We start from the raw sequence: 83278 nt of genomic DNA, 5'->3' as shown, positions 1-83278 counted from the left end.
CCTGGCTACAACCTATTCTCGCAGGGGGTATTTTTTTCCGCTTTCAGCCGCTATCCCCTTCTGCCAAGTCGTTTGCGAATAAAACTGAAACGGCTGAAACCGGATTATAGCATAAAAAACCAGTAAGAGAGTTTTTAGCTAGTTTGGATACAGATAATTGGAGATTTGGTGCATTTCCGCACGGGAATGAATCATTTTTTAGGGACATGGCTGTGCCCTGAACCAAATCCCCCAAGAATTACAACTGAGCCGTTTATTTATAAGCAAGATATAAGCCAAGATTTATATTAAAAAAAAGCATCCTTTTTCCCACTGAAAAAAGGATGCGTCACACAAACAAAACAAACAATAGCTACCTTCCCAGGCAGCAAAACTCCATTACTCCATTTTTCTTATATTACCACAAATAAAAAATGGTAGGGGCATGGACTTTCTAGGGAAACAAGGTGCTTCACAGCAACTATATCATATAACTATATATAAACAACAAAACCAAAGCATTTTTCCAACTAATAAAACAAATGATAACTTATAAATGTAAGCACACATCCGAAAATCATAAAATAGGACTCCTATCTGGTTAATAAAATCTTTGTCAACGGACTATTACATATTATCATATTCTCTCCTTTATTCATAACAACAATATTACAAAAAGCTACCACTATTATTTGGGGGCAAAATTAGTTTGATATGACAAAACAAACATTACATTAAACAGACATTGATTTTTAAGAAACAGACAATTGCACATACACTTATAGAGTAATTCCTAATTTACTCTACAAATATTTTTCATGCATACTTTACCCTCATACCCTCATAATTCTTCTACATCCCCTTATTCATCGGCCTTTCCAACTATGAGAGCAAAACACATTTACCCCCTGAGGGTAAGTTTTACCCTCAGGACACCTACTTATATTGTAACGACATCACAGATGTGCCATCCCCATCACTCCATCCTCACCAAATGATAAAGCGTCCCCCAATAAGATTTCCGGCAAGGTATATTCAATTTTTGGAATGTGCGACCGAATTTCGCTACCTTATTGATAGCCAACTTATCACGTGTCTTTGTCTGCAAATAACTCAAAATTTGCATGGACGTCATCCATTCGCCATCCTCTTCTTCCTCATGGTAATAGTGGATAACTTTAATGTAAGTGCCGTTCTTATTTTCATAACTTGTCTGTCAGGATAAATCCTACTCCCGGTTTGGTATGGATAAGTTTCACGTCAAAATCCCTGTCTATCTTCTTACGCAAATAGTTGATATATAGATTCCCGTATCAAAATGGGTATTCCACACTTTCTCCGCTATCTCCACGCGGCTGATTACCTTTTCCGCGTTCTCTACCATATACACGAGCAGGTTGTATTCCTTTGGGGAAAGCCAGATATGAACGTTGTTCTGCGTAAGCAATCTGCTTTACAAGGACTTCGGCTGATACCGCCTGCCTTTTCAACAGCACCCTGACTCTTGCCGTCAACTCCCTAAAATCAAAGGATTTCACCATATAATCATCCGCTCCGACATCGAAGCCTTCCAGCTTGTCGTCAGCCGCACCCAAAGCAGTCAGCATCAATATCGGAACACGGTCGTCAACCTTGCGGATTTCCTTGCACAGTTCGAAACCATCCATCTTAGGCAGAATGATGTCCGAAATGACCAGATGGAAGGTGTTTGACTAAAAAAGACGCAACCCCATTGCACCGTCATAAGCTACCAAAACCTGATAACCGTTCTCTTCCAAACCGATTTTCAGCAAATCAGCGACTCTCTTTTCATCTTCCACTATTAATATTCTCTGCATATTCCTTTAATCTTTGCATCTAAAAAACATTTATTGTTTATCTATGACGCATGACAACTAAACCTCCCGTATTACGCGGCAAGGATTTCCTACCGCCAGACTATTCGACGGAATATCTTTAGTCACCACACTTCCGGCTCCAATAGTCACATTATCACCGATGATAACTCCCGGCAAAACAACAGAGCTACCGCCAATCCATACGTTGTTTCCAATCGTAACCGGAGCTGTGAGTGACTTCCAGAACCGGCTGTCCGAAGACAGTCGTTCTGTTGGATTCACCGGATGGGTAACTGCGTAGATATGTACTCCAGGCCCTATACCACAATTGTCTCCAATCGTAATGCGGTTGCAATCCAAAAAGACACAATTCATGTTTATCTCAACATGACTGCCTATATGTATATTTTCTCCGTAATCAACAAAGAAAGGTGCCGCAATCCAAACATTATCCCCATGCGAGCCCAACAGTTCATCTAAAATAGCAGATAGCTCCTCACTGTTCCGACTGTCCGTATTATTATATCGGAGCTGAAGTTCTTTTGCATAATGCCAACGACGGATGAGTTCCGAATCACCGCAATCGTATATCTCTCCGGCAAGCATCTTTTCTTTTTCTGTCATAAATTTCATCTTTTATCTTTAGAATATTTCCTCATGTCGAAACAAACATACGCAAAATCTTCGGATTTTATGAGGATATCTTTTTCAAAAAAAATCCCGATATAGCCGTATGTAATATAGCCTATAGCGGGATTCCAATATCCTGTCCGACTATTGGTTATTTCTTTTCTGCCTTCTGCGTATAAATCAGATTACCTCTTTGGCTAATCGTCCACAAACCATCAACCTGACGTACGTTCTTTGTATCATCATCTTCTACATTCCATGCATAACCGCCCGAAGGTAAACCACGTCTCTCCAGGATTTCGTTAGCCTGCCCATTGGAGAAGAAAAGTTCGGCACGAATAGAATCAGGACTGAAAACAATGAAGGCAGAAGCGTTGTTTCCATCGACAGCTTCCGTACGAATACCTTTCTCAAACAAACGGATACAGTCTTTTTGCACCTCACACCATACATATCCGGCAGAACCGATGCATCCGTGTTCATCACGGTCGCCCCCCACTTTCACAGCCTGCGGATACTGGACGAGTTTTGCAGCTTTCATCTCCGGAACATATTTTCCGGTATAGAAAACTTCCAGCGTATCATTCTGAAGCAAACCGTTCACTTCTGCTTTGTTTACATCCATCGTACCGAATGAAAGCGTATCATTCTTGTCGGTAACGATTGATACCGTATTCATACTTACATCGCAGACGATGCCTTTTGAGCTTGTCATTTCCAGCGTGCAACTTGCCATGAAACACAAGGTTCCTACTGCTAATAGTGCTGTTTTCATCTTCTTAAATTCCTGTTTTGTTTTAATTTATTGTAAAGATAATAATTATATAGCAATAAATAAAAACAAAATTTTATCGGCAATCGTTTTCTTAAAAGTATTTTTTAAGTTATTTTGCACAACTAATATCACGAACTCATCAAATTATGGATTGGATTGGCCTTGATTTAACATTCCCTATTACCGACCCTACATGGATATTTCTCCTTGTACTTCTCATCATACTGTTTGCTCCTATATTATTGAATAAGCTGCGTATCCCTCACATTATCGGTATGATTCTGGCAGGATTGGCTGTCGGTGAACATGGCTTTAATATATTGGCACGCGACAGCAGTTTCGAACTTTTCGGAAAAGTCGGGCTTTATTATATCATGTTCCTGGCCGGTCTCGAAATGAACATGGGCGATTTCAAAGAGACACGAAACAAGGCACTAGTCCTGGGATTACTGGCTTTTATCGTTCCTATCGGAATCGGGTTTGTAGCAAATATATCCTATCTGAAATATAGTGTCGTCACTTCCGTACTGCTAGCCAGCATGTATGCTTCCCATACGCTGGTAGCTTATCCTATCGTCACCCGTTTCGGTATATCACGCCATCGAAGCGTAAGCATAGCGGTAGGCGGAACAGCGGTGACGGATACACTGACTTTGCTCGTACTGGCAGTCATAGGCGGGCTGTTCAAAGGAGAAACCGGTGGTTTCTTTTGGGTATGGCTGGTGGTAAAGGTTATCTTCCTGGGCGGGCTTATCATCTATTTCTTCCCACGTATCGGCCGCTGGTTCTTTCATCGGTACAATGACAATGTGATGCAATTCATTTTCGTTCTTGCTATGGTCTTTCTAGGCGCGGGTCTTATGGAGTTTGTAGGTATGGAAGGTATTTTAGGTGCCTTCCTTGCCGGATTGGTGCTGAACCGGCTCATTCCACACGTTTCTCCATTGATGAATCATCTGGAGTTCGTTGGCAATGCCCTTTTCATACCCTACTTCCTTATCGGAGTAGGAATGCTGATTAACCTGCGTGTTATCTTCGGACACGGAGATGCGCTGAAAGTAGCAGCCGTTATGATTGTAATGGCGCTGACCGGCAAATGGATTGCCTGTTGGCTCACACAGAAGATATACAAAATGTCCGTTCTCGAACGAAACCTGATGTACGGTTTGAGTAATGCACAAGCAGCAGCAACACTGGCAGCAGTGCTGGTCGGTTACAACATATTCCTGCCCAACGGCGAACGACTGCTGAACGATGATGTATTGAACGGAACAGTCCTATTGATACTGGTTACTTGCATAGTCAGCTCACTGATAACCGAACGGGCAGCCCAAAAAGTAGCCATGGACGACTCAGAGCCAGAAAAAGACTCCTCTACGGAAACGGAAAAGATTCTGATTTCTCTTGCCAATCCGAACACTATTGAAGACATGATGAATCTTTCTTTGGTGATACGTGATACGAAACTAAAAGATAATTTGCTGGCGCTGAACGTAATCAATGATGATAGCACTTCTGATAATTTAAGAATGCGAAGCAAACGTTACTTGGAAAAAGCAGCGATGACAACAACAGCAGCCAATGTATCGCTAAAACAACTGACCCGTTATGACTTGAATATCGCTTCCGGCATTATCCATTCAGTAAAAGAGAATGAGGTGACGAGCATCATCACTGGCTTGCACCGCAAGATAAACATCACCGACTCCTACTTCGGAATACTTACCGAAAACCTACTGAAAGGATTGAATTGCGAAATCATTATTTCCAAATTCCTGATACCGGTCAATACAATAAAGCGGATTGTTGTCGCTGTCCCCCCAAAAGCAGAATACGAATCCGGTTTCCCACGATGGATGGAACATTTCTGCCGGATGGGAAGTACGCTCGGATGCCGTGTACATTTCTTTGCGAACGAAAAGACCACCACCCGCCTACAAGCATGGATAAAGAAAAGGCATAAGCAAGTACTGACCGATTTTTCCCTCTTGGAGGACTGGAACGACTTACTGGTATTGACAGGACAAGTAAGTTATGACCATCTGTTAGTCATTATCAGCGCACGTCCCGGAACGCTTTCTTATGACAGTTCGTTCGAGAAACTACCGAGACAATTAGGAAAATACTTCTCTAACAACAGTTTGATTGTACTGTATCCCAATCAATCCGGAGAACCGCTGGATAGTTCTTTCTTCTCCAAGTTATACACCGATACTGAGACACAACACTATGAGAAAGTGGGTAAATGGATTTATAAATGGTTCAAGAAGAGTTGAGAAGAGACATATTCCGACCATAAATTTATAGCGTTTGAAGAACAAGGCTATTATTGTAATCTAATTTATAGTTTGACTACAATAACAGCCTTATACCATCAGTCTTGCACCATTAATTTTGTATAATATCACCCACTAAAAGAATATAGCCGAGATATGTATTAAACTCATTGAAATATTCAGTTTCCTTTATTCGCTTCGGATTCATCTTGTAGATTTCCGCCTTCTCAAAACGTCTATTATCCGGACGAATAATTACTGTATGTTCTTCTTCATTCAAGGATTCAAACAGACAATAATTAGTACGATTACGATCTCCGCAATATTTATCAAACCTACGGATATAGGAAGGATCATTCTGATCTATCTCTACTGTCATTCCTCCGGATGAGGGGCCGATTAAATCAAACACCCCAACTCGAATTCCCTTAAAACGTACTTTCACAAAATCTTCCGAATCCGAGGATTCCAGAACAACCGGCAATGCTTTTTGGTCTCCCTGAAAATTTGAAAAGGCTTTATCATCTTTCGAGAGTACTTTCCAACCTTCGGAATGTTCAAACTCTGTTACGGGAATCATTTTAGCTTTCTCATAATTACCCGGATACAACGGAGCTTTCAATGCATGTGCTTTTTCCTGCGCCTTGTTCATATGTAACAGGGAGCGGCTCAGTGTCTTTGTATATATAGGATGTCCGCCATCATAAGTAGGATGTGTCCCATCATTCGTAAACACAATCCTACCACCATACTCCTTTTTTGAATCTCCTTTAAAAACCAACTTATCCTCATTCAACAATTCCAGAACATCATCGGCAAAATTAACAGACGGAATATCATAATAGTCTGCTACTGTCTCCATATACCGCACAGAACGGTAATTCTTTCCTGCTTTCAAGTCGTCCAACATAGGCTCATTTAGCGTATAGAGAAAACATATATCCGTATGCGGATTATGATGCCAGATCTTACGCACAATTCCTTCCATGGAATGAACAATCACCAAGGAGTCTGTTTTGGCATCATTCACAGCAAATTCGACAAATACCAAATCCGGATGATACTGCAACACATCCCGTTCTGTACGGAACACCCCCAAATCGGACCCAGTCCCACCAATTCCGGAATTTATTGACGTAAACTGTACATTACTATATTGTTGCTTAAGCCAATCAGTAATCTGCACTCTATATCCTTGATGATTTGTTATACTTCCACCCAAAAAAACAACAGATACAGGTTCATTCCTTTGTATCTTATAATTAAAATTAGGAAGTCCTGCACGCATCTGCAACCCTGCAGAGTCTTCTGTTGTAGTACAACTGAAGCAAAACCCGATAAGACAAGCTATAATTCCACTAAATAAAAAAGTCTTCATAAGTATAATGATTAAAATGTAAACAGTTTATGCTCTAGATTGACCGGTGACTTACCCTTGAACGGAAGCTGTCCCAACAATATCCGTAATAAAGCAGAATGAGTAGAAGCATCATTCGAATAGGTATTTATATAAGTCTTGACACGTTCAAAATATTCATTTCCAATGTAAGGACTACCCAGTGAAATAACAATCACTTTACTTTTGTCCATAGAATTGGCAGCCCATACGGACTGAGCCTCATCGTCCCATAATTGAAGCGGGCCAAATGGAGTATGAGTATTCCGTGCCACCAGAAAGATTACTTTATCATACACTTCAGTCGCATTATCCTGCCAACCTTGATCTTCATAAAGTATATTACGGCGGAAATCAACATCAAAACCATTCTTCACAAACTCATCCCGCAAATTCTGTAATCGCTTAAAGTCACGGTCATTACCTTTATGAGCTACGGGAGTTACAGCCACCAATAACAGCTTTTTATCTTTTTCCAAAGAAAGTGGTAACTTATGATCTTCATCCCGTACTAAAGTTATGGAACGCTCTGTTATCTCTTTGGCAGCTTCCCGTATTTCAGCCTTTTCTTCTGCTGAGACAGGACGTATCAACTCCCTGTTTTTATTTAATAACCCAAAACGTTCTTTCATTGCCCAAACACGGCGAACAGCATCATCCAACCGTTCCATTGGAATTTCACCACGTTGAATCCGTACTTCTACCGTATCCATGTATTCGTAAGAAGGCCACAACAATATATCTACCCCGGCTAAAAAGCTGGCAACTTGCCCTTCCAAATCATTTTTATACCAGCCCCGGAAGCCTGCCATTGTCATTGCGTCCGATACCACGACCCCGTTAAAATGCATTTCTTTTTTCAATAACCCGGACAATAGCTCATGAGATAAAGTTGCCGGAGGCAGATAACCATTTATCTTTTCTTTCTGATAGAAAGGTAAAGTTATATGTCCAGGCATAATGCATGCAACTCCTTTTTTAATCAACTCGGCAAACACTTTTCCATGATATTGCTTCCACATTTCTTCAGACAAGGAATTGACAGTTGTCATCAAATGCTGATCACGATAATCAACCCCATCTCCCGGAAAATGTTTGATTGTAGCGGCAACAGAGTTATCTTGCAACCCCTTTATCTGTTCGGACAACAAACAAACCGCTTTTTCCGGTTCATCCGAAACTGAACGTGTATTTACAATAGGATTCAATGGATTCATATTTAAATCTGCAACAGGATGTAACACCCAGTTTATACCCAAAGAACGACATTCCAATGCTACACTTTTACCATATTTATAAGCTAACTCCGGAGAATTTGCGGCTCCCAGTGCCATCTCTTTCGGAAAAGGAGTCATCCCTTGAAGTCCTACTCCCGATTCATAATCCTGTTGAAACAATAAAGGAAGCTCTGATGCTTTTTGATATTCCTCGACAGAACTACGCACAAAATCAACCCGCTCTTCCTCCGGAACTCCTGTAAACAACTTCCACCCCATAAAATAACCTGTAACCGGGTAACGTTTGAAGTACACCTCCAATGAACCGTCTCCCAAATCCAATTCTTTCTTGCGACCAGGTAGCATTAACATTGTCTGCCCTATCTTTTCACGCAAAGTCAAAAGTTTCCAAGTGGAATCTACCGACTGAAATTCATAAACCTCATTAACTGAACCGACTGTCACTCTTTCTTTTGTACAAGAAAAGAATACGGATACAAGCAATGTAGCAGTAACTATTAAAAAAGAGTTTTTCATAATTCATTTCACTTTGTTTTTCATGTTACAAAAATAGCACTCCTTATTTTAATCCATTAGAAATCATGTTTCAATCTTTTCCATACATGTATCTTTATTCCTACTCTGGTTACATTACTATCACACAGGTTACGTTTTTCATTTTCAGCCTCGATTTTGTTTGTGAGTTACTTGCAAACAAATTATATTTGCTTCTACTAAAAAATATCTATCAAGACATGAAAAACATTGCATTCATCATTTTTCTTCTGTTTATTTCCATTTGCAGAGCGCAAGACAACAACATATTGTTTCAGAACTATAACGTAAGTAACGGACTCTCACAAAACACCGTTATACGTAGTTTGGAAGACAGTAACGGAGTTATGTGGTTTTGCACGCGGGATGGACTGAACCGGTTTGATGGTACCGAGTTCGAAGTTTTTCGCGCCGATGGTCAGCCGCACTCCCTATCCAGCAGTGATGTTACCACCATTATTGAAGAATCGCCCGGAGTTCTATGGATAGGTACTCACAGTGGGCTGAATCGCTACGACGTATCCTCAAATACATTTACCCAATACTTTCATGATCCGGCGAACCAGTATACTATATCGGACAATTGCATCAAACACTTGTTATGCGATAACCAAAAAAGAATCTGGGTAGGCAGCATGAAAGGACTCAATCTGTATAATAAGGAAACTGATGATTTTATCCCCATTTCAACCAACGGTTCTGTCTTCTGGCTTATGCAAAACAGTCAAAATGAAATCTGCTATCTTATCAACAACACATTGTGCATCATGAATCCTGTCACCTATGTTACAGAGCGTTTTCAATTCGGTGATGAACATAAGATCTACTTTTTATATGAAGACAATGATAAACGCCTGTGGGTAGGTATGTGGGATTCAGGACTTAAATGGTTTGACCGTAAAAACCGTAAACTCGTAGATGCCAACCTGACAATGGAAAACGGCAAAAATTTCAATAACTCCCAAGTCAACTACATTGTAGAAACGTTGGAAGGAAATCTTATGCTTGCCACACGGGAAGGGGTGCTGATTTATGACCGGCAAGCAAACAGGCTTATCAATTATTACCAACGGGAACAAAGCTGCGGTTTGAGTGAAAATACTATCATCTCTCTATATAGGGATAAAGCAAATAATATATGGATCGGAACTTACGGAGGAGGTGTTAATTTGTACACACCATACAGCAATTTCTTTATTCCTCATAAACCAGAATATAAGCTCCAAAAAAGTATCGGAAATATTAATGCCATAGTAGAATATAAAGAAAAACTTTGGTTAGGCACGGACGGTGGTTTAATCATCTACAATCCCAAAGACGAAAGTTATGAATACTGCCCGCTTCATGTTCCACGCTCGGTAACAAACAATGAGGTAAAGTATATACAGAAAGAAGGAAATCATCTTTTATGGATTAGTATTTATTATTGCGGACTATATCTCTATGATATGGAAACCCGCCGCATAATAAAAGAGATACCCAATTTCCCTTATAATCAAGTAAGATGTATTGCCAAAGGTACTGATAATATTTATTGGATTGCTTTAGGAGTAGACAGCCCCGTATTACGTTACCACATGGAGAACAACCAATTGGAAGAGTCTTTTCCAGTAAAAGGTCGTGCCACAGAACTTTCTATCATCAATGTACAAGATTTAAAAGCTATAGGACCTTATATATGGATGGGAACTCGTGCAGCCGGTCTATACCGCTATCACACACAGACTCATGAATTAAAACATTTTGGAAGTGAAGAAAAAAGTCCGGAACAATTCCTGCCAAGCAATCATGTCAGTACGCTGTATACTGATATATCGGAAAATTTATGGATAGGAACTTATGGCGGAGGCATAGGATTATATAATAATATCAAAGAAAGTTTCACGATATATAATGAAGAAAACGGTCTTCCCAATAATGCTATCAACAGTATTGTGGCCGATAATAACGGTAAATTATGGGTTTCTACTTTAAAAGGCATGTCATGTTTTGACCCCAAATCAGAGACTTTCACTAACTGGGATAATAAAAATGGATATTCTTTGCTGGAAACCAATTTACACGCTTGCCTGAAAAGTTCATCCAACATTTTTTATGTCGGTGGAAATAATCATTTCCTTTCATTTAATCCCCAATTAATTAAACAAAATACATTCATCCCCCCCGTATATATTACAAAAATGAGAATTTGGGCAGATTATCTGGAAGATAATAAAACTGCGCAATGGGTAAATATCTCAAATCAGAAAATCAAATTAAAATACAACCAAACCTCATTCACAATCAAATTCTCCGCACTTAGTTATGTGTTTGCCTCCAACAATAAATTTTCCTATATGCTTGAAGGATTTGATAAGGGTTGGTCGGAACCGACACACGAACGGAGCGTTAACTATACTAATATCCCACCGGGTAAGTATGTTTTTAAAGTAAGAGCTTGCAATAATGACGGTATATGGAGCAATGGAAATGCTTCATTATCAATTACAGTCACTCCTCCTCTATGGAAAACATGGTATGCGTATTTGTTCTATCTTGCATTCACCATTAGTATGATTATGCTGTTCATACGTTATAAAACCCGGGAAGCACAACTGAAAATGGATCTTCAGTTAAAACAGATGGAGAAACAGAATATTGAAATCAGTCACAATATGGGCGTACAAATGTTCACCAATTTCTCACATGAGCTCCGTACTCCGCTGACTTTAATCATAGCTCCGCTCACAGATCTGTTGCATAAAGAAGATATGCCTCCAGCATATCGCCAACCATTGGAGCTGATCAGCCGTAATTCCCAACGTTTATTATGGCTGGTAAACCGTTTAATGGATTTTCACAAGCTGGAAGCCGGGAAAATGCAACTCCACGTCAGCAATTACAATCTAGGTACTTACATTCCTGAAATCATCAAATTATTTACGCCTGTTGCCGAAAAGAAAAACATATCTATCGAATTTAATGATACGACCTCCTCAACAGACACTTGGTTTGATGCTATTCTATTGGAAAAGGTTTTCTTTAACCTGCTCTCTAACTCTTTAAAGCATACTCCCAGCGGTGGATATATTATCATTTCAAGTATGGAAACCAATACTGAAGATATTCAGAAGCCTGAAAATCTGACTCTCCCCGCAGGAAAGATTCTTTTGATTAAAGTAGAAGATAGCGGCTCCGGAATCCCTGCCAATATGATGCCCCGTATATTCGAAGCTTTCTTCCAGGCAGGTGAGAAAGTGCTGGGAAGCGGAATTGGGCTGAACCTGACAAAAAGTATCATTGAGCTCCATGGCGGACGTATTTGGATAGATAATAAAGAAGGGCATGGAATGACCGTGTCTTTCACTCTCCCATTAGGCAAAGACAGTTATACCGAAAACCAACTACTTAGCAAAGACAAGATAGTAAAATCCACCCATGCTTATTCTGATGTAGAAGCACTTATTGCAACAGATGTCAATCCCTGCGAGATATCTCAGACTAATACTTCACCCAAGGAAATGACTCTGCTCATAATAGAAGACAATGAGGATGTACGTAATTACCTGGTATCATTGCTCAGCAAATACTATAATATCTATACTGCCGTAAATTGTAAAGAAGGCTATGAAATAGAACAAAAACAAATACCTGATTTAGTGCTCAGTGACATTATGACTCCATACATGGACGGTATTGAGTTTACAAGATTATCTAAAAACAATATGATAACTTCACATATTCCGATTATATTGCTCACAGCCCGTGTCACTTCATCGCAAGTGCGCGAAGGCTATGAATCATTAGCTGACGATTATATCATGAAACCATTCGATCCGGAATTGTTGGTTGTACGTGTTGCCAACCTTTTGATTAATCGGAAAAAACTCGCAGAACGATATGGAACGGAAATGGTATCCATCAACAGAGAACCACAGGAAGCTAAAGAAACTTCTGTTTATAGTGCCATGGAAGAAAAGTTTATGAAAAAAGTAATGGAAATAATAAACAAAAACATAGAAAACCCAGCCTACTCCATTGATCAATTCAGTGAAGAAATCGGTATGAGCCGCGTACAGGTATATCGCAAGATCAAAGCCGTAACAGGTATGTCGCCTAGTAAACTCATCCTTGACATACGATTGAAAACTTCACTAGATATGCTTCAAAACACAGAATATACAGTGACCGAAGTTTCTTATCGATGCGGTTTTAATGAAATATCTTATTTCGGAAAATGCTTCAAAACAGAATACGGCTTATCTCCTTCCGAATATATAAAGAAGTACAGGAAATAACAGAGTCATTACCAAAAAGAAGTGCCGCTATGTTTTACGATAGCGGCACTTCTTCTTTAAAACCTCCCCTTTTAAGGTTGTTGATAAGATCCTGAATACAAATATTCAATGGAAGGCAACGGCACATACATAGTACTGTAAGGCGGATTCATCGCAGGAATCGGATCCCCATCAGTATTCGGATTATCATAAACAGCTCCCGGATTTCTTTTTTGCCCATCAATTGTCTTTTGCATAGCTACTAAATAAAGCAAGCGGTCTCCATTCTCAAAACCAAACTCTTTGATTCTTTCTTTTTCTATATCTGCTTCAGTTACATTCTTCAAAGGAGCCAATCCGGCACGTTGACGAATCTTATTCACATCGCCTAAAGCTTGAGATACATTCTTAGAAAGGACTAAGGTCGCACGTGTCAGATATGCTTCCGCCAAACGAATCAACGGTACTTGGGAATACTTCCCATACGGAGCCCGATAATACTTATCATTCCAAAAAGCATTCCATCTTGTCTTGTTATATGCCATTTCATGTATGGTTTTATCTCCTCCATCCGTATAGTTTTTCAGGAAATAATGCAGTTGAGTAAATCTCTTATCAGTCAAAGCTTCTGCACTCGGAACATAATTCGTCAAATCCATAGGATCATCTGTTACCGCCCAGCCAATATACTTAATTAAACGAGGATTCCAGTAAGCACAAGCCCAACCACCATGTTGCCAATTCTGACTGCCACGCGCTCCATCCAACCATAATTTATTACTAGCATCAAATGTCTTTGACTTGAAATTATAAATACCAGTTTTACACATACGAGCTAACGGAATAGCTACGTTATTTCCCTGATTGCTTTCTGTGAACGCACACTCAAACATAACTTCCTTTGATACTGGGTCTACTGTATATTGTTGTTCGGCATTCCGGTTAAAAGCAACAATCGGTTCTTCAGTCAAATCAAAAGGTGCTACTCCGGCTTCCGCTTTAGTAATCACATAATCAGCTTCTTCCAATGCTCCGTCTTTATCTCCCATTAACCATTTTACACGCATCAACATCATAGCAGCTGAAAATTTATTGGCACGACCACGCACAAAATAATCTTCAGGCATCAGATTTTTAGCTTTAACAAAATCAGACAACATCTGATCATACACTTCTTTCACAGTTCCCATATAAGGATTGCGTGCAGACTCTTGTGAATAATCAAGCCTATTGATTAACGGAATGAACTTACGATTATTCCCCTCTCCGCCTGCCGGGTCGTAAGGAGCAACAAAAGCCCGGCTAATCAGCCAATAGGTATACCCTCTCATAAAATATAGTTCTCCGGTCTGACGTGCCAACGTCTTCTTATCATTTTCAGTCATATTGACAAAAATCGGCTCTCCTTTTTTCTCCTTCTCCTCAATATAAGTCAACGGAGAAGTAGCTCCTGTTACAGAACGATATAATATTGAAAAGGTCTTCTCAAATTGTTGTCCTGTTACATCAAAGGTAGACATCTGACGAGGATACCAGTAAAGTGCTTCCTGTTCATAAGCCCCTTGCGGATTAACCGTAGACAAATCTGCTACCAGTTCCTGATAATAAGGGATAATACCGATAGGTGCCTGCCAGTTAGGATTCTGAAAAAGAGTATTATAAGGATCAGCAACAGAATATTCCAAATCATCAACCGATAACCAAGGATTAGATTCCGGACGATCCAGTTCAAAAAATTTATCCATATCACAGGAAGCAAAAAGTGCAATACCGGATAAGGCTATCATCATATTTTTTATCGCTTTCATACTATCAAATATTTAATTAAAATTTAAAGTTAATACCTGCGGAGAATATACGGGTCTGCGGCATTTCACTACCGGAGAATACAGCTCCCTGCGCATTGGCGCCTGTTTGATTCTTTACTCTTACTTCAGGGTCATAGCCATTAAATGAAGTAATGGTGAAAAGGTTGACAGCTGAGACATACACTCTTAAAGCATCAATATTTATTTTCGAGCAGATTCTTTGTGGAAGTGTATATCCTAAAGTCAAATTACGCAAACGTAAATAAGCACTTTTCTCCAGATACTTGGTGTGACCGGCATCATGTTTTATATAAGTTACATTTTGCTTGTCATTTCCATTGTCATCATAATTATATTTATCTTGCCAACGAAGTTGCGGATACTCTGCAATATCTCCCGGTTTCTTCCATGAGTTCTCATAAATATCAGCAGTCACATTATTACGTCCATCTCCTACAAATGATTTTGTATATCTGTGATAATTAAAGGTATAACTGCCTAATGAGAGATAGAACATAAATGATAAATCGAATGCCTTATATTTAAAGTTATTTGTCCAGCCCATATAAACTTTCGGAAGAGCCGTTTTACCTTCCTGAATTATACGATGTTTATTTACGTTTGATTGAGTAGCGGGAATCAATCTTCCGGTTTTCACAGTCTCACCGGTCTTATTGTAACGGTCAAGATCTATTTCATAAATCATGCCGATACCTTTCTCCGGATCAACTCCTGCCCATTCAGCCATAAAATAAGTACCCAAAGCCAGATCTTTCTTCGTGATCGCTCCCGGACGTGTATTGATGATACCGGTTCCTTTTGCATCCACACTTGCATCAAGTGCTGTCACTTTATTCATATTTGTCGTCAAGTTATAGTTCATGTTCCATTCAAAGTCTTTCTTGACCAAAGTAACATTAATATCAAATTCAAATCCCTGGTTATACATCGAACCAACATTGGCCCACATAGAATTATTGTCAGCATTACCGCCGCTATTGGTGATACCGGCGGATGCGGGTAATTGCACACGCATCAACATGTCACTTGTCGTACGACGGTAATAGGCAATAGAACCATTCACTTTATTATCGAACAGCGCATAATCAAGTCCCAAGTCAATACTTTTGTTTTTCTCCCATTTAGCTGCTTTATTAGCAATATTCCATAAGAACATATTCTGCATATTATTGTAATATTGCTTGCTCTTTATACTATACGAATTCTTCGTCACTTCCGAAGGAATGTTCTGATTACCTGTCTCTCCATAGCTACCACGTAACTTCAACAATGAAATAAAACCGGCATTACGCATAAAAGCCTCATCAGAAATAATCCAACCACCTGAAACTGAATAGAAGTCTCCAAAACGATTTTCTTTCACAAACTTAGATGAGCCTTCGCGTACAAAAGATGCTCCAAGTAAATAACGTTGTTTGAACTTATAATCGATACGGTTAAAGAAACTGAATGTGTAACTCTCACCACCTATATAAGCACTGTTATTTCCCAGCATTGTACCAATGATCTTGGGTTCCTGAAACTCACCACTCAAGTTTTTACCGGCAACAACAGCATTATCCGTATAACTCCTATTTGCTTCAATACCCGTTACAATATCCAAACCATGATCCGTCCATTCACGGTTATATTTGGCAAAAGCATGATATTGTTGGGACTTAGTCGTTTTCTTGCTTTTATTACCTTGGTTACCATCTACATTGCCAGTATTCGTAATCAAGCCGGACAACCAATAATCACTTTGTGCCAATCCATACCCATAACTTGCATCTGCACGAACTGAGAGCCCTTTTATCCACTTCAGGTTAACATCCATATATAATGTTGTGCGGAAACTAAAATTCTCACCTGTACTCAACTGATAATCGTTGTCAAGGGTAGCTGTCGGATGCCCATCCGCCATTTGTGGATTCCAATACCCTGTAGGGTCTTCCGGATCATACACTTTGCGCCACGGAAACTTATCAGAAACTATCGCCCATTTATTCGTCGATTTTTTACGGTCGAACTTCAGAAAAGACTGAGTTCCCAAAGTCACAATTCCTTTCTTAAATTCACTATTCAAACGTGCACTGACCGCATTCATGCTCAGCCCTTTCAAGCTGGACTCGTCAGAGCGGTAATTAACAGACGCATAAGTCGTTGAGTTCTCTCCTCCTTGATTCAAGGCCACGTTTATATCGTGAAAATGTCCCATACGAGTCACTAAATCAACCCAGTCCATATCCGTATTCATAGCTTCCTCACGAGTTATCGGAGAAATCCAATTGGAATAATACGGTTCGATAATATCTTTCTGTGGGTCAAGCGGATTTAATCCCACATTAGCACGAGCCTCATCCATTATATCAAAGTATGTCTTCGTACTGGCCAGTCCTAAATCTGAATTAGTGATAGGAGTAATACCGCCTTCATAACGAACGTCAAATTTAAGTCCTCCTTTTTTTCCCTTCTTCGTTGTAACAATGATCACACCATTCGCACCGCGGGAACCATAAATTGCGGTTGCAGCAGCATCTTTCAATACTTCTATTGATTCAATATCATTGGAGTTCACCATCGTAGAACCGCCACCTACAATACCGTCAACCACCCAAAGCGGATCACTCCCCGATGCAATAGAACCGATACCGCGAATCTTTATCTGTGGAGTACTACCCGGCATACCGTCATTCACAACTTGTACACCAGAAGCCAGCCCCTGCAAAGAATTCTCAAAACGACCACCTTGCATCAGCGACATTTCATCACTTTTAATTTTAGAAACAGACCCTATCATGTCACGGCGTTTCTTAGTTCCATAGGCAATCACCACCACATCATCAATCACCACTGAGTTTTCTGTCAATGTGACATCGACAACCCGACGTTTTCCCGGAACAATTTCCTGATTATCAAACCCCATATAACTAAATCGAAGAGGAGAAGAGTCTTTCTGAACAACAATACTATACCGACCATTCATATCAGTAACAGTACCATTCGTTGTACCTTGTTCTAAGACCGAAACACCTACAAGAGGCTCTCCTTTGGGATCAACGACCTTACCAGTAATTGTTGCATTCTGTCCCCAAACAGACAATGTCGGTAAAATAAGTCCAATCATCAGCACCAACAGGAACCGAGATCGTAATCCAATGCGTGTAAATGAATTCATAATAATTAAAAATTTAATAAAGGTTACTTAGTATTGTTTAACTACGGATGCAAAATTAGGCATTAGACAGCACGGCAATTAATACTCATGCTTCAAAATGTATGAGAATAGCATCTTCATTACAACACTGGTTACATTTATATAATACATGTTACATGATACGCAAATTCGAATGATTTATGTCAGTCTCAACCGTCATGTTTTTCATATTTTCTGCAATAATATAAAATACTTCGAATAACTCATGAAACAAATCTCATATATTTTGAAATGCCATTATTAAAAAGATTGGCTAAATCACGGTACTTTTGCACTTATTCTATTTTCAACAATCAATATAATGAAACATTTACTGATCTTATTATTAGCCTGTACGTTTTCCTTTCCCAGCCGGGGGCAAAGTATTATCCAGCTTTCTCCACTCCAAGGAGAGAGGGGCATACAAGCAGCCATCGAAAAAGCATCTATGAACGGAAACTCCATTTTACTTCATGACGGAGACTATATCCTTCATAAAAGCATAGATATAAAAAACTGTAAGAAAGGGATAATAATAAAAGGTAAAAATCCGGGAAAGGTACAGTTGCGATGTGATAAACCCTTGAAAGGAAAACTGAGACCTGTCAAAGATACTCAAACAAAAAGCAGAGTTCACCCGAATGCTCAAGGTATTATTATGGAGATAGACTTATCGGAAATAGGTATCAATGTTTCGTTTTTTCCCGATTTAATGAAAGAGCGGAAGAACTTTCCACAACTCATTTACAACAATGAGCTACTCCCTCTTTCGCGTTATCCCAACAAAGGTTATCTATATATGAAAAGGGTATTGGACAATTTCGGAACAAACGAACAGGGAGGTACTTTTGAATATAGTGATCCGGAACACGGCAAATGGGTGAATGCCGTCAAAAACGGTCTATGGTTTACAGGATACTGGCGTATCCCCTGGCAGGCCTGGACTGTACGTATAAAGGAAATAGACCCGAACAAACAAACTGTCACTCACAGCGTAGGGATAGAAACAAAGGCAGGAAAAGATGTAGGCATATTTGGCGGCATCGGTTCCAAATATCACCGTCCGTACGGTTCGGGAAAAGAAGAATATTATGTAGAGAACCTTCTCGAAGAAATAGATCAGCCGGGAGAATGGTGCATTGATTTTACAACTCAAAAATTATATCTTTTCCCTCCCGAACATTTCGATGAAAACTTGTTGAGTATTGTATCAGACACTACCCCATTGATTAACATTATAAATTCAAATCATATAAAAATAGAAAATATCTCCTTCAAAAATCATTTAGGCGATGGCGTCATCATAAAAAATGCCACAGAATGTCTGATTGCCGGATGTAACTTCAAAAATATATTAGGAGACGCATTAATCATTCAGGGAGGAAAACAAAATAGAATACAAAGCAACAACTTTGAATATATCGGTCGCACCTGTATTGAGGTATCAGGAGGTGACCGAAAAAATCTGATTGCTTGCAAACACTTAATAGAGAACAATTATTTTACCCGTTTTGGTGAAATACAGCGCAGTTATGCTCCTGCTGTAAAACTGGGAGCCTTTACTACAGGAATCGGCATAACAGAAGGCAATGCAGTGGGAATTACCGTCCGGCACAATATGGTACACAACGCTCCCCATGCAGCCTTTATTTATGGAGGAAACAACAACATCCTAGAATATAATGAAGTGTTCGACATAGCTCAGGTCACAGGTGATGTCGGAGCCTTTTATAGTCGTTGGGACTGGACTTCACGAGGCAACGTCTTACGCCACAATTTTATTCATCATTCACCACGAGCTAATGCATTGTATGCAGATGATGGACATGCGGGGGACTCAATTTATAAAAACATAGTTCATCAAGTCGTTTCCGGTACCATTATAGGAGGAGGCCACTGCAATTACGTTCACGATAATCTATATTTTGATTGTAGTGCAGCAGGCATAAGTATTGATGCCCGTGGAAAAAAACGAAATTATAATGCACAAAATCCTGAATTCACCCATTTGTTCGATGTTTTTCGTATTAACAAAGGCAACTGGGACAACATCTTCCCAGGCATAAGTACATTTTTACAAACCGACCATCTGGAATTACCCATTAATAACAGCATAGCAGATAACACATTTATCAACTGCCGTTGCGGATTACGAAAAGAAGGGAAAGATGAAGATTTTCAATATTCATACTTCGGCAGTAATACAGACTTGGTTATTCCCAACTTAAAATTCCGAGAAATATCTATTCTAAAAAGCCTGAAAAATATTCCGAGAGTTAGCTCTATAACAGAATACCAATTAGAGAAATGCGGACTATATATAGATAAATATCGCACTTCCTTACCGGATAGAGTACAATTAATCAATTCTATAAAACAACAAAAAAAGGGTTTTGATTCTATCGAAGATCAACAAGTTACTAATAACAATCAATAATATTATCATGAGAAAACACCTATTTCCAGTCCTTTTGCTAGCGAACACACTGTGGAGTTGCCTGTTTGCTCAAACTCCTATTGTTATGGATATGGTTCATCATAATCCGGGTGAACCTTTTACAAACACATGGTTCAATGAACCGGGGAATTTAGTGCAATATGGTTTTAACGCGCAAGTAGTTAATGAATTTCAATCTGTACATACAGCCATAACATATAGCAGTTTAGACCCGAGAATATGTCCTGCCGGTTCTAAAGAGTGTCTATGGATCGATTCTGTTGCCACCCGCATAGAAAACAAGATCGAAGCTATCCATAAAGCCGGATTGGAAGCATATTACTTTACTGATATCATCGTACTTCCCAAACGCCTGGTGGAAATTTATAAAAATGAAATTTGTGACGCGACAGGACGAATTGACTTCACTCGCCCCAAAACACAAGAGATACACCGAATCATGCTTCAAGAAATATTCAAACGTTTCCCGAAACTTGACGGTCTGGTTATTCGCGTAGGAGAAACTTACTTGCAAAATACTCCTTACCACACTGGCAATGGCCCCATACCCAGAAACGAAAAATCATGGGAACATAATTCTACATATAAAACCGATGGAGGAGAAAAAATACACAGTAACCTAATAAATCTGCTGAGAGACGAAGTGTGCATACGCCAAAATAAAAAAATCTTCTACCGTACATGGGATTTCGGCTACTTCCATATCAATCCCCAATATTACCTTTCCGTAACAAACAACGTTGAGCCTCACCCCAATCTATATCTATGCATAAAACATGTACAGGGGGATTATCACCGAACGTATAAATTCAACCCTACATTAGGAATAGGTAAGCACAAACAAATTGTAGAAATTGAATGTCAACGCGAATATGAAGGCAAAGGAGCATACCCGAACTATATTGCAGACGGTGTACTTAATGGATTTGAAGAATTAAAATCAGACTCCCAGCCTTACTGTTTGAACCAGTTAAAATCAAATCCCAATTTTGCTGGTATTTGGACATGGTCAAGAGGAGGAGGCTGGAGAGGACCCTATATCAAAAATGAATTATGGTGCGACATAAACGTTGCAATATTGGCCAATTGGGCAAACCAGATGTCGTTACCGGAAAAGGAATTATTTAAGAAATATGCCATGGCCAACGGATTCAAAGGAAAAGACATCGAACGTTTTCATCGTCTTTCTCTTTTGTCTGCTGACGCGATTGTCAGAGGAAGAGCTTCTTTAATTCTCCCCATCAATGTATGGTGGACGAGAGATCAATTCATCGGAGGAGAGAAAGAATTGAGACAGAATCTCAAAACTATTATAGAACAAGGACTAACTCATAAAATCATACTAGAAAAAGCCCAAAGTGTTGCTATCTGGAAAGAGATTGTAGCATTAGCCGACAAAATACAAACAGGCAATCCGGAACTAAAGCGTTACTTACAAACTTCCGCCAAATACGGATTACTTTTATATTCAATCTATGAACAGGGTTGGATTATCATGCTCAAAGGCTACGAAGGAGATATAAATGGCCAATATGACACAAAAAGTATTCGTAAAGCCATCGATAATTATGACCGGTTATGGAAAGAATACAAACTATTCGGAGAGACTCATCCGGATTGTGCCACACTTTATGAGCCTTATAGTTTTGACTTTAACAAACCTCCATTGTATCACGATTTAAAACAAGGGCTAAATCCTACTGTAGATAAATACAGAATTATAGATAAACCATAAAAAAACAAGAAAATATGAAGAAGACATTTCTAACCGTGCTGTTATTTTATATTTTCACAGGAATAGCAGCGGCACAAAACCTGTCAAAAACAACAGAATACAATATCTTATTGACAGGAGCCTCATTCGCTTCTCCGCAAAACGGTTGGTTCGAAATCGGTTGTCGCAAACTGAATGCCGAAGCCATTAACCGAGCCATAGGCGGAGAAGCCATAGCCAACACAGCTAATCGAATGGTCAATGGCACCCTCTACTCCAAAGAAGAGCTAGAAGATATTGATGCATTAGTCATTATGCAAGTACATAATAAAGATGTTTATGAAGAACTTCAACTGAAAGATAAATACACGGATTATGAAGTACCATTTGATCGCAGCAATTACGCGGCAGCCTATGATTATGTCATCAAACGTTACCTCACGGAATGCTATGAATTACGTAATGATACTACATCCAAATACTATAATACTCCTTATGGTAAACCTGCAATTATTGTATTATGTACACACTGGCATGATTGTCGCACCGTTTATAATGAAAGTATCAGAAAGCTCGCCGCTAAATGGGGATTTCCTTTAATTGAATTTGATAAATATATCGGATTCTCAAAAAATGTATTACATCCTGTCACTGGAAAACCTTTCAGCCAATTATATTCCACGGATATTCAGGTTACAGAAGGCATAGCTTATGGACATCATCCTATACGGGGCGAACAATCATATATGCAGCAACGAATGGCAGCTATTTTTGTAGATTTAATGACCAGAATTTTACCTATAAAGCACTAAGTATGAAAAGAACTATTATATATACCCTCTTTCTCCTATCTTTCGTTTGTCAACAGACGAATGCGACACATATTGTTCAAAATCAATATAATTCCTCATTAAACCAATCAGAACGTATGTCTTGGTGGACACATGACAGGTTTGGTCTGTTTATCCACTGGGGACTTTACGCTATGCCTGCTCGCCACGAATGGGTAAAAAGCAGAGAAAAAATGTCCGATGAACATTACAACCGTTACAAAAAATTATTTAATCCCGATTTGTATAATCCGGAAGAATGGGCGTATATGGCAAAAGCAGCCGGAGTTAAATATATGGTTTTTACGGCTAAGCATCATGATGGTTTTTGTATGTGGGACAGTAAATATACGGACTATAAAATAACCAATACACCTTATAAAAAGGATATCCTAAAGCCGTTAGTTAATGCTTTTCGTAACGAAGGCATACGTATAGGATTTTATTATTCGCTATTAGATTGGCATCATCCCGATTTCACCATTGACCGTAACCACCCCCAAATGCCACAAACCCCCGAACTCTTGAAAGAATTAAATAAGAACCGTAACATGGCAAAATACAGGGAATATATGAAAAACCAATTAACCGAATTGCTCACTGAATTTGGACAAATTGATGAACTTTTCATGGATTATACGTATGCTGAAGGAGAAAATGGAAAGAATAGTAAAGACTGGGATGCAGAAGGTATTGTTAAATTAGCACGAAAATTGCAGCCACAGATTATTATAAACAACCGCCTCGGACTAACAGAGAATAACCAAGGCTGGGATTACATTACTCCAGAACAATTCATGCCACAACAGTGGCCCACAGTAAACAGCCAACGAGTTCCTTGGGAAACCTGTCAAACATTCTCCGGTTCATGGGGTTACCATCGTGATGAATACAGTTGGAAAAGTGTACATCAACTAATTGTCATGTTAGCCGAAACTGTCAGTAAGGGTGGAAATCTATTACTAAACGTTGGCCCAACAGCAAGAGGTGTTTTTGACGAACGTGCTATAGAACGTTTAAACGGCCTGGCACATTGGATGCGTTTTCATAGTAGCGCCATTTATGGATGTACCGCCGCACCAACTGAATATGCTTGTCCCAACAATTGTATTCTCACATATAACCCCAATACTAACCGACTGTATATACACGTGTTAGAATGGCCATTCAAATCCTTATATCTAAAACAATATAAAGGAAAAATCAAATATGCTCAATTATTGAATGACAATTCAGAACTAAAATTTCGGACTGAAACCCAAAAAGGAAGCCATATGACCGAAAATACAGGAGCTGACGATGTTATCATCACTTTACCTGTAGAACGCCCAAATGTCGAGTTACCGGTTATAGAACTTATATTGGAGTAATCAATAGCACTGGAAAATTAATTATTACTGCATCAAGCAAACATATGCATACTTTTTTATTTTTAATGATGCATCTATTTATAGACGAATTCGGCATGCGCCATTTATCAAATACATGATTATTGATTATGGTAACAAGCTAGTCAAGATATACAAGAGTATGATGGCAGTTTATCCATTCAGCATTATGCAATAACCTGATAAACGAAATCACACGAAAGACAGCTATATTGGACAACCATCTATCGAAAAATCAGTCTATCTTTGTGATATTGATAATTAAAAGTAAATATAGATGCCATGAAAGAAACTTTGCAGATTCCCACTCCCGAAATGCTGGAAAACCCGATAGGTAAAGAACTTTATAATGTATGGGATAATTCTCAGAATACACAATTGCAAGAATAAAAATTATCATGGCTATTCGGAATAGCCTAAATATGTATTCCATACTGATGTTTCACCTCAGCCATCACAAAAGTACTTTCCAACGAACCCAGGCTATCAATCGTACCTAATACATTCAGAATAAACTCCTGATAATATTTCATATTGGGAGCATGAATCTTCAATAAGTAATCATAGCTCCCTGATATGTTATAGCATTCGGTCACTTCGGGAATATCCTGTATGATTCGGGTAAATTCGGCAGCAATATCCCGATTCAGCCGCCTGAGCTTCACACTGCAAAATACCACAAATCCCTGATTCAGCTTTTCCGCATCAAGTACGGCGATATACTTCTTTATATAACCGCCACTCTCGAGACGTTTGAGACGTTCGAATACAGGGGTTGATGACAAACTCACCCGTGCAGCCAGCTCTTTGGTGGTCAGACGGGCGTTCTCTTGCAAAGTACGGAGTATTTGCAAATCTACTTTATCCAGTTTCTCCAATGCACTCATAGAATAATATTCTTCTAAAAGGTGAATTTCAGAAATGAAACAAATCATTCATTCTATATAACGTCACAAAAATAGCATTATTTTCTATACTTTCGTCATATATTGTTCGATAACTCTATATCCAATAAATTTGCAAGAAAATAAACAAGATTATTCAACCTCAAAAACATACGATTATGGCAACAAAGAAATTACACTTCGAGACTTTACAAGTACATGTAGGACAGGAACAGGCAGATCCGGCAACAGATGCCCGTGCAGTCCCTATCTACCAGACTACTTCTTATGTATTTCACAACTCCGCCCATGCAGCCGCACGTTTCGGTCTGCAAGATCCGGGAAATATCTACGGTCGTCTGACTAACTCTACCCAAGGAGTTTTTGAACAGCGTGTAGCCGCCCTTGAAGGTGGAGTAGCGGGTCTGGCTGTCGCTTCCGGTGCTGCCGCTATCACTTATGCATTTGAGAATATCACTCGTGCCGGCGACCATATTGTAGCAGCCAAGACTATCTATGGCGGAAGCTATAATCTATTGGCGCATACCCTACCCAGCTACGGCATCACAACGACTTTTGTTGACCCAAGCGATTTATCAAACTTTGAAAAGGCTATTCAAGAGAATACAAAAGCGGTATTTATCGAGACATTAGGTAATCCGAATTCTAATATCATTGATATAGAAGCAGTGGCAGAAATAGCCCACCGCCACCAAATACCTCTGATTATTGACAACACATTCGGAACTCCATATTTAATCCGCCCCATCGAACACGGCGCAGACATCGTAGTACATTCAGCCACGAAATTCATCGGCGGACACGGGTCGTCACTAGGTGGAGTCATCGTCGATTCCGGCAAGTTCGACTGGGTAGCTTCCGGCAAGTTTCCACAACTCACGGAACCCGACCCTTGCTATCACGGAGTACGCTTTGTAGACGCTGCCGGTCCAGCCGCTTACGCTACACGTATCCGTGCCATTCTGTTGCGCGACACCGGAGCAACTATCAGCCCATTCAACGCTTTCATCCTGCTGCAAGGTCTGGAAACTCTTTCCTTACGTGTAGAGCGTCATGTAGAAAATGCATTGAAAGTAGTGAATTTCTTAAACAATCATCCGAAAGTGAAGAAAGTCAACCATCCGTCATTGGCCAATCATCCTGACCATGCACTGTATCAGCGTTATTTTCCGAACGGTGCTGGTTCTATCTTCACTTTCGAGGTAAAAGGCGGTCAAGAAGAGGCACACCGCTTCATCGACAGTCTGGAGATTTTCTCCCTACTTGCCAATGTGGCCGACGTGAAATCATTGGTGATCCATCCGGCGAGCACGACCCATTCGCAGCTCAATGCACAGGAACTAGCCGAACAGGAAATTTATCCGGGCACCGTACGCCTATCCATTGGAACAGAACATATCGATGACCTGATTGCGGATTTGGATCAGGCACTTGCCAAAATCTAACATTCAATCATTGAAATGGAAGATGATTATCTTTGATTGTTCGTTCTATTTCTTTATAATCAAATATGACATTTCTATTCATATATTTTTCCCATATATAGAATCCTCGCAAGCAACGAATAATCAACCTTTCCCCAATCAATATCATTAAACTCTGATGAAGAATAATCCTCTATCCACGATTGCATGGCGTTAAGAAATTCATCTATTGTCCGATTTTCCCATTCTTCAGAATTTGTCAGGAAACTGCTATTCAGTTCGTCCAAAAATGCCAAAAAGGCTTTTTTGGACGATATTTCTTCGATACGTTTAGAAATACAATCCATAGTCATTTGTTATGATTCAATACTTCGTATTCCATGTGATTCAATATCCATACAATCATTGTTTACCGGAAAGCAAGCAAAAGCCTTGCTTGTTGAACTGATAGTACATTTCGATGCGTTCTGGCGTTTCGTTTTCAAGCAGCAGAAGCAGTTCTTTGGCAAATTCAAGCGTTGCCGAACCGTTTGCCGTCACAATGTTTTTGTCGCAGATCGCTTGTGCATGGACATATCCGTCAGGATGAGTATAGTTGTGACCGCCCCAAAGTTGTAGCTGCTCCAAGCCATTGCCGGTATGCTTGACTGCATTGAGGAATCCGTGTTTTGCCATGAATGAAGCTCCATTACAGATTGCACCGACAATCTTTCCTTTCTCAATGGCTTGTTGAACAATCGGTACAACCAGCTCTGCAACAGGAGTAGTCCAACCAAAACCGCCAATCAGCACTAACGCTGCATAATCATCGGGCATCGTTTCAAACGAATAATCAGGTAAAGTTCGGAAGCCACCGATGGATTTTACTGGCTCCATTGTCGGAGCGACAGCCTTATTGACATATTTCGGATTCTCTTTCAGAGCGAACTCATCAGAGGCTATGGCTTGTGAAAGATATACAATTTCGTGTGCCGCATAATCCGGCAGGAGGATATATAGAATTTCGTTGCTCATAACATCATTTTTCTAACGTTTAAGATACGGGAAGAATCGGCATATCATAATTAATTTCCCTGATGTACTGTAAGTTGCGGGAAAGGGAAGTTGATACCTTTTTCATTGAAGGTTTCGTAAATCGCTTTATTGATATCGAAATAAACACCCCAGTAATCTCCGCTATTTACCCATACACGTGCTACGACATTCACACTGCTGGCGTCCAGCGCGTGAAGAGCCACAAAGGGAGCCGGTTCTTTCAGGATACGTTGGTCAGTAGCAAGAATATCATAAACGATTTTCTGCACTTTCTCATAATCTTCTCCATAATCTACCCCAACAATCCATTCCACGCGACGGGTTTCCTGATTGCTATAGTTGGTTACCACTCCACTACTCATTGCACCATTCGGCACGTAAATCACTTTATTATCTGCAGTAGTCAAAATAGTATGAAAAATCTGTATTTCTTTCACTGTACCGGAAACTCCCTGGCTTTCTATCCAATCTCCCACTTTATATGGCTTAAACAACAATACAATCAAGCCTCCCGCAAAATTCTGCAAATTACCGGATAAAGCCATACCGACAGCCACACCGGCAGAAGCCAACAAAGCAGCAAACGACGTGGTTTCAACGCCAAGAGCACCTACTACAGAAATGATTAACAGTACGGTCAACGTAATATTCACCAAGCTTTTTACAAAAGTCTTGATACTTACATCCACTTTCCTTTTATCCATCAAACGCCCGACAAACTTATTAAGCATAGAGATAAGGAAACGTCCGACGATAAAAACAATGACCGCAATCAGTATACGTTCTCCGGCACGAATGGCAAAGTCTATCAATTGTTGGGTAATCAGCGAGAGTTTGTCCAATCCGTCAGCATTGGCAATCGCTTCTTTCATTAATTTATCTGCGGCCACTTGTACAGAATCCGCAGCTTGTGTTGCTTGTAATAATAGCATAATTAAAATGTATATTAAATGAGTAAACAGTTATATGGCTATTCTAATAAGTTACAAAGTTATATTGTTTTTAGTGAATCTAAAAGTTTTTTTTGCTTTCCTCCTGCAAAAGCTGTATTTTTGTAACCGATTCACTGGTAGGGGTGCCTTAACATGACGGGCTGAGAACATACCCATAGAATCTGATCCGGGTAATGCCGGCGTAGAGAACTAATTAGTAAGCAAGATGAAAAAAGTTGTATGGATGGCCATCGCCTTATCGGGCGTAGGCATCTCTGTTCATGCACAGACGAGTGTAAAGGATAGTATGAAAGTAGTAAACCTACAAGAAGTGCAGGTAGTATCCACGCGTGCCACCGCCAAAACTCCCGTGGCATTCACCAATATAGGCAAAGCAGAATTGAAGAAGGTTAACTTCGGACAGGATATCCCTTATCTGTTAAGCATGACTCCTTCTACACTGACCACATCGGATGCAGGAGCAGGTATCGGCTACACGACTCTTCGTGTGCGCGGAACCGACGGTACACGTATCAACATCACGGTAAACGGCATACCGATGAACGATGCCGAAAGCCATAATCTGTTCTGGGTAAATATGCCCGACTTTTCTTCCTCCGTAAAAGATATGCAAGTGCAACGAGGCGCAGGTACGTCTACCAACGGGGCAGGTGCCTTCGGAGCCAGCGTTAATATGCAGACTGAAGGTGCATCCATGAAGCCGTATGCCGAATTCAACGGTTCATACGGTTCATTCAACACGCACAAGGAAACGGTGAAAGTAGGAACCGGTTTGCTCAATAACCATTGGACGTTTGACGCCCGTCTTTCCAATATCGGTACGGACGGATACATAGACCGCGCTTCGGTAGACCTGAATTCTTACTACCTGCAAGGAGGTTATTTTGCAGAAAACACATCTGTGAAACTGATTGCATTTGCTGGAAAAGAAAAGACATATCATGCCTGGGGATACGCAACCAAAAAGGAAATGGAGGATTTCGGCAGACGCTACAACCCCTGTGGCGAGATGTACACCGACGCCAACGGCAACAAGCATTTTTATGACGACCAAACGGATAATTATCTGCAAAAGAATTATCAGCTTCTCTTCAATCATACTTTCTCGACAGCCTGGAATCTGAATGTTGCCTTGCATTACACCAAAGGCGATGGCTATTACGAAGAGTACAAAGACGACAGATCCCTTATAGAATATGGCCTGAAACCATTCACTATTGATGGAACCGAAATAACCAAAAGCGATTTAGTCCGTCAGAAGAAGATGGACAACAAATTCGGTGGCGGCGTTTTTTCTCTCAATTATACGGTCAACAGGCTGAATGCGTCTCTAGGAGGTGGTTTGAATCAATACCGGGGCAATAACTTCGGAAGAGTTCCCTGGGTGAAGAATTATGTGGGCACTCTATCTCCCGACCATGAATATTACCGCAATAAATCCAAAAAGACCGATGGCAATATTTATCTGAAAGCAAACTACGATCTTACCAGAGGATTAAGCGCGTATGCCGATCTTCAGTATCGACACATCGACTATACCATCGACGGAAACAATGATAAATATGACTGGAGCAAAAATGCCCTGCGTCCACTGGCAGTAGACAAGAAGTTCGATTTCTTTAACCCGAAAGTCGGGTTAAACTGGAACATCACGTCCAACCATCGCGTTTATGCCTCTTTCTCGGTAGCCCAAAAAGAACCGACAAGAAACAATTATACGGATAGCGATCCGGATTCATACCCCAAAGCTGAAAAACTGCTCGACTATGAAGCAGGATATACTTTCGCCAACCAATGGCTGACGACAGGTGCAAACTTCTACTACATGGATTATACCGACCAACTGGTTCTGACCGGAGCTTTAAACGATATAGGTGAAGCACTGACCGAAAACGTGCCGGACAGTTATCGTATGGGAGTCGAGCTAATGCTGGGAATCAAACCGTGTAAATGGTTTCAATGGGACATCAACGCTACATGGAGCAAAAACCGCATCCAAGATTTTGTAGAAAGCCTGCCGGGCTACCACTATAATGACGACGGTAGTTCTACTTCCCTCCCGACTGTTCAGATCAAGCATAAAGACACTCACATCGCTTTCTCACCCGACTTTCTATTTAATAACCGCTTCTCATTTATTTATAAGGGATTCGAAGCAGCTTTGCAATCACAGTTCGTAAGCAAACAGTATATGACAAATGCGGAAGTAGAAGAATTGACTCTTGATAAATATTTTGTCAATAACCTCAATCTGGCGTACTCCTTCCGTCCCAAGAAGGTGTTGAAAGAAGTCACGGTAGGGTTCACTGTGTACAATCTGTTTAATGAAAAATATGAAAACAACGGTTGGGCTTCGAGCGACTACACCGATACGGTGGAGAATCGGAGAAACTATGCCGGATATGCAGCGCAGGCAGGAACAAACGTCATGGGACATGTTTCTATCCGCTTTTAATACCACAGGGCTATGGAAATGAATTTTCTGGAAATATTCGGTACGATTGTCGGTTTAGTCTACCTTTGGTTGGAATACCGGGCAAGTATCTATCTTTGGATAGCGGGGATTATCATGCCTGCTATCTATATCTTCGTATATTACAAAGCAGGATTATACGCTGACTTTGGCATCAATATCTACTATCTGATAGCCGCCGTTTATGGCTGGTTCTTTTGGATGTGGGGACAGAGGAAAGAAAAACAGACTCAATCTGCCCTTCCCATCATACATACACCGTGGAAATGCTATCTTCCGCTTCTGCTGATATTCATCGTTGCCTTTATCGGCATTGCCTGGATACTCATTGAATACACGGACAGCAATGTACCATGGCTGGATAGCTTCACCACGGCACTGAGCATTGTCGGCATGTGGATGCTGGCACGCAAATATATCGAACAATGGTTTGCTTGGATACTTGTAGACATCGTTTGTTGCGGACTGTATATTTATAAAGACCTTTATTTTACTTCTGCTTTATACGGACTTTACTCCATTATAGCTATCTTTGGCTACTTTAAATGGAAAAAAATAATGAGCATACAATGATAAACGAAGACTATATGCCCGAAGCCGTGATATTGGCTAACGGTGAATATCCTACTCACACTCTTCCTTTGCGAATGTTGGAAGAAGCTAAATTCGTAGCTTGTTGTGACGGTGCAGCCAATGAATATATCTCTCGTGGACATACACCGGACGTGATTATCGGTGACGGTGATTCTCTTTCACCGGAATATAAAGAACGTTTCTCTTCTATCGTACACCAGATAGCCGACCAGGAAACGAACGACCAAACCAAAGCTGTTCACTTTCTGCAAGAGAAAGGATTCCGTAAGATTGCCATTGTCGGAGCTACCGGCAAACGGGAAGACCATACACTGGGAAATATCAGCCTGCTGATTGACTATATGAAAGAGGGCATGGAAATAAGGACAATTACGGACTACGGTGTATTTATGTCTGTGAACGGTACACAGACATTCGAGTCCCATCCCGGACAGCAGATTTCGATTATCAATTTCGGAGCAAAAGGATTAAAGGAGGAAGGATTGGTTTATCCGCTCAGTGACTTCACCAACTGGTGGCAAGGTACGCTGAATGAAGCAACAGCCGATGAGTTTACCATTCATTGTACAGGAGAGTATTTGATATTCCTGGCTTTTGTGTAAACTACATTTAAACGGCAGACTTGTACCAAGCCATTGTCAAAGCAGTGCCACCCTGTTGGCACAGCCGTGACACCTCAATGGCACGACCATGCCAATAGAGTGGCACAAACTCCTTAATGGAAAGATGAAGATCAGAGCGAAAGCAGATACTTCTTAAAGTCTGCAAACTCTTTCGTCATTTGGAGACTCTTCTTCTCACCTTTCATAAACTCCTGCAATTTGGCAGGTATTTCCACCGTTTCACCAATGATACTTTCTACTGTTTCGAGGAACTTGGCAGGATGGGCTGTTTCGAGGAATACACCTGTTTCGCCCGGTTGTAAACCTTCTGCCAATGCACGATAGCCACATGCCCCATGAGGGTCGAGCAGATAATGGTGTTCTTTCCAAGTCTCTTTCACAGTTTCACGGATTTGTTCGTCGGTATAGGTAGTTCCCGAAATCTCGGCGGAGATAGCAGCATGAGAACCTTTATACAAATCGAGTACACGGGCAAAGTTGCTCGGGTCGCCTACGTCCATGGCATTAGCGATGGTTGCAATAGACGGACGCGGGTTGTATTCGCCTGTTTGCAGATATTGGTAGAATATATCGTTACGGTTATTAGCCGCAATGAAACGTTTCACTGGTAATCCCATTTTCTTACCGAACAGACCGGCAGTGATATTTCCGAAGTTTCCGCTAGGAACGCAGATTACTGCATTGTCAGCTTTTCCGGCACGCTTCAACTGGGCATAAGCGTAGAAATAATAGAATGCTTGCGGCAGGAAGCGGGCAACGTTGATAGAATTGGCGGAAGTAAGGGAAAGATGTTCGTTCAGTTCCTTATCCATGAAAGCCGATTTCACCAATGCCTGACAATCATCGAATGTTCCGTCCACTTCGAGGGCGGTAATATTCTGTCCTAATGTGGTGAATTGCTTTTCCTGTATTTCGCTCACTTTTCCTTTCGGATAAAGTACATATACATGAATACCTTCCACACCTAAGAAACCGTTAGCCACCGCACTTCCCGTATCACCGGAAGTGGCTACCAGCACATTGACATTCTTCTGCCCTTCTTTCTTAATGAAATAACCAAGCAGACGCGCCATAAAACGCCCCCCCACATCCTTGAAAGCCAATGTCGGACCGTGGAAAAGTTCGAGTGAGTAGATATTCTCCGATACTTTCACCAAAGGCACATCGAAACTTAAAGTGTCATACACAATCTGTTTCAACGTATCGGCAGGAACGTCCTCACCGAAGAAAGCATCGGCTACACGATAAGCAATCTCCTGGAAGGACAAGCTTTCAATCGAATCGTAAAAATCTTGTGGAAGCGGTTTGATGGACATAGGCATAAACAGCCCTTTATCGGCAGCAAGCCCTTTCACTACCGCTTCTTGCAGTGAAGCATTAGGCGCTTGCTTATTTGTACTATAATAAATCATAATCGGATGCGTTATTTCATGAACTCTTTTATAAACTCGTCTTCTTTCAGCAGACCGTAGCTACCGCTACAAGCCGCCACTTCGTCATACGTCTGTACTTCGTCCGGTTCGATACCCGGATACCAGATAAGGAACGGGATAGGGTCGGCAGTATGCGTACGAAGCTCGCAAGGAGTGGGATGGTCGGGCAATACGGCTATCGCCACAGGCTCGTCCCAGTCTTTCACAGCTTCATAGATAGGGCCTACGGCACGTTTATCGAGATTCTCGATAGTCAGGAGTTTCAGGTCGATGTCCCCTTCGTGTCCCGCCTCATCACTGGCTTCGATATGCAGATAAACAAAGTCGTCCGTCTTTAAGGCTTCCAAAGCGGCGGCTACTTTGTTTTCATAATTCGTATTATAAAGTCCGGTGGCTCCCTCTACTGCGATGCGGCGTAAGCCTGCATAGTAACCGATTCCGTTTATCAAGTCTACAGCAGAGATAACCGCTCCTTTCTTCACCTGCGGGAATGTTTCGGAGAAGGTAGGCATCTGCGGACGGTAACCGGGACTCCAAGGCCAAATGCTGTTTGCAGGGTCTTTGCCTTCGGCCATACGTTTCAGATTCAACGGATGGTCTTTCAACAATTCCTGTGATTTCAGAATCAGGTCATTAATCAAGTCTGCCGTCTCTTGAGCTTCCGGCACCAATGGTTTCACCATTAGCGGACGGAAAGGCTTCAAAGGCACATCGTGCGGTGGAGTACAGTCCAGTTCCTTGTTTCCTCCTTTAATAACTAATAGATGACGATACTGGACTCCCGTATGAAAACGCACGCGGTCGTTGCCCAGTTTCTCTTGCAGATATTGGATTAATACGTCCGCCTCTTCCGTAGAGATATGTCCCGAAGAGTGATTCTTCAGAATCTCCCCTTCCACACAAATCAGGTTGCAACGCATCGCCATCTCTCCCGGCTGCAGGTCTACACCGATACTCGCCGCTTCGAGCGGACCGCGACCTTCGTACACTTTCGGAAGATTATATCCCAATACGGACATATTGGCCACCTCACTACCCGGATGAAAGCCTTCGGCAACGGTATGCAACCGTCCGACACGCCCCATGCGGGCTAATTTATCCATATAAGGCGTCTTTGCATATTGCAGGAGCGTCCTATCCCCTAATGACTTCACCGGCCAGTCGGCCATTCCGTCTCCCAATATGATAATATGTTTCATAAGGCGTTAAACGTTTGCGATGCTCATAATATCGGCAAATACTCCGGCAGCAGTCACGCCTGCACCTGCACCGTATCCCTGAATCATCATCGGATATTCTTTATAACGTTCCGTAGTCAGCAGGATGATATTGTTGCTGCCTTCCAAGCCGTAGAACGGATGGTTGGCTCCCACTTCCTGCAAACCGACAGAGGCTTTTCCATCCTCCAGTTTGGCTACAAAACGCCAGTGTTTATTTTCTTTTTCGAGTACTTGGCGACGGGCTTCAAAATCAGCGTCAAGGCTCGGAACACGTTTCCAGAAGTCATCCAGAGAACCTTCGAAGAAATCGTTCGGGACAAAGAGATTCTTCTCTACATCTTCCTGTTCGATGCGGTATCCGGCTTCGCGTGCCAGAATCACCAGTTTGCGGATGACGTCCTTACCACTGAGGTCAATACGTGGGTCGGGTTCGGAATAACGTTCTTCCTGCGCCATCTTGATGGTACGGCTAAAAGGAATATCGGCGCTGATTTTATTGAAGATGTAATTCAATGTACCCGAAAGTACGGCTTCAATTTTCAATATCTTGTCGCCACTATGAATCAAGTCGTTGATTGTATTGATAATCGGAAGTCCCGCACCTACGTTTGTTTCGAACAGGTACTTCACGCCACGTTGACGGGCAATCGTTTTCAGGTCGCGGTAGTTCTCATAAGCCGAAGAAGCAGCAATCTTGTTGGCGGCTACAACGGAGACGTTATGTTCCAGCAAATCCTTGTAGAGCGATGCTATGTCGGGGCTTGCCGTACAGTCTACAAATACGGAATTGAAGATATTCATGCCGACTATTTCGTCACGGATAGTCTGCAGGTTGCTGTCCTTACCTTTCTCTTTCAGTTCTTCGCGGAAGTTGGCAAGGTCGAACCCTTCACGGCTGAACATCGCTTTAGCTGCATCAATGATACCTACCACATGAAGTTTCAGCCCGTTCTCCATCATCAGTTTTTGCTGCTGGCAACGAATCTGCTCTACCAGGCTGCCACCCACCGTACCGATACCGCAGATAAAGAGGTTCAATACCTGATATTCGGACAGGAAGAAAGAGTCATGAATCACGTTCAGTGATTTGCGCAAGGATTTGGAATCGACAACAAAAGAGATATTTGTTTCCGAAGCACCTTGTGCACAAGCGATTACGTTGATACCGTTGCGTCCCAACGTACCGAATAGCTTACCTGCGATGCCCGGTGTATGCTTCATATTCTCGCCTACGATAGCAACCGTAGCCAGATTTCTTTCCGCAAGAATCGGAGAGATTTCCCCCATTTCAATTTCCTTGGCAAATTCTTCGTTCAGCACTTCGCAAGCCAGGTCGGCATCGGCATTACGCACACCGATAGAAGTACTGTTTTCCGATGAAGCCTGAGATACGAGAAACACACTGATTCCGTTCTTTGCCAGCGCTTTAAAGATACGGTAGTTGACACCGATTACACCTACCATACCGAGTCCCTGAACAGTAATCAGGCTCGTATCGTTGATGGAAGAAATACCCTTAATGGCTTTGCAATGCGGATTGGAAACTTCCTGTTTGATGATAGTTCCTACTCCGTCGGGATTGAATGTATTCTTTATTATAATAGGTATATTCTTGTGGCATACCGGATAGATGGTCGGCGGATAAACGACTTTCGCACCGAAGTTACAAAGTTCGGTTGCTTCTACGTAAGTCAGTTCGGCAATCGTGTAGGCCGTTGAGATGACACGCGGGTCGGCAGTCATAAAACCGTCTACATCCGTCCATATCTCCAGGCTATTGGCATCGAGTGCTGCGGCAATAATGGCAGCCGTATAGTCGGAACCGCCACGACCGAGATTCGTTACATCTCCCGACATCTTGTCAGAAGAGATGAATCCGGGCACTAACGATACTTTCGGAAGTGAGTTGAAAGCCTCTTTCACCAGTTTATTAGTCAGTTCCGCATCCAGCGTATGTTTATTATGCTTCTTTTCCGTCTTGATAAAAGTGCGCGAATCGAACCATTGTGCCCCTTCAATCAGTTCGGCAACGATAATGGATGAAAGACGTTCTCCATAGCTGACAATTGTATCCGATGTCTTCGGTGAAAGGTCTTTAATCAGATAGATTCCCTGGAAAATGTCTTTCAACTCGTTCAGCAGTTCGCCAATCTGACGTTGCAACGAAGTTTGTTTTTCTCCGGCAGGAATCACTTCCTTAATCATCTCCACATGGCGGTAAACGATTTCGCGGAACTCGCCTTCATAGGCCGAATCTCCCACTGCCGCCATCTTCGATGTGTTTATCAATTTGTCAGTGATGCCCCCCAATGCGGAAACAACTACAATTACCGGCTCTTTAGCCGACTCTACGATTCTCTTTACGCTTAAAATGCTGTTCACGGAACCTACGGACGTTCCGCCGAATTTCATTACTTTCATGAAGATACTTATTTAAATGCAATGCCCTGTGTATAGTTTTACAGAACGATTGGTTGTTTACGAATAAAATTGAATTTGAATTTTGCCTGTTTATACAAGCGTGAATCACGTAGATACACAAAACTATCCATCAACCCCTAAGGGTCATGGTACACATCGATGTGACTGTATGTGGATAGTACTTCATCATAGTCCTGTTTCTACTCTTGTTTTTGATAAGTGTCGCAAAAGTAATAATAAAAACGTTCAATCTATCACTTTTTCCCGTTTTTTTCTGATAAAAAGTATATTCCTCATTCTTTCCGCCTTGTGTTTCCTCTTTACTTTTATGACATTTTGCTATTAATATATCATTTATATTATTATATTTGCGAAAACGAACGCAGAAATCAGCTTATGAACCCGTTAAAAACTTCCGTATTGTTAATATATACCGGTGGAACAATTGGAATGATTGAGAACACCGTGACAGGCGCATTGGAGAATTTCAATTTCGAACAACTCCAGAAGCACGTCCCCGAATTGCAAAAATTCAACTTCCCGATTGATACGTATCAGTTCGACCCGCCTATGGACTCTTCGGACATGGAACCGGATATGTGGCGGAAGCTGGTTCACATCATCCATGAGAATTACGACCGTTATCAGGGCTTTGTCATTCTGCACGGCACGGACACGATGGCGTACACTGCTTCCGCACTTAGCTTTATGCTGGAAGGGTTGGACAAGCCTGTCATCCTGACGGGTTCGCAACTCCCTATCGGGGTGCTCCGCACGGACGGAAAAGAAAATCTGATGACGAGTATAGAGATTGCCATCGCTCAAAATAAAGAAGGAAAAGCGCTCGTTCCGGAAGTCTGCATTTTCTTTGAGAATCATTTGATGCGGGGGAACCGCACGACGAAAATGAATGCCGAGAACTTCAATGCGTTCCGGTCTTTCAATTATCCGGTGTTGGCGGAAGCGGGGATTCATATTAAATATAATAATGTACAGATTCATGTGAACGGGGAAGAACGGGAACTAAAACCTCATTATTTATTGGATACGAATGTGGTGGTATTGAAACTATTCCCCGGAATTCAAGAGAATGTGGTAGCCGCTACTTTAGATATAAAAGGACTGAAAGCCGTTATTCTCGAAACGTACGGTTCGGGCAACGCTCCCCGGAAGGAATGGTTTATCCGTCGGCTTTGCCAGGCTAGCGCACGTGGAGTCGTGATTGTCAACGTGACACAATGCAACGCGGGGATGGTAGAGATGGAACGTTACGAAACGGGATACCAGTTATTGCAGGCGGGCGTCGTCTCCGGTTATGACAGTACGACCGAGTCGGCTGTCACTAAATTAATGTTCTTGTTGGGACATGGATATACACCGGATGAGGTGCGCGACCGGATGAACCGGTCGATGGCGGGAGAGATTACATTATAGAATTCACCTATTTCTATTAGACAGGGATAACTTATTTCTAATAAATTATCCCTATTTTTGTACCCTACAATAAAGGAAAGAATTTCGATGGCAAAAGAGAAGACCGTATATGTATGCAGTAACTGCGGACAAAATTCACCGAAATGGGTGGGTAAATGTCCGTCGTGTGGAGAATGGAATACGTATGTAGAGGAAATCGTACGGAAAGAACCGACCAACCGCCGACCGGTATCGGGCATTGAGACACAGAAACCCAAACCTGTTACCCTCAGCGAAATAATAGCGGACGATGAACCGCGTATCGACATGCACGATGATGAACTGAACCGCGTGTTAGGTGGCGGTCTTGTGCAAGGTTCTTTAGTCTTGATAGGCGGCGAACCGGGAATCGGCAAATCGACGCTCGTCATGCAGACCGTACTGCATATGCCGGAGAAGAAGATTCTCTATGTATCCGGCGAAGAAAGCGCGCGCCAACTGAAACTTCGTGCCGACCGCCTTTCCGATGTTTCCAGCGATTGCTTTATTGTCTGCGAGACTTCGCTCGAGCAGATTTACGTACATATCAAGAATACGAATCCCGATTTGGTCATTATCGACTCTATACAGACTATTTCAACTGAGAGTATCGAATCGTCTCCCGGAAGCATTGCACAAGTTAGAGAGTGCTCCGCTTCCATTCTCCGTTTTGCCAAAGAGACACATACACCGGTATTGCTTATCGGACATATTAATAAGGAAGGAAGCATAGCAGGTCCTAAAGTACTGGAGCATATCGTCGATACTGTTCTCCAGTTTGAAGGCGACCAGCATTATATGTACCGTATTCTACGCAGCATCAAGAACCGTTTCGGTAGTACGGCAGAACTGGGTATTTATGAAATGCGGCAGGACGGATTGCGTCAAGTAAGCAATCCGTCGGAGCTATTGCTAAGTCAAGACCACGAGGGAATGAGCGGAGTGGCCATCGCTTCTGCCATTGAAGGAATACGCCCGTTCCTGATTGAGACACAGGCTCTGGTAAGTTCCGCCGTTTACGGAAATCCCCAGCGTTCGGCAACCGGTTTCGATTTGAGAAGAATGAATATGCTACTGGCAGTTCTCGAAAAGCGGGTCGGCTTCAAGCTCGCACAAAAAGACGTATTCCTGAATATAGCCGGCGGACTGAAAGTGAATGACCCGGCTATCGACCTACCGGTTATCAGCGCTATCCTTTCTTCAAATATGGACGCGGCTATCGAACCGGAAGTCTGCATGGCGGGAGAAATCGGGCTGTCGGGCGAAATCCGCCCCGTGAACAGGATAGAGCAACGTATCGGAGAAGCGGAGAAATTAGGTTTCAAACGTTTCCTGTTGCCGAAATACAATTTGCAGGGCATCGATACGAAAAAGTTAAAGATAGAACTAGTACCTGTCAGAAAAGTAGAAGAAGCGTTCAGAGCCTTATTCGGATAAGATAGTGATTTATTATATATCAGTTTTATCCATTTTATAATCAAAAGCAACAAGAATCAGATGATACAAGAATACCAACTTCGCGTCCTTCCCGAAATCGCAGCCAACGAACAGCGGCTGAAAGAATATCTCTCCAAAGAAAAAGGAATCAACCTGCGTGACCTCAATGCTACCCGAATCTTGAAACGAAGCATTGACGCACGCCAACGGACTATATTTGTCAATCTAAAGGTGCGGACGTATATCAATGAAATGCCTAAAGAGGATGAATATGAACATACCCTATATAATAATGTAGAAGGAAAGCCGCAAGTCATTGTAGTAGGTGCAGGTCCCGGCGGATTATTCGCAGCCTTGCGTCTTATCGAACTCGGTTTGCGCCCTATTATCGTAGAACGGGGGAAAGATGTGCGCGAACGGAAAAAGGACTTAGCACAAATCAGCAGGGAGCATACGATAAACCCAGAATCGAATTACAGCTTTGGTGAAGGGGGAGCGGGAGCTTATTCGGACGGAAAACTCTACACCCGCAGCAAGAAAAGAGGAAATGTAGACAAGATATTCAATGTATTTTGCCAACATGGAGCGTCCACTGCGATATTGGCAGATGCGCATCCGCATATCGGGACTGATAAACTGCCGCGTGTCATTGAGAATATGCGGAATACAATCATCGAATGTGGCGGCGAAGTCCATTTCGAGACTCGAATGGATGCACTAATCATAGAAAACAACGAAATAAAAGGCATCGAAACGAATACGGGAAAAACATTTCTCGGCCCTGTCATTCTGGCTACAGGACATTCCGCAAGAGATGTTTACCGCTGGCTGGCAGCAAACGACGTCACAATTGAAGCAAAAGGAATTGCCGTCGGTGTCCGTCTGGAACATCCGGCAATGCTAATTGACCAAATACAATATCATAACAAGAACGGAAGAGGAAAATACCTGCCCGCCGCCGAATACAGCTTCGTAACCCAAGTAGAAGGCAGAGGAGTATATAGCTTCTGTATGTGTCCCGGCGGATTCATCGTCCCTGCCGCCAGCGGACCGGAACAAGTAGTAGTAAACGGCATGTCTCCTTCCAACCGTGGTTCACGTTGGAGTAACTCGGGAATGGTTGTAGAAATACAACCGGAAGATTTGATAAGTGGAGAGTGGAGAATGGAGAGTGGAGAGTTGGCTGCGCAGCAGAACGAGCAGTTATTAGCCATCAATCCTTCATTAAGTAACTCTCAACTCTCAATTCTCAATTCTCAACTTCTTCCCATCCTTCACTTTCAGGAAGATTTGGAACGTCAGTGCTGGCTGCAAGGTGGCAGACGGCAGACGGCTCCGGCACAACGCATGTTGGATTTCACCCGCAAGAAATTAAGCTATGACCTGCCCGAATCCTCTTATGCTCCGGGGTTGATTTCTTCCCCACTCCATTTCTGGATGCCGGAGTTTATCAGCAAGAGATTATCCCTCGGTTTCCAACAATTCGGACGTAGCAGTCATGGATTCCTCACTAATGAAGCGGTGATGATTGGAGTAGAGACACGCACTTCTTCTCCTGTCCGCATCGTACGCGATAAAGAGACATTGCAACACGTGACTGTCCGCGGATTGTTCCCCTGCGGGGAAGGCGCAGGCTATGCCGGCGGCATTGTTTCTGCCGGAGTAGACGGCGAACGATGTGCGGAAGCGGCAGCCAACTATTTAAATCATTAATCAAAGCCATAAGCTGATGAAGCCTCAACCCGAAATAGCAATTGTAGAATCAAACACTCTCACTTGTCTTGGTCTGAAAGGCATTTTAGAGGAAATGATTCCCATGGCAACTATACGTATTTTCCATAGTTTCAGCGAACTAATGGATGATACCCCGGATATGTATGCCCATTATTTTATTTCCGCACAAATCTATGTGGAACACAACACCTTCTTCCTTCCCCGGAAACGGAAAACCATCGTACTTGCAAGCGACAGCCCGCAATTCCAACTATCCGGTGTCCCTGTACTCAATATTCACGAATCAGAAGAAGAATTGGTAAAGAGCATATTAAAGCTCCATCAACACGCCCACCACAACGGTTATCCGGTGAAAGACATGCCGCCTATGCCCCCAATAACACCGCATCAGGAGATTTTGTCTGCCCGTGAGATTGAAGTGCTTGTACTGATTACAAAAGGATTAATCAACAAGGAAATAGCAGACAAACTGAATATCAGTCTGACTACCGTCATCACCCACCGGAAGAATATCACCGAGAAATTAGGAATCAAATCGGTATCCGGACTGACTATTTACGCCGTAATGAATGGGTATATTGAAGCTGACCGAATCTGATTCCTTAAAAAATAAATCATAATCCTAATAAATGAGGATTGCCCGACTCATATATTTGCCGTTACTTTGCACCAGACAAATTAACTGCGAATGAAGACAAAGAATATGATGCTTGCCCTCGCTCTCCTTACGACAGGGACCGTATGGGCCGAAGATTTTCCGAAAGACTCACTGAAAGTAGTGGACATAGAAGAAGTGGTAGTAATCGCCACTCCGAAAGAGAACCGTAAACTGCGCGACTTGCCTGTAGCCGCCACCGTTTTATCGCAAGAGAACATGCGTGCCAACCAAGTCAACTCCGTAAAAAACCTGACGGGCATTATCCCCAACTTATTTATCCCGGATTATGGTTCCAAACTGACAACTTCCATCTATATCCGTGGAATCGGTTCACGTATCAACACCCCGTCCGTAGGGCTTTATGTAGATAATATCCCCTACATAGACAAGTCGGCATTCGACTTCAACTATTGCGACATCGAACGTATCGACGTGCTTCGCGGTCCGCAAGGAACATTATACGGTCGCAACACGATGGGTGGGCTTATCAAGGTGCACACCAAATCTCCTTTCACTTATCAGGGAACTGATATACGAATGGGCGCAGCAACTTATAACAACTATAATGTTTCACTCACGCATTACCACCGCATATCCAACCGCTTTGCTTTCTCTACCGGTGGCTTTTACGAACATACGGGCGGCTTTTTTGAAAATTCAGCGCGAAACAACGAAAAGGTCGACAAAAGCAATGCCGGCGGCGGACGTTTCCGTGGTATCTATCTGCCGACATCGAACCTGAAAATAGATATGACGCTTAGCTATGAGTATAGCGACCAGGGCGGCTATCCCTATTATTATACTGGGATTACCCAAAATGCCATAGACAAAGCTAAAGAAAAAGGCAAAGAGCTTACAGAAGACCGGGCTGATTACATCGGCAAGATTTCATATAACGACCGTAGCAGTTACCGCCGTGGGTTACTCAACACGGGTGTTAATATCGAATATCAAGCTCAAAACTTTATATTGAGTGCAGTAACAGGTTATCAAAACTTGAAAGACCGTATGTTCCTCGATCAAGATTTCACAGAAAGAGACATCTTCAATATCGAACAAAAGCAAAAGGTCAACACTATTTCTGAAGAAATTGTATTGAAAGCCAAGCCGGGAAAAAGATGGCAATGGGCTACAGGAGCTTTCGGATTTTATCAGTGGCTGCATACCACAGGTCCTGTTTTGTTCAAAGAAGAAGGAGTGAAAACAATGATCGAAGACAATGCGAATATAGCTTTTGCAGGATTACCTGCCGGAACCCCAAGCATGAATATGACCATACATAACCCGACATTGAATGTCGGTGGAACATTTGACACTCCTACCCTAAGTGCTGCCATCTACCACCAATCTACCTTCAATGACCTGTTTGTTGAAGGTCTCTCCTTCACCGCAGGACTCCGACTTGACTACGAAAAGATGAGTATGAAGTACAACTCGGTCAGCACTCCTGTTGACTTTGACTTTAACCTAAAAAGGGGACCTATGATGTCCCTTAGTGATAATATGCAAGCTCCAACTTCCTTCATAGGGAAACTATCAACTGACTATTTGCAGCTTCTGCCTAAATTTGCTATCCAGTATGAATGGAATAAGCGCAACAATGTCTACGCTACTGTCTCCCGCGGATACCGTTCAGGTGGATACAATATACAAATGTTCTCAGATTTATCCCAAACGGAAATGAGCCGTTCTATGATGAACGCCATCATGGAAAGTCCTAAACTCGGGCAGGATCCAACATATGGCCCCATATTTGAGAGAATGTTAAAACCCCGAATACCGGAAGAACCTAACGTCAAGACTTCCACCACCTACAAACCCGAATACTCATGGAATTATGAAGTAGGAAGTCACCTTACACTGTGGGAAGGTAAGCTATGGGCAGACTTCGCGGTATTCTATATGGATACCCGTGACCAGCAACTCTCCCAATTTGCAGAAAGTGGTTTGGGACGTATCACCATCAATGCCGGAAAGAGCCGTAGCTATGGTGCAGAAGCTTCTCTTCGTGCCAGTATTACACAAGAACTTAGCTTGAATGCAAGTTATGGATACACATATGCCACTTTTACAGACTATATAATCAGAGAAGAAAAAAAAGACGGTAATATTGAAAAAAACTATAATGGCAAATACGTTCCTTTCGTCCCCAAACATACCCTGAATATCGGTGGAGAATATGCCATCACTTGCAGTCCGCACTCCATCTTCGACCGTGTAGTATTCCAGGCAAATTATAACGCTGCCGGACGCATCTACTGGACAGAACAGAATGACGTCAGCCAATCTTTTTACGGCACATTGAACTGGAGAACAAATCTCGAAATTGGAGATGCCATGATTAGTTTCTGGGCACGCAATTTCCTGAATAAAAACTATGCAGCGTTTTATTTTGAAACAATGAACAAAGGATTCATGCAGAAAGGACGTCCGGCACAATTCGGGATAGACCTTCGATGCCGGTTCTAAAATCCCTGAGCACTCCATTGACATCATAGATGTGACTGCGGTTCATCAATTTCACCTGATTCTTGAAATACTGATGAATAAAGCGTAGCGGGTGAAAGCTAGGAATAAACAAAGGTGAAATCGTTCAATATCGGTTTCACCTTTGTTTTTCAAAATATCCCTTGAGATAAAACAAATATCATTATAGCTAATCCGGATATGCTTATAGCAAATTCACTGTCAGGTATTAATAGATGAACTATCAGATATTAACAGTCTGGTCGTCAAGTATTAACTATCTGGTAGCAAGGTGTTAATAGTTGAGTTACAGGATATATAGATTTAGCACGGTGGGCATATATGGGCAATACGGTGGATCTATATACCGAACACATTGGAGCTATATGCCCAGCAACCGATATAAATAACTTCAATAGATGAAAGCAATAACAAGAGGCTTCACCTTATTTTACTCCACGCTTTCACCTGTAACATTCTTATTTACAATGATTTCAATTATAAGATGGAATCGGTGAAACTTACGAATCAAAAGTTGATGGAACTTATACAAATCAGTAGGAGAAAACAAACTTTCATTCATTCCCGTACAACCATAGCAGTTCGTATCTTCTGGTAAGCGATGCGCTCTGTCCCGTTCTTTACATAAATGATGCCACAACGCTGAAAGCCATGTTTCTCCAGAATATGCTGCATGACTTTATTATCTCGATGCGTATCCACCCGGATATTCGCCATACGTTCAAAGCACCAGTTCAGGCAGGTTTCCGCCACCCCTTTTCTTGAACCGTTCGTCGCCAACCGATGAACTACTCCGTAAGGTTCATCATTGAGCCACGCTCCTTCATAAATATGCTGATAAGTAGGGTCATCCTCCAGTATAAAACAAAAAGTTCCCAATATTTCGCCTTCCTCATCCGCGCATACGAAGCTATGACCGTCTTCTATTTCCTGACGGATAAATGCTTCGGACGGATAGCCGTCAATCCATTGAGTTGTATTCCCTGTCGAACGCATAAAAGCGCGGGCATAGTCATAAATCTCCATTACTAAAGGAAGCTCTCTCAATTCGGTAGCACTGATATTCATCATATAAAAAGTTATTCGGAAATGAAATAGATAATAGAATTATTCATTGATTGCCCCGCAATGCGGGCACACACCCTTCTCTTTCAATTTCTCCCCACAATGTCCGCAACGATATTTATAGCCACTATTCCGATGCACTTTCTTCGCAAAAACAAGAATGAAAAGAGCAAGGAATAAATAACCTACATAGATATGAACCATCAAAATAAAGAAGAAATAACAAAAGATACAACAGGACATCAGCCCCAACAAATAAAAGATTGCCGCCGCCGGAGTCAACTGGCGGAACAAATCATCAAGCACTGCCAATGCGACAATTAAGAACAGCCATATACTCAGCAAAAAGACTGAAAGAATAAAAGGAACTTTAAAAGGCGACAAGGTAGGATTGAAGTAAAAATGCTCCCATGTTTCCGGTGTAAAGACCTGCATGGACTCATATACCGTTGCACTGAAAGCCATCAACAGACAGAGAAATAACGGATAAACGCTGTCAATATCATTAAAATACACCATCTGCAACTGTTTCCGACGGAAAGCGCGAAGCAGATAGACACCGACAAACAGCGCAAAGATAACCACAAAATAGGAAGCATGGGTATCACTGAACAGATGAATAGCCTGCGAGATACTATCCGTAGGTACAAAAGATTGTTTCAACTCCACCTCACGTATCCATCCTTGTTCGTCCTGTGTATGTGCCAGCTTCACCCAAATACTATCTACACTATCGGCAGGATGCACGGCAAATTCGGCTACCACCACGCGGTCACCCTGATAAAGCTTGATATACGTATCCTTGATAGGCAGGCACTCCAACGAAATGGAATCCTCCGTTAATTCCAGATTCGTGTTCCAGGTATAGTGGCGTTCATAAAGGTAATTTAGAGAGTCTTTTGTTTTCTCCGACATCTCTTCGGAAGAAAGGTCGGGACGGGCATAATAACAAGACGAGAAGAAAAACAACAGAATCACCACAGAGGGTACGAAGGACACAAAGGAAAACAGCTTCTCCCACCAACCATTCAAAAAAACGGTTTCGGGAAAAAGCCCTGAAACTCTGTGTCCTCCGCATCCTCTGCGATGAATTATTCTCATTGCGCCGCTTTTACTTTCATTTGACAATTCTTGCAATCGAACTCAAGGCTGAAGCGTTTGCCATCGTTCGATACCAGATAATAGGGTTCTTTATAAGGTGAACTCACCCGCTGGTGGATAGGACACCATCCCATGCTATAACGCAAACAATGTTTGCAGAACATCAGTACCGCATCTTCCACCGCTTCTTTCTCATAAGCCATGGCAACACGCTGCACTCCATGTTCTTCATAGAAAGAAGCCGCACGACTGTTCATCACATTTCCCAGATAAGTCAATGACATTTGAGGAAAAGCATGCTGGGTCTGTTTCCACACTGCCAACTCCTGGCGGTAGTTTATCCGGCGGGCAGCTATCAGCTTATCTGTTGCCTGCCGGCGGAAATCAGCCAATACCGATGCAGGCAGAAACCAGTTTTCCGCAAACGAGATTTCTATCTCTTTCGCTTCGAAAGGTGTATTCCCTAATTTGGCAAGCTGTATTTTCAGGTTCTCTGTCTGCGGCGTACGTGCCAATTCCTTTTCGCGAGGAAGACTCAGCGTGATGCTGTTATCATCCTCATCGGTCAATGTCAACGAAAAGCCGAACTCATTATCAGCAAGCAACATATTTACAGCCACCTTCCTTTCAGCCGATTTACGTGACAGTACACGCTCAAATTCCTGGTCGAAATTGCGATAGAGTGTAGTACGGGGTTTGATACGAGGCATCTCCTGCGGATATAATTTATTACTATCCACCCGGTTGATACGGAATCCCTGCAAACGTCCCTGTTCGTCGATATAGCAGACACCGTCACCGTTATTAAAGGATTTCAGTCCGGCCACTGTCAGATAATTGCCGCGAATCTCTTTCACCGTTCCCATTTCCTCACCCAACGACTTGGGAGTATCGAAGGAGAAGATTTCCTTCTCACGGCCATGCAGGAAATAATGCGTAAACCCACGACTGAAACTCTTGTCCAACTGCGGTTTAAACTCATAGCGGCAAGTTCCCGAAGATGCCCGCACATATTCCTGACGACGGGCAAAGATAGCGTCCAACTTCTGACGATAAGCAGCCGTCACGTTCTTTACATAAGACACATCTTTCAACCGTCCCTCTATCTTGAATGAAGAAGCTCCCGCGTCCAGTAACTGTTCCAACTCATCGCTCTGATTCATGTCTTTCAGAGAAAGCAGATGTTTATCCTTCACAATTATTCTACCGTCCGAATCCACCAGGCTAAAAGGCAAACGACAGAATTGCGCACATTCCCCCCGGTTCGCGCTACGTCCGAAACAAGCCTGACTGACATAGCACTGTCCGCTATAGCTAACACAAAGCGCCCCATGTACAAACACTTCCAAAGGTACTTCGGGACAGGTATCATGTATCTTCCTTATCTCACGCAACGACAATTCCCGTGCCAACACGACCTGGCGGAAACCTGTCTCCCAAAGGAATTTCACCTTCTCAGGAGTCCGGTTATCCATCTGCGTACTGGCATGAAGCGGTATCGGCGGAAGGTTCAGTTTCGTAATCCCCATATCCTGCACAATCAATGCATCCACACCAATCCGGTACAGGGCGTGAATCATCTCTTCCGTCTCTTTCAGTTCCTCTTCTTTCAGAATCGTATTGACGGTGACATAGATACGTGCATTATACAAATGGGCATGTCGCACCAATGCCCCTATATCTTCCAATGAATTTACAGCCGCCGCACGTGCGCCGAACTTCGGAGCACCGATATATACGGCATCCGCACCATGATTGATAGCCTCGATGCCACATTCCAGATTTTTCGCCGGAGCGAGAAGTTCTATTTTACGCTGCTTTATCATTTAATGTCATTAATGTTGTAAGGAGTTTCCTGATAAACAAAGTAGTTCAACCAGTTGGAGAACAACAGATTGGCATGAGCACGCCAACGTACCAACGGGCCTTTATCAGGGTCATCGTCCACGTAATAATTACGAGGCACGTCTATCGGCAAACCTTTATCCAAGTCACGACGATATTCAGTGTCCAACGTCAACGGAGAATATTCCGAATGTCCGGTTACGAAGAACTCACGTCCGCCACGTGCCACCACCATATATACACCCGCATCTTTCGATTCGGAGAGCAGTGTCAGTTCCGGCACTTTCAGTATATCTTCCCGGCGTACTTCCGTATGACGGCTGTGGGGCACATAGAAACAATCATCAAAACCACGGAAAATAGAGTGGTAAGGCTCCAATACACGATGCTCGAAAATGCCGAACATCTTCTTTTCCAGCGGATACTTGGGAATCCCGTAATGATGATACAATCCGGCTTGCGCCGCCCAGCATATATATAAGGTAGAAGTCACATGCGTACGTGCCCAGTCAAAGATTTCCGTAATCTCATCCCAATAAGTCACTTCCTCGAAGTCCATCTGTTCTACAGGAGCTCCGGTGATAATCATACCGTCGTACTTCTCATGACGCATCTGGTCGAAATCCGTATAGAACGTCTTCATATGCTCTATCGGTGTATTCTTGGACGTGTGGCTCTTAATCTTCATAAAGGAAATCTCCACCTGAAGCGGAGTGTTCGAGAGCAAACGCACCAAGTCTGTTTCCGTTGTAATCTTCAACGGCATCAGGTTCAGAATCACAATCCGTAGCGGACGAATGTCCTGCTGCGTAGCGCGGGAAGTATCGATAACGAAAATATTCTCTTCCTTCAATAGTTCTATTGCAGGTAGTTTATCGGGTAAATTTAAAGGCATAATCGCTATATATTAGTAATTTGAGCACAAAAATACGAAAAATATAGCACATAACAGGGACGTTGCTTATTTAGAAGACGTACAAATTAAGTGAATTTAATCATAGAAGCATAACAACTAATCAATAAAAGCCCTATTTTTGCGGGAGAAATTAGTACTAATAATTTAAATCTTAGAAAAATGGCTTACGTAATTAGTGACGATTGTATTGCTTGCGGAACTTGTATCGACGAGTGTCCGGTAGAAGCTATCTCTGAAGGTGATATCTATTCTATCAACCCGGATGTATGTACTGAGTGTGGAACTTGCGCAGACGTTTGTCCGTCTGAAGCTATTCACCCGGCTGAATAATACAATCTACAAAAAGTATAGGCTGCTTTCTGTATAAAGCAGCCTTTTTTATTTTCTCCTCTCGGACAAAAAAATAGTGGGCGGCTTCCTCGGAAACCGCCCACTGTCTTATTTTATTCTATTTAAAAACCTCTTATTTCAATTTAGCCAATGCCTCCTTGATACGACGGATAGCTTCTACAATATTTTCATCGCTTGTAGCATAACTCATACGGATACATTCAGGAGCACCAAATGAAGCACCACCCACACAAGCTACATGAGCTTCTTCGAGCAGATACATTGCCAAATCGTCCGAATCCGCAATCTTACGGTCACCGTTGCTCTTTCCAAAGAAAGCATCACATTTCGGGAACAGGTAGAAAGCACCTTGCGGAACGTTCACTTCGAATCCCGGAACTTCCTTAGCCAATTTCACAATCAAGTCACGGCGGCGTTCGAATGCTTTCTGCATTTCTTTCACCGGTTCCTGAGTACCTATATATGCAGCCTCAGCAGCCTTCTGAGATACAGAACAAGGTCCGGAAGTGTACTGCCCCTGCAATTTGTTGCAAGCCTTTACAATCCATTCCGGTCCGGCAATGAAACCGATTCTCCATCCTGTCATAGCATAAGCCTTTGATACACCATTCACAATCACCGTACGTTCCTTCATCTCCGGGAACTGGGCGATACTCTGGTGTGCACCGATATAATTGATATGTTCGTAGATTTCGTCAGCGATAACGATTACCTGCGGATACTTAGCCAGTACGGCAGACAAGCCTGCCAGTTCTTCCTTCGTATATACAGAACCTGTCGGGTTGGACGGAGAGCAAAGAATCAACGCTTTAGTCTTCGGAGTAATGGCAGCTTCCAGTTGTTCGGGAGTAATCTTGAAATCCTGTTCGATACCTGCCGAAACAATTACAGGAGTACCTTCTGCCATTTTCACCATTTCCGGGTAGCTTACCCAGTAAGGAGCCGGCACGATTACTTCATCACCCGGATTTACCAATACAAGGATTGTATTACAAACAGATTGTTTAGCACCGTTTGCACAAGAAATCTGGGCGGCTGTATATTCCAGACCGTTTTCTTTTTTCAGTTTCTCAACAATGGCATTGCGCAAAGCCGGATAGCCCGGAACCGGAGAGTAACGGGAGAAGTTATCATCTATGGCTTTTTTCGCAGCTTCTTTGATGTGGTCAGGAGTATTGAAATCCGGTTCTCCTACACTTAAGTTAATAACATCAACGCCTTGTGCCTTAAGCTCGTTGCTCTTCTGAGACATGGCAAGCGTCGCCGACGGCGACAAGCTGTTCAAACGATCTGATAATTGATTCATTTTGTATCTATTTTATTGTTGTTGAGTGAAAATCGTTGCAAAATAAGCTATAATATTTGATATATGAAAACAAATCGGCAAATTACTTATTAAAATGTAAAGTATGTCCCATCCTTTCTTTCTTCGTTCTCAGGTAGCGTTCGTTGTACGGATTAGGAACAGTTTCAACAGGTACATTTTCTACTATTTCCAATCCATAGGCTTCTAGACCGACACGTTTCACCGGATTATTTGTCAAAAGTCTCATTTTATGCACTCCCAGTTCGCGAAGAATCTGTGCGCCTACTCCATAATCGCGTTCATCGGCAAGATGTCCTAGGCAAATGTTTGCGTCAACAGTATCCATACCGTCTTCCTGAAGTTTATAGGCTTTCATCTTTTCCATCAGACCGATGCCTCGACCTTCCTGGTTCAGATAAACAACTACGCCCTTTCCTTCTTTCTCAATCATTTCCATGGATTTATGCAACTGTTCTCCACAGTCACAACGCTGTGAGCCGAGAATATCTCCGGTAGCGCAGGAAGAATGCACACGCACTAAAATCGGTTCGTCTTCGCTCCACGTACCTTTGAATATAGCCATATGCTCCAATCCGTTCGATTTCTGACGGAAAGGAATCAAGCGAAACGTTCCATATTCGGTAGGCATATTCACTTCCACACCTTTTTCTACGATTGATTCCTGCTTCAAGCGATAGGCAATCAAGTCATGGATAGAAATCAGTTTCAGGTCATATTCGTCCGCCATCTTGCGGAGTTCGGGCAGACGGGCCATAGTACCGTCATCGCTCATGATTTCCATTAAAGCGCCGGCAGGATAAAGTCCCGCCAAACGTGCCATGTCAACAGTAGCTTCCGTATGTCCTGCACGACGGAGTACTCCTTTTTCCTGTGCATACAACGGATTGACATGTCCGGGACGGCCGAAAGTAGCCGGCGTAGAAGCAGGGTCGGCCAATGCTTGGATGGTAGCGGCACGGTCGGCAGCAGATACTCCGGTAGAGCAGCCTTCCAGTTTGTCAACAGTAACTGTAAAAGGGGTTCCCAGCACGGAAGTATTATCACTCACCTGGTGCGGCAAATCCAGTTCCTTGCAACGGGACACCGTGATAGGCGCGCAAAGCACTCCACGTGCGTGTTTCAACATGAAGTTTACATTCTCAGGAGTTATCTTTTCAGCGGCAATAATCAGGTCACCTTCATTCTCGCGGTCTTCATCATCTACTACTATGACAAACTTGCCTTCTTTGAAGTCGGCAATCGCGTCTTCTATCCTATCCATTTTAATCTCTTCCATAACAATTATTTATTAATTTTCTGTATGATGAATTGAACTTGTTCGTTATTCTTAATAATCCGCTCCATGTCCTTGGCCAGGCGGATACGGAACGCCCAAATACGGAAATAGAAAAACAGCCCGATAGGGAAAATCACCCCGGCAGACAAATTCAGCCAATATATATGAAACGGGCGTACATGAGCGGAAACGGGAATCATCGGATAATTGTTTAATGCCCCTATCAAAGTAGCCGACTTGGTATTGGACATTTCTTCCACCAATGTTTCCAGTTTGTCATTGATAGCCATTACTTCGTCATCCCTTCCGGCTGACATCCACAACTTGAAATAATTCGGGGCTTTCGTCAACTGATTCCGGGTAATATAAGCCTTGCATTCTGCCGTGAGTTGTTCCAACTCTCCGGGTATGCGTCCGTAATCGGGGTCATTAATAATAACTTCTTTCTTGAATAAATGACGCACGCTACGGATTCCAGCAATCTTCTTAAACCAGTTGATATACGCATCGGCATTCAGCACCACAGAGTCTTTGTTTGATTTGTAAGTGAGGAAGATACCCAACGGGACGAGAACCGCACTACTTGTCCACATTCCCATCCATACAATCCATTTGCCGTCACGTGCCATTTTATAGCCCGTGTTATCAATGATATAATAAATGATGAACACCAATACCGACACAATCACCGGCATACCCAAACCGCCTTTCCGGATAATACCGCCCAACGGTGCCCCGATAAAAAAGAACAGCAGGCAAGAAAGGGAAATCGTAATCTTCTTATGCCACTCCGTCTTATGCTTCCGGATGGCATAGTCATTATTTTCCATCGTGTATTTCTTGAAGCTAAGGTCACTGGACACATTTTCGGCACGGCTGGTGGCGGAAGATATCACCTTCTGTTTCTGCGTCAGGGATGCGGCAGCGTAAAGGCTGTCCACATTATACTCCTGAATATCTGCACTCTCGATTTTGACCGTATCTTCTTTACTCAACCCGTAAGGACGGAAATTTCCTTCGGCCACTTCCCGGTAATACTGCCTTCCGATGCTGTCTCCCAGCACTTTCATCGAGTCGATGGAAGCCTGTAACATAGCCATGTTCTTAGCACTGGACTGGTTGCTCATGATACTTTCATCCGCCATATTGAAATCGGAATCAAACTCTATCAGTGTATGTTTCTCCCTGAATGATTCACGCCGATAAGGCACATTCTGGGATTTCATGCTTTGTGCTTTCAGGTTTTCGAATAAATCACCGCTATACAGATGTAGCCAAAGATGCTGTTTATCCGCCGTCATTTCCAGACGTCCGGAATCCGCATAGATGATATGCGCATTCTCGAATCCGTCTTTCATATTATAAATCAACACATCGTAGAGCATACCGGTTTTCCGGTCTTTCTTTGCGACTTTCAGATTATAATCCTTTATTTCGGAATAGAATACGCCTTCGGGAATATCCAGTTCCGGGGATTTTTGTTTCATCGAAAGAATCAGGGTTCCCAGTTTAGCCTGGGCAATAGGACCGACTACGTTTTGGAAGTAGAATGAAACACCAACCAGCCCACAGACGAAGAACACAAGCGGACGCATGATTTTGAGCAGAGAGATACCTGCAGCCTTCATTGCGAGCAATTCATACCGTTCGCCGAAGTTACCGAAAGTAATCAAAGAAGCCAGTAGCACCGCCAAGGGCAACGATACTGGCACTAATGTCAATGCGGAATAAAAGAAGAACTGAGCCATCACGCTCATCTCCAATCCCTTTCCGACCAATTCGTCTACATATCTCCACAGGAACTGCATCATAAAGATGAACAGACAGATGAAGAATGTACCTATAAAAAGCATGAAAAAGCTCTTTACAATGAATATATCTAATTTCTTTATGCGTAGCATCTTAATAGGTTCGTGCATTTAAGACGCAAAATTAGCACAAAAAAAGGAGCATCGAAAATTTTTAGTTGAAAGTTAACTAAAAACCACAAGTTCTTCTTAATTTAGCTACCTGTGACTCCCATAATTCTTTCATATCGCTTACCTCGTCCGGCTCTGCGAAATCGGTAATTTCTAATACATAGTCACTTGTCAGCTCATTATACGTCATCTTGATTTCGAAGTAATCGCGTTCATTCTCACCATCCAGCCAACGGAAACGGATGAAAGAAAAAGCGCGAATAGCTGTAATCTCAGCCTTTCTCAGTTCGGTCTTCCCCCAATGGAACTCTACTATTTTATCGTCAGATACAACTTTGTCGGCAAACCAGTCCTCCAGCCCGGTAGGTGTACTAATGGCTCCCCAAAGAATATTTTTAGAAGTTGCGTTCAGCAAATATTCCAAATGAATCTTTTCCTTTTTCATAGCAAATTCAATTTGTTTTTACGTGTGCCAAGATAAATACTTTTTTCTGAATACACGGTATAAATCAGACACTTTATTTAATTATTCTTTCACTATTGGCTCTCAAACTCCCTATTTATAGAGAAAATGAAAACCTTTCCTAAAGAAAAAAACAAAAAAAATACCGAATTGTTTTGGAGATTATAAAAAAACATCTATCTTTGCACCCGCAATCGAGAAACGATGGCGGGATAGCTCAGCTGGTTAGAGCGCATGATTCATAATCATGAGGTCCCCGGTTCAATCCCGGGTCCCGCTACTTGATAAGAATAAGGCATTTGAGAGGCTTCCACTCTTGGGTGCCTTTTTCTTTTATACATCAATTGGTGGCGGTTTACACGGGTCAGCGGATTTTCCCGGTTGGCAAGCTTTCTTTTAAGCGTATAGCCTAGCCAGTCTGAACATGAAGAATTTCACATCAGCCACCCCTCTTAACTGGCTTCGAAAAGCTTTGATTTTAGCATTGAACGACTCCGCTGAAGCATTTGTCAATCGTTCTTCAAAATAATTTATGATGGTCGTACTATGGTTTGAAAAGGTATCAAGTACCTTGTTGAACTCCATATAGTCAAACTTTTCCACTTCATTGTACCATCTTGCGAGATTTAGCCTTGCTTCATCGGGACCTGACTTCTTGTTGAAGATGTCTGTCAGTTTCATGCTAAGGCTGTATCCTTCCAGAAGCTTGGGGAATTTATCAAAGAGAATGGCAGCCCTGGTCTTTTGCTGTTCACTCCATTTGCTCCAGTGTTTCAGTATAATATGCTTGCTTCTGCTTACTATCTGTGGCAGGGTTTCTCCGTTCTCCATTCTTTCAGGTTCCCATTTCCCTATTCTCTCCCTTTCCGCCTTACTCTTTGTTTCTTTCTTCTTTTGGCGATGCTCCCTGATAGCCTGATTTTCCGTATCAAGTACTTTCCACCGATAGCGTATTCTTAACTGGTCAACAGCTTCAGACATGAGCTGCTGTACATGAAAACGGTCATTGATCAGCTTTGCGGCAGGAAACACCTTTCTGACCGTCAGCATCATGGCTGAAGATAAATCTGTAGTGACAGTCTTGACAGACAGCCGTTTCCGATGCGGAAGCCTGCGCAAGATTCCGCTTACCGCATCTGTGGCCACTCCACGAACCATTGCAACTAAAGCCCCTTTACGGCCTTTAGCTGCTTTATTGGTCAGAATCGTATAAACATCTCCATTGCTCAGGCAAGTTTCATCCAAAGAAAGGTTTTCTCCAATGTTTTCAGGATAAAGGAGGTAGTCATGCGCATGTTCGAGTTGGTCCCAGTTCCGGTAATCACTGATTTTCTCCTTGTATTGTTTACGAAGAGTCTGCCCTTTTACGCCATAACGTTCCACAAGCACACAGATGCTCACAGGAGTAGATTCAATCTCCTTCTTTTAAAAAAGAGACGAACTCAGAATTGAGCCGTGTACCGTCAAATTCGGATAAATCCCAGTCATAACTGAAGATTTCATAGGAAGACTTGTCAAGCCATTTACGTTTACGAACATGGAGATAAGTGGCGCGACCACGAATAGGATAGTCTTGGATTGTACGATACTTACCAAAACCATAGGATATGATATCCGGATTGGTCTTATCTTCTTTTAGCTGAACTTTTTTTTCATCAAGATAAATATCAAAACGGTCAGCACTCTTGTCGAAATTGACAATATCAAAGTTGTCTATAAGCACATCCGGAAGGATGGCACGAAGGAGTTGTTCGGGTTTCATAAAACAAAGGTAAGTAAAGATAGATAATTTTAAAACTTACCAACCAGAAATTTCCGCTGAGCCAGTATTGGGACAGTTTGAAAAATTTCCGTGACTGGTATAGTGTTATATCTACGGCGGAAAAGAAAGGTAGGGAAGAAGGAAGAGAGGAAGGAGTGAGAGAAGCCAATTTGAATAATGCTCAGAATCTGAAACAATTAGGAGTAGCTATCGATATAATTTCACAGGCAACCGACTTATCTAAAGAAGAAATAGAAAAGTTATAGTGTAAATCTTGAATATATTATTTGAGAAAGGGGATACATTATATATAATGTGTAAAGGTTGATTTTTACATGATAAGAAATTCATTTGCTGTTTTTTATAGAATAGCAATGTCGTACAATTGTATTATTAATCTTTTCAATTAAAATTTGCTCGTAAAATAGTCTCTTTGTAGAGATAAAATTTGGGGGCAGTCCTAAAACCCTGTGGGTGATTAATCGTAAACGATGAGTTATAATACTGGTACCCAATCAAGCGGTTGTCTGACATACATTAGTGTCCCGTAAAAGTGGATAAATAGTTCTTTGAAATAATTGAAATATAGTCTATTAGATACTACTTTTTAGGCGCGACGATTTGAAATCATACCTTTGAGGTCAATTAAGGTGACCTCAAATGAACCAAGATAAATATGTTTTCGCTCAGTTAGTAGAATTCTTGAACAATGATAAGTTCAGAAGACTTGTAGACAAGTATGATGGCAATCGTTATGTGAAACATTTCACTTGCTGGAGTCAGTTACTTGCAATGATGTTCGGTCAACTCAGTAATCGTGAAAGTCTTCGTGACTTGATTGTAGCTTTGGAAGCACATCAAGGAAAGCGTTATCATTTGGGATTGGGTCGTGAGCCCATTGCCAAAACTACGCTTGCATCTGCCAATCAGAATCGGGATTACAGAATCTTCGAAGATTTTGCTTTCTATATGATGAAGGAAGCATGTGAAAAACGATCGACTCACATCTTGGATATTCCAGGAAGGAAGTATGCGTTTGATTCCACTACAATTCCTTTATGTTTGGCTACATTCCCTTGGGCGAAGTTCCGTAAGAAAAAAGGTGGAGTTAAGGCTCATGTCCTTTATGACATAGAAGCACAACTTCCAGCCTTTTATACAGTAACTACAGCATCCAGGCATGATTCAACAGAAATGTCCGCAATTAATTATGAGCCAAATGCTTATTATATATTTGACAGAGCGTATGACTCGTTTAAAGAACTTTATCGGATTCATCTTACAGGTTCTTTCTTTGTAGTCAGAGCGAAGTCTAATCTGAAATGCAAGTTCTGTAAATGGAAGCGTAGAATGCCGAAAAATATCCTTTCAGATGCGGAAGTGAAACTGATAGGGTACACTTCTGGAAAGAAGTATCCTGAATCATTCAGAGTCATCCGTTTCTATGATGAAGAGGATGATCGTGAATTCACATTCCTGACGAATGCCAAACACATATCTGCACTTGATGTTGCCAATCTTTATAAGAAAAGATGGTTCGTGGAACTTTTCTTCAAATGGCTGAAACAACACCTTAAGATAAAAAGGTTCTGGGGTACTACCGAGAATGCGGTTCGAATACAGATTAGTGTTGCTATCATCACCTATTGTTTAGTAGCTATTGTACAATATGATATGCAACTGAATCGTTCAACTTATGAGGTCTTGCAGATTCTTAGCATCTCATTAACAGATAAAACGCCTTTACAAGAGCTGTTTAATAAGACTAATTTCAATGATGTCAAAGAACAATTTAATCCCCTTATTCCGGGATTATTTGATTAATTAATAACTCGTCCCGATTTTAACGGGACACTAGTGTCTGACATACTTAATTTATAATGCCTTAAAAGAATCTGTATTCTTACATTGCAATATTGGAATTTTTTCAAAATATTATACCCACAGGGTTTTCGGACTGACCCGTTTAATCTAATTGATATATGATTTACACAGGTGTAAACCATAGTGTAAACGGCTCAGCGGAAATTTCTGGTTGGTAAGTTTTAAAATTATCTATCTTTACTTACCTTTGTTTTATGAAACCCGAACAACTCCTTCGTGCCATCCTTCCGGATGTGCTTATAGACAACTTTGATATTGTCAATTTCGACAAGAGTGCTGACCGTTTTGATATTTATCTTGATGAAAAAAAAGTTCAGCTAAAAGAAGATAAGACCAATCCGGATATCATATCCTATGGTTTTGGTAAGTATCGTACAATCCAAGACTATCCTATTCGTGGTCGCGCCACTTATCTCCATGTTCGTAAACGTAAATGGCTTGACAAGTCTTCCTATGAAATCTTCAGTTATGACTGGGATTTATCCGAATTTGACGGTACACGGCTCAATTCTGAGTTCGTCTCTTTTTTAAAAGAAGGAGATTGAATCTACTCCTGTGAGCATCTGTGTGCTTGTGGAACGTTATGGCGTAAAAGGGCAGACTCTTCGTAAACAATACAAGGAGAAAATCAGTGATTACCGGAACTGGGACCAACTCGAACATGCGCATGACTACCTCCTTTATCCTGAAAACATTGGAGAAAACCTTTCTTTGGATGAAACTTGCCTGAGCAATGGAGATGTTTATACGATTCTGACCAATAAAGCAGCTAAAGGCCGTAAAGGGGCTTTAGTTGCAATGGTTCGTGGAGTGGCCACAGATGCGGTAAGCGGAATCTTGCGCAGGCTTCCGCATCGGAAACGGCTGTCTGTCAAGACTGTCACTACAGATTTATCTTCAGCCATGATGCTGACGGTCAGAAAGGTGTTTCCTGCCGCAAAGCTGATCAATGACCGTTTTCATGTACAGCAGCTCATGTCTGAAGCTGTTGACCAGTTAAGAATACGCTATCGGTGGAAAGTACTTGATACGGAAAATCAGGCTATCAGGGAGCATCGCCAAAAGAAGAAAGAAACAAAGAGTAAGGCGGAAAGGGAGAGAATAGGGAAATGGGAACCTGAAAGAATGGAGAACGGAGAAACCCTGCCACAGATAGTAAGCAGAAGCAAGCATATTATACTGAAACACTGGAGCAAATGGAGTGAACAGCAAAAGACCAGGGCTGCCATTCTCTTTGATAAATTCCCCAAGCTTCTGGAAGGATACAGCCTTAGCATGAAACTGACAGACATCTTCAACAAGAAGTCAGGTCCCGATGAAGCAAGGCTAAATCTCGCAAGATGGTACAATGAAGTGGAAAAGTTTGACTATATGGAGTTCAACAAGGTACTTGATACCTTTTCAAACCATAGTACGACCATCATAAATTATTTTGAAGAACGATTGACAAATGCTTCAGCGGAGTCGTTCAATGCTAAAATCAAAGCTTTTCGAAGCCAGTTAAGAGGGGTGGCTGATGTGAAATTCTTCATGTTCAGACTGGCTAGGCTATACGCTTAAAAGAAAGCTTGCCAACCGGGAAAATCCGCTGACCCAATTTAGGCATTTCAAGGTAAACAAAGGTAAGCTTGTCATAGAAAACCTTGTGTGTATAAAGGTCTACAAGTTTCACCTCATGATGGAAATACTCCTCATCAGAATTATCAAAGGAGAAATTCAGGATACCCACCACATAAACAGCCTTCAACTCATAATCCCATTCCCCGCGTTTGGCCTGCTCACGAATAGGGAAAGTGGAATAAAAGACACTACGATCCCTGAAGAACTGCTGCTCGCCACGCTGCATCTCAACCAGGAACTTCTCGCCCTTCTCATTCTCACAATATACATCAAATACAGCACGACGATCATATTCCTGCGTCCCAAGATGTTCAGCATTAAGATAAGTGACATCCTTGATTACCTCCTCCTTGAATAAGAGTGCATTCAAAAAGCTGATCAACAATTCTTTATTCATTGCCGTACCAAAAAGCAACTTGAATCCGAAATCAGTATATGGATTTACATATTTATCCTGTATTCCTTCCGTTCCCATGTTTTTCCATTTTTTATAGTTTGCAGTTCCACTCCAGACCCTTAATAATATGGGTCTCCCTTTGAAATGCCTCAATAGCCTTCTAGAGCATTATGTACAAAAGTAGCAATAATCAGATAAAATCAAGCGGAAAAAGATTATTTTAACAGAGGGGTGAAAATAACCGGGCAAAGATTTTTATCACGGGGAGACGATTTGTACCCTGGAAAATTAAACACCTGTCAAATCCAATGTGGCAAGGTTCAACATATACAAAAAATAGCCCCAACTTACAAAAAATTGAGGCTATCGAAATATCACTTAAAAAGGCTTTTTATTCCCACTCTATAGTCGCATTAGGTTTCGGCGACATATCATAGCAAACACGATTTACATTCTTCACTTCTTTCAGAATACGGTCTGTGATTTTCATCAGGATAGGCCATTCAACCGGTTCGATAGTGGCTGTCATGGCATCTATCGTATTGACAGCACGAATAATAACCGGCCAATCGAAAGAGCGGGCATTATCACGTACACCTACAGATTTGAAATCGGGTACTACTGTGAAGTATTGCCATACCTTTTTATCCAATCCGGCAATCTGAAATTCCTCACGCAAGATAGCGTCTGATTCACGTACAGCTTCCAGACGGTCGCGTGTGATAGCACCCAAGCAACGTACACCTAAACCGGGTCCTGGGAAAGGTTGACGATAAACCATCTCATAAGGCAAGCCCAGTTCCAGACCACAAGCACGGACTTCATCCTTGAACAGTTGGCGCAAAGGTTCTACAAGTTCGAATTTAAGGTCTTCGGGCAGACCACCTACGTTATGATGAGATTTCACCATTTTAGCAGTCTTCGTTCCGCTTTCCACGATATCCGGATAAATAGTACCTTGAGCCAAGAAGTCGATACCGTCCAACTTGCGTGCTTCCTCTTCAAACACACGGATAAATTCTCCACCGATGATTTTACGTTTTTGTTCAGGATCTTCCACACCTGCCAGTTTATCCAGGAAACGGTCGGTTACATCTACATAAATAAGATTTGCCTTCAACTGATTTTTGAACACTTCAACCACATCTTCAGACTCCCCTTTACGCATCAAGCCATGATTTACGTGTACACATACCAAGTTATCACCGATTGCCTTCAAAAGCAAAGCAGCTACCACAGAACTGTCCACTCCACCGGACAGAGCCAACAACACTTTCTTATCGCCTACCTGACGCTTAACCAGTTCTATCTGGTCATTCACAAAGTTTGTCATGTTCCAGTTGGCTTCAGCTTTGCAAGTATCGAAAACAAACGATTTTACTGCATTCTTAATAGCTTCAATATCGTCTGTAAATTCTGCCAGTTTCACTGCACAAGTTGCTTTATCGTGACCGGCTGCCATGACAGGGATACCCATTGTATAAATACCCGGATTTACATCAATGCCAACACCGTCAATCACATTGTTCGGTCCGCCATTGATTATAATACCCTTTACATTGGGCAATGCTTTCAGTTCTTCCACTGTGATATCGTGAGGATAAATCTCACTATACACTCCTAACGCACGGATGGCGCGAGCCAATACCGTATTCTCATGACTACCCAAGTCAAGGATAACAATCATGTCCTGTTTCATCTGATTCTGGTTGTTTTTTAAGTTATTGTATTGTTTATTATTCGCTATCGTTTCCAAACGGTCTGCAAATATAAAAATTTTTAGAGAGACTATAATACATTGATTCTCTAAAGTTTCAGAACAGGATAACGTTTTTGGGGGTCAGTCCGAAAACCTAAACATCAGACAGGAAAGTGTATAAATACAGAAATCCCCTTGACTCATTACTGAATCAAGGGGACTCTTCTTCAAAAACGGCGGCTACCTACTCTCCCACTGTTACGCAGTACCATCGGCGTGACGAGGCTTAACTTCTCTGTTCGGAATGAGAAGAGGTGGAACCCTCGTGCTATAACCACCTGAATAAGGTTATGACATGATGAAAAAGTAAAATCAGCAACAGCTAAACGTATATATCGCGACACGTACAAGCTTGATAAGAAAGTGAACGGGCAATTAGTAATGCTCGGCTATGATGTTACCACCTTTACACCTGCATCCTATCAACGTCATCGTCTTTGACGACCCTAAGAAATCTAATCTTGTGGCTGGCTTCGTACTTAGATGCTTTCAGCACTTATCCAATCCCGACTTAGATACCCAGCGATGCACCTGGCGGCACAACTGGTAAACCAGCGGTCAGTCCAACACGGTCCTCTCGTACTAGTGTCAGAGCCACGCAAATTTCATACGCCCACGATAGATAGAGACCGAACTGTCTCACGACGTTCTGAACCCAGCTCGCGTGCCACTTTAATGGGCGAACAGCCCAACCCTTGGGACCTTCTCCAGCCCCAGGATGTGACGAGCCGACATCGAGGTGCCAAACCCCTCCGTCGATATGAGCTCTTGGGAGGGATCAGCCTGTTATCCCCGGAGTACCTTTTATCCTTTGAGCGATGTCCCTTCCATGCGGAAACACCGGATCACTATGCTCTAGTTTCCTACCTGATCGACGTGTCTGTCTCCCAGTCAAGCGCCCTTATGCCATTACACTCTACTGACGGTTACCAATCGTCATGAGGGCACCTTTAGAAGCCTCCGTTACACTTTTGGAGGCGACCACCCCAGTCAAACTACCCACCAAACAGTGTCCCCGCATCCACGGGTTAGAACTCAAATAATCAAAGGGCCGTATTTCAACAGCGACTCCACACAAACTGGCGTCTGCGCTTCAAAGTCTCCGGCCTATCCTACACATCAATTACCCAAATTCAATGTTAAGCTATAGTAAAGGTTCACGGGGTCTTTTCGTCCCATCGCGGGTAATCGGCATCTTCACCGATACTACAATTTCACTGAGCTCACGGTTGAGACAGTGTCCAGATCATTACACCATTCGTGCAGGTCGGAACTTACCCGACAAGGAATTTCGCTACCTTAGGACCGTTATAGTTACGGCCGCCGTTTACTGGGGCTTCAATTCAATGCTTCTCTTGCGATGACATCTCCTCTTAACCTTCCAGCACCGGGCAGGTGTCAGGCTGTATACGTGATCTTTCAATTTGGCACAGCCCTGTGTTTTTGTTAAACAGTTGCCTGGACCTATTCTCTGCGCCCTACGTCGCCGTAGGGACCCTTTATCCCGAAGTTACAGGGTCAATTTGCCTAGTTCCTTAACCGTGAATCACTCAAGCGCCTTAGTATATTCAACCCGACTACGTGTGTCCGTTTGCGGTACGGGTACCTCAAAGATTAAGTTTAGCGGATTTTCTTGGGAGTATGTTTACACGCACTATTACCGCATTCCGAAGAATTTAGTATACTATCAGGTTCGACTCTTATCCTGGATTTGCCTGGGATAATCAACGTCTACACCCTTCAACGGACTATTCCGTCAGTCCGCGACGCTGTCACTGCTCCGTCTCCACGTCACTCCTTGAGGTAGTACAGGAATATTAACCTGTTCTGCCATCGGCCTCACCGTTCGGCTGAGCCTTAGGACCCGACTAACCCTGATCCGATTAGCGTTGATCAGGAAACCTTAGTCTTTCGGCGAGGGGGTTTCTCACCCCCTTTATCGTTACTTATACCTACATTTGCTTTTCCACACGCTCCAGCAAAGCTCACGCTTCACCTTCAACGCAGAGTGGAATGCTCCCCTACCGATGTTTGCACATCCCATAGCTTCGGTAAATTGCTTGATGCCCGATTATTATCCACGCCAAACTCCTCGACTAGTGAGCTGTTACGCACTCTTTAAATGAATGGCTGCTTCCAAGCCAACATCCTAGCTGTCTTAGCAATCTGACTTCGTTAGTTCAACTTAGCAATTATTTGGGGACCTTAGCTGATGGTCCGGATTCTTCTCCTTTAGGACATGGACCTTAGCACCCATGCCCTCACTCCTGTGATAGGACTAATGCGCATTCGGAGTTTATCAAGACTTGATAGGCGGTGAAGCCCTCGCATCTTATCAGTCGCTCTACCTCACATTAGTAACTCACAAGGCTGCACCTAAATGCATTTCGGGGAGTACGAGCTATCTCCAAGTTTGATTAGCCTTTCACCCCCACCCTCAGGTCATCCGGAAGCTTTTCAACGCTTATCGGTTCGGTCCTCCAGTTAGTGTTACCTAACCTTCAACCTGCCCAAGGGTAGATCACTTGGTTTCGCGTCTACTCCTTCCGACTTATCGCCCTGTTCAGACTCGCTTTCGCTTCGGCTACAAATCTCTAGATTCTTAACCTTGCCGGAAAAAGTAACTCGTAGGTTCATTATGCAAAAGGCACGCCGTCACTGCTTAAGCAGCTCCGACCGCTTGTAGGCGCATGGTTTCAGGGACTATTTCACTCTTCTGTTCGAAGTGCTTTTCACCTTTCCTTCACAGTACTGGTTCGCTATCGGTCTCTCGGGAGTATTTAGCCTTACCGGATGGTCCCGGCAGATTCACGCAAGATTTCTCGTGTCCCGCGCTACTCAGGATACCACTACGCTTCGTTTGGCTTCGAATACCGGACTATCACCGTCTATGGTTTCATTTTCCAAAGAATTCTTCTCACCAAATTTCGTGCGACATCGTGGTCCTACAACCCCAATGTTGCCGTAACAACATTGGTTTGGGCTAATCCCCGTTCGCTCGCCACTACTTGGGGAATCATTATTATTTTCTTTTCCTACAGGTACTAAGATGTTTCAGTTCCCTGCGTTAGCCTCCATCTAGGATGGATGACATTCCTTCAGAATGTCGGGTTGTCCCATTCGGAAATCTTCGGATCAAAGGTTATTTGCACCTGCCCGAAGCTTATCGCAGCTTATCACGTCCTTCATCGCCTCCGAGAGCCAAGGCATCCGCCATGCGCCCTTGCTTACTTTCTTTCAAACTGACTTCTTAGCGTATGGAGGAATGCTTGCGCAATCTTGATACGTTAAGAACGTACGGTTCGATATATACTTTTAGCTCTTTACTAAAATTTTACTTTTTTGTTATCATCATGTCAAAGATCGTTTCTCTTTTCAGAGACTGTGGAGAATAACGGATTCGAACCGTTGACCCTCTGCGTGCAAGGCAGATGCTCTAGCCAGCTGAGCTAATCCCCCGTAAGAGTTTTCGGAGTAGTCCCAGGCAGAGTTGAACTGCCGACCTCTACATTATCAGTGTAGCGCTCTAACCAACTGAGCTATAGGACTAGTTCAACCTTGTCTACCTGTTGCGTTAGACTCGGCTTCTTTTTTCTCTTGTTTATCTCTATCTATAATTGCTATAGACGCTCGATCTATATATTATAAATAAACAAGTACCAGTAGTACAAAAACAGAACCTTGAAAAGTCATTTCGAACGACATCGCTCCAGAAAGGAGGTGTTCCAGCCGCACCTTCCGGTACGGCTACCTTGTTACGACTTAGCCCCAATTACCAGTTTTACCCTAGGACGCTCCTCGCGGTTACGTACTTCAGGTACCCCCGGCTTTCATGGCTTGACGGGCGGTGTGTACAAGGCCCGGGAACGTATTCACCGCGCCATGGCTGATGCGCGATTACTAGCGAATCCAGCTTCACGAAGTCGGGTTGCAGACTTCGATCCGAACTGAGAGAGGTTTTTGGGATTAGCATCCTGTCACCAGGTAGCTGCCTTCTGTACCCCCCATTGTAACACGTGTGTAGCCCCGGACGTAAGGGCCGTGCTGATTTGACGTCATCCCCACCTTCCTCACATCTTACGACGGCAGTCTCTCCAGAGTCCTCAGCATGACCTGTTAGTAACTAAAGATAAGGGTTGCGCTCGTTATGGCACTTAAGCCGACACCTCACGGCACGAGCTGACGACAACCATGCAGCACCTTCACACCTGCCTTGCGGCTAACATGTTTCCACGTTATTCAGGTGCAATTTAAGCCCGGGTAAGGTTCCTCGCGTATCATCGAATTAAACCACATGTTCCTCCGCTTGTGCGGGCCCCCGTCAATTCCTTTGAGTTTCACCGTTGCCGGCGTACTCCCCAGGTGGAATACTTAATGCTTTCGCTTGGCCGCTTGCTGTATATCGCAAACAGCGAGTATTCATCGTTTACTGTGTGGACTACCAGGGTATCTAATCCTGTTTGATACCCACACTTTCGAGCCTCAGTGTCAGTTGCAGTCCAGTGAGCTGCCTTCGCAATCGGAGTTCTTCGTGATATCTAAGCATTTCACCGCTACACCACGAATTCCGCCCACCTCTACTGTACTCAAGACTGCCAGTTTCAACTGCAATTTTACGGTTGAGCCGCAAACTTTCACAACTGACTTAACAATCCACCTACGCTCCCTTTAAACCCAATAAATCCGGATAACGCTCGGATCCTCCGTATTACCGCGGCTGCTGGCACGGAGTTAGCCGATCCTTATTCATATGGTACATACAAAATTCCACACGTGGAAAACTTTATTCCCATATAAAAGAAGTTTACAACCCATAGGGCAGTCATCCTTCACGCTACTTGGCTGGTTCAGACTCTCGTCCATTGACCAATATTCCTCACTGCTGCCTCCCGTAGGAGTTTGGACCGTGTCTCAGTTCCAATGTGGGGGACCTTCCTCTCAGAACCCCTATCCATCGTTGTCTTGGTGGGCCGTTACCCCGCCAACTAACTAATGGAACGCATCCCCATCTCATACCGAAATTCTTTAATAATCCGATCATGCGAAAGGACTATGCCATCGGGTATTAATCTTTCTTTCGAAAGGCTATCCCCGAGTATGAGGCAGGTTGGATACGTGTTACTCACCCGTGCGCCGGTCGCCATCTTTAGTTTGCAAGCAAACTAAAATGCTGCCCCTCGACTTGCATGTGTTAAGCCTGTAGCTAGCGTTCATCCTGAGCCAGGATCAAACTCTTCATTGTAAAAGTATTGTTAATCTGCCGTTAGGCAGGTTTTTGCTCTGTTCAGGATGCCGTACAATTTATTGACTCTTTTCAATTACCTGTGTTTCACTTGTATTGCTACATGGGAAACAAGTATTGACGGTTCTATTTTTTAACTTGTACTACTTGTATTGTTTATCAATATTTCAAAGAACTTGTCGCTTTCGTTTCAAAAGCGGGTGCAAAGGTAAGAGGTTTTATTTTAACTGCCAAACTTTTTTGGAAGTTTTTTTTGTTTTTTCTTTTCAACTCGTTTCTCAGGCTCTCTTGCGAAAGGGAAAGAATAATCATAAAAGAAAAAAAGCAAAACCGCTTTCTTTGCGAATCGGACTGCAAAGATAAGAACTTTTATTTATTTATTCCAAACTTTTTCGGAACTTTTTTTGTTTTTATCGTTAAGCGGTCCTGCGCTTTGTACACTAAGTCATTTTATCAAGGCTTTCTTCTCTTGGAAAGCGGGTGCAAAAGTACGCCCTTTTCATATATGCTCCAAATATATTCTGCTCTTTTTTCTAATTATTTTTGAATGTTTATGCTAACTCGTTGATTGATAATGATGTTGTAGAACATGTTTTTTAATAAAGGGACAGGAGTGTGAGGGGACGGGAAAGAAAGGACACCTTATTATATTCACACGTGCGCGTAAAGCGCGCACGAAGAGAGAAAGAAGAGAGAAAGAAGAGAGAAAGAAGAAAAAAGCAGTACTGAAGTAAGCCGAGCCATGTACTTGACTTACTCAAGTCTCCTATATCATTTCATTGAGTGTAGTACTTGTTGCAGTCAAGTCTCCTACTTGTTACAGCTAAATCTCCTACCAAATATAAAAAGTAAAAAACCGCCTTCAGCTTTCAGTTCTTCAAAAAAGTCCCTTTTCATCGGTTCTTTTGGCTGAAGTCACCCCTGAATGCAAAAGTGTATAACTTAACCACGTGCCACCCACTTTTATCCGGGTGATGGATCTATATACCCCGCGTGGTGGACATATAGATCCAGTACGGTGAGTATATATACCTACCACGGTGAATATATAGAGCTACTGTCAAGTGTAAGCGTCTCCGCGATGCCGTTACCTCTTCCATTTATCCGGTAATAGTTCTCTGAGATATTTTTTATTTGTATTCGGATTTACTATAATGAATTTGTTCAGTATGTCTTTAAAGTATTCAAATGTATTAATCCCATTTAGTCTGCATGAACATGCCAGTGAATATATCAATGCTGCCCTTTTTGCCCCCTGGTGACTTCCGCAAAATAGTGAGTTTCTTCTGCTCAGGCTTATATGTCTGTTAATCCTCTCAATGGCATTATTGTCCAATTCATACTCGGGGTTGAGTATATAGTTACATAATGCGGGATATTCATTCAGGGTATAATTGACCGCTTTGCCCAAATTACTTTTGGGTAAAGTCGTTTTTTTAGCCTGTATGGCAAGTAGGTTTTCCTTTAGCTCTTCCAATATGGGTGGTGCATACTCCTTTCTGTACTCCAGTATCTGTTCGGATGTATATTCGGGTGGTATTTCATGCTCCTTCCGGTAAAGCTTGTTGATGATTTCTATAATTCTCTGTGCATCCCTGTTTGCCGGTATATCCAGAAACTTACGTTTGCAATGCTGGAAACACGCCAGCCGGATCACATGGGGATATTCATCCGTTTCCAATATCTTATAATCTGAGAATCCGTCACACTGTATGGCTCCCCGGTAGTGGGGGCTGATATAATCGGTCAGTACTTTCCTTGCCCTTGAACCGTTCTGATAAAAGAAGTGTACCAGTTTCGTATGGCTGGCTAAAGCCGCCCACATGTATACCTTGCAGGATGATTTTCCGGTTGTGGACTTCGGACCTTTTTCCAGGACGGTATAATACGTTTCATCCATGTGCAGGTACTCATCCTCCAGAATGGCCTCTTTAAGCGTCTCTTCGAGGATATCAAACAATTGTGCGGCTTTCTTTATCAGTCCGTGTGCGGTGGATTTGCTCATTTCAAAACCGCTTTCGGTAAAGAAGCTGACAATCCTTTCTACCGGCATGGAGTAAATGTAGCGCAGCTGGAGGATACCGGCTATGAAGGATGCGTCATAACTGGAGTTCAATAACGGGGTGGCAGGTAGTTTTCCATACACGATGCTCCCCTGATACAAATAATAATGCAGGTGATTGACATGCTTGATATAACGGGGAGGAATATATTCATAGCGGATAGAGTCCACTGTTTTCAGAAAGCGTGCCAGTTCGAGAGGAAAGTCGGGCAGGGACGGATAAATATCGTGTTCCTGGACTTCCAGTTCGAAGTGTTCCTTGCGCCTGGCATTATTGTTTCCACGTTCTTTTGGGGAAGGAGACTCCGTTTTCGGGCTATCCGCTAAAGAAGGGGAGACAGGGGCAATCTTTTCAGATTTGTTGGTTATCAGTTTGCCCAGTGCCCGGCATGTGTTCCGTATTTTTCCCGCAGAGGCGTCTTTTGCCAGCAAAGCCTCTTCCAGTGAACGGACTGATTCGGTAAGGAGTTCGATTTGCAAGGCCATGGCACGGTTTTGCTCCAGCAAGACCTTCTCCCGCTCTGCAGCTTGCGCATTCTGTTCCCGTGAAAAGCGGAGCTGCTCCTCCAATAACCTGATTATCCGTTCCGAATTCATGGTGTAAAGGTACGGATTCTGCAGGTATATTCAAAGGAAAAATGCTACTATTAATTTACTATCTATTTAACATACAGTGCGTTATACTATAATCTAAAGCGTTTTCTGTAAGATATGGAACGAAGCGGTATCCCCTTCATTATTAAAAAGAATATCTTCCAGTCAAGCTTATACAGGCCTCCACCTGGCTTAAAACGGGGTATTTCGAATGTACCCGTTTCCAGGCGTTTCTGATATAAAATAAATCCATCGGTATCCCAGCGGAGGGCTTTTATCACATTTCTGCCCTTGTTCACAAACAGGTAAACATCCCCACTCAAGAGATTGGCGGAAGTACAAGAACGTATAAGTTCGGAAAGTGCTTCAATACCTTTACCCGTAGGAATGTAGCGAGGGTACAGGTAGTAATTCAGGGACTCATTCAGGCTGAACATGGTAGCGGTCAGTTAGTTTATTATAAGATTCTATGAACTTGGTCAGGGCGAAGGGGGTGGTCTGCTGAATGTTCACGATGATACCGTCGGGAAAAGTAATAGTTGCACCTTTTATACGGTTTTCTACCGGAATATCGTTGGAAGAAGGCGGAGTTTTACGTTCTTTAGAGGAGGTATCAGGAATTGTGTATCTCGTTTCCCGATAAATGGTTGAAAGAACCTGATCGGGGGCCGTATGACAATTTTCCAAGAGGACTTCATAACGCAAAGTGCTTATGTCCAAACCGTGACGACGCATCCATTGGCATACACTGGCAATCCGAACGTTATATTTACCACAAAAAGCATGAAAACTTAAATGAGACTCGGAATGGCTACGAAGATGATTCTTGTAGTCTTCGATGATGTAAGGAAATAAAGGGGTAGCGTTCATTTTTTTTAAGGCAAAGATAAAAGAAGAAGGGAGAAGAAAAAAGATGGCATCGCGGAGACGCTTACTGTCAAGTCTGAAAAAGCTGAATGCGCTGAAAGCACTCCCCCCTGGCTACAACCTATTCTCGCAGGGGGTGGTTTTTTCCGCCTTCAGCCGCTATCCCCTTTTGCCAAGGCGTTTGCGAATAAAACTGAAACGGCTGAAACCGGATTATAGCATAAAAAATCAGTAAGAGAGTTTTTAGTTAGTTTGGATACAGATAATGGGAGATTTGGTGCATTTCCGCACGGGAATGAATCAAGTTTTTAAGGATATGGCTGTGTCCTGAACCAAATCCCCCCAAGAATTACAACTGAGCCTTGACTTCGATTACCTTCTCCTCCAGTTCAGATAGAGACAGTCACTCCGCCTGGGAAAGTGATGGTAACCCCGTAAAACATATCCGGAGAGGAGCAAGGGGAAGGGCAGACCGGAAGCAAACAGCTGAAAGAGGAAGCAGGCTCTTTAGCGGCGGTGACCGAAGAGGAGGGACGCAACTCACAGATACTGATGCCGTGACGGGAAAGCCAAAGACACATACCATGGTAGTTGACATGACGTTCACGACAATAACTACGAAGAGTTAAGGCGGGAGAAGGACATAAACAGGTTTATAATCCGATAAGGTAAGAGTATACAAGTCATGTGCAGTCATAAGATGTGGCTTTTATTATGACGCCAAGCTAAAAGGAAAAATTAAGATAGAAAATATGGTATCGCCGAGACGCTTACGTTTTAAGCGCGTTTTCTTGATAAAGCCATGAGAAATGCATGTAAACAATTTCATTCTCATTCTTTATATATTTAGTAATCAGACAAATATGCTTTAACATGAGAATATGAGGAATGTTTTTGCTTTTTTTATTCTAGTATGAGAAATAGCCCCCCAAAAAACACTGTGCTTACAGACGGTTTCCTATCTGCTAATTATTTGCGAAACAATTTCCGCTTTGCAGTGTTTTAACCGCAACAAAAAGATTTCTTGTATGCAAATCAAGGATACACGCAAACTACATGGTGTGGGACAGTATACCAATAGCTAATTCCCAAGAAAGAGTTCAAGGATTCCCACTTTAGCTATCAGGAACTGTCACCCCTAATACCGCACCATGTTTTATTTTTGTTTGTTTGTATGCTAATGCTCTGCGCTGTGAAGCGCGGAGCATTCATTTATTTATCTAAATTTTATATTCCTCTATCTTCCGATACAGCGTAGTAAGCCCTATTTTCAACAAGCGGGCTGTCTCTGTCTTATTCCCTTTGGTACATTCCAACACACGTACAATATGCCTGCACGCCGTCGGGGATATTCCCATGGGCGGTGAGAAAAATGAAAAACAGGATGTGCAAATATAAGTTTTTTCAATGAATCCATGAACATTTCACTTATGTAGTTTGTTATTTCCTTAGGAAACTATTTACACTAATAAATATATGAAAGTAATCATTATTGGAGGCGTTGCAGGCGGGGCTACCACTGCTGCCCGAATCAGACGAGTAGACGAATCAGCAGAAATCATTCTTCTGGAAAAAGGGAAATATATATCGTATGCCAATTGCGGCTTACCTTATTATATAGGTGGAGTCATCGAAGAGCGCGAAAAACTGTTCGTTCAGACTCCCGAAGCATTTTCTACACGCTTCCGTGTTGATGTCCGCACGGAAAATGAAGTGATTTTCATCGACCGGAAAAGAAAGACGGTCACAGTGCGGCAAAACAGCGAAGATACGTATGAGGAAAGTTACGACAAGTTGTTAATATCAACCGGGGCTTCCCCTGTACGCCCGCCCCTGCCGGGAATAGACCTGAGCGGAATCTTCACGCTGAGAAACGTTGCAGATACGGACAAAATCAAAGCATATATCGACAGCCATGCTCCGCGGAAAGCGGTAGTGGTAGGAGCCGGATTTATCGGACTCGAAATGGCAGAAAACCTGCATGCGCAAGGGGCGAAAGTGTCGATTGTGGAAATGGGCAACCAGGTGATGGCGCCTATTGACTTCTCAATGGCTTCACTGGTGCACCAACATCTGATGGATAAAGGAGTGAATCTATATCTGGAACAAGCCGTAGCTTCTTTTGAGCGCGACGGAAAAGGATTGAAGGTCAACTTTAAGAACGGTCAGTCTATTGCTGCCGATATTGTTATCTTATCTATTGGCGTACGCCCGGAAACGAACCTGGCACGAGCTGCCGAACTGACTATCGGTCCTGCCGGCGGAATCGCTGTGAATGATTATCTGCAAACGTCTGACGAATCCATTTATGCGATTGGCGACGCGATTGAATACCGCCATCCGATTACCGGAAAACCTTGGCTCAATTATCTTGCCGGCCCTGCCAACCGTCAGGGACGTATCGCTGCGGATAATATACTGGGAGCTAAGATTGCCTATGAAGGTTCCATCGGCACTTCCATCGCCAAGGTGTTCGACATGACAGTGGCTTCTACCGGTTTGCCCGGAAAACGACTGCGGGTGGAAGGGATTGAGTATATGTCATCTACCATTCATCCGTCTTCCCATGCCGGATATTACCCGGACGCTATGCCGATGAGTATCAAAATCACTTTCGACAAGCAGACGGGACGATTGTACGGTGGACAGATTGTAGGCTATGACGGAGTGGACAAGCGGATTGACGAACTCGCACTTGTCATCAAACATGAGGGAACTATCTATGACTTGATGAAAGTGGAGCAGGCGTACGCACCACCGTTCTCTTCCGCCAAAGACCCGGTAGCGCTGGCGGGATATGTGGCAGAAGATATTATTACAGGCAGGACGAACCCTGTGTACTGGCGAGAACTGAGAGACATTGAAATGGAGAACAAATACCTGCTGGATGTCCGCACTCCGGATGAATTTGCTTTAGGTAGTTTGCCGGGCGCTGTTAATATTCCATTGGATGAACTTCGCGACCGGCTGACAGAACTGCCGAAAGACCGGATGATTTATACGTTCTGTGCTGTCGGACTGCGGGGATATCTTGCTTACCGTATTTTGACACAACACGGATTTGATAAGGTACGCAATCTTTCGGGCGGACTGAAAACTTACCGTGCCGCCACCTCTCCTATCATCTTGCACGAAGATAATGAAAATGAAACGGGAAAAGCGCCTATACAGCAAGAGCCAACAACACAAACCGGACAACCTACCGCACCTGTCGCAACCGCCAAAACCATCCGAGTGGATGCTTGCGGACTGCAATGTCCCGGTCCGATTCTGAAAATGAAAAAGACAATGGACGGACTGGCTTCGGGCGAACGGGTAGAGATTACGGCAACCGACCCGGGATTCCCGCGTGATGCTGCCGCATGGTGCAGTTCGACCGGTAACCAGTTGATTTCTAAAGAGGCATCCGGAGGAAAATCTGTTGTTATTATAGAAAAAGGAGAACCAAAATCATGTAATATTGTTACTTCTTGTGATGGCAAAGGAAAAACGTTTATCATGTTTAGCGATGATTTGGATAAAGCTTTAGCCACCTTTGTGCTCGCTAATGGCGCGGCAGCCACCGGACAGAAAGTTACAATCTTCTTTACCTTCTGGGGATTGAACGTTATCAAGAAGTTGCACAAGCCGAAAGTGGAGAAAGATATTTTTGGAAAGATGTTTGGTATGATGCTGCCTTCAAGCTCTAAGAAACTGAAACTTTCGAAGATGAGCATGGGCGGAATAGGCGGAAAAATGATGCGGTATATCATGAAGGAGAAGGGAATCGACTCGCTTGAATCGCTGCGTCAGCAAGCTCTGGAGAATGGAGTGGAATTTATTGCTTGCCAAATGTCGATGGATGTGATGGGAGTGAAAAAAGAAGAACTCCTGGACGACGTGACCATCGGCGGTGTAGCAACGTATATGGAACGAGCGGATAATGCCAACGTTAATCTGTTTATTTAACGGAAATAACTAGTAAATTATATTCAAATAAGATATGAAAACAATATGTGCAATGCGAGACGTGTTCAGAGCCATGACAAGCTTTGAAACAGCATTTGAAAAAGTCTACCGGATATCACTGAATGAGGCCATGATATTGTGCACTCTCAAGTGCTCTACGGAGAGAATGACAGCTACCAACCTGTCAAAGCAAACGGACATGAGCCCATCGCATACGTCGAAGATGCTTCGGATACTGGAAGAGAAAGAACTGATTGTCCGGACACTCGGAAACGAAGACCGCCGACAAATGTATTTCCACCTGTCTCCGGCAGGCAAACAACGGGTGAACGAACTGGAGCTTGATAAAGTTGAAATACCGGAATTATTACAACCTCTGTTTTAACAACCGATTTCCAAACAAATTTCAGTAAGCTATAAAAAGATGAGCAATCCGCCTAATCATCGGCAGATTGCTCATCTTTTTTGATGGCGGGAGCGAAAAGTAAGATGTTAATTTTCCGGCAAAACTATTTTTCTAGCGAACCTTTTTATTTTTATCTTGTTGTTTCTTGCAAAAGCCCCAAGGTACCAGGGCATGATTTTTATATAACCTAAACATTATAAAGATATGAAGAAATTAATTCCTATTTTATTGGCGGTCTTTGCACTCGCTTCTTGCGAAAAAGACCCGGACATGGGTAAGCTGGATGACAACTATCTGGTGTACACTAACCACGACGAGAAAGCTGACTTCAAAGTTCCCACATTCTTTCTGGCACCTCAAATCCTAGTGATTAGTGATAGTAAAGAGCCGGAATACCTCGAAGGAGAAGGCGCTGAACAAATTCTGGCCGCTTACACGGAAAACATGGAAGCCAGAGGCTATACAGCCGCTGATACCAAAGAAGATGCTGACCTTGGTATCCAAGTAAGCTACATCGCAAGTACTTATTATTTCACCAGCTACTCTCAACCTGAATGGTGGTGGGGTTATCCCGGTTACTGGGGTCCCGGCTACTGGGGCGGAAACTGGGGTGGAGGATGGTACTACCCGTACGCTGTGACTTACAGTTATAGCACCAACTCATTCCTGACAGAAATGGTGGACTTGAATGCCGACCAAGGTGATAGCAAAAAACTGCCTGTTGTATGGACAAGCTACCTGACCGGATTTGACACCGGTTCTAAAGCTATCAACCGCACTCTTGCTGTGGAAGCTGTCAACCAGTCATTCGCTCAGTCACCTTATCTAACTAACAAATAATCAACTACAACTGTTATGAAAACAAGAAAAAATATATACTTCAAGGTGGTAGCCTTGGCGGCTATTGCCATCGCCTTCGCCATGCCGGCTAAGGCACAGTTATCAGACAATGGATATGCCAATATCGACTGGCAGTTCAATGCCCCGCTAAGCAATAATTTTGCTGACAAGGCAAGTGGCTGGGGTATGAACTTCGAAGGTGGTTATTTCGTGACTCCGAACATCGGTTTGGGACTTTTCCTTAACTACCACAGCAACCACGAATATGTAGGCCGTGAAACGTTCAAAATGGCAGGCGGTGATGTGACTACCGACCAGCAACATACTATTTTCCAGTTGCCTTTCGGTGCTGCTGCACGTTACCAGTGGAACCGCGGCGGTTCTTTCCAACCTTATGTCAGCGCTAAACTAGGTGCTGAATATGCGAAAGTACGCTCTAACTTCAATATGCTTGAAGCAAGAGAAAACAGTTGGGGCTTCTATGCTTCTCCTGAAGTAGGTATCAACGTATTCCCTTGGGTGTACGGTCCGGGCTTGCACTTTGCTTTGTACTACAGCTATGGTACCAACAAGGCTGATGTACTGCATTACAGTGTAGACGGATTGAGCAACTTCGGCTTCCGCCTGGGTGTATCGTTCTAGAAAGAGATACAACTATCAGAATATTACGTTAATAATAAAAAGATGCCCTTCTACTGTTGCAAGTGGAAGGGCATTTCTTTTTATTTTCTGCCAGAATGATTACTTTTTCTTCATTGCGCCATAAATCGCTTCCTGTATCTGTTCGCGAATATGCAGTTGATTGAGTTTGCGGTTGGTGACATCGGGATAGATGCGGTTACTCAAAAAGACATAAACCAATTCGTTCACAGGGTCTACCCATGCGCACGTACCAGTAAATCCGGTATGACCGTAGGTTCCGGCAGGCACGACGGACGCACAGTTTCCTTTCTTCGGGTCTTCCATATCCGGCTTATCAAATCCTAGACCGCGACGGCTTATCTTCGACACTCCTGTCGTAAATAACTGGCAGGTTTCTTTGCTCAAATAACGTTGTCCGTCTATCTCTCCCCCATTCAGCAACATCTGATAGACATGCGCCACTTCACGGGCGGTAGAGAAAAGTCCGGCATTGCCTGCCAGCCCGCCGAAGAAAGAGGAAGCCTCATCATGTACGAATCCTTGCAAGGTTTCTTTCCGCAAGAAACGGTCCTTGTTGGAAGGAACGATTTCCGATTTAGAGAAACGCCGCAATGGCAGGTAACCGGTACGTTCCAGCCCCATCGGTCCGTAAAACTCACGTTGCAAATAGGCTTCCATAGGCATACCTGCCAACTGCTCTACCAACATTCCCAACAGAATAAATCCTATATCGCTATATATGTAACGTTTCTGTTTCAACGGAGCTTCCACTATTTTCTCTTCTATCACTTTCCGGAAAGAACGGTTCAACCACAGGTTGTCGCAAATCTGAATTGTATAGTCACCCTTTTTGACAGGAGAGATGTATTCACTTTTAAACTTGAATTTCGGATTCGCCCAGGTAGTCGCTCCAATCCGCACCGGATGCTGCGCATCTTTGCGTACGCTGAACAATCTTCCGTCGTAACTGTCCTTATCAATGACTTCTTGATAGAAAGGAAGCCAGGACGGCAGCCCAGACTGGTGGTACAGTATTTCTTGAATCGTTATATCTTTCTTATCAGTACGTTGCAGGAACGGCAAATAATCGGATATCTTATCGGTCAGGCTAAAACGTCCCTTATCGTAGAGTTTCATAAGCGCAAGCAGCGTCCCCGTTGTTTTGGAAAGGGAGGCCAAGTCGTAGATGTCCGTCGATTCGACACGGGGACTGCCTTTTCCCGCATAAGTGCCGAAAGCCTTATCAACCATGACATGCCCGTTTTTCAAGACGACCACCTGACAACCGGGATAGGCGCCCTGCTGAATACCGTCTAACGCAATAGTGTCAATCTTTTTGAGAAGGGCAGACGAAAGACCATATTCTTCGGGGACGAAATGTGAAGGAGTTTTTGGCGTGATAGTCACTCCCGCACCTGTCGGGAACAATCCGCCCAAACTTGCCGATAATCGTCCGTCGGCAGTGGCTTTGGCAAACAATATATCCGCCGTCTGACGCTGTACGTCGCTGTTGTGACTATGTCCCAATACCACTGCCGAAGCGTGAGACACCGAACGGTGAATCTGCAACATCATTTTACCGGGAGTGAAGAACAGGTAAATAGCCGGACTTTCGGGAGCGAACTTTGCAAAGAACGGCTGATAAGGAGCCAGGCGTTGTTCGCTGACGGCTATAATTATTCGTTTATAAGTAGCCAACGAATCACGCAACCGCCGATTCTCTTCTTCGGTCTGATTGGGACGGAGACGAAAACGCGCCAATGATACATAGCGGGACATTTGTTTGGCTAACGCTTCCGTTTCTCCCGGTTTTCCGACTTCGAGCAGAGCAATTGTCTGCGCTTTGTCGGCATGAAGCGGCAGGATATGATTCTTATTGTTCAGGACAGTAATTGCCGCCTGGTTCAACCGACGAACCAAATCACGTGCCTGAGGACTGTTGACACGCTGTTCCAAACCGGACAGTTGTATAAACGGCTTTTTCTTGAGTCCTAATACATATTTATAAGTCAGAACTTTACGGCATTTATTTTCAATATCCTCTTTGCTTAGTTCTCCTTTTTCAACGGCTTCGAGCACGGCAGGAACTTCGTCTTTTAGGTTGCGAGGAGCCAGTACCATATCATTGCCCGCTTTCAATGCTTGTAAGCTGACATTACCGCTGCCTACCACTCCTTTCATGGCAAGTGCGTCGGTGAATATCAATCCTTTGAAAGCTAACTCGTCCGTCAGCAAACCGGACACGACATTACGTGACAAGGAAGAAGGGACTCCGCCTATCGGCTCGATAACAGGCACTTGCAGATGCCCCACCATCATACCGCCCAGTCCTGCACGAATCGCTCTTTTAAAGGGATAAAGCTCTACGCTGTCCAAACGCTCGCGAGTGAAAGGAAGCACCGGAAGTGCTTTATGTGAATCGACATCAGTATCGCCATGACCGGGAAAATGCTTACATACGGACAATACTCCCCCACCTTCCAGACCATAAGCGTAAGCAATTACCTTATCTGCTACCTGTATCGGGTCTTCTCCGAAGGAACGGGTATTGATGACCGGATTCTTGGGATTGATATTCACATCCGCTACCGGAGCAAAGTTTACCTGTACCCCAATCTGCCGGCATTGACGGGCCACTTCACGCCCGTATTCGTAAATCAGTTGATTGTCACGGATACATCCCAATACCATATTTCTCGGGAAAACAGGTGTTCCACGCAAACGCATCGCCAACCCCCATTCTCCGTCGAAGGTAATCATAACAGGTACTTTCGCCAGTTTTTGTGCCCGGTTTGTCAAGTCAACCTGGGTTTGCATCTTCCCACCAGAGAAGAGAAGTCCGCCCACCTTATAGGTATCGACGGCTTCGCGCAGCAGCTCCAGGTTCCGTTTGGTATCTATCGGCGCAATGGTATAGATAAATAACTGTCCCACCTTTTCTTTAAAGGAGAGTTTGTTCATCACCGAGTCTACCCAATGACGGCAATCTTCATCCTGAAGAGCTTTAGACACCAGCAGTGGTTCGACAGTGGGAGTGATAACATTCTGAGCCGAACTTGTGACTTGTCCGGCTGAGAGTAGAAATAAAATCGCTAAAATTGAGGGAATTATCTTCATTTACATTTCAAAGTCAAATCGAGACGACCTACACGCACACCACTTTTTCCGGAATGCATGATGGGAATCTCTTTTCCGTCCATATTCAAATAAATTTTAGGGCCTTTCATAAAGGTATGTGAATGTCCGCCTAGAATGACATCAATATTGCGCGTTTTCGCAACCAGACGTTCGTCCATCTGAATGCCCAGATGAGACAGGCACACTATCACGTCACAGCCCTTCTTTTTCAACAAGGCTGCTATTTCGTTCGATACTTCAATAGGGTTCTCATAAATTACTCCTTCACATTTATTTGCCTGAATCAAGCCCTCGGGCCTCGCTCCCAATCCGAATACGCCAATCTTCAAGCCATATCTTTCGAGAATTACATAAGGCTTTACGATATCTTTCAGTGGGGTAGCATCGAGGTTGTAATTGGCGCAGACCACCGGAAAGTTTGCCATTTTGAAAAGACGTGCCATATTGTCCAGACCGAAATCAAATTCATGGTTACCGATAGTCATAGCATCATACCCCATTTCATTCATCAACTTGACTTCCACTTCTCCCTGAAACATATTATAATAAGGTGTACCCTGAGAAATGTCTCCGCAATCGAACAGCAGGACATTCTTATGTTCCTTGCGGAACTGGTCGAGGAAAGTAGCCCGACGGACAAAGCCGCCTTCATCGTAGTTACGGTCGCCTTTCTGGTTGATAGGTTCGATACGGCTATGCACATCGCTGGTCTGTAAAAGTATAAGTTCTTTGGTATTCTGTGCAAACAGAGAAAAAGCAAAGCTCAAGACAAGGCATAGCAGGAATGATATCTGAATTCTTTTCATATTCAATCTTTTTAAATTCTCCTTCTTATTTTATAGTAATACGTCCGTCCAGTTTGGAAGTAATCATTTTACCTTCGGCGGTTTGTTTGCGGACATAATCGAGGAATAGCCCACGCAAAGTAGCGCCATCGGGACATTCACGTTTCTCCGCTTGCAGAAAAGCGTCCATCTGTCCGTTGCCGTCTGCCAGATAGTCGATGGTGGCTACCGTATAGAGCTGGTTGTCTTCTACGGGTTTACCGCCAATTGTTGCGTCCAGCAACTCTCCTTTCTTTGTGATTTCCAATCGAATACCGCTCACCCCCTCTCCGTGAAGAGAAGCAATCGCTTTAAAAAGACGTTTCATATCCGAGCCTTTCATCGTCAGGATGCAAAGGGAGTTCTCAAAGGGAAGTATCTCGAAAATTTCACTTACTGTGATTTCACCTTTCGGCAGGATATTGCGCAATCCACCCATATTTACCAACCCCATATCGGCCGGTTTGCCCAATATCGGAGCGGCAGCCTGTTGCAAAACGCTTGCTACGAGATTGGAAAGCAGACTTTCGGGGCCTCCCTTATCCATTTTCATTTCACTGGTACCGATGACCTCATACATCATCCCGTCAATTTTGTCCTTATAGGGTTTCAATACTTCGGTAGCTTTTTTATCGGGATTAGTATCCCAAGCAGAATCTATCTTAATCATACTACCTTCTACTTTTGCCACTTGATAGTGAGCCGTAGCCTTCCGTGTCGAGCGACAAGACGTAAACAGGAATCCGCCTGCCAATGCTGCCACTATCAGATACTTTACATAAGTCTGTTTCATGTTCGCTATTTTTTTATATGCTACAAATATACAAAAAACATTTGGCTATCTGCCAAATAATTCGTTACTTTGCACCGCTTTCGCGCAATCGCTGTCAAGAGACGAGATACTTGGTATGTTGCGTTGTAACGATGAAACAATTTAATAATAACAACAATGGATTTAATTAAAATTGCAGAAGAAGCATTCGCTACCGGTAAACAGCACCCGAGCTTCAAAGCAGGAGACACTGTAACAGTAGCATATCGTATTATTGAAGGTAACAAAGAACGTGTACAGTTGTACCGTGGTGTTGTTATCAAAATCGCCGGTCACGGAGACAAAAAACGTTTTACTGTACGTAAGATGTCAGGAACTATAGGCGTAGAAAGAATTTTCCCAATCGAATCACCGGCTATCGACAGCATCGAAGTGAACAAGGTAGGTAAAGTTCGTCGCGCTAAATTGTACTACCTGCGTGCTCTTACCGGTAAGAAAGCTAGAATCAAAGAAAAAAGAGTTAACAACTAAGTCGGACTCTTCGATTCGAAATAAAAAAGGGAGCTTCATTCAATGTGAAGTTCCCTTTTTTATTGGCTATTAAATGCCGGCTCTTTTTCCTCACCGGTCAAGGAAATGTTCCCCGGTGAGAAACGGTCGTTTCCCGGTGCCGGAACTCATCAGCCATCCAAAGCCTCTATCCAGTACATTACACCTTCTTCCTGTAGAGTGTAGAGACAAAAAAATCCCCGAAAGCAATAGCTCCCGAGGATTTTCATTACCTTTATTATAAAATTGATATTATTCCTTAATCTCTTTCAATTCCCAAGCCAAAGCACTGGCACCCAATACAGCAGCATCGGAGTCTTTCAGTTCGGAAACGAGCAATTTCGTCTTGCCTTTATAGATATTCAACACATTGTCGTCAATTGACTTCTGAATCGGTTTCATGATATAATCACCCGATTTAGCCAGACCACCGAACAATACAATAGCTTCCGGGCTGGAGAATGCGATAGCGTCCGCTAATGCTTCACCCAGAATGTTACCTGTAAATTCGAAGATTTCCTGTGCAAGTTTATCTCCTTGTACG

At 42.8% G+C, this 83278-nt stretch carries 58 protein-coding genes, 3 tRNA genes, 3 rRNA genes, 4 pseudogenes and 1 riboswitch (1 of these 69 cut by a window edge); of the genes and pseudogenes, 27 read left to right on the top strand and 41 right to left on the bottom strand.

What is annotated here, in order from left to right; genetic code table 11:
* Window positions 1-955: 955 nt before the first annotated feature.
* The 4 genes and pseudogenes from CLIN57ABFB40_RS19485 to CLIN57ABFB40_RS19470 all read right to left on the bottom strand — a co-directional run.
* A pseudogene (locus tag CLIN57ABFB40_RS19485) lies at window positions 956-1138 on the bottom strand (DUF3874 domain-containing protein); the annotation flags it as partial.
* A 43-nt stretch (window positions 1139-1181) separates the two neighbouring features.
* Window positions 1182-1817: pseudogene (locus CLIN57ABFB40_RS19480) on the bottom strand (response regulator transcription factor).
* Between the two features lie 57 nt (window positions 1818-1874).
* Window positions 1875-2441 (bottom strand): sugar O-acetyltransferase, encoded by a 567-nt coding sequence (locus CLIN57ABFB40_RS19475; protein ID WP_254871847.1) that lies wholly within the window; start codon window positions 2439-2441, stop codon window positions 1875-1877.
* 157 nt (window positions 2442-2598) lie between these two features.
* On the bottom strand, window positions 2599-3222 hold the full coding sequence (locus CLIN57ABFB40_RS19470) for a hypothetical protein (RefSeq protein ID WP_175631557.1): 624 nt from the start codon (window positions 3220-3222) through the stop codon (window positions 2599-2601).
* A gap of 146 nt (window positions 3223-3368) precedes the next feature.
* Here CLIN57ABFB40_RS19470 and CLIN57ABFB40_RS19465 point away from each other — a divergent pair, with 146 nt between their 5' ends.
* Window positions 3369-5498, top strand: a complete 2130-nt coding sequence (locus CLIN57ABFB40_RS19465; protein WP_175631556.1) for a cation:proton antiporter — start codon at window positions 3369-3371, stop codon at window positions 5496-5498.
* 112 nt (window positions 5499-5610) lie between these two features.
* Here CLIN57ABFB40_RS19465 and CLIN57ABFB40_RS19460 read toward each other — a convergent pair whose 3' ends face one another.
* Window positions 5611-6876 (bottom strand): SGNH/GDSL hydrolase family protein, encoded by a 1266-nt coding sequence (locus CLIN57ABFB40_RS19460; protein ID WP_175631555.1) that lies wholly within the window; start codon window positions 6874-6876, stop codon window positions 5611-5613.
* A gap of 11 nt (window positions 6877-6887) precedes the next feature.
* Window positions 6888-8648, bottom strand: a complete 1761-nt coding sequence (locus tag CLIN57ABFB40_RS19455; protein ID WP_175631554.1) for a glycoside hydrolase family 3 protein — start codon at window positions 8646-8648, stop codon at window positions 6888-6890.
* 218 nt (window positions 8649-8866) lie between these two features.
* On the opposite strand from CLIN57ABFB40_RS19455, the gene CLIN57ABFB40_RS19450 reads away from it, so the two are divergent.
* On the top strand, window positions 8867-12943 hold the full coding sequence (locus CLIN57ABFB40_RS19450) for a two-component regulator propeller domain-containing protein (RefSeq protein WP_175631553.1): 4077 nt from the start codon (window positions 8867-8869) through the stop codon (window positions 12941-12943).
* 71 nt (window positions 12944-13014) lie between these two features.
* Here the strand turns inward: CLIN57ABFB40_RS19450 and CLIN57ABFB40_RS19445 are convergent, their stop codons facing one another.
* On the bottom strand, window positions 13015-14730 hold the full coding sequence (locus CLIN57ABFB40_RS19445) for a RagB/SusD family nutrient uptake outer membrane protein (RefSeq protein WP_175631552.1): 1716 nt from the start codon (window positions 14728-14730) through the stop codon (window positions 13015-13017).
* 16 nt (window positions 14731-14746) lie between these two features.
* Window positions 14747-17908 (bottom strand): SusC/RagA family TonB-linked outer membrane protein, encoded by a 3162-nt coding sequence (locus CLIN57ABFB40_RS19440; RefSeq protein WP_175631551.1) that lies wholly within the window; start codon window positions 17906-17908, stop codon window positions 14747-14749.
* A gap of 340 nt (window positions 17909-18248) precedes the next feature.
* Between CLIN57ABFB40_RS19440 and CLIN57ABFB40_RS19435 the strand changes: the two genes are divergently transcribed.
* From CLIN57ABFB40_RS19435 to CLIN57ABFB40_RS19420, 4 genes are read left to right on the top strand one after another with little or no spacing between them, the layout of a single operon-like run.
* Window positions 18249-20363: a right-handed parallel beta-helix repeat-containing protein gene (locus CLIN57ABFB40_RS19435; RefSeq protein WP_175631550.1), complete on the top strand. Its 2115-nt coding sequence runs from the start codon at window positions 18249-18251 to the stop codon at window positions 20361-20363.
* 7 nt (window positions 20364-20370) lie between these two features.
* Complete coding sequence (locus CLIN57ABFB40_RS19430; protein ID WP_175631549.1) at window positions 20371-22119, top strand: hypothetical protein; 1749 nt, start codon at window positions 20371-20373, stop codon at window positions 22117-22119.
* A 14-nt stretch (window positions 22120-22133) separates the two neighbouring features.
* Complete coding sequence (locus CLIN57ABFB40_RS19425) at window positions 22134-22910, top strand: DUF5040 domain-containing protein (RefSeq protein ID WP_175631548.1); 777 nt, start codon at window positions 22134-22136, stop codon at window positions 22908-22910.
* Window positions 22911-22912: 2 nt separating this feature from the next.
* Window positions 22913-24298, top strand: a complete 1386-nt coding sequence (locus CLIN57ABFB40_RS19420; RefSeq protein WP_175631547.1) for an alpha-L-fucosidase — start codon at window positions 22913-22915, stop codon at window positions 24296-24298.
* 434 nt (window positions 24299-24732) lie between these two features.
* On the opposite strand, the gene CLIN57ABFB40_RS19415 is transcribed toward CLIN57ABFB40_RS19420, so the two are convergent.
* Complete coding sequence (locus CLIN57ABFB40_RS19415) at window positions 24733-25203, bottom strand: Lrp/AsnC family transcriptional regulator (protein ID WP_175631546.1); 471 nt, start codon at window positions 25201-25203, stop codon at window positions 24733-24735.
* 176 nt (window positions 25204-25379) lie between these two features.
* On the opposite strand from CLIN57ABFB40_RS19415, the gene CLIN57ABFB40_RS19410 reads away from it, so the two are divergent.
* A complete protein-coding gene (locus CLIN57ABFB40_RS19410) occupies window positions 25380-26666 on the top strand; it encodes an O-acetylhomoserine aminocarboxypropyltransferase/cysteine synthase family protein (protein ID WP_175631545.1) in 1287 nt (428 codons plus the stop codon).
* Window positions 26667-26740: 74 nt separating this feature from the next.
* Here the strand turns inward: CLIN57ABFB40_RS19410 and CLIN57ABFB40_RS19405 are convergent, their stop codons facing one another.
* The 3 genes from CLIN57ABFB40_RS19405 to CLIN57ABFB40_RS19395 are packed head-to-tail and all read right to left on the bottom strand — an operon-like array spanning window position 26741 to window position 28612.
* The gene (locus CLIN57ABFB40_RS19405) at window positions 26741-26992 is read right to left on the bottom strand and encodes a hypothetical protein (RefSeq protein WP_175631544.1); all 252 of its coding nucleotides are present in this window, start codon (window positions 26990-26992) and stop codon (window positions 26741-26743) included.
* Between the two features lie 55 nt (window positions 26993-27047).
* Window positions 27048-27659, bottom strand: a complete 612-nt coding sequence (locus tag CLIN57ABFB40_RS19400) for a DJ-1/PfpI family protein (RefSeq protein ID WP_175631543.1) — start codon at window positions 27657-27659, stop codon at window positions 27048-27050.
* Window positions 27660-27709: 50 nt separating this feature from the next.
* Window positions 27710-28612 (bottom strand): mechanosensitive ion channel family protein, encoded by a 903-nt coding sequence (locus tag CLIN57ABFB40_RS19395; protein ID WP_175631542.1) that lies wholly within the window; start codon window positions 28610-28612, stop codon window positions 27710-27712.
* A gap of 129 nt (window positions 28613-28741) precedes the next feature.
* Window positions 28742-28838: riboswitch (TPP riboswitch) on the top strand.
* Here CLIN57ABFB40_RS19395 and CLIN57ABFB40_RS19390 point away from each other — a divergent pair.
* The 3 genes from CLIN57ABFB40_RS19390 to CLIN57ABFB40_RS19380 are packed head-to-tail and all read left to right on the top strand — an operon-like array spanning window position 28839 to window position 32302.
* A complete protein-coding gene (locus CLIN57ABFB40_RS19390; protein ID WP_175631541.1) occupies window positions 28839-31088 on the top strand; it encodes a TonB-dependent receptor in 2250 nt (749 codons plus the stop codon). It abuts the riboswitch before it with no gap.
* Window positions 31089-31100: 12 nt separating this feature from the next.
* A complete protein-coding gene (pnuC, locus tag CLIN57ABFB40_RS19385) occupies window positions 31101-31679 on the top strand; it encodes a nicotinamide riboside transporter PnuC (protein WP_175631540.1) in 579 nt (192 codons plus the stop codon).
* Entirely contained in the window at window positions 31676-32302 is a 627-nt protein-coding gene (locus tag CLIN57ABFB40_RS19380) for a thiamine diphosphokinase (RefSeq protein ID WP_175631539.1), read from the top strand. Before pnuC ends, CLIN57ABFB40_RS19380 begins: the two co-directional genes overlap by 4 nt.
* Before the next feature lie 131 nt (window positions 32303-32433).
* Here CLIN57ABFB40_RS19380 and thrC read toward each other — a convergent pair whose 3' ends face one another.
* From thrC to thrA, 3 genes are read right to left on the bottom strand one after another with little or no spacing between them, the layout of a single operon-like run.
* The gene (gene thrC / locus CLIN57ABFB40_RS19375; protein WP_175631538.1) at window positions 32434-33735 is read right to left on the bottom strand and encodes a threonine synthase; all 1302 of its coding nucleotides are present in this window, start codon (window positions 33733-33735) and stop codon (window positions 32434-32436) included.
* Between the two features lie 11 nt (window positions 33736-33746).
* Window positions 33747-34955, bottom strand: coding sequence for a cofactor-independent phosphoglycerate mutase (locus CLIN57ABFB40_RS19370; RefSeq protein WP_175631537.1), 1209 nt, complete (start codon window positions 34953-34955; stop codon window positions 33747-33749).
* 6 nt (window positions 34956-34961) lie between these two features.
* Window positions 34962-37397, bottom strand: coding sequence for a bifunctional aspartate kinase/homoserine dehydrogenase I (gene thrA / locus CLIN57ABFB40_RS19365; protein ID WP_175631536.1), 2436 nt, complete (start codon window positions 37395-37397; stop codon window positions 34962-34964).
* A gap of 396 nt (window positions 37398-37793) precedes the next feature.
* Here thrA and CLIN57ABFB40_RS19360 point away from each other — a divergent pair, with 396 nt between their 5' ends.
* From CLIN57ABFB40_RS19360 to CLIN57ABFB40_RS19340, 5 genes are all read left to right on the top strand, one after another.
* Window positions 37794-38831: an asparaginase gene (locus tag CLIN57ABFB40_RS19360; RefSeq protein ID WP_175631535.1), complete on the top strand. Its 1038-nt coding sequence runs from the start codon at window positions 37794-37796 to the stop codon at window positions 38829-38831.
* Between the two features lie 87 nt (window positions 38832-38918).
* Window positions 38919-40286: a DNA repair protein RadA gene (gene radA, locus CLIN57ABFB40_RS19355; protein WP_175631534.1), complete on the top strand. Its 1368-nt coding sequence runs from the start codon at window positions 38919-38921 to the stop codon at window positions 40284-40286.
* A 60-nt stretch (window positions 40287-40346) separates the two neighbouring features.
* Complete coding sequence (locus CLIN57ABFB40_RS19350) at window positions 40347-41999, top strand: NAD(P)/FAD-dependent oxidoreductase (protein WP_175631533.1); 1653 nt, start codon at window positions 40347-40349, stop codon at window positions 41997-41999.
* Between the two features lie 16 nt (window positions 42000-42015).
* Window positions 42016-42618, top strand: coding sequence for a response regulator transcription factor (locus CLIN57ABFB40_RS19345; protein WP_175631532.1), 603 nt, complete (start codon window positions 42016-42018; stop codon window positions 42616-42618).
* Window positions 42619-42708: 90 nt separating this feature from the next.
* Window positions 42709-45147, top strand: a complete 2439-nt coding sequence (locus CLIN57ABFB40_RS19340; RefSeq protein ID WP_175631531.1) for a TonB-dependent receptor — start codon at window positions 42709-42711, stop codon at window positions 45145-45147.
* 576 nt (window positions 45148-45723) lie between these two features.
* On the opposite strand, the gene CLIN57ABFB40_RS19335 is transcribed toward CLIN57ABFB40_RS19340, so the two are convergent.
* Genes CLIN57ABFB40_RS19335 through metA form a run of 4 tightly spaced genes read right to left on the bottom strand, consistent with a single transcriptional unit; the run spans window position 45724 to window position 50071 of the window.
* The gene (locus tag CLIN57ABFB40_RS19335; protein ID WP_175631530.1) at window positions 45724-46236 is read right to left on the bottom strand and encodes a GNAT family N-acetyltransferase; all 513 of its coding nucleotides are present in this window, start codon (window positions 46234-46236) and stop codon (window positions 45724-45726) included.
* A gap of 36 nt (window positions 46237-46272) precedes the next feature.
* Entirely contained in the window at window positions 46273-47331 is a 1059-nt protein-coding gene (locus CLIN57ABFB40_RS19330; protein ID WP_254871846.1) for a zinc ribbon domain-containing protein, read from the bottom strand.
* Window positions 47328-49157, bottom strand: a complete 1830-nt coding sequence (locus CLIN57ABFB40_RS19325; RefSeq protein ID WP_175631529.1) for a peptidase U32 family protein — start codon at window positions 49155-49157, stop codon at window positions 47328-47330. The genes CLIN57ABFB40_RS19330 and CLIN57ABFB40_RS19325 overlap by 4 nt, the downstream gene beginning before the upstream one ends.
* Entirely contained in the window at window positions 49154-50071 is a 918-nt protein-coding gene (gene metA, locus CLIN57ABFB40_RS19320) for a homoserine O-succinyltransferase (RefSeq protein WP_175631528.1), read from the bottom strand. Before metA ends, CLIN57ABFB40_RS19325 begins: the two co-directional genes overlap by 4 nt.
* A gap of 180 nt (window positions 50072-50251) precedes the next feature.
* On the opposite strand from metA, the gene CLIN57ABFB40_RS19315 reads away from it, so the two are divergent.
* Window positions 50252-50422, top strand: coding sequence for a DUF362 domain-containing protein (locus CLIN57ABFB40_RS19315; RefSeq protein ID WP_024987835.1), 171 nt, complete (start codon window positions 50252-50254; stop codon window positions 50420-50422).
* A gap of 133 nt (window positions 50423-50555) precedes the next feature.
* On the opposite strand, the gene CLIN57ABFB40_RS19310 is transcribed toward CLIN57ABFB40_RS19315, so the two are convergent.
* From CLIN57ABFB40_RS19310 to CLIN57ABFB40_RS19295, 4 genes are all read right to left on the bottom strand, one after another.
* Window positions 50556-51749: a pyridoxal phosphate-dependent aminotransferase gene (locus tag CLIN57ABFB40_RS19310; RefSeq protein ID WP_175631527.1), complete on the bottom strand. Its 1194-nt coding sequence runs from the start codon at window positions 51747-51749 to the stop codon at window positions 50556-50558.
* Between the two features lie 82 nt (window positions 51750-51831).
* A complete protein-coding gene (locus CLIN57ABFB40_RS19305) occupies window positions 51832-53046 on the bottom strand; it encodes a bifunctional 3,4-dihydroxy-2-butanone-4-phosphate synthase/GTP cyclohydrolase II (RefSeq protein ID WP_175631526.1) in 1215 nt (404 codons plus the stop codon).
* 5 nt (window positions 53047-53051) lie between these two features.
* On the bottom strand, window positions 53052-54947 hold the full coding sequence (locus tag CLIN57ABFB40_RS19300; RefSeq protein WP_175631574.1) for an LptF/LptG family permease: 1896 nt from the start codon (window positions 54945-54947) through the stop codon (window positions 53052-53054).
* Window positions 54948-55023: 76 nt separating this feature from the next.
* Window positions 55024-55410, bottom strand: coding sequence for an START-like domain-containing protein (locus CLIN57ABFB40_RS19295; protein ID WP_175631525.1), 387 nt, complete (start codon window positions 55408-55410; stop codon window positions 55024-55026).
* A gap of 224 nt (window positions 55411-55634) precedes the next feature.
* Here CLIN57ABFB40_RS19295 and CLIN57ABFB40_RS19290 point away from each other — a divergent pair.
* Window positions 55635-55708 (top strand) — tRNA-Met (locus CLIN57ABFB40_RS19290).
* Window positions 55709-55824: 116 nt separating this feature from the next.
* Here the strand turns inward: CLIN57ABFB40_RS19290 and CLIN57ABFB40_RS19285 are convergent.
* Window positions 55825-56829: a transposase gene (locus CLIN57ABFB40_RS19285; protein ID WP_175628819.1), complete on the bottom strand. Its 1005-nt coding sequence runs from the start codon at window positions 56827-56829 to the stop codon at window positions 55825-55827.
* Window positions 56830-56839: 10 nt separating this feature from the next.
* Entirely contained in the window at window positions 56840-57190 is a 351-nt protein-coding gene (locus CLIN57ABFB40_RS19280; protein WP_175628820.1) for a transposase family protein, read from the bottom strand.
* Between the two features lie 77 nt (window positions 57191-57267).
* Here CLIN57ABFB40_RS19280 and CLIN57ABFB40_RS19275 point away from each other — a divergent pair, with 77 nt between their 5' ends.
* From CLIN57ABFB40_RS19275 to CLIN57ABFB40_RS19260, 4 genes are all read left to right on the top strand, one after another.
* Window positions 57268-57456, top strand: a complete 189-nt coding sequence (locus CLIN57ABFB40_RS19275; protein ID WP_254871845.1) for a hypothetical protein — start codon at window positions 57268-57270, stop codon at window positions 57454-57456.
* Window positions 57457-57850: 394 nt separating this feature from the next.
* Window positions 57851-59014 (top strand): IS4 family transposase, encoded by a 1164-nt coding sequence (locus tag CLIN57ABFB40_RS19270; protein ID WP_175628393.1) that lies wholly within the window; start codon window positions 57851-57853, stop codon window positions 59012-59014.
* Between the two features lie 254 nt (window positions 59015-59268).
* Complete coding sequence (locus CLIN57ABFB40_RS19265) at window positions 59269-59619, top strand: transposase family protein (protein ID WP_175628820.1); 351 nt, start codon at window positions 59269-59271, stop codon at window positions 59617-59619.
* 10 nt (window positions 59620-59629) lie between these two features.
* Window positions 59630-60634, top strand: a complete 1005-nt coding sequence (locus CLIN57ABFB40_RS19260) for a transposase (RefSeq protein WP_175628819.1) — start codon at window positions 59630-59632, stop codon at window positions 60632-60634.
* Window positions 60635-60662: 28 nt separating this feature from the next.
* Here CLIN57ABFB40_RS19260 and CLIN57ABFB40_RS19255 read toward each other — a convergent pair.
* The 10 genes and pseudogenes from CLIN57ABFB40_RS19255 to CLIN57ABFB40_RS19210 form a co-directional block, all read right to left on the bottom strand.
* A pseudogene (locus CLIN57ABFB40_RS19255) lies at window positions 60663-61169 on the bottom strand (PD-(D/E)XK nuclease family transposase); the annotation flags it as partial.
* 313 nt (window positions 61170-61482) lie between these two features.
* The gene (gene guaA / locus CLIN57ABFB40_RS19250) at window positions 61483-62790 is read right to left on the bottom strand and encodes a glutamine-hydrolyzing GMP synthase (protein WP_175631524.1); all 1308 of its coding nucleotides are present in this window, start codon (window positions 62788-62790) and stop codon (window positions 61483-61485) included.
* 231 nt (window positions 62791-63021) lie between these two features.
* A 5S ribosomal RNA gene (gene rrf / locus CLIN57ABFB40_RS19245) occupies window positions 63022-63132 on the bottom strand.
* A 73-nt stretch (window positions 63133-63205) separates the two neighbouring features.
* A 23S ribosomal RNA gene (locus CLIN57ABFB40_RS19240) occupies window positions 63206-66087 on the bottom strand.
* Window positions 66088-66235: 148 nt separating this feature from the next.
* A tRNA-Ala gene (locus CLIN57ABFB40_RS19235) sits at window positions 66236-66309 on the bottom strand.
* A gap of 16 nt (window positions 66310-66325) precedes the next feature.
* Window positions 66326-66399, bottom strand: a tRNA-Ile gene (locus tag CLIN57ABFB40_RS19230).
* A gap of 164 nt (window positions 66400-66563) precedes the next feature.
* A 16S ribosomal RNA gene (locus CLIN57ABFB40_RS19225) occupies window positions 66564-68092 on the bottom strand.
* Together the 16S, 23S and 5S rRNA genes with 2 tRNA genes alongside form the textbook arrangement of a ribosomal RNA operon.
* A gap of 1087 nt (window positions 68093-69179) precedes the next feature.
* Complete coding sequence (gene tnpC, locus CLIN57ABFB40_RS19220) at window positions 69180-70751, bottom strand: IS66 family transposase (RefSeq protein WP_175631523.1); 1572 nt, start codon at window positions 70749-70751, stop codon at window positions 69180-69182.
* An 86-nt stretch (window positions 70752-70837) separates the two neighbouring features.
* Window positions 70838-71185: an IS66 family insertion sequence element accessory protein TnpB gene (gene tnpB, locus CLIN57ABFB40_RS19215; RefSeq protein WP_162223503.1), complete on the bottom strand. Its 348-nt coding sequence runs from the start codon at window positions 71183-71185 to the stop codon at window positions 70838-70840.
* Window positions 71169-71618, bottom strand: coding sequence for a hypothetical protein (locus CLIN57ABFB40_RS19210; protein ID WP_175631522.1), 450 nt, complete (start codon window positions 71616-71618; stop codon window positions 71169-71171). Before CLIN57ABFB40_RS19210 ends, tnpB begins: the two co-directional genes overlap by 17 nt.
* A gap of 43 nt (window positions 71619-71661) precedes the next feature.
* Here CLIN57ABFB40_RS19210 and CLIN57ABFB40_RS19205 point away from each other — a divergent pair, with 43 nt between their 5' ends.
* Entirely contained in the window at window positions 71662-71850 is a 189-nt protein-coding gene (locus CLIN57ABFB40_RS19205) for a hypothetical protein (RefSeq protein ID WP_175631521.1), read from the top strand.
* 154 nt (window positions 71851-72004) lie between these two features.
* Here the strand turns inward: CLIN57ABFB40_RS19205 and CLIN57ABFB40_RS19200 are convergent, their stop codons facing one another.
* Window positions 72005-72196 (bottom strand): hypothetical protein, encoded by a 192-nt coding sequence (locus CLIN57ABFB40_RS19200; RefSeq protein ID WP_254871844.1) that lies wholly within the window; start codon window positions 72194-72196, stop codon window positions 72005-72007.
* Between the two features lie 639 nt (window positions 72197-72835).
* Window positions 72836-72949 (bottom strand): annotated as a pseudogene (locus CLIN57ABFB40_RS19195) (helix-turn-helix domain-containing protein); the annotation flags it as partial.
* A 142-nt stretch (window positions 72950-73091) separates the two neighbouring features.
* Here CLIN57ABFB40_RS19195 and CLIN57ABFB40_RS19190 point away from each other — a divergent pair.
* The 4 genes from CLIN57ABFB40_RS19190 to CLIN57ABFB40_RS19175 all read left to right on the top strand — a co-directional run bounded on the left by CLIN57ABFB40_RS19190 (window position 73092) and on the right by CLIN57ABFB40_RS19175 (window position 77451).
* Window positions 73092-75563, top strand: coding sequence for an FAD-dependent oxidoreductase (locus tag CLIN57ABFB40_RS19190; protein WP_175631520.1), 2472 nt, complete (start codon window positions 73092-73094; stop codon window positions 75561-75563).
* A 34-nt stretch (window positions 75564-75597) separates the two neighbouring features.
* Entirely contained in the window at window positions 75598-75948 is a 351-nt protein-coding gene (locus CLIN57ABFB40_RS19185) for a winged helix DNA-binding protein (protein WP_175631519.1), read from the top strand.
* Window positions 75949-76173: 225 nt separating this feature from the next.
* Complete coding sequence (locus tag CLIN57ABFB40_RS19180) at window positions 76174-76809, top strand: DUF4136 domain-containing protein (protein WP_175631518.1); 636 nt, start codon at window positions 76174-76176, stop codon at window positions 76807-76809.
* 15 nt (window positions 76810-76824) lie between these two features.
* Window positions 76825-77451: a porin family protein gene (locus CLIN57ABFB40_RS19175; protein WP_175631517.1), complete on the top strand. Its 627-nt coding sequence runs from the start codon at window positions 76825-76827 to the stop codon at window positions 77449-77451.
* A gap of 99 nt (window positions 77452-77550) precedes the next feature.
* Here the strand turns inward: CLIN57ABFB40_RS19175 and CLIN57ABFB40_RS19170 are convergent, their stop codons facing one another.
* Genes CLIN57ABFB40_RS19170 through CLIN57ABFB40_RS19160 form a run of 3 tightly spaced genes read right to left on the bottom strand, consistent with a single transcriptional unit; the run spans window position 77551 to window position 82206 of the window.
* The gene (locus tag CLIN57ABFB40_RS19170) at window positions 77551-80568 is read right to left on the bottom strand and encodes a glycoside hydrolase family 3 N-terminal domain-containing protein (protein ID WP_175631516.1); all 3018 of its coding nucleotides are present in this window, start codon (window positions 80566-80568) and stop codon (window positions 77551-77553) included.
* Complete coding sequence (locus tag CLIN57ABFB40_RS19165; RefSeq protein ID WP_175631515.1) at window positions 80565-81395, bottom strand: bifunctional metallophosphatase/5'-nucleotidase; 831 nt, start codon at window positions 81393-81395, stop codon at window positions 80565-80567. The genes CLIN57ABFB40_RS19170 and CLIN57ABFB40_RS19165 overlap by 4 nt, the downstream gene beginning before the upstream one ends.
* A gap of 25 nt (window positions 81396-81420) precedes the next feature.
* Window positions 81421-82206 (bottom strand): 5'-nucleotidase C-terminal domain-containing protein, encoded by a 786-nt coding sequence (locus tag CLIN57ABFB40_RS19160; protein ID WP_175631514.1) that lies wholly within the window; start codon window positions 82204-82206, stop codon window positions 81421-81423.
* 156 nt (window positions 82207-82362) lie between these two features.
* Here CLIN57ABFB40_RS19160 and rplS point away from each other — a divergent pair, with 156 nt between their 5' ends.
* Window positions 82363-82716 (top strand): 50S ribosomal protein L19, encoded by a 354-nt coding sequence (gene rplS / locus CLIN57ABFB40_RS19155; RefSeq protein WP_167959626.1) that lies wholly within the window; start codon window positions 82363-82365, stop codon window positions 82714-82716.
* A gap of 270 nt (window positions 82717-82986) precedes the next feature.
* Here rplS and CLIN57ABFB40_RS19150 read toward each other — a convergent pair whose 3' ends face one another.
* Window positions 82987-83278, bottom strand: partial view of an ROK family protein gene (locus tag CLIN57ABFB40_RS19150; protein ID WP_175631513.1) — the 3' end only. It continues 689 nt past the right edge of the window; the window shows 292 of its 981 coding nt (coding positions 690-981); the start codon falls outside the window, past its right edge; it ends in the stop codon at window positions 82987-82989.

The sequence above is a fragment of the Bacteroides acidifaciens genome (assembly GCF_903181435.1).
GTDB lineage: Bacteria > Bacteroidota > Bacteroidia > Bacteroidales > Bacteroidaceae > Bacteroides.
The sequence above is the reverse complement of the archived record's forward strand: the minus strand, read 5'-3'. Positions and strand labels throughout refer to the sequence as shown.

Coding starts and splice junctions, on each gene's coding strand:
- CLIN57ABFB40_RS19415 (WP_175631546.1), bottom strand. CDS start 25,203: ATGAGTGCATTGGAGAAACTGGATAAAGTAGATTTGCAAATACTCCGT.
- CLIN57ABFB40_RS19340 (WP_175631531.1), top strand. CDS start 42,709: ATGAAGACAAAGAATATGATGCTTGCCCTCGCTCTCCTTACGACAGGG.
- CLIN57ABFB40_RS19315 (WP_024987835.1), top strand. CDS start 50,252: ATGGCTTACGTAATTAGTGACGATTGTATTGCTTGCGGAACTTGTATC.
- CLIN57ABFB40_RS19440 (WP_175631551.1), bottom strand. CDS start 17,908: ATGAATTCATTTACACGCATTGGATTACGATCTCGGTTCCTGTTGGTG.
- metA (WP_175631528.1), bottom strand. CDS start 50,071: ATGCCTTTAAATTTACCCGATAAACTACCTGCAATAGAACTATTGAAG.
- CLIN57ABFB40_RS19370 (WP_175631537.1), bottom strand. CDS start 34,955: ATGAAACATATTATCATATTGGGAGACGGAATGGCCGACTGGCCGGTG.
- CLIN57ABFB40_RS19460 (WP_175631555.1), bottom strand. CDS start 6,876: ATGAAGACTTTTTTATTTAGTGGAATTATAGCTTGTCTTATCGGGTTT.
- CLIN57ABFB40_RS19450 (WP_175631553.1), top strand. CDS start 8,867: ATGAAAAACATTGCATTCATCATTTTTCTTCTGTTTATTTCCATTTGC.
- CLIN57ABFB40_RS19465 (WP_175631556.1), top strand. CDS start 3,369: ATGGATTGGATTGGCCTTGATTTAACATTCCCTATTACCGACCCTACA.
- CLIN57ABFB40_RS19345 (WP_175631532.1), top strand. CDS start 42,016: ATGAAGCCTCAACCCGAAATAGCAATTGTAGAATCAAACACTCTCACT.
- CLIN57ABFB40_RS19435 (WP_175631550.1), top strand. CDS start 18,249: ATGAAACATTTACTGATCTTATTATTAGCCTGTACGTTTTCCTTTCCC.
- CLIN57ABFB40_RS19410 (WP_175631545.1), top strand. CDS start 25,380: ATGGCAACAAAGAAATTACACTTCGAGACTTTACAAGTACATGTAGGA.
- CLIN57ABFB40_RS19295 (WP_175631525.1), bottom strand. CDS start 55,410: ATGAAAAAGGAAAAGATTCATTTGGAATATTTGCTGAACGCAACTTCT.
- CLIN57ABFB40_RS19380 (WP_175631539.1), top strand. CDS start 31,676: ATGATAAACGAAGACTATATGCCCGAAGCCGTGATATTGGCTAACGGT.
- CLIN57ABFB40_RS19280 (WP_175628820.1), bottom strand. CDS start 57,190: ATGAAACCCGAACAACTCCTTCGTGCCATCCTTCCGGATGTGCTTATA.
- thrA (WP_175631536.1), bottom strand. CDS start 37,397: ATGAAAGTAATGAAATTCGGCGGAACGTCCGTAGGTTCCGTGAACAGC.
- CLIN57ABFB40_RS19335 (WP_175631530.1), bottom strand. CDS start 46,236: ATGATGAATATCAGTGCTACCGAATTGAGAGAGCTTCCTTTAGTAATG.
- thrC (WP_175631538.1), bottom strand. CDS start 33,735: ATGATTTATTATAGTACAAATAAGCAAGCGCCTAATGCTTCACTGCAA.
- CLIN57ABFB40_RS19305 (WP_175631526.1), bottom strand. CDS start 53,046: ATGGAAGAGATTAAAATGGATAGGATAGAAGACGCGATTGCCGACTTC.
- CLIN57ABFB40_RS19350 (WP_175631533.1), top strand. CDS start 40,347: ATGATACAAGAATACCAACTTCGCGTCCTTCCCGAAATCGCAGCCAAC.
- CLIN57ABFB40_RS19265 (WP_175628820.1), top strand. CDS start 59,269: ATGAAACCCGAACAACTCCTTCGTGCCATCCTTCCGGATGTGCTTATA.
- rplS (WP_167959626.1), top strand. CDS start 82,363: ATGGATTTAATTAAAATTGCAGAAGAAGCATTCGCTACCGGTAAACAG.
- CLIN57ABFB40_RS19300 (WP_175631574.1), bottom strand. CDS start 54,947: ATGCTACGCATAAAGAAATTAGATATATTCATTGTAAAGAGCTTTTTC.
- CLIN57ABFB40_RS19310 (WP_175631527.1), bottom strand. CDS start 51,749: ATGAATCAATTATCAGATCGTTTGAACAGCTTGTCGCCGTCGGCGACG.
- CLIN57ABFB40_RS19455 (WP_175631554.1), bottom strand. CDS start 8,648: ATGAAAAACTCTTTTTTAATAGTTACTGCTACATTGCTTGTATCCGTA.
- CLIN57ABFB40_RS19205 (WP_175631521.1), top strand. CDS start 71,662: ATGGCATCGCGGAGACGCTTACTGTCAAGTCTGAAAAAGCTGAATGCG.
- CLIN57ABFB40_RS19430 (WP_175631549.1), top strand. CDS start 20,371: ATGAGAAAACACCTATTTCCAGTCCTTTTGCTAGCGAACACACTGTGG.
- CLIN57ABFB40_RS19210 (WP_175631522.1), bottom strand. CDS start 71,618: ATGAACGCTACCCCTTTATTTCCTTACATCATCGAAGACTACAAGAAT.
- CLIN57ABFB40_RS19200 (WP_254871844.1), bottom strand. CDS start 72,196: ATGTGTCTTTGGCTTTCCCGTCACGGCATCAGTATCTGTGAGTTGCGT.
- CLIN57ABFB40_RS19175 (WP_175631517.1), top strand. CDS start 76,825: ATGAAAACAAGAAAAAATATATACTTCAAGGTGGTAGCCTTGGCGGCT.
- CLIN57ABFB40_RS19330 (WP_254871846.1), bottom strand. CDS start 47,331: ATGAGAATAATTCATCGCAGAGGATGCGGAGGACACAGAGTTTCAGGG.
- CLIN57ABFB40_RS19470 (WP_175631557.1), bottom strand. CDS start 3,222: ATGAAAACAGCACTATTAGCAGTAGGAACCTTGTGTTTCATGGCAAGT.
- CLIN57ABFB40_RS19475 (WP_254871847.1), bottom strand. CDS start 2,441: ATGACAGAAAAAGAAAAGATGCTTGCCGGAGAGATATACGATTGCGGT.
- CLIN57ABFB40_RS19160 (WP_175631514.1), bottom strand. CDS start 82,206: ATGAAACAGACTTATGTAAAGTATCTGATAGTGGCAGCATTGGCAGGC.
- CLIN57ABFB40_RS19325 (WP_175631529.1), bottom strand. CDS start 49,157: ATGATAAAGCAGCGTAAAATAGAACTTCTCGCTCCGGCGAAAAATCTG.
- tnpC (WP_175631523.1), bottom strand. CDS start 70,751: ATGAATTCGGAACGGATAATCAGGTTATTGGAGGAGCAGCTCCGCTTT.
- CLIN57ABFB40_RS19425 (WP_175631548.1), top strand. CDS start 22,134: ATGAAGAAGACATTTCTAACCGTGCTGTTATTTTATATTTTCACAGGA.
- CLIN57ABFB40_RS19185 (WP_175631519.1), top strand. CDS start 75,598: ATGAAAACAATATGTGCAATGCGAGACGTGTTCAGAGCCATGACAAGC.
- guaA (WP_175631524.1), bottom strand. CDS start 62,790: ATGAAACAGGACATGATTGTTATCCTTGACTTGGGTAGTCATGAGAAT.
- CLIN57ABFB40_RS19405 (WP_175631544.1), bottom strand. CDS start 26,992: ATGGATTGTATTTCTAAACGTATCGAAGAAATATCGTCCAAAAAAGCC.
- CLIN57ABFB40_RS19170 (WP_175631516.1), bottom strand. CDS start 80,568: ATGAAGATAATTCCCTCAATTTTAGCGATTTTATTTCTACTCTCAGCC.
- CLIN57ABFB40_RS19395 (WP_175631542.1), bottom strand. CDS start 28,612: ATGCTATTATTACAAGCAACACAAGCTGCGGATTCTGTACAAGTGGCC.
- CLIN57ABFB40_RS19400 (WP_175631543.1), bottom strand. CDS start 27,659: ATGAGCAACGAAATTCTATATATCCTCCTGCCGGATTATGCGGCACAC.
- CLIN57ABFB40_RS19180 (WP_175631518.1), top strand. CDS start 76,174: ATGAAGAAATTAATTCCTATTTTATTGGCGGTCTTTGCACTCGCTTCT.
- pnuC (WP_175631540.1), top strand. CDS start 31,101: ATGGAAATGAATTTTCTGGAAATATTCGGTACGATTGTCGGTTTAGTC.
- radA (WP_175631534.1), top strand. CDS start 38,919: ATGGCAAAAGAGAAGACCGTATATGTATGCAGTAACTGCGGACAAAAT.
- CLIN57ABFB40_RS19165 (WP_175631515.1), bottom strand. CDS start 81,395: ATGAAAAGAATTCAGATATCATTCCTGCTATGCCTTGTCTTGAGCTTT.
- CLIN57ABFB40_RS19390 (WP_175631541.1), top strand. CDS start 28,839: ATGAAAAAAGTTGTATGGATGGCCATCGCCTTATCGGGCGTAGGCATC.
- tnpB (WP_162223503.1), bottom strand. CDS start 71,185: ATGTTCAGCCTGAATGAGTCCCTGAATTACTACCTGTACCCTCGCTAC.
- CLIN57ABFB40_RS19270 (WP_175628393.1), top strand. CDS start 57,851: ATGAACCAAGATAAATATGTTTTCGCTCAGTTAGTAGAATTCTTGAAC.
- CLIN57ABFB40_RS19445 (WP_175631552.1), bottom strand. CDS start 14,730: ATGAAAGCGATAAAAAATATGATGATAGCCTTATCCGGTATTGCACTT.
- CLIN57ABFB40_RS19420 (WP_175631547.1), top strand. CDS start 22,913: ATGAAAAGAACTATTATATATACCCTCTTTCTCCTATCTTTCGTTTGT.
- CLIN57ABFB40_RS19190 (WP_175631520.1), top strand. CDS start 73,092: ATGAAAGTAATCATTATTGGAGGCGTTGCAGGCGGGGCTACCACTGCT.
- CLIN57ABFB40_RS19360 (WP_175631535.1), top strand. CDS start 37,794: ATGAACCCGTTAAAAACTTCCGTATTGTTAATATATACCGGTGGAACA.